General features: G+C 29.3%; 129 protein-coding genes and 2 tRNA genes (1 of these 131 running past the window's edge). 84 read left to right on the top strand and 47 right to left on the bottom strand.

Going from position 1 to position 112464, the window contains the following annotated elements; translation table 11 throughout:
• Positions 1-38: 38 nt before the first annotated feature.
• Together trpS and murJ are read right to left on the bottom strand one after the other, a co-directional pair.
• Positions 39-1040, bottom strand: a complete 1002-nt coding sequence (trpS, locus tag ACTTAX_RS05620; RefSeq protein ID WP_440693522.1) for a tryptophan--tRNA ligase — start codon at positions 1038-1040, stop codon at positions 39-41.
• 4 nt (positions 1041-1044) lie between these two features.
• Positions 1045-2574 (bottom strand): murein biosynthesis integral membrane protein MurJ, encoded by a 1530-nt coding sequence (gene murJ / locus ACTTAX_RS05615; protein WP_440693521.1) that lies wholly within the window; start codon positions 2572-2574, stop codon positions 1045-1047.
• Between the two features lie 118 nt (positions 2575-2692).
• Here murJ and ACTTAX_RS05610 point away from each other — a divergent pair, with 118 nt between their 5' ends.
• Entirely contained in the window at positions 2693-4981 is a 2289-nt protein-coding gene (locus ACTTAX_RS05610) for an NADP-dependent malic enzyme (protein ID WP_440693519.1), read from the top strand.
• On the opposite strand, the gene ACTTAX_RS05605 is transcribed toward ACTTAX_RS05610, so the two are convergent.
• On the bottom strand, positions 4978-5574 hold the full coding sequence (locus ACTTAX_RS05605) for a BON domain-containing protein (protein WP_440693517.1): 597 nt from the start codon (positions 5572-5574) through the stop codon (positions 4978-4980). The two genes, ACTTAX_RS05610 and ACTTAX_RS05605, sit on opposite strands and share 4 nt — an antisense overlap.
• A complete protein-coding gene (rsmI, locus tag ACTTAX_RS05600; RefSeq protein ID WP_440693515.1) occupies positions 5564-6424 on the bottom strand; it encodes a 16S rRNA (cytidine(1402)-2'-O)-methyltransferase in 861 nt (286 codons plus the stop codon). Before rsmI ends, ACTTAX_RS05605 begins: the two co-directional genes overlap by 11 nt.
• A gap of 33 nt (positions 6425-6457) precedes the next feature.
• On the opposite strand from rsmI, the gene ACTTAX_RS05595 reads away from it, so the two are divergent.
• On the top strand, positions 6458-7612 hold the full coding sequence (locus ACTTAX_RS05595) for an ABC transporter substrate-binding protein (protein WP_440693513.1): 1155 nt from the start codon (positions 6458-6460) through the stop codon (positions 7610-7612).
• On the opposite strand, the gene rdgB is transcribed toward ACTTAX_RS05595, so the two are convergent.
• A complete protein-coding gene (gene rdgB / locus ACTTAX_RS05590) occupies positions 7596-8198 on the bottom strand; it encodes an RdgB/HAM1 family non-canonical purine NTP pyrophosphatase (RefSeq protein ID WP_440693512.1) in 603 nt (200 codons plus the stop codon). The two genes, ACTTAX_RS05595 and rdgB, sit on opposite strands and share 17 nt — an antisense overlap.
• A gap of 36 nt (positions 8199-8234) precedes the next feature.
• Here rdgB and ACTTAX_RS05585 point away from each other — a divergent pair, with 36 nt between their 5' ends.
• The 6 genes from ACTTAX_RS05585 to ACTTAX_RS05560 all read left to right on the top strand — a co-directional run bounded on the left by ACTTAX_RS05585 (position 8235) and on the right by ACTTAX_RS05560 (position 14562).
• Entirely contained in the window at positions 8235-8888 is a 654-nt protein-coding gene (locus ACTTAX_RS05585) for a nucleotide exchange factor GrpE (protein WP_440693510.1), read from the top strand.
• A gap of 63 nt (positions 8889-8951) precedes the next feature.
• Positions 8952-10877, top strand: a complete 1926-nt coding sequence (gene dnaK, locus ACTTAX_RS05580; protein WP_440693509.1) for a molecular chaperone DnaK — start codon at positions 8952-8954, stop codon at positions 10875-10877.
• A 29-nt stretch (positions 10878-10906) separates the two neighbouring features.
• Positions 10907-12031 carry a molecular chaperone DnaJ gene (gene dnaJ / locus ACTTAX_RS05575; protein ID WP_440693507.1) on the top strand — a complete coding sequence of 375 codons (1125 nt, stop codon included), beginning with the start codon at positions 10907-10909 and terminating at the stop codon, positions 12029-12031.
• Between the two features lie 170 nt (positions 12032-12201).
• On the top strand, positions 12202-12978 hold the full coding sequence (gene dapB / locus ACTTAX_RS05570) for a 4-hydroxy-tetrahydrodipicolinate reductase (protein WP_440693505.1): 777 nt from the start codon (positions 12202-12204) through the stop codon (positions 12976-12978).
• Positions 12978-13631 (top strand): endonuclease III, encoded by a 654-nt coding sequence (nth, locus tag ACTTAX_RS05565; protein WP_440693504.1) that lies wholly within the window; start codon positions 12978-12980, stop codon positions 13629-13631. Before dapB ends, nth begins: the two co-directional genes overlap by 1 nt.
• A 1-nt stretch (position 13632) precedes the next feature.
• Positions 13633-14562: an adenosine kinase gene (locus ACTTAX_RS05560; protein ID WP_440693503.1), complete on the top strand. Its 930-nt coding sequence runs from the start codon at positions 13633-13635 to the stop codon at positions 14560-14562.
• Positions 14563-14664: 102 nt separating this feature from the next.
• Here ACTTAX_RS05560 and ACTTAX_RS05555 read toward each other — a convergent pair whose 3' ends face one another.
• Complete coding sequence (locus tag ACTTAX_RS05555; protein WP_440693501.1) at positions 14665-15228, bottom strand: winged helix-turn-helix domain-containing protein; 564 nt, start codon at positions 15226-15228, stop codon at positions 14665-14667.
• Positions 15229-15239: 11 nt separating this feature from the next.
• Here ACTTAX_RS05555 and ACTTAX_RS05550 point away from each other — a divergent pair, with 11 nt between their 5' ends.
• A complete protein-coding gene (locus ACTTAX_RS05550; RefSeq protein WP_440693500.1) occupies positions 15240-15734 on the top strand; it encodes a L,D-transpeptidase family protein in 495 nt (164 codons plus the stop codon).
• Here the strand turns inward: ACTTAX_RS05550 and ACTTAX_RS05545 are convergent.
• The gene (locus ACTTAX_RS05545) at positions 15731-16390 is read right to left on the bottom strand and encodes a YggS family pyridoxal phosphate-dependent enzyme (RefSeq protein ID WP_440693499.1); all 660 of its coding nucleotides are present in this window, start codon (positions 16388-16390) and stop codon (positions 15731-15733) included. The genes ACTTAX_RS05550 and ACTTAX_RS05545 overlap by 4 nt on opposite strands.
• A gap of 6 nt (positions 16391-16396) precedes the next feature.
• On the opposite strand from ACTTAX_RS05545, the gene ACTTAX_RS05540 reads away from it, so the two are divergent.
• Entirely contained in the window at positions 16397-16915 is a 519-nt protein-coding gene (locus ACTTAX_RS05540; RefSeq protein WP_440693497.1) for a thiamine phosphate synthase, read from the top strand.
• A gap of 48 nt (positions 16916-16963) precedes the next feature.
• On the opposite strand, the gene ACTTAX_RS05535 is transcribed toward ACTTAX_RS05540, so the two are convergent.
• Positions 16964-17890: a porin gene (locus ACTTAX_RS05535; protein ID WP_440693496.1), complete on the bottom strand. Its 927-nt coding sequence runs from the start codon at positions 17888-17890 to the stop codon at positions 16964-16966.
• Positions 17891-18103: 213 nt separating this feature from the next.
• Between ACTTAX_RS05535 and ACTTAX_RS05530 the strand changes: the two genes are divergently transcribed.
• Genes ACTTAX_RS05530 through holA form a run of 4 tightly spaced genes read left to right on the top strand, consistent with a single transcriptional unit; the run spans position 18104 to position 22639 of the window.
• Positions 18104-18643 carry a DUF3576 domain-containing protein gene (locus ACTTAX_RS05530; RefSeq protein ID WP_440693494.1) on the top strand — a complete coding sequence of 180 codons (540 nt, stop codon included), beginning with the start codon at positions 18104-18106 and terminating at the stop codon, positions 18641-18643.
• Between the two features lie 18 nt (positions 18644-18661).
• A complete protein-coding gene (gene leuS, locus ACTTAX_RS05525; protein WP_440693493.1) occupies positions 18662-21199 on the top strand; it encodes a leucine--tRNA ligase in 2538 nt (845 codons plus the stop codon).
• 1 nt (position 21200) lies between these two features.
• Positions 21201-21659: a hypothetical protein gene (locus ACTTAX_RS05520; protein ID WP_440693491.1), complete on the top strand. Its 459-nt coding sequence runs from the start codon at positions 21201-21203 to the stop codon at positions 21657-21659.
• A complete protein-coding gene (gene holA / locus ACTTAX_RS05515) occupies positions 21659-22639 on the top strand; it encodes a DNA polymerase III subunit delta (RefSeq protein WP_440693489.1) in 981 nt (326 codons plus the stop codon). The genes ACTTAX_RS05520 and holA overlap by 1 nt, the downstream gene beginning before the upstream one ends.
• Here holA and ACTTAX_RS05510 read toward each other — a convergent pair.
• The 5 genes from ACTTAX_RS05510 to mnmE all read right to left on the bottom strand — a co-directional run bounded on the left by ACTTAX_RS05510 (position 22629) and on the right by mnmE (position 28259).
• Entirely contained in the window at positions 22629-23468 is an 840-nt protein-coding gene (locus ACTTAX_RS05510) for a ParB/RepB/Spo0J family partition protein (RefSeq protein WP_440693487.1), read from the bottom strand. The two genes, holA and ACTTAX_RS05510, sit on opposite strands and share 11 nt — an antisense overlap.
• Positions 23468-24262 carry a ParA family protein gene (locus ACTTAX_RS05505; protein WP_440693485.1) on the bottom strand — a complete coding sequence of 265 codons (795 nt, stop codon included), beginning with the start codon at positions 24260-24262 and terminating at the stop codon, positions 23468-23470. The genes ACTTAX_RS05510 and ACTTAX_RS05505 overlap by 1 nt, the downstream gene beginning before the upstream one ends.
• Positions 24263-24279: 17 nt before the next feature.
• Positions 24280-24939: a 16S rRNA (guanine(527)-N(7))-methyltransferase RsmG gene (locus tag ACTTAX_RS05500; RefSeq protein WP_440693483.1), complete on the bottom strand. Its 660-nt coding sequence runs from the start codon at positions 24937-24939 to the stop codon at positions 24280-24282.
• Complete coding sequence (gene mnmG / locus ACTTAX_RS05495) at positions 24939-26810, bottom strand: tRNA uridine-5-carboxymethylaminomethyl(34) synthesis enzyme MnmG (RefSeq protein ID WP_440693481.1); 1872 nt, start codon at positions 26808-26810, stop codon at positions 24939-24941. Before mnmG ends, ACTTAX_RS05500 begins: the two co-directional genes overlap by 1 nt.
• A gap of 117 nt (positions 26811-26927) precedes the next feature.
• Positions 26928-28259, bottom strand: coding sequence for a tRNA uridine-5-carboxymethylaminomethyl(34) synthesis GTPase MnmE (gene mnmE, locus ACTTAX_RS05490; RefSeq protein WP_440693479.1), 1332 nt, complete (start codon positions 28257-28259; stop codon positions 26928-26930).
• Between the two features lie 44 nt (positions 28260-28303).
• Here mnmE and ACTTAX_RS05485 point away from each other — a divergent pair, with 44 nt between their 5' ends.
• Positions 28304-29149: a sulfotransferase domain-containing protein gene (locus ACTTAX_RS05485; protein WP_440693477.1), complete on the top strand. Its 846-nt coding sequence runs from the start codon at positions 28304-28306 to the stop codon at positions 29147-29149.
• Positions 29150-29163: 14 nt separating this feature from the next.
• Here ACTTAX_RS05485 and rho read toward each other — a convergent pair whose 3' ends face one another.
• From rho to hemE, 4 genes are all read right to left on the bottom strand, one after another.
• Positions 29164-30432 (bottom strand): transcription termination factor Rho, encoded by a 1269-nt coding sequence (gene rho / locus ACTTAX_RS05480; protein ID WP_440693475.1) that lies wholly within the window; start codon positions 30430-30432, stop codon positions 29164-29166.
• 65 nt (positions 30433-30497) lie between these two features.
• Positions 30498-30932: a protoporphyrinogen oxidase HemJ gene (hemJ, locus tag ACTTAX_RS05475; protein WP_440693473.1), complete on the bottom strand. Its 435-nt coding sequence runs from the start codon at positions 30930-30932 to the stop codon at positions 30498-30500.
• Between the two features lie 3 nt (positions 30933-30935).
• Entirely contained in the window at positions 30936-31928 is a 993-nt protein-coding gene (hemH, locus tag ACTTAX_RS05470; protein ID WP_440693471.1) for a ferrochelatase, read from the bottom strand.
• A gap of 3 nt (positions 31929-31931) precedes the next feature.
• Positions 31932-32933, bottom strand: a complete 1002-nt coding sequence (hemE, locus tag ACTTAX_RS05465) for a uroporphyrinogen decarboxylase (protein ID WP_440693470.1) — start codon at positions 32931-32933, stop codon at positions 31932-31934.
• 268 nt (positions 32934-33201) lie between these two features.
• On the opposite strand from hemE, the gene ACTTAX_RS05460 reads away from it, so the two are divergent.
• Genes ACTTAX_RS05460 through dnaQ form a run of 5 tightly spaced genes read left to right on the top strand, consistent with a single transcriptional unit; the run spans position 33202 to position 36622 of the window.
• Positions 33202-34029 (top strand): pyruvate, water dikinase regulatory protein, encoded by an 828-nt coding sequence (locus ACTTAX_RS05460; RefSeq protein WP_440693468.1) that lies wholly within the window; start codon positions 33202-33204, stop codon positions 34027-34029.
• On the top strand, positions 34019-34600 hold the full coding sequence (locus tag ACTTAX_RS05455) for a Maf family protein (protein ID WP_440693467.1): 582 nt from the start codon (positions 34019-34021) through the stop codon (positions 34598-34600). Before ACTTAX_RS05460 ends, ACTTAX_RS05455 begins: the two co-directional genes overlap by 11 nt.
• A 2-nt stretch (positions 34601-34602) precedes the next feature.
• Entirely contained in the window at positions 34603-35397 is a 795-nt protein-coding gene (gene aroE, locus ACTTAX_RS05450) for a shikimate dehydrogenase (protein ID WP_440693465.1), read from the top strand.
• Entirely contained in the window at positions 35390-35959 is a 570-nt protein-coding gene (locus ACTTAX_RS05445; RefSeq protein WP_440693463.1) for a dephospho-CoA kinase, read from the top strand. The genes aroE and ACTTAX_RS05445 overlap by 8 nt, the downstream gene beginning before the upstream one ends.
• Positions 35960-36622 (top strand): DNA polymerase III subunit epsilon, encoded by a 663-nt coding sequence (gene dnaQ / locus ACTTAX_RS05440; RefSeq protein ID WP_440693462.1) that lies wholly within the window; start codon positions 35960-35962, stop codon positions 36620-36622. It begins immediately after the preceding gene.
• Here the strand turns inward: dnaQ and ACTTAX_RS05435 are convergent.
• Both ACTTAX_RS05435 and ACTTAX_RS05430 read right to left on the bottom strand, forming a co-directional pair.
• Positions 36615-37043 (bottom strand): protein-export chaperone SecB, encoded by a 429-nt coding sequence (locus tag ACTTAX_RS05435; protein ID WP_440693761.1) that lies wholly within the window; start codon positions 37041-37043, stop codon positions 36615-36617. The two genes, dnaQ and ACTTAX_RS05435, sit on opposite strands and share 8 nt — an antisense overlap.
• Complete coding sequence (locus ACTTAX_RS05430) at positions 37021-37449, bottom strand: FxsA family protein (RefSeq protein ID WP_440693460.1); 429 nt, start codon at positions 37447-37449, stop codon at positions 37021-37023. Before ACTTAX_RS05430 ends, ACTTAX_RS05435 begins: the two co-directional genes overlap by 23 nt.
• Positions 37450-37507: 58 nt before the next feature.
• Between ACTTAX_RS05430 and ACTTAX_RS05425 the strand changes: the two genes are divergently transcribed.
• Positions 37508-38104: a Tim44/TimA family putative adaptor protein gene (locus ACTTAX_RS05425; protein ID WP_440693458.1), complete on the top strand. Its 597-nt coding sequence runs from the start codon at positions 37508-37510 to the stop codon at positions 38102-38104.
• Positions 38105-38527: a Smr/MutS family protein gene (locus tag ACTTAX_RS05420; RefSeq protein WP_440693456.1), complete on the top strand. Its 423-nt coding sequence runs from the start codon at positions 38105-38107 to the stop codon at positions 38525-38527.
• Here ACTTAX_RS05420 and hslU read toward each other — a convergent pair.
• Positions 38517-39890 carry an ATP-dependent protease ATPase subunit HslU gene (gene hslU / locus ACTTAX_RS05415; RefSeq protein WP_440693454.1) on the bottom strand — a complete coding sequence of 458 codons (1374 nt, stop codon included), beginning with the start codon at positions 39888-39890 and terminating at the stop codon, positions 38517-38519. The two genes, ACTTAX_RS05420 and hslU, sit on opposite strands and share 11 nt — an antisense overlap.
• Positions 39890-40405 (bottom strand): ATP-dependent protease subunit HslV, encoded by a 516-nt coding sequence (gene hslV / locus ACTTAX_RS05410; protein WP_440653259.1) that lies wholly within the window; start codon positions 40403-40405, stop codon positions 39890-39892. The genes hslU and hslV overlap by 1 nt, the downstream gene beginning before the upstream one ends.
• Before the next feature lie 89 nt (positions 40406-40494).
• Between hslV and hisB the strand changes: the two genes are divergently transcribed.
• Genes hisB through ACTTAX_RS05375 form a run of 7 tightly spaced genes read left to right on the top strand, consistent with a single transcriptional unit; the run spans position 40495 to position 44326 of the window.
• A complete protein-coding gene (gene hisB / locus ACTTAX_RS05405; protein WP_440693452.1) occupies positions 40495-41085 on the top strand; it encodes an imidazoleglycerol-phosphate dehydratase HisB in 591 nt (196 codons plus the stop codon).
• A 5-nt stretch (positions 41086-41090) separates the two neighbouring features.
• Positions 41091-41717: an imidazole glycerol phosphate synthase subunit HisH gene (gene hisH / locus ACTTAX_RS05400; RefSeq protein ID WP_440693450.1), complete on the top strand. Its 627-nt coding sequence runs from the start codon at positions 41091-41093 to the stop codon at positions 41715-41717.
• The gene (hisA, locus tag ACTTAX_RS05395) at positions 41717-42442 is read left to right on the top strand and encodes a 1-(5-phosphoribosyl)-5-[(5-phosphoribosylamino)methylideneamino]imidazole-4-carboxamide isomerase (protein ID WP_440693449.1); all 726 of its coding nucleotides are present in this window, start codon (positions 41717-41719) and stop codon (positions 42440-42442) included. The genes hisH and hisA overlap by 1 nt, the downstream gene beginning before the upstream one ends.
• Positions 42435-43190, top strand: a complete 756-nt coding sequence (gene hisF, locus ACTTAX_RS05390) for an imidazole glycerol phosphate synthase subunit HisF (protein WP_440693447.1) — start codon at positions 42435-42437, stop codon at positions 43188-43190. The genes hisA and hisF overlap by 8 nt, the downstream gene beginning before the upstream one ends.
• A gap of 1 nt (position 43191) precedes the next feature.
• Entirely contained in the window at positions 43192-43464 is a 273-nt protein-coding gene (gene hisE / locus ACTTAX_RS05385) for a phosphoribosyl-ATP diphosphatase (protein ID WP_440693445.1), read from the top strand.
• Positions 43461-43826, top strand: coding sequence for a histidine triad nucleotide-binding protein (locus ACTTAX_RS05380; RefSeq protein ID WP_440693443.1), 366 nt, complete (start codon positions 43461-43463; stop codon positions 43824-43826). The genes hisE and ACTTAX_RS05380 overlap by 4 nt, the downstream gene beginning before the upstream one ends.
• Complete coding sequence (locus ACTTAX_RS05375; protein WP_440693441.1) at positions 43823-44326, top strand: GNAT family N-acetyltransferase; 504 nt, start codon at positions 43823-43825, stop codon at positions 44324-44326. The genes ACTTAX_RS05380 and ACTTAX_RS05375 overlap by 4 nt, the downstream gene beginning before the upstream one ends.
• On the opposite strand, the gene ACTTAX_RS05370 is transcribed toward ACTTAX_RS05375, so the two are convergent.
• Positions 44323-44850, bottom strand: a complete 528-nt coding sequence (locus ACTTAX_RS05370; protein WP_440693439.1) for an outer-membrane lipoprotein carrier protein LolA — start codon at positions 44848-44850, stop codon at positions 44323-44325. The two genes, ACTTAX_RS05375 and ACTTAX_RS05370, sit on opposite strands and share 4 nt — an antisense overlap.
• 17 nt (positions 44851-44867) lie before the next feature.
• Positions 44868-46952 carry a DNA translocase FtsK gene (locus tag ACTTAX_RS05365; RefSeq protein WP_440693437.1) on the bottom strand — a complete coding sequence of 695 codons (2085 nt, stop codon included), beginning with the start codon at positions 46950-46952 and terminating at the stop codon, positions 44868-44870.
• Positions 46953-47014: 62 nt separating this feature from the next.
• Between ACTTAX_RS05365 and ACTTAX_RS05360 the strand changes: the two genes are divergently transcribed.
• On the top strand, positions 47015-48091 hold the full coding sequence (locus tag ACTTAX_RS05360; RefSeq protein WP_440693435.1) for a ubiquinone biosynthesis protein UbiB: 1077 nt from the start codon (positions 47015-47017) through the stop codon (positions 48089-48091).
• On the opposite strand, the gene ACTTAX_RS05355 is transcribed toward ACTTAX_RS05360, so the two are convergent.
• On the bottom strand, positions 48092-48736 hold the full coding sequence (locus ACTTAX_RS05355; protein ID WP_440693433.1) for an LON peptidase substrate-binding domain-containing protein: 645 nt from the start codon (positions 48734-48736) through the stop codon (positions 48092-48094).
• 83 nt (positions 48737-48819) lie between these two features.
• On the opposite strand from ACTTAX_RS05355, the gene ACTTAX_RS05350 reads away from it, so the two are divergent.
• Positions 48820-48892, top strand: a tRNA-Gly gene (locus tag ACTTAX_RS05350).
• Between the two features lie 56 nt (positions 48893-48948).
• A complete protein-coding gene (locus ACTTAX_RS05345) occupies positions 48949-49899 on the top strand; it encodes a tyrosine-type recombinase/integrase (protein ID WP_438304772.1) in 951 nt (316 codons plus the stop codon).
• Between the two features lie 169 nt (positions 49900-50068).
• Here the strand turns inward: ACTTAX_RS05345 and ACTTAX_RS05340 are convergent, their stop codons facing one another.
• Complete coding sequence (locus ACTTAX_RS05340; protein WP_438304774.1) at positions 50069-51505, bottom strand: hypothetical protein; 1437 nt, start codon at positions 51503-51505, stop codon at positions 50069-50071.
• A 345-nt stretch (positions 51506-51850) separates the two neighbouring features.
• Here ACTTAX_RS05340 and ACTTAX_RS05335 point away from each other — a divergent pair, with 345 nt between their 5' ends.
• The 6 genes from ACTTAX_RS05335 to ACTTAX_RS05310 all read left to right on the top strand — a co-directional run bounded on the left by ACTTAX_RS05335 (position 51851) and on the right by ACTTAX_RS05310 (position 54434).
• Entirely contained in the window at positions 51851-52279 is a 429-nt protein-coding gene (locus ACTTAX_RS05335) for a c-type cytochrome (RefSeq protein ID WP_438304776.1), read from the top strand.
• Between the two features lie 38 nt (positions 52280-52317).
• Positions 52318-52827, top strand: a complete 510-nt coding sequence (locus ACTTAX_RS05330) for a cupredoxin domain-containing protein (RefSeq protein WP_438304777.1) — start codon at positions 52318-52320, stop codon at positions 52825-52827.
• 21 nt (positions 52828-52848) lie between these two features.
• Positions 52849-53277, top strand: a complete 429-nt coding sequence (locus ACTTAX_RS05325) for a DUF4396 domain-containing protein (RefSeq protein ID WP_440693759.1) — start codon at positions 52849-52851, stop codon at positions 53275-53277.
• Between the two features lie 8 nt (positions 53278-53285).
• Positions 53286-53807 (top strand): ubiquinol-cytochrome c reductase iron-sulfur subunit, encoded by a 522-nt coding sequence (gene petA, locus ACTTAX_RS05320; protein WP_440632908.1) that lies wholly within the window; start codon positions 53286-53288, stop codon positions 53805-53807.
• A 198-nt stretch (positions 53808-54005) separates the two neighbouring features.
• Positions 54006-54080, top strand: a tRNA-Gly gene (locus tag ACTTAX_RS05315).
• Between the two features lie 6 nt (positions 54081-54086).
• Complete coding sequence (locus ACTTAX_RS05310) at positions 54087-54434, top strand: 4a-hydroxytetrahydrobiopterin dehydratase (protein ID WP_440693431.1); 348 nt, start codon at positions 54087-54089, stop codon at positions 54432-54434.
• Here ACTTAX_RS05310 and purH read toward each other — a convergent pair.
• The 6 genes from purH to ACTTAX_RS05280 all read right to left on the bottom strand — a co-directional run bounded on the left by purH (position 54424) and on the right by ACTTAX_RS05280 (position 60777).
• A complete protein-coding gene (gene purH / locus ACTTAX_RS05305; protein WP_440693429.1) occupies positions 54424-55959 on the bottom strand; it encodes a bifunctional phosphoribosylaminoimidazolecarboxamide formyltransferase/IMP cyclohydrolase in 1536 nt (511 codons plus the stop codon). The genes ACTTAX_RS05310 and purH overlap by 11 nt on opposite strands.
• On the bottom strand, positions 55959-57584 hold the full coding sequence (locus ACTTAX_RS05300) for a heparinase II/III domain-containing protein (protein WP_440693427.1): 1626 nt from the start codon (positions 57582-57584) through the stop codon (positions 55959-55961). Before ACTTAX_RS05300 ends, purH begins: the two co-directional genes overlap by 1 nt.
• Positions 57585-57588: 4 nt before the next feature.
• On the bottom strand, positions 57589-58248 hold the full coding sequence (rpe, locus tag ACTTAX_RS05295) for a ribulose-phosphate 3-epimerase (protein ID WP_440693425.1): 660 nt from the start codon (positions 58246-58248) through the stop codon (positions 57589-57591).
• A gap of 28 nt (positions 58249-58276) precedes the next feature.
• The gene (locus ACTTAX_RS05290; RefSeq protein WP_440693423.1) at positions 58277-58633 is read right to left on the bottom strand and encodes a hypothetical protein; all 357 of its coding nucleotides are present in this window, start codon (positions 58631-58633) and stop codon (positions 58277-58279) included.
• A gap of 69 nt (positions 58634-58702) precedes the next feature.
• Positions 58703-60517, bottom strand: a complete 1815-nt coding sequence (locus tag ACTTAX_RS05285; protein WP_440619142.1) for a sodium:solute symporter family protein — start codon at positions 60515-60517, stop codon at positions 58703-58705.
• Positions 60517-60777, bottom strand: a complete 261-nt coding sequence (locus tag ACTTAX_RS05280) for a DUF4212 domain-containing protein (RefSeq protein ID WP_440693421.1) — start codon at positions 60775-60777, stop codon at positions 60517-60519. Before ACTTAX_RS05280 ends, ACTTAX_RS05285 begins: the two co-directional genes overlap by 1 nt.
• A gap of 121 nt (positions 60778-60898) precedes the next feature.
• On the opposite strand from ACTTAX_RS05280, the gene ACTTAX_RS05275 reads away from it, so the two are divergent.
• Positions 60899-61522 carry an esterase gene (locus ACTTAX_RS05275; RefSeq protein WP_440693419.1) on the top strand — a complete coding sequence of 208 codons (624 nt, stop codon included), beginning with the start codon at positions 60899-60901 and terminating at the stop codon, positions 61520-61522.
• Here ACTTAX_RS05275 and acs read toward each other — a convergent pair.
• From acs to tsaD, 3 genes are read right to left on the bottom strand one after another with little or no spacing between them, the layout of a single operon-like run.
• A complete protein-coding gene (gene acs / locus ACTTAX_RS05270) occupies positions 61519-63585 on the bottom strand; it encodes an acetate--CoA ligase (protein WP_440693417.1) in 2067 nt (688 codons plus the stop codon). The genes ACTTAX_RS05275 and acs overlap by 4 nt on opposite strands.
• Positions 63586-63599: 14 nt before the next feature.
• Positions 63600-64013 (bottom strand): EVE domain-containing protein, encoded by a 414-nt coding sequence (locus ACTTAX_RS05265; protein WP_440653218.1) that lies wholly within the window; start codon positions 64011-64013, stop codon positions 63600-63602.
• Positions 64013-65086, bottom strand: a complete 1074-nt coding sequence (gene tsaD / locus ACTTAX_RS05260) for a tRNA (adenosine(37)-N6)-threonylcarbamoyltransferase complex transferase subunit TsaD (RefSeq protein WP_440693415.1) — start codon at positions 65084-65086, stop codon at positions 64013-64015. The genes ACTTAX_RS05265 and tsaD overlap by 1 nt, the downstream gene beginning before the upstream one ends.
• A 55-nt stretch (positions 65087-65141) precedes the next feature.
• Between tsaD and hemC the strand changes: the two genes are divergently transcribed.
• From hemC to ACTTAX_RS05220, 8 genes are all read left to right on the top strand, one after another.
• Positions 65142-66059, top strand: a complete 918-nt coding sequence (gene hemC, locus ACTTAX_RS05255) for a hydroxymethylbilane synthase (protein WP_440693413.1) — start codon at positions 65142-65144, stop codon at positions 66057-66059.
• 1 nt (position 66060) lies between these two features.
• Positions 66061-66759 (top strand): uroporphyrinogen-III synthase, encoded by a 699-nt coding sequence (locus ACTTAX_RS05250; protein ID WP_440693411.1) that lies wholly within the window; start codon positions 66061-66063, stop codon positions 66757-66759.
• A gap of 2 nt (positions 66760-66761) precedes the next feature.
• Complete coding sequence (locus tag ACTTAX_RS05245; protein WP_440693409.1) at positions 66762-67847, top strand: mechanosensitive ion channel family protein; 1086 nt, start codon at positions 66762-66764, stop codon at positions 67845-67847.
• Positions 67844-68134: a YggT family protein gene (locus ACTTAX_RS05240; RefSeq protein WP_262589968.1), complete on the top strand. Its 291-nt coding sequence runs from the start codon at positions 67844-67846 to the stop codon at positions 68132-68134. Before ACTTAX_RS05245 ends, ACTTAX_RS05240 begins: the two co-directional genes overlap by 4 nt.
• 8 nt (positions 68135-68142) lie before the next feature.
• Entirely contained in the window at positions 68143-68988 is an 846-nt protein-coding gene (locus ACTTAX_RS05235) for a bifunctional 5,10-methylenetetrahydrofolate dehydrogenase/5,10-methenyltetrahydrofolate cyclohydrolase (protein WP_440693407.1), read from the top strand.
• Positions 68989-69067: 79 nt separating this feature from the next.
• A complete protein-coding gene (locus ACTTAX_RS05230) occupies positions 69068-69271 on the top strand; it encodes a hypothetical protein (RefSeq protein ID WP_262589965.1) in 204 nt (67 codons plus the stop codon).
• Positions 69272-69274: 3 nt separating this feature from the next.
• Positions 69275-69547, top strand: coding sequence for an SHOCT domain-containing protein (locus ACTTAX_RS05225; protein WP_440693405.1), 273 nt, complete (start codon positions 69275-69277; stop codon positions 69545-69547).
• A gap of 8 nt (positions 69548-69555) precedes the next feature.
• Positions 69556-70347, top strand: a complete 792-nt coding sequence (locus ACTTAX_RS05220) for a TauD/TfdA dioxygenase family protein (RefSeq protein ID WP_440693403.1) — start codon at positions 69556-69558, stop codon at positions 70345-70347.
• On the opposite strand, the gene ACTTAX_RS05215 is transcribed toward ACTTAX_RS05220, so the two are convergent.
• From ACTTAX_RS05215 to ACTTAX_RS05205, 3 genes are read right to left on the bottom strand one after another with little or no spacing between them, the layout of a single operon-like run.
• Positions 70348-71331, bottom strand: coding sequence for an MBL fold metallo-hydrolase (locus ACTTAX_RS05215; protein WP_440693401.1), 984 nt, complete (start codon positions 71329-71331; stop codon positions 70348-70350).
• Between the two features lie 4 nt (positions 71332-71335).
• The gene (locus ACTTAX_RS05210; protein ID WP_440693399.1) at positions 71336-72427 is read right to left on the bottom strand and encodes a PQQ-dependent sugar dehydrogenase; all 1092 of its coding nucleotides are present in this window, start codon (positions 72425-72427) and stop codon (positions 71336-71338) included.
• Positions 72402-73112: an SDR family NAD(P)-dependent oxidoreductase gene (locus ACTTAX_RS05205; RefSeq protein ID WP_440693397.1), complete on the bottom strand. Its 711-nt coding sequence runs from the start codon at positions 73110-73112 to the stop codon at positions 72402-72404. Before ACTTAX_RS05205 ends, ACTTAX_RS05210 begins: the two co-directional genes overlap by 26 nt.
• A gap of 27 nt (positions 73113-73139) precedes the next feature.
• Between ACTTAX_RS05205 and ACTTAX_RS05200 the strand changes: the two genes are divergently transcribed.
• From ACTTAX_RS05200 to ACTTAX_RS05180, 5 genes are read left to right on the top strand one after another with little or no spacing between them, the layout of a single operon-like run.
• Complete coding sequence (locus tag ACTTAX_RS05200; protein WP_440693395.1) at positions 73140-74630, top strand: cryptochrome/photolyase family protein; 1491 nt, start codon at positions 73140-73142, stop codon at positions 74628-74630.
• Complete coding sequence (locus ACTTAX_RS05195; protein WP_440693393.1) at positions 74630-74758, top strand: DUF2256 domain-containing protein; 129 nt, start codon at positions 74630-74632, stop codon at positions 74756-74758. Before ACTTAX_RS05200 ends, ACTTAX_RS05195 begins: the two co-directional genes overlap by 1 nt.
• 5 nt (positions 74759-74763) lie before the next feature.
• Positions 74764-75483 carry a type 1 glutamine amidotransferase gene (locus ACTTAX_RS05190; RefSeq protein WP_440693391.1) on the top strand — a complete coding sequence of 240 codons (720 nt, stop codon included), beginning with the start codon at positions 74764-74766 and terminating at the stop codon, positions 75481-75483.
• Positions 75480-75671 carry a hypothetical protein gene (locus tag ACTTAX_RS05185; RefSeq protein ID WP_440693389.1) on the top strand — a complete coding sequence of 64 codons (192 nt, stop codon included), beginning with the start codon at positions 75480-75482 and terminating at the stop codon, positions 75669-75671. The genes ACTTAX_RS05190 and ACTTAX_RS05185 overlap by 4 nt, the downstream gene beginning before the upstream one ends.
• Positions 75664-75885 carry a hypothetical protein gene (locus ACTTAX_RS05180; RefSeq protein ID WP_023854586.1) on the top strand — a complete coding sequence of 74 codons (222 nt, stop codon included), beginning with the start codon at positions 75664-75666 and terminating at the stop codon, positions 75883-75885. The genes ACTTAX_RS05185 and ACTTAX_RS05180 overlap by 8 nt, the downstream gene beginning before the upstream one ends.
• On the opposite strand, the gene ACTTAX_RS05175 is transcribed toward ACTTAX_RS05180, so the two are convergent.
• The 5 genes from ACTTAX_RS05175 to ACTTAX_RS05155 are packed head-to-tail and all read right to left on the bottom strand — an operon-like array spanning position 75882 to position 80371.
• Positions 75882-77021, bottom strand: coding sequence for an FAD-binding domain-containing protein (locus tag ACTTAX_RS05175; RefSeq protein WP_440693387.1), 1140 nt, complete (start codon positions 77019-77021; stop codon positions 75882-75884). The two genes, ACTTAX_RS05180 and ACTTAX_RS05175, sit on opposite strands and share 4 nt — an antisense overlap.
• A 1-nt stretch (position 77022) precedes the next feature.
• Positions 77023-77640 carry a DsbA family oxidoreductase gene (locus ACTTAX_RS05170; RefSeq protein ID WP_440693385.1) on the bottom strand — a complete coding sequence of 206 codons (618 nt, stop codon included), beginning with the start codon at positions 77638-77640 and terminating at the stop codon, positions 77023-77025.
• A gap of 4 nt (positions 77641-77644) precedes the next feature.
• Positions 77645-78832 carry an argininosuccinate synthase gene (locus ACTTAX_RS05165; protein WP_440693383.1) on the bottom strand — a complete coding sequence of 396 codons (1188 nt, stop codon included), beginning with the start codon at positions 78830-78832 and terminating at the stop codon, positions 77645-77647.
• A gap of 4 nt (positions 78833-78836) precedes the next feature.
• Positions 78837-79346, bottom strand: a complete 510-nt coding sequence (locus tag ACTTAX_RS05160) for an invasion associated locus B family protein (RefSeq protein ID WP_440693381.1) — start codon at positions 79344-79346, stop codon at positions 78837-78839.
• A complete protein-coding gene (locus ACTTAX_RS05155; RefSeq protein ID WP_440619112.1) occupies positions 79337-80371 on the bottom strand; it encodes an aldo/keto reductase in 1035 nt (344 codons plus the stop codon). The genes ACTTAX_RS05160 and ACTTAX_RS05155 overlap by 10 nt, the downstream gene beginning before the upstream one ends.
• A 79-nt stretch (positions 80372-80450) precedes the next feature.
• Between ACTTAX_RS05155 and ACTTAX_RS05150 the strand changes: the two genes are divergently transcribed.
• Positions 80451-81212, top strand: coding sequence for a Bax inhibitor-1/YccA family protein (locus tag ACTTAX_RS05150; RefSeq protein ID WP_440619111.1), 762 nt, complete (start codon positions 80451-80453; stop codon positions 81210-81212).
• Between the two features lies 1 nt (position 81213).
• On the opposite strand, the gene ACTTAX_RS05145 is transcribed toward ACTTAX_RS05150, so the two are convergent.
• The gene (locus ACTTAX_RS05145) at positions 81214-81558 is read right to left on the bottom strand and encodes a DUF2794 domain-containing protein (RefSeq protein ID WP_440613652.1); all 345 of its coding nucleotides are present in this window, start codon (positions 81556-81558) and stop codon (positions 81214-81216) included.
• Positions 81551-82102: a septation protein A gene (locus tag ACTTAX_RS05140; RefSeq protein ID WP_440693379.1), complete on the bottom strand. Its 552-nt coding sequence runs from the start codon at positions 82100-82102 to the stop codon at positions 81551-81553. The genes ACTTAX_RS05145 and ACTTAX_RS05140 overlap by 8 nt, the downstream gene beginning before the upstream one ends.
• Before the next feature lie 87 nt (positions 82103-82189).
• Between ACTTAX_RS05140 and hspQ the strand changes: the two genes are divergently transcribed.
• The 15 genes from hspQ to ACTTAX_RS05065 all read left to right on the top strand — a co-directional run bounded on the left by hspQ (position 82190) and on the right by ACTTAX_RS05065 (position 95908).
• Entirely contained in the window at positions 82190-82510 is a 321-nt protein-coding gene (gene hspQ / locus ACTTAX_RS05135; protein WP_262589942.1) for a heat shock protein HspQ, read from the top strand.
• A gap of 177 nt (positions 82511-82687) precedes the next feature.
• A complete protein-coding gene (gene ccmC / locus ACTTAX_RS05130) occupies positions 82688-83395 on the top strand; it encodes a heme ABC transporter permease CcmC (protein WP_440693377.1) in 708 nt (235 codons plus the stop codon).
• Positions 83392-83619 (top strand): heme exporter protein CcmD, encoded by a 228-nt coding sequence (locus tag ACTTAX_RS05125; RefSeq protein WP_440633121.1) that lies wholly within the window; start codon positions 83392-83394, stop codon positions 83617-83619. Before ccmC ends, ACTTAX_RS05125 begins: the two co-directional genes overlap by 4 nt.
• A 10-nt stretch (positions 83620-83629) precedes the next feature.
• Positions 83630-84049: a cytochrome c maturation protein CcmE gene (gene ccmE, locus ACTTAX_RS05120; protein WP_440693375.1), complete on the top strand. Its 420-nt coding sequence runs from the start codon at positions 83630-83632 to the stop codon at positions 84047-84049.
• Complete coding sequence (locus ACTTAX_RS05115) at positions 84050-85924, top strand: heme lyase CcmF/NrfE family subunit (RefSeq protein WP_440693373.1); 1875 nt, start codon at positions 84050-84052, stop codon at positions 85922-85924.
• Positions 85921-86439 carry a DsbE family thiol:disulfide interchange protein gene (locus tag ACTTAX_RS05110; RefSeq protein ID WP_440693371.1) on the top strand — a complete coding sequence of 173 codons (519 nt, stop codon included), beginning with the start codon at positions 85921-85923 and terminating at the stop codon, positions 86437-86439. The genes ACTTAX_RS05115 and ACTTAX_RS05110 overlap by 4 nt, the downstream gene beginning before the upstream one ends.
• Positions 86436-86795, top strand: coding sequence for a cytochrome c-type biogenesis protein (locus ACTTAX_RS05105; protein ID WP_440693369.1), 360 nt, complete (start codon positions 86436-86438; stop codon positions 86793-86795). Before ACTTAX_RS05110 ends, ACTTAX_RS05105 begins: the two co-directional genes overlap by 4 nt.
• A 6-nt stretch (positions 86796-86801) precedes the next feature.
• Complete coding sequence (locus ACTTAX_RS05100; protein WP_440693367.1) at positions 86802-87314, top strand: acyloxyacyl hydrolase; 513 nt, start codon at positions 86802-86804, stop codon at positions 87312-87314.
• 9 nt (positions 87315-87323) lie between these two features.
• A complete protein-coding gene (locus ACTTAX_RS05095; protein ID WP_440619103.1) occupies positions 87324-88475 on the top strand; it encodes an alpha-hydroxy acid oxidase in 1152 nt (383 codons plus the stop codon).
• Between the two features lie 73 nt (positions 88476-88548).
• Positions 88549-89712, top strand: coding sequence for a pyridoxal phosphate-dependent aminotransferase (locus ACTTAX_RS05090; RefSeq protein WP_440693365.1), 1164 nt, complete (start codon positions 88549-88551; stop codon positions 89710-89712).
• 3 nt (positions 89713-89715) lie between these two features.
• Positions 89716-91212: an FAD-linked oxidase C-terminal domain-containing protein gene (locus ACTTAX_RS05085; protein ID WP_440693363.1), complete on the top strand. Its 1497-nt coding sequence runs from the start codon at positions 89716-89718 to the stop codon at positions 91210-91212.
• Positions 91166-92446: an FAD-binding protein gene (locus ACTTAX_RS05080; RefSeq protein ID WP_440693361.1), complete on the top strand. Its 1281-nt coding sequence runs from the start codon at positions 91166-91168 to the stop codon at positions 92444-92446. Before ACTTAX_RS05085 ends, ACTTAX_RS05080 begins: the two co-directional genes overlap by 47 nt.
• Entirely contained in the window at positions 92446-93735 is a 1290-nt protein-coding gene (gene glcF / locus ACTTAX_RS05075; protein WP_440693360.1) for a glycolate oxidase subunit GlcF, read from the top strand. Before ACTTAX_RS05080 ends, glcF begins: the two co-directional genes overlap by 1 nt.
• Positions 93736-93742: 7 nt before the next feature.
• Complete coding sequence (locus ACTTAX_RS05070) at positions 93743-94696, top strand: 2-hydroxyacid dehydrogenase (protein WP_440693358.1); 954 nt, start codon at positions 93743-93745, stop codon at positions 94694-94696.
• 6 nt (positions 94697-94702) lie between these two features.
• Positions 94703-95908 (top strand): MFS transporter, encoded by a 1206-nt coding sequence (locus tag ACTTAX_RS05065; RefSeq protein WP_440693356.1) that lies wholly within the window; start codon positions 94703-94705, stop codon positions 95906-95908.
• A 101-nt stretch (positions 95909-96009) separates the two neighbouring features.
• Here ACTTAX_RS05065 and ACTTAX_RS05060 read toward each other — a convergent pair whose 3' ends face one another.
• The gene (locus ACTTAX_RS05060; protein WP_440693354.1) at positions 96010-97137 is read right to left on the bottom strand and encodes a HupE/UreJ family protein; all 1128 of its coding nucleotides are present in this window, start codon (positions 97135-97137) and stop codon (positions 96010-96012) included.
• On the opposite strand from ACTTAX_RS05060, the gene ACTTAX_RS05055 reads away from it, so the two are divergent.
• From ACTTAX_RS05055 to ACTTAX_RS05015, 9 genes are all read left to right on the top strand, one after another.
• Positions 97097-97921, top strand: coding sequence for a DUF4198 domain-containing protein (locus ACTTAX_RS05055; RefSeq protein WP_440693352.1), 825 nt, complete (start codon positions 97097-97099; stop codon positions 97919-97921). The genes ACTTAX_RS05060 and ACTTAX_RS05055 overlap by 41 nt on opposite strands.
• A gap of 134 nt (positions 97922-98055) precedes the next feature.
• Complete coding sequence (locus ACTTAX_RS05050) at positions 98056-99216, top strand: TRAP transporter substrate-binding protein (protein WP_440693350.1); 1161 nt, start codon at positions 98056-98058, stop codon at positions 99214-99216.
• Between the two features lie 76 nt (positions 99217-99292).
• The gene (locus tag ACTTAX_RS05045; RefSeq protein ID WP_440693348.1) at positions 99293-99877 is read left to right on the top strand and encodes a TRAP transporter small permease subunit; all 585 of its coding nucleotides are present in this window, start codon (positions 99293-99295) and stop codon (positions 99875-99877) included.
• Entirely contained in the window at positions 99867-101228 is a 1362-nt protein-coding gene (locus tag ACTTAX_RS05040; RefSeq protein WP_440633104.1) for a TRAP transporter large permease, read from the top strand. Before ACTTAX_RS05045 ends, ACTTAX_RS05040 begins: the two co-directional genes overlap by 11 nt.
• Before the next feature lie 6 nt (positions 101229-101234).
• Positions 101235-102563: an amidase gene (locus ACTTAX_RS05035; protein WP_440693346.1), complete on the top strand. Its 1329-nt coding sequence runs from the start codon at positions 101235-101237 to the stop codon at positions 102561-102563.
• Entirely contained in the window at positions 102564-102740 is a 177-nt protein-coding gene (locus ACTTAX_RS05030; RefSeq protein WP_179850415.1) for a hypothetical protein, read from the top strand.
• Between the two features lie 17 nt (positions 102741-102757).
• Positions 102758-103663, top strand: coding sequence for a DMT family transporter (locus ACTTAX_RS05025; protein WP_440693344.1), 906 nt, complete (start codon positions 102758-102760; stop codon positions 103661-103663).
• Positions 103647-104465, top strand: a complete 819-nt coding sequence (locus ACTTAX_RS05020) for an alpha/beta hydrolase (protein ID WP_440693342.1) — start codon at positions 103647-103649, stop codon at positions 104463-104465. The genes ACTTAX_RS05025 and ACTTAX_RS05020 overlap by 17 nt, the downstream gene beginning before the upstream one ends.
• 49 nt (positions 104466-104514) lie before the next feature.
• Positions 104515-105078, top strand: coding sequence for a hypothetical protein (locus ACTTAX_RS05015; RefSeq protein ID WP_440672542.1), 564 nt, complete (start codon positions 104515-104517; stop codon positions 105076-105078).
• On the opposite strand, the gene ftsY is transcribed toward ACTTAX_RS05015, so the two are convergent.
• Positions 105071-105988, bottom strand: coding sequence for a signal recognition particle-docking protein FtsY (ftsY, locus tag ACTTAX_RS05010; RefSeq protein WP_440693340.1), 918 nt, complete (start codon positions 105986-105988; stop codon positions 105071-105073). The two genes, ACTTAX_RS05015 and ftsY, sit on opposite strands and share 8 nt — an antisense overlap.
• On the bottom strand, positions 105988-106812 hold the full coding sequence (gene dapF / locus ACTTAX_RS05005) for a diaminopimelate epimerase (RefSeq protein ID WP_440693338.1): 825 nt from the start codon (positions 106810-106812) through the stop codon (positions 105988-105990). The genes ftsY and dapF overlap by 1 nt, the downstream gene beginning before the upstream one ends.
• Before the next feature lie 166 nt (positions 106813-106978).
• On the opposite strand from dapF, the gene ffh reads away from it, so the two are divergent.
• The 7 genes in view from ffh to leuB are tightly spaced (at most 17 nt apart) and all read left to right on the top strand, a layout consistent with a single transcriptional unit that may run on beyond the window.
• Positions 106979-108337: a signal recognition particle protein gene (gene ffh / locus ACTTAX_RS05000; protein ID WP_262589911.1), complete on the top strand. Its 1359-nt coding sequence runs from the start codon at positions 106979-106981 to the stop codon at positions 108335-108337.
• Positions 108338-108354: 17 nt separating this feature from the next.
• Complete coding sequence (rpsP, locus tag ACTTAX_RS04995) at positions 108355-108924, top strand: 30S ribosomal protein S16 (protein WP_440693336.1); 570 nt, start codon at positions 108355-108357, stop codon at positions 108922-108924.
• A 14-nt stretch (positions 108925-108938) separates the two neighbouring features.
• On the top strand, positions 108939-109625 hold the full coding sequence (gene trmD / locus ACTTAX_RS04990; protein WP_075506095.1) for a tRNA (guanosine(37)-N1)-methyltransferase TrmD: 687 nt from the start codon (positions 108939-108941) through the stop codon (positions 109623-109625).
• A 16-nt stretch (positions 109626-109641) separates the two neighbouring features.
• A complete protein-coding gene (rplS, locus tag ACTTAX_RS04985) occupies positions 109642-110178 on the top strand; it encodes a 50S ribosomal protein L19 (RefSeq protein ID WP_440693334.1) in 537 nt (178 codons plus the stop codon).
• Positions 110179-110189: 11 nt separating this feature from the next.
• On the top strand, positions 110190-111593 hold the full coding sequence (leuC, locus tag ACTTAX_RS04980) for a 3-isopropylmalate dehydratase large subunit (RefSeq protein ID WP_440693332.1): 1404 nt from the start codon (positions 110190-110192) through the stop codon (positions 111591-111593).
• Positions 111594-112199 (top strand): 3-isopropylmalate dehydratase small subunit, encoded by a 606-nt coding sequence (gene leuD, locus ACTTAX_RS04975; RefSeq protein WP_440635413.1) that lies wholly within the window; start codon positions 111594-111596, stop codon positions 112197-112199. It begins immediately after the preceding gene.
• Positions 112192-112464, top strand: the start of a protein-coding gene (gene leuB, locus ACTTAX_RS04970) for a 3-isopropylmalate dehydrogenase (protein ID WP_440693330.1). 834 nt of this gene lie beyond the right edge of the window; 273 of the gene's 1107 nt are visible here — the first part of the coding sequence; the start codon lies at positions 112192-112194; the stop codon falls past the right edge of the window. Before leuD ends, leuB begins: the two co-directional genes overlap by 8 nt.

Here is a 112464-nt window from a genome sequence, read left to right as displayed (position 1 = left end):
GCTTATTTCTAAAATTTAAACTTGATATTTAAATTATATTAAAATCCTAGTATTTCTTTAATTCTATCTATCTTTTTTGATGCAATTGAGTTTGCTTTTTCAACTCCTTCTAGAAGGATTTTATCTAAATAAGGTTGATCATTTAAAAGTTTTTTTATTTCCAAAGATATAGGTTCAATCTTTTTAACCAATAAATCAGAAAGTTGATTTTTAAATTCAGAAAAATTTTTACCTGAAAAATTTTCGACTGTATTTTGTAAAGTTAAATTATTTAAACTAGAATATATGCCAAGAAGGTTTCTTGCCTCTAACCTCTCATTTAATTCTTCGACACTACTTGGCATTGGTAACGGATCAGTTTTTGCTTTTTTTATTTTATTTACAATTGCATCTCTGTCATCTGTTAAATTAATTCTGCTTAAATCTGACAGTTCAGATTTACTCATCTTTTTTGATCCATCTTTTAAACTCATAATCCTAGAAAATTCTTTTTGAATTAAAGGTTCGGGTACTTGCAAAAAGTTATCTTGATCAAAATCGTTATTAAACTTTTGAGCAATATCTCTACATAGCTCAAGATGTTGTTTTTGATCATCACCAACAGGGACATGGGTCGCATCGTACAAAAGAATATCTGCTGCCATTAAAACAGGATATGAGTACAATCCAACGCTTGCTTTTTCTTTATCTTTACCAGCTTTTTCCTTGAATTGTGTCATTCTATTTAACCAACCCATTCGAGCAACACAGCTCAAAATCCAAGCTCCCTCTGAATGAGCTGCTACACCAGACTGATTAAAAATAATACTTTTTTTAGGATCAATTCCACTTGCTATAAAAGTAGCTACGGTCTCTCGAATATTTTTTTTTAGCTCTTTTGGGTCTTGTTTAACTGTAATTGCATGCAGATCAACCACACAGAATATACAATCATTATCAACGTCATTATTAAGGTCTACAAAGTTTTTGATTGCACCCAAATAATTACCGAGATGGAGATTACCTGTTGGCTGAACGCCAGAAAATATTTTTTTACCCATATTTTTAATAGTTTATTTTAATATCACTAATTTTAAAAGCTTTGATGAAATAACAAATAAATATGTATAAGAACAGTGCAAATAAGACGCTTAAGACTAAATAAATTGATTTAAAGCTATAATAAAATGAAAGTTGATTTTCAAAAAAGTTTAATAGAAAATTAAAGAATAATCCCATTAAAAATGATGCAAAAATTATTTTACAGAAATTTAAAAAAAAGTTATTTTGAAAATAGAATAAATTATTATTTTTTAAGTATATAAATAATAATGCTGCATTAAACCACGATGAAATTGAAGTTGCGATTGGAATTATAATAAAACCTATTTTGTTAAAATAATAAATACTAATCAAAATATTTAAAAGGACCGAAATTAACGAAATATAAAATGGTATTTTTGTATTATGATTAGCAAATAAAAAACTTGAAAAAACTTTTATCAAAGCAAAAGCAGGTAAACCTAAAGCAAAATAAAATAAAGCAAGACTTGAGTTAACAACAGATTCTTTATTAAAGCTACCATAACCAAACAACGCTGAAATTATTTCCTCTGAAGCAATCACTAAAGCTAGTGTTGCTGGAACACTTAAAAATAAACTCAACTCTAAAGCTTTGTTTTGAATAAGAGAAATTTTTTCTTCATTTTTAGTGTCTACAAACCTTGAAAGTTGTGGCAGAATTACAACTCCAATGGCAATACCAGCTATCGCTAGATTGATTTGATAAATTCTGTCTGCGTAATAAAGGTAAGAGACTGCACTAGCCTGAAACGAGGCGATAATTGTTCCAACCAAAATATTGATTTGTGTTACGCCAGATGAAAAGATACTCGGTAAAAGCTTTATAAAAAAAAATTTTACCTTTTCATCACTTGCTAACTTAAAATTAAATTTAAATGAAAAAAATTTTTTAACAAAATAATATAAAAAAATTAACTGTAAAAATCCTGCTAAAGATACACCATAAGCTAAATAGTAAACAAGCTCGTCTCCTAAAGCTTTAGAAAATAATAAAACAATTATTAAAATAACATTTAATAGAATTGGTGCTGCCGAAGCTGCAGCGAATTTATTATGAGAATTTAATATTGCAGAAAAAAAAGATGCTAAACTAATAAATAATAAAAAAGGAAAAGTAATCCTTGTTAAACTGACAGCTAAATCCATTTTTTCTAGATCATCCACAAAACCTGGGGCAATAATTGATACAAATCCAGGCATAAAAATCTGAACGACAATTGTTAAAATTAAGAGACCTAAAAATAAAAGATTAAAAATATTATTTGCAAAATTGTTTGCAGATTTTTTTCCTTTATTCATTTCAGACGTATAGCTAGGTACAAAAGCTGCATTGAAAGTTCCTTCTGAAAATAATCTTCTAAATGTATTAGGAATTCGAAATGCTACAAAAAAAGCATCTGCCAACAAACCTGTTCCAAGAAATATTGCAATTAATATATCTCTAATATATCCAAGCAATCTACTAATGATGGTATAAAAGCCAAATGTGCCTGTTGACTTAATTAAGTTCATAAATCATATTAGTCTTAATTTTACCCTAATTGTATACTTATTATCAGAATATATAGATCAAATATTCTAAATAATAAAAAATATAAAATAGATAAAGTATATATTCAGTTTAATAAAAATGAAAAAAACACAGATTGATCATTACACAGATAAAGAGGCTTTAGATTTTCATAAGGATAAAAAACCTGGCAAGATCGAAATAATTTCTTCAAAGAACATGACCACTAAAAGAGACCTTGCTCTTGCTTATTCTCCAGGGGTTGCTGCCCCAGTTAAAAAAATTAGTGAGGATCCCGAAGCAGCTTATGATTATACTAGTAAAGGAAACTTAGTAGCAGTAATTAGTAATGGTTCAGCGATTTTAGGATTGGGCAACTTAGGTGCATTAGCCTCAAAACCAGTTATGGAGGGAAAGGCAGTACTATTTAAAAGATTTGCAGATATAGATTCGATTGATTTAGAAATAGACTGTAAAGATACAAATGAAATTATCAATTCAATTAAAAACTTTGCTCCGAGTTTTGGAGGAATAAATTTAGAGGATATAGCCGCACCGGATTGTTTTATTATTGAACAAAAGCTGAAAGAAATATTAGATATTCCAGTATTTCATGATGATCAACATGGAACAGCAATCATCACAACGGCTGCTTTACTAAACGCACTCGATATAAGTGGAAAATCTATTAAGGATATAAAAGTCGTTGTTAATGGTGCTGGTGCATCTGCTCAAGCATGTACAGAGTTATTTATTAACTCAGGTGTTAAATCTGAAAATGTAATAATGTTAGATCGAAAAGGTGTGATTTATAAAGGAAGAGCGGAGGGTATAGATCAATGGAAATCAAGATTTGCAATTAATACAAATTTAAGAACATTGAGTGATGCACTTAAAGGAGCTGATGTATTCTTGGGATTATCCTCTAAAGGTGTTTTAAAAAAAGATATGGTTAAAAGCATGTCTAAAAATCCAATTATATTTGCATGTGCAAATCCTGATCCAGAAATTACACCTGAAGAAATAAACGAAGTAAGAAATGATGTAATTATTGCAACTGGAAGATCAGATTATCCCAATCAAGTTAATAATTTAATTGGATTTCCTTATATATTCAGAGGCGCACTAGATGTTAGGTCAAAAACAATTAATGAAGAAATGAAGGTTGCTGCTGCTGAGGCAATAGCAAAACTTGCTAGAGAAGATGTACCAGATGAAGTTGTAGCAGCCATGGGAGGAGAAAGACCTCATTACGGTAAAGATTATATTATCCCATCAACTTTTGATCCAAGATTAATTAGTGTTATCCCAGCTGCTGTAGCTAAGGCAGCAATAGAAAGTGGAGTTGCTAGAAAAAAAATTGATAACTTTGAAAACTACAAAGAGCAACTAAAACAAAGATTAGACCCAACAGTTACAATTATGCAAGGAATAAACTCTTTTATTAAAAAAAATCAAAAAAGAATTGTTTTTGCAGATGGGGAAGATGAAAACACTTTAAAAGCTGCAATAGCATTTAAAAATTCAAAACTTGGTATTCCAATTTTAGTTGGTAAAGAAAGTAAAATTAAAGAGCAAATTAAAAATATTGGTTATAGCGAAAATTTTGATATTGAAATCACCAATTCAAAAGACGAAGAAAAAAGAAAAAAATACGTAAATCATTTGTTCAAAAAACTTCAAAGAGAACAAGGTTTATTAGAACGAGATTGCGATCGAATGGTCAGAAACGACAGAGTTGTCTGGGCTACAAGCATGGTAGCTTGTGGAGATGCAGATGGTGCAGTCACAGGAAACACCAGACGTTTTGGAGCATCTCTTGAAAAAATAAAACAAGTTGTTGATGTAAGAAAAGGTGAAATTATGTTTGGACTAAACATGGTTGTCAATAAAGGGAAAACAATTTTCATTGCAGATACAAGTGTTCATGAATACCCCACATCAGAAGAAATGGCAGAAATTGCAATTTCAGCTGCTAGAGTAGTAAGACTTTTTGGAATCGATCCAAAAATTGCGTTTGTTTCACACTCTACATTTGGGCAACCTTTAACGAGTAGAACAAAACACATTCGTACTGCAGTAGATATTTTAAAGGATAAACAAGTTAATTTTGAATTTGATGGTGATATGCAACCTGATGTTGCTCTAAATCCTGATTATGAAGAACTTTATCCTTTTGCGAAAATTGTAGGTAAAGCAAATATTTTAATAATGCCTGGACAACATAGTGCAGCAATATCTTATAAACTAATGAAAACTTTAGGTGATACTAAAGTTATAGGACCTTTATTAATTGGGCTTGGATTACCAATTGAGATAGCTCCACTTAGATCTTCAACGTCTGAAATTATTAATTTAGCTTCAATTGCTGCTTACTCATCAGAAGTTATTGAATATAAAATTGATTAATTTTTTTGAATTCTCAAATCCTCAAGTAGCAAAATACTTGCCACAACATCTTCAACATCTAGAATTTCTTTTGCTTCACTAATAACCATTTCTTTTTCTTCATCATTTAAAGCTATTCCGTAAACATAAATTTTCTTTTTATAGGTATCTATTTGATAATTTGTTGCTTTTATATTTTTATTTACTATCAGAGCTGTTCTTAGTTGAGACGTGATAAGTAGATCTTTTGCTGATTGCTTAAAATTAAATTCCTCTCTGATTTTGAGATCATTTCTTACTGATCTTGCACCTTTCGTTTCCCAAGCAATTTTAGTAATTTTTAATTTCTCCTCTGGAGCATCAACTTTTCCTGTTATAAAAATTCTTCCATCCAATACTTTAGTTTTGACTTTTAAAAAATGTTTTTTATCCATAGCAAATATTTTAGTTGAAATAGTTTTTTGCATAAAAGAATCATCAATTTGTGTTCCTACTGTTCTTGGATCAATCGCAACTGATACTCCGGTCCCAAACAAACCTGTTGAACTAACCCCTGGTATACAAGCAGCTAAAATAACCGACAGAAAAATAATTATTAAAATTTTAATTTTCATTTTTTAGTTTTAGGCAAAAATTATAAACTACTTTTTTTGGAATATTTTTGTTGTAACTTATTAAATCTGTAATTTCTTTTGTACTTAGTTTATTGATCATTTTTTTAATTGAATTAATATCAGATTCACTTAGTTTTTGTGAAGCTTTTTCTTCTTTTTTTTCAGAAACTACTATTGTTAATTCGCCTTTTAGTTCACTATTAAATAATTCTAATTCGTCTATATTCCTTCTAATATACTCCTCATATAATTTAGAAATTTCTCTACTAAGTACTATTTTTCTTCCATTAAAATATTTTTTAAATGCTGGAATAATCTTATTAACTTTTTTTGAAGATGAAAAAAAAACTAAACTATGATTAAAATTTGAAAGTTTTTTTAATTCATCATCAATTTGATTTTTTTTTTCGGGCAAAAAACCATAAAAAAAAAATTTATCAGAAAATCCACTTGCAGCAACTGCAGTTGTAACTGCTGATGGTCCAGGTATTGAAAATATATTAATATTATTTTTTATACATTCATTTATTAAAACCGAACCTGGATCAGAAATACTTGGAGTTCCTGCATCGGAAATCAGAGAAATTAATTTACCTAATTTTAAATATTCAATTACTTTTAAAGTATTTTTTTTTTCATTAAATTTATGATGTGAAATCAATTTAGATTTGATTTGATATTTGTCTAATAAATTTTTAGAAACGCGAGTATCCTCACATAATATATAATCTGATTTATCAAGAACTTCTAATGATCTAAACGATACATCTTTTAAATTACCTATTGGTGTTGCTACTAAATAAAGCCCATTTTTATAATTATTTGATTTAAATTGTGGTTTTATGATCATAATTCAACTTAAAAATTATATAATAACATCAAAATGAAAAAGATTATCAAAATTATTTCTACTTCTTTGCTTCTATTATTCTTGAACTTATTAAATTTGGTTTATGCTAATGAAAAAATAAAAATTGGACTATTGGTTCCAATGACTGGTGAAAATAAAGATCTAGGTTCATCTATTATTAAGGCTGTAAGTTTAGCCGTCAAAGATATTAATAATGATTTGATTGAAATTTATCCAAAAGATACAGCAACAAGAGCTAACCAAACTCTTAAGTCTGCTTTTGAATTGAAACAAATGGGAATAAAAATTGTTATTGGACCAATATTTTATGAAAGTTTAACTTATTTAGATGAGATGAAAGATTTAACTTTTTTATCATTAACAAATAAAACTTTAGATTTACCTAAAAATGTAATTTCTGCTGGAATAAATTCCACTTCACAGTTTAATACTATAAAAAAATTTTTAGATAATAATAATTTACAAAAAACTCTTTTTTTAACACCAATTCAGAATTTTGAGTTTGAAGTCAAAGATGGTGTTAAAAATTCCAAAATAAAAGTTTTTAAAAATTTTGAATATAATACTGAACCAACAAAACTTACAGAACAAATTGAGGAAATAACTAAATACAAAATTAGAAAACAAAATCTAGCGGATGAAATAAGAAGAATTCAAGAGTCAAATGAACCAAATAAAGAAAAAAAAATTAAAAGCTTGGAAAAAAAATACACGATTGGAAATGTAAATTTTGATGCAGTTGTTATATCTGATTTTGATGAAAGCCTTAAAAGTGTTGCAACCTCTTTACTCTACACTGATGTATCTCCAAAAAATAAATACTTTATAACCCTTAACCAATGGTTTGATGAAAGTTTAGTGGAAGAGATAAATATTCAACCAATTTATTATCCATCAATTAATAAAAAAAATTTTGATGATTATAAAATCAAACATTTTAATGCTTTTAATCAAAACCCATCCCATCTCTCACTTTTAAGTTATGATTTGGTTGGTTTGGTATATTATCTTTCATTGAAATCAGATCTTTCGAAAATGGATAAATTATTTAAGAAAAAAAATTCATTTAAAGGTAAGATAGGAATTTTTGATATTAAAGATAACAAAATTAATCACAGATTAAATTTTTATAAAATAGAAGATAAAAAACTTACAGAAATCTTTTAAGCTTTTTGAAAGCTTGATAGCGATGATCCATTTTGTATTTTTGAGATGGTTTCATTTCACCAAACGTTTTGGATTTTTTTAGTGGGATAAAAATTGGATCATAACCAAATCCATTTTTCCCCTTTGGCTCATTTGATATTCGGCCCTCAACTTTGCCTACTACACAAGTAATTTTTTTATTTAAATGCGAGATTGATAGAGCACAAACAAATCTTGCTTTAATTTTTTTATTTTTCCAATTCTTATCTTTTTTATCTAACTCTCTAAATACTTTTTTAATAGCTTTATTAAAATCCCCTGATTTTCCTCCCCATCGTGCAGAATAGATTCCAGGTCTTTTATCTAAATGATCTATCTCCAAACCAGAGTCATCAGCCAAACATATTAGACCAGTCTTTTTAGAGAAATGTTTTGATTTAATTAAGGAATTTTCTTCAAAAGTTTTTCCATTTTCAGCAGGACTTTTAAGTTTAAAATCAGAAGTAGAGTAAATTTTGATGTAATTTGGCAATAAACTCCTAATTTCTCTTATTTTACCCTTGTTGTTAGAGCCAATGAGTAATTGTTTAATTTTTTGCTTAGACATCTAGAAATAACCAAATTTCTTACCATATATGAGTCCATGAAAAAAGAAGAAAACCAAATCAACACTCCAAAAGACGAAAATCAGAATTTAGAAAAAGAAACAGAAAAACCTGAGCAAAGCTCAACAGATGAAGGTAAACAAGAAACGCCTCAGGAAACCAAAGAAGAGATTAAAGAACCAACTCCGGAAGAAAAAATTGCTGTACTAGAAGATAAGCTGGCACGAACTTTTGCTGAAATGGAAAATCAAAGAAGAAGGTTTGAAAAAGAAAAAGAGGATGCGTTTGAGTATGGTGGGTCTAGCTTTGCTAAAGAAGCATTAAATTTAATTGATAACTTAGATCGTTCTAAACATGTTTTAGAAAGCGATGAAAAGTTAAAGGAAACAGACGCTTTAAAGAAAACACTGGAGCATTTAGACATAATAAAGAAAGATTTAATTTCTATTTTTGAAAAAAATAATATTAAACCAATTGATTGTCTTAACAAAAAACTAGATCCTAACTTTCATCAAGCAATGATGGAGATTGAAGATGATACTAAAGAAGCTGGAACAATTGTTCAAGAAATTCAAAAAGGCTTCACTATTAAAGATAGACTTTTAAGACCTTCATTAGTTGGTGTCTCAAAAAAAATTACTAAAAAAGAGGAAAAAACTGAACAAAATGAGGAAAATTTAGGAGATAAATAATAATGATATCAACTTGTAGTTTCAAATTTAAACCCTATATGACGAAAGAGAGAAATTAATATTATGAGCAAAATAATTGGAATAGACTTAGGAACAACCAACTCTTGTGTTGCGGTAATGGAAGGAACACAAGCTAAGGTTTTAGAAAATGCAGAAGGAGCAAGAACGACACCTTCTGTAGTTGCATTTACTGATGAAAATGAAAAATTAATAGGTCAACCTGCAAAAAGACAGGCAGTAACAAATCCTGAAAATACAATTTTTGCGGTTAAAAGATTAATTGGTAGAAATTTTGATGATCCAACAGTGAAAAAAGATGTTGAAGCTGCACCATTTAAAATAGTTAATTCTGAAAAAGGAGACGCTTGGATTGAAGCTAAAGGAGAAAAGTATTCTCCCTCACAAATTTCTGCATTCATATTACAAAAGATGAAAGAGACAGCTGAAAAATATTTAGGATCAGAAGTAACAAAAGCTGTGATTACTGTACCTGCATATTTTAACGACGCACAAAGACAAGCTACAAAAGATGCGGGTAAAATTGCAGGACTTGAAGTTTTAAGAATTATCAATGAACCAACTGCTGCATCACTTGCTTATGGTTTAGATAAAAAACAAAATAAAAAAATTGCAGTATATGATCTAGGTGGAGGAACATTTGATGTTTCTATACTTGAGTTAGGTGATGGTGTATTTGAAGTTAAATCAACTAATGGTGATACTTTTTTAGGTGGTGAGGATTTTGATAATGCTATCGTTGATTATTTAATTTCTGAATTTAAGAAAGATAATGGTATTGACCTTAAATCAGATAAACTTGCTTTACAAAGATTAAAAGAAGCAGCAGAAAAAGCAAAAATAGAATTATCATCTGCAGAACAAACAGATATAAACTTACCATTTATAACAGCAGATAAAACTGGTCCAAAACACATCAATTTAAAGATGACTAGAGCAAAACTTGAGGCTTTAGTTGAAGACTTAATTGCTAGAACAATTCCTCCGTGCACAACTGCTTTAAAAGATGCTGGAATTACTGCTAGTGAAATTGATGAAGTAGTTATGGTCGGTGGTATGACTAGAATGCCAAAAGTTATAGCAGAAGTTAAAAACTTTTTTGGAAAAGAACCTAATAAAAGTGTAAACCCTGATGAAGTAGTTGCAATGGGTGCTGCGATTCAAGCAGGTGTGTTACAAGGTGATGTTAAAGACGTTCTTTTATTAGACGTTACACCGTTATCATTAGGTATTGAAACACTTGGTGGAGTTTCAACAAAACTAATTGATAAAAATACGACAATTCCAACTAAAAAAAGCCAAGTTTTTTCAACCGCTGAAGATAATCAGCCAGCTGTTTCTATTAGAGTTTTACAAGGTGAAAGAGAGATGGCTTCTGATAACAAGTTATTAGGTAATTTTGAATTGGTAGGTATTGCGCCAGCTCCAAGAGGAGTTCCTCAAATTGAAGTTACATTTGATATTGACGCTAACGGTATCGTAAATGTTTCGGCAAAAGACAAGGGAACAGGTAAAGAGCAGAAGATACAAATTCAAGCTTCTGGTGGATTAAGTGATGAAGAAATTGAAAAAATGGTCAAAGATGCTGAAGCTAATAAAGAAGCTGACAAAAAGAAAAGAGAGTCAGTTGATGTTAGAAACCAAGCAGACACTTTAATTCATTCAACAGAAAAGAACTTAAAGGAGCATGGATCAAAAATTTCAGATACAGAGAAAAAAACAATTGAAGATGCATCATCTGCTGTTAAAGAAGCTTTAAAAGGTGAAGATATTGAAGATATCAAGAAAAAAACAGAAGCTTTAGTTCAAGCTTCAATGAAACTTGGAGAAGCAATCTACAAATCACAACAAAGTGCTAAACCAGAATCAGGAAAAGATGATGGTGGAGATGATACAGGTAAAAAAGACGAGAATGTTGTTGATGCTGATTTCGAAGAAGTAAAAGACGAGAATAAAGAAAAAAGCGCATAAACTGACATTTAATTGTCTGGGGTAATTTGATGGCTAAAAGAGACTATTATGATGTCCTGGGCGTTAATAAGAGCGCAAGTCCTGATGAACTTAAATCCGCATATAGAAAACTAGCAGTTAAATATCATCCAGATAAAAATCCAGGTGATTCAAAGGCTGAAGAAAAGTTTAAAGAAGCTAGCGAAGCTTATGGAATACTTTCAGATAAAGAGAAAAAACAAAACTACGATAATTTTGGACATGCTGCTTTTGAGAATGGCGGTGGTAGACCAGGTGGTTTTGGTGGTTTCAGTGGAGCTGATTTTTCAGATATTTTTGAAGATTTTTTTGGTGACTTTGGCGGTGGTGGAAGGTCAAGAAACAGAAGATCGAATAATAGAGGTTCAGATTTAAGATATGATTTATCAATTTCATTAGAGGAAGCTTATCATGGAAAAAAACAAGATATAAAATTTGCGACTACTGAACAATGTGGAACTTGCAAAGGTAATGGTTCAGAACCAGGTTATTCTCCAGACAGATGTTCTTATTGTGGAGGAAATGGAAGAATAAGATCTAATCAAGGTTTCTTTACTGTTCAACAGACTTGTCCACAATGTAACGGTAACGGTGAGGAAATCACAAATCCATGCAATGATTGTAATGGTCAGGGCAAAAAACAAGCATCCAAAAAAATATCCGTAACTATTCCTAAAGGAGTAGATGATGGTACTAGAATAAGACTTGCTGGAAAGGGTGAAGCCGGCAGCAGAGGTGGTGTTACAGGTGATTTATATTTATTTATAAACGTTCATTCTCATGAACTATTTAAAAGATCAGATGAAAACCTATTTTTTGAATTTCCTCTATCTCTTGCAGATGCAGCTTTAGGAACTACCATTGAAATACCAACAATTGATGGTGGTAGAGCAAAAATAAAAATTCCAGATGGAACTCAAAATGGTAAACAATTTAGATTAAAAGGTAAAGGAATGCCATTTATGAGAAGAGGTGATTTTGGCGATCTATATGTTCAAGTAAAAACAGAAGTGCCAGTATATTTAAACAAAAAACAGAAAGAATTATTAGAACAATTTAGAGAAATAGAAAACGACAAGTCAAATCCAAGTATCAAAAAGTTTTTTCAAAAAGCAAAAGATTTTTGGAAAAATTAAATTATGGGATTAGAGGAAATAATTCCATCTATAGCTTTAATATTAATACTAATTCTAATTTTACCTAGCTTCATAAAATCAAATTTTAAGAAAAAAGTATTTTTTAAAAATTTAAGTATTTGGGGTATTATTGTAATTATTCTTGTGATACTGATTTATTTTATCATTTAATGAAAAAAATTAATTTAGCTATTTCAGGATGTATGGGAAGAATGGGTCAACAACTCATAAAATCCTCAAAAAAAAATAAAAATTTTAAATTAGTAACACTTACAGAGAATAGATTGGTAAATAAAAAATTTAATGGAGTTAAACCTGAATTAAATTCTGCTAAAGCATTTAAAAAAACCGATGTAATTATTGATTTCACAGTACCAATGTGTACGCTTGAAATACTTAAAATAGCGTCAAAACTAAGAAAAAAAGTAGTAATTGGTACCACTGGATTTACTAGAGCCCAAGAAAATCAAATTAAAAAATATTCAAAAAAAATCCCAATTTTAAAGGCTGGTAATATGAGTTTAGGAGTAAATTTATTAATGTATTTAACTGAAATTGCTTCAAAATCACTTAATGATGAGTATTTAAGCAAGATATTTGAAGTACATCACAAACATAAAAAAGACTATCCATCTGGTACTGCTTTAATGTTAGGTAAAGGAATAGCAGATGGAAAAAATAAAAATTTATATAATTTAATTGGTAAAAAATTCTTGAATAAAAAATCTTTTCCTTACGGAAAAAAAATTAATTTTAACTCAATTAGAAAAGGTGAAATTATTGGTGAACATGAGGTAAAATTTTCAAGTGGAAAAGAAATAATTACTTTAAACCATGAGGCTTTTGATAGAGCACTTTACTCTGATGGAGCTTTAACTGCATCTAAATGGTTAATGAAAAAAAAACCAGGATTATATTCAATGAGAGATATGCTTAACTTTTCATAATGAATGAAAAACAAAAAGCAAAATTTATAATTAAAACTCTAAATAAAATTTATCCTAAAGCACCAGTCCCCTTAAAAAGTAAAAATACATTTACACTATTAATCTCTGTACTACTTTCTGCACAATGCACAGATCTAAATGTTAATAATGTAACAAAAGATATATATCCTAAGTACTATAAGCCAGAGCATTTTGTAAAATTAGGGAGAAAAAAAATTGAAAAATTAATAAAAAAAATTGGGATTTTTAGAGTTAAAGCCAAAAGTATTTACTTAATGTCAAAACAATTGCTAGAAAAGCATAAAGGTAAGGTACCTAAAACTTTTGAAGAACTTGAAAAACTACCTGGAGTAGGACATAAAACAGCAAGTGTTGTGATGTCTCAAGGTTTTGGATATCCAGCTTTTGCTGTTGATACTCATATTCACAGACTCGCACAACGTTGGGGTTTAACAAACGGGAGAGACGTGGTTCAAACTGAAAAAGATTTAAAAAGGATATTTCCTAAAAAAACCTGGTCCAAACTTCATCTCCAGATAATCTTTTATGGCAGAGAATATTGTAAAGCTAGAGACTGTTATGGAATGAGCTGCAAAATATGTACTACTTGCTACCCAAATAGAAAAAAACCTGTTATTACCAAAAAGGCTTAATATGAAAATTTTAGGAATAGGAAACGCTATTGTGGATGTCATTTGTAAAGTTGACGAAAATTTTCTTGGTCAAAACAATCTAACAAAAAGTACCATGAAATTATTCTTTGATGAATTGGAATTCAAAAACCTATTAAAAAATCTAAAGATTGAAAAAACGGTTTCTGGAGGATCAGTTGCAAACTCAATTGTTGGTATTTCTCAGCTTGGTAATGAAGTTGGTTTTATTGGAAAAGTATCTGATGATAGCTTTGGAGAAAAATATGAAGAAGGGTTAAAAAAAGAAAATGTAAAGTATTTTTATTCAAAAAAGAAAGAAAAATTACCAACAGGAACTTGTTTAATACTGGTAACACCAGATTCAGAAAGGACAATGTGCACCTTCTTGGGTACAGCAGGAAAAATTAATGAAAATGATGTTAGTTCTGAGGCAATTAAAAAAAGTGAAATAATATTTTTAGAAGGTTATTTATGGGATGAAGGAGAGCCCAGAAAAGCATTTGATAAAGCTATAAATAATGCAAACAAAGTTGCTATGTCACTTTCAGATCTATTTTGTGTAAATAGACATAAACCTCATTTTTTAAACTTAGTTAAAAACAAACTTGATATGACTTTTGCTAACGAACAAGAAATTAGATCATTGATAGAAGCAAAAAATTTTGAAGAAGTTGTAAATTTTTCAAAGCAACTTAATAAATTAATGGTGATAACTAGAGGAGAGAAAGGTGCAGTCGCAATTTCTGGAAACGAAGTTACAGAAATTGATATACAAAAATATCTAAAAATTGTTGATCTGACAGGTGCAGGTGATCTCTTTGCTGCAGGATTTTTACATGGATACATCAATAACTTATCTGTAAAGCAATGTCTTGAGAAAGGTACAGAAATGTCATCAAAGGTAATTCAACAAATTGGGGCAAGACTTTAGAATTAGTTTTTTTTTCTTTTAAAACTTCCTTTACCCTTTTTTGGTTTGTATATTTTTTGCTTATACTTTTTAGTAAATAGATCTTTTGCAACTAAATTTTTCTTACTTAATTTGATATCCATTTTTTTCACTAATTATGAATTCATTGTCATTAAATATTTTGAGAATTTTTTTTCTCAATCTATAGATATGTGTTTCAACTGTGTGGGTTTCAATGTTAGTTTTATAACTCCAAACTTTTTCTTGTAATTCATTAATACCAACTGGTCTATTTGATCTAAATAAATAAATAATTGTGTTAACTTCTTTTTCAGTTAACTTTAGATTATTTTTATTTATAAACATTTCTCTAGAATTTAAATCAATCATATAGTCATTTATTTTAACTTTGGACTGACTGTTAAATTGAATTTTTAATAATTCAATATTAAGTTTTTCGACTAATCTAAAAATTTTAATTGGAAAATTATCAAGAACAAAAAGATTTATAATTTCAGGATATTTTTTATTTGATACGACCAAATAATTATTTAATTTTTTTACTTTTTCATTTAATGAATTTTCATTATTTGCAAAACTAATTTTAAAATTTAAATCTAAACTTAATTCCTCAATAATGTGATATAATTCACTAAATTTATATATAATTAAATTACTGGTATTCATAAAAATAGAATATGACAATTATTATAAAAAATAAACATACTCTTAAAATAGATGATTTTGAATTTAGGTGCTGTATTGGTAAAAAAGGTTATACAACAAACAAAAAAGAAGGTGACAAAAAAACACCAAAAGGAACCTTCAAAATTGGGAATCTGTATTTTAGAAGTGATCGTATAAATAAACCAATAACTTCACTTAAGTGTATCAAAATCAAAAAAGAAATGGGTTGGTGTAATGATGTTAACTTTCCAAAAAAATACAATAAACCTATAAAAATTAAAAAAAATATCAGACACGAAAAATTAAAAAGAAATGACTATAAATATAACTTAGTGATTCCAATAAAGTACAATTATACAAAACCTATTGTTGGCCTTGGAAGTTGTATTTTTATCCATTTGACTAAAAATTACAAACCTACAGCGGGCTGTGTGGCTTTAAAAGAAAAAGATTTTTTTATTTTACTAAAATTAATTAAAAAAAATTCTCTAATAAAAATTTGTTAAAATCTTTTACCAAAGATATTAGATCCAATCCTTACATAAGTTGCCATGTATTTAGTAGCCAAAAGAAAATCTGCGGACATCCCCATACTTAATTCTTTTAAACCTAGTGAATTGTTTAACTTTTGCATATCCTTAAAATAACTTTCAGGATCAATGTTTGCAGGTGGTATGCACATCAAACCGACTATATCTAGATTAATTTTTCTACAATAATTCAATAATTGAGATATATTATTTTTTGGAATTCCTGATTTTTGACTTTCATCACCAATATTAACTTGTAAAAATATTTTAATTTTTTTTTTTATTTTATATTGTTCATCAGCAATTTTTTTTGCAAGTTTTTCGCTGTCTACAGAATGGATGTAATCAAATATTTGAACGGCAAATTTAACTTTATTTGTTTGTAATCTACCAATCATATGCAATCTTATCTGGGGATTATTTTTTTTAATCTCTGTCCATTTTTGAACCGCTTCCTGAACCTTATTTTCACCGTAGTCAATATGCCCATGTTCTATAAGAGGCAGAATTTTATCAATTTTAAAAGTCTTGGAAACTGCAACAATTGTGGGATTATTGATTATGTTAAAATTACTAAGATGAATTCTAATATTATTCTCAATATCTAATAAGTTTTTTACTGTATTATGCATATTAATATGACTAGAAAATATTACTTTATACACAAATTTGAAACAAGAAATATTGATAAACAAGATAAACAGACCATTATAATTTATAGAAATTATTCATTAAAATCTCTTAATGAAAATTTAATTTTAAAAATAAAAAGTTATTGTAAAAAAAAAGGCCTTAAATTTTACTTATCCAACAATGTTAAAATTGCAAATAAATTAAATCTAGACGGAGCATATATTCCTTCATTTAATAAAAGTACAAAACATTTGGCTTTTTCTTATAAACAAAATTTTGATATCGTAGGATCAGCTCATAATCTTAAAGAAATAAGAATTAAAGAAAAACAAAGGGTTAATAGAATATTTCTATCTTCATTATTTAAAAAAAATAAAAATTTTTTAGGAATTAATAAATTCAAGTTAATTTCTAAACTTACAAAAAAAAAAATTGTGGTTTTGGGAGGAATATCAAAAAAAAATTTGAAAAATTTAAAAATTTTAAATCAGACTGAGTTTGCTGGAATTTCTTATTTTGAATAAAAAAAAGGCCCCTAAAAGGGGCCTCTTTGTTTTTAAATATTAACTTTATTAGAACGCGAATGATACACCAATTTCAGCACCATCTCTGTTTGTGCCGCTTGCGTTACCAACATTGTCTACTTTGTTGATCGCACCTGCTAAAGTCATTCCACCACTTGTGTAAGAGAAAGAATAACCAGTAGCTTCTTGATCACCATCAGTAGCATCTTGCGTAGTCTCAATGTTAGATACGTTATAACCTACAGAAAAATCATCATTTACTGCGTAAGTTATACCTGCTGATTCCATCTCTTTGTCACCAGTAGCTGCACTTGTATCTGATTCTGACATTGAGAAACCAACAGTGATTGGTCCACTTGCGTAAGTAGCGTACATTACTGAGTTTTCAACTGTTGTACTTGCTGCTGACTCATCATCTTCAATACCAAAACCAGCTGTCAAACCTTCAACACCTGTATATTTAAATGCCATAGAAGTGTTTGAGTTTGCATTACTAGCATCACCTCTAGCATATGAGAAAGAAGCTGACAAACCGTTCATTTCATTTGTATTGAATATGAACTTATTGTCTGCAGAAACACCACCGATTACAGCAGTATCTGCGCCTGAAACTACATCCCATGATTCTTCATAAGCATTTGGAGATTTGTCATCGATAGCTCCCATTGCAGTACTTGCACCATGACCATCAAAAATCAAAGTACCAAAGTCACCACCAATTGTTATGCTGTGGTCGTCTTCAGCTCCACCATCGATTTCCATTTTTGAAGTGATCATTAAACCACCATCAGTCTCTCCACTTGCGCTGAAGTTTAAAGAGTCACCCATAGTGAAGTTGTTATTAGTTACATCTGCACCAGTATTATTGTAAGTTATTGAAGCACCCATTCCAACTGACACCTCAGCTGCATTTACTGAAAATGCTACTAAAGAACCAGCTAAAGCTGAAGCTCCGATTTTAGTTAGTTTATTCATAATATTTACTCCTTATTTACGTTATTATTAATAATAAACATTGGTTTTTTAGCAGAAAGTATTTAAGCAATTTTAATTTATTTTAGTTTTGTTGTTTTTTTAGAAATTTGTTGCATTTTTATCACACTAAAAATGCTAAATTTAAAAGTATATTTAGTTATTTGCATATTTTAATATATAAGTTCTCTGTTTTTCGTTAATTTTACATTAGTTATGAAAATATTTTTAAATTTACTGGTATTATTAATTTTTGTTACTTCATGTGCCGAGCTGCCAGGAGGCGATGCTAGAAAAAACCCACCAAATCCAAGAGAAAGAGTAAAAAATAACTTAGAACAAGGTAAAGGCTTTAGGATAGGTACTGTTTTTAATAATCAGGGAGGAAATTTTCAATTTGCAAGTTCAAATGAATTGTGGAGAGCTTCTTTAGACGTGATCGATTTCATGCCTCTTGCTTCAGCTAATTACAGTGGAGGGATGATAATAACTGATTGGTATTCTGAAGGCAAAACCAATAATGAAAGTATAAAAATTACAATTAGATTTCTATCAAATGAGATAAGGTCAGATGCTTTAAATATTAAAGTTTTTTACAAAGTTTGTGAGAATAACATTAATTGTTCTGTTAGTGAAAAAAAAGGAACTCTTTCTAAAGAACTTCAAAAAGAAATTCTTAAATTAGCTGTAAGGTATAAAGAGAATAAAGATAAAGAAAACTTTAAACCATATACAGGCATTGATATTTTAGATTAAATAAAAAAACTAATTACCGTGGATAGATATAACTTCAAAATTGTTGAGAAAAAATGGCAAAAATTTTGGGAAGAAAATAAAACTTTTGTTACAAAAACGGACAAAAATAAAAAAAAATTTTATTGTCTCGAAATGTTTCCTTATCCGTCTGGCAAAATCCACATGGGACATGTTAGAAATTATACAATAGGAGATGTTTTAGCTAGATTTAAGAGTTTACAAGGTTTTAATGTTTTACACCCTATGGGATGGGACTCCTTTGGAATGCCAGCTGAAAACGCAGCCAGACAAAACAATTTAGATCCTAAAACTTGGACTGAAGAAAATATTAAAACAATGAAAGCTCAATTAAAAAAATTGGGTTTATCAATTGACTGGAGCAGAGAAATTTCAACCTGTACTCCCGAATATTACAAACATCAACAAAAGTTTTTTTTAGAACTATTTGATAAAGGATTAGTTTATAGAAAAGAACAATATGTAAATTGGGATCCTGTAGATGAAACTGTTTTAGCAAATGAGCAAGTAATTGATGGAAAAGGTTGGAGATCAGGAGCGAAGGTAGAGAGAAAAAAACTAAATCAATGGTTTTTTAATATAAAAAAATTTTCTGAGAGTTTACTAAAAAATTTGGACAAACTTAAAAAATGGCCAAATAAAGTTAAAGTTATGCAAAAAAATTGGATTGGAAAATCCTTTGGTTGTGAAATTAAATTTAAAATAGAATCTTCAAAAAATATTGATGAAATAAAATGTTTCTCAACTAGACCTGATACACTTTTTGGTCTCTCATTTTTAGCTCTTTCAATAGATCACCCTGTAGCTAAATTTTATGAAAATGATGATGAATTCATTAAGTTCAAAAAGAAATGTACCGCAACTGGAACAACAGAAGAATCAATAGCTAATGCCGAAAAAATTGGCTTTAAAACTGATTTAATTGCTACCAATCCATTAGATGAAGAAATGAAAGTACCTGTTTATTTCGCAAATTTTGTTTTGATGGATTATGGGTTGGGAGCAGTTTTTGGATGCCCAGGTCATGATCAAAGAGATTTAGACTTTGCCAGAAAATATAATCTAAATGTTAAAACTGTTGTTAAACCCAATATTGAAGATAAAGATTTTAAAATTGAAAACGAAGCGTATACAGGCCCAGGGTATATATTTAACTCATCTTTTTTAGATGGTCTAAGAGTTCCAGATGAATCTGTTACAGAAGCAATTAAATTCCTAGAAAAAAATAATCTTGGTGAGAAAAAAATTAACTTTAGATTAAAAGATTGGGGAATATCAAGGCAAAGATATTGGGGTTGTCCAATACCAATAATTTATGATGAAAAAAATAATCCGAAAAAAGTTCCTGAAGAAATGCTTCCAGTTCAACTGCCCCCAATTAAAAAACTAGAGGCAACTGGAAATCCATTAGATAAAGAAAAATCTTGGAAAGAGATAACCTTAGATAATAAAAAATATTATAGAGAAACAGATACATTGGATACTTTTGTTGACTCTTCATGGTATTTTTTAAGATTCTGTTCACCAAGAAATCAAAATTATGGTTTTTCAAAAGAAGATTTGGACTATTGGATGCCTGTAGACCAATACATTGGCGGTGTTGAACATGCTATACTTCACTTACTCTATTCGAGATTTTTTATGCAAGCATTAAATTTTCAAAATAATAACTTTTCTATAACAGAGCCATTTGAAGGATTGTTTACACAAGGTATGGTTTGTCACGAAACATATAAAGACGAAAATAACAATTGGTTATCACCAGATGAAGTAAAGTCTGTTAATGGTAAAAAAGTTTTAACAACTGATGAAAGTAAAGTAGTTTTTGTTGGTCCCTCAGAATCAATGTCGAAATCAAAAAAAAATACTATAGACCCTGAAAAAATAATTGAAAACTATGGAGCAGATGCAGTAAGATTATTTATTCTTTCTGACAGCCCTCCAGAAAAGGATGTTCAATGGTCAGAACAGGGCATAACGTCCTCTTCGAAATTCATCCAAAAAATATGGAAACTAAATTTAGAAATACACGAACAAATTCAAAGTAATCTAAAGAATGATTATAGTGAGGAGCTTGAAAAATTTACAAACAAATTTATAAAAAAAATGACAGATGATTTAGAAAATTTTCATTACAATGTATTAATTGCAAGCATACATCAAATGCACTCCTTTTTATCTAAGGAAATTAAAAAAGGATACACTAAGGAAACTTTAATAAAAAATTTTACAAAAGTACTTATTTCAATAAACCCTGTGCTGCCACATTTTTCTAATGAATGTCTTAAGATGCTAGGGAATAAAGAAGAAATAAAATGGCCAGCTTATGAAAAAAAATACTTAGAAAATGATATGGCAACAATTGTTATTCAAATTAACGGGAAAAAAAAAGGCTTACTCAAAACTAAAAAAGATCTAGAAGAAGCTGATCTATTTAAAGAAATAAAAATGGACACAAAATTTGCTAAAATTCTAAATAGTGAAAATATAAAAAAAAAGATCTATGTTAAAAATAAAATAATGAATTTTATACTTTAAAATGAAGATTAAATATTTAATTATAGCAGCTTTATTTTTCCTTCAAAATTGTGGATATACATCCATCTATAATAACTTGGAAAATACACAGTATAAAATAAATTTAATTGAAATTAAAGGTGATGATCCCTTAATAGAAAACTTTATTGCTTCAAAAATAAATAATATTTCGAAAAAAGATTCGAAAAATATAATAAATTTAAAAATTTCAAATAATGTGAAAAGAGAAATTTTATTAAAAAACAAAAAAAATGAAATTACTGACTATTTAATAAAACTACAAATTAAATTTGAAATTAAAAATGACAAAAACTTAAATAAATTATTTGAATTTAATGATAAAATAAAAATTGAAAATATTAGTGATCAATTTGAACTTGAAAAATACCAAGGCGAAATAGTTAAAAATTTTATAGATTTAAAAATAAATGAGTTTATTTTAAAAATTTCAACACTTTGATGATATTTAAATCCTATGAAATAAAAAAAATTAACTCTAACAATAAATTAATATTACTCTATGGAAAAAATGATGGGCTTAAAGAAGTAACTATTAAAGAAATAATAATTAAAAAATCAACAATATATCAATATGAACAGAACGAGATTTTAGAAAGAGAAGAAAATTTTTTGGAAGAATTTTATTCTCAATCCTTCTTTGACGAGGGGAAAATAATTATAATTAAAAGAGTTAATGATAAATTTACAAGTTTTGTTGAGAAAATTGACCCTACGAAGCTGGGAGAGATAAAAATTATTTTAACAGCTGAAATTTTAGAAAAAAAATCAAAATTAAGATCTAAGTTTGAAAAAGAAAAAAATTTAATTTGTATACCTTTTTATCCAGATACAGATCAAACTCTTATAAAACTAGCACATAATTTTTTTAGAGAGAGAAAAATATCCATATCTTCATCTTCAATAAACTTAATTATAAGTAAGATAAATAATGACAGAAAAACACTTATGAACGAATTAAATAAATTAGAAGTCTATTCACATAATAAAAAAAAAATTGATGAAAACGTAATTTCCAAAATAATTAGTATAAACGAAAATCATGAAACAAATGATTTAGTTAATAATTACCTAATTCAAAATCAAAAAAAAATCGTTTCTATATTAAATGAAAATCATTTTAATAATGAAGATTGTATAATTATTCTTCGAAGTTTATTAAATAAGTCTAAAAGACTATTAGATCTATCTAATAAATATTTAAAAAATAACGACCTTCAAACAACACTTGAAAGCGCAAAACCGCCAATTTTTTGGAAAGAAAAAGATATTGTTAAAGAACAAATATCCAAATGGAAACCCGAGGATATAAAAACATTAATTTGTAAACTAAGTGAAATTGAGCTTATTATTAAAAAAAATGTTAATATCTCTATAAATGTAATAACTGATTTTATTTTACAAAAAGAAATTAATAATTAGACTTTATTATATCGACTAATCTATTTAATTGATCTAAATCTTTATATTCTATAGCTATTTTTCCTTTATTTCTTTTGTTATTCTGAATATTAACATTTAAACCTATTTTGTTAGAAACTGACAATTCAAGTGCAATAATATTCGTATCTTTAATCAATTTTGATTTATTTCTATTTTTGAAAATTTTAACAAAATTTTCTGCTTGTCTTACAGATAGCTTTTTTTCAATAATTTTTGTTGCAACAAAACTAGCATTTTCAAGCCCAACTAAAATTTTAGCATGACCAGCAGTTAACTTTTGCATTTCAATTAATTTTAATACATCCTCTGGCAAACTTAAAAGCCTTAAAGAATTACTAATATGACTTCTGCTTTTCCCAATAAACTTTGACACTTTTTCTTGATCATAATAAAACTCATCAATCAATCTTTTATAGCCTTGAGCTTCTTCAAGAGGATTTAGATCATGTCTTTGTACATTTTCAACAATCGCAAATTCTAATGATTTCAAATCATCTGCTTCAGTGATAACAACAGGTACATTGTGAAGTCCAGCCCTTTGTGCTGCAAGCCACCTTCTCTCTCCAGCTATTATTTCAAATTTTGTATTGTCATCATTTGATTTTCTAACAATGATGGGCTGTATCATTCCTCTCTCTTTAATTGAATTTGTTAAATCAATTAAATTATTTTCATCAAATACTTTTCTTGGTTGATATTTATTAGGAACAAGATCGCTAATTTGTAACTGGTTTGTTTGAGGCTCTACTTTTGCTTCACCAATCAAAGAGGACAAACCTCTTCCAAGGCCTTTTTTAATTTTATCCATTAAGCGGCACTCCCTATTGTTAACTCTTGATTAATAAATTCATCAGTGAAATTAAAATAAGACTTACTGCCTGGACATGATTTGTCATAAATTAGTACTGGCATCCCATGAGAAGGTGCTTCCGACAATCTAACATTTCTAGGTATTACAGTTGAGTAAACTTTTTCACTAAAATAATCTCTAGCTTCTTTCTCAACTTGTGAAGATAACTTATTTCTTTTATCGTACATCGTTAAAAGTATTCCTCTGATTTTTAAATCTGGATTTAAACTTACTTTTATTCTTTCAATTGTTTTCATTAACTGTGTTAGACCCTCAAGAGCAAAAAATTCTGTCTGTAAAGGGACCAATAGAGATCCAGAACACACTAAAGCCATTACAGTTAACAAGCTGAGCGATGGTGGGCAATCAATTAATATGTAATCGTAGGATGCTCTAGAAGTGTTTAAATAAGCGGTTAATTTACGCTTTAAAATAAATGCCCTGTTGCTATCATCAGCTGTTTCAACCTCTAGACCCGATAAATCTACATTAGATGTAATTAAATCCAAATTTTCAAACTGTGTTTTCTTGATTACCTGATAAATTTCTTTAGTTCCGTTCAATACACTATAAATTGTATCACTTGAATTTTCGATGTTAGATAATCCAAGACCTGTAGTTGCATTTCCCTGAGGATCTAAATCAATAACTAAAATTTTTTTTTCCAATTGTGATAGTCCAGCTGCAAGATTTATGACTGTAGTGGTTTTTCCTACCCCACCCTTTTGATTTATAACAGAAATAATTTGCATTTAATTTAATTTAAAATTCATTTAATTTTTTTTTCAATTTTTTTTTCAATTTTTTTTATATTTATTAAAAATGAATCTTTACTTGTTAAGCTTTTCTTTTCTATATAATTCAAGTTCCATTTTTTTTTTGAATTTTCAAAGACTTTTTTTCCATTTTCTCCCATAAAGAAAATTAAATTTTTATATTTCGAAAAATTTTCATAAACCAAATCTAAAACAACTGGCATAGGTTTAAATGCTCTCGACATAATTGTTCCTGTCTCTAAATTTTTTATCTCAAAAATATTTTTTTGAAAAACTTTTGTATTTAAATTTAATTTTTCTGAAACTTCTTTCAAAAAATGGCTTTTATGGTAGCTTTTTTCATATAGATGCACATTCATTTTATTTTTCATGTTTTTTAATATAATTGCCACTATAATCCCGGGTAAACCAGCTCCAGAGCCTAAATCTATAGTTGTATTGCAATTTAAATCAATAAAATCAATTATTTGTGCTGAATCTATAATATGACGCTCAATTATCAAGTTTTTTGATGCTGTGTTTTTACCAATTATGTTAATTTTTTTATTTTTTTCAAGAATCATAGATACATAGTTTTCAAAGTCTAAAAATGTTTCACGTGAAACATTTAGATGATTAAGTCTAGAGTACGAATTTAAAATTTCTTGATCCATTAAGCTATATGCTTAATAGACTTTCTTTTAACATGTGACAACAAAATATATGCAGCTGCTGGGGTTATTCCATCAATTCTAAGCGCTTGTCCCATAGTTTTTGGCTTTATTTTCTTAAATTTAGCTTTTACCTCTTTGGATAAACCTGAAAGTCTGTCATAATTAATTTTATCAGGAATAATTAGATTTTCATCTCTCTTAAAAGCTAAAATATCTGCTTTTTGTTTCTTTAAGTATCCCCTGTAATGGGCATTAATTTCCATTTGTTCATCAATTTCTTTACTAAAAAATGGTATATCAGGCCAAATTTCTCTAATTTTATTCATACTTACGTCCTTTTGAGTTAACACTTCATTTGAAGACCTCAATATTCCATCTTTCGCTATTTTAATCCCAAATGTTTCTGCTTTAGATGGTGAAATATTAGATTTATTCATTTTTAAATTAATTTTTTCAATTTTTTGGCATTTATCTAAGTATAAAGCTTTTCTTTCTTCTCCAATTAACCCTATTTCTATTCCCTTAGCTGTTAACCTTTGATCTGCATTATCAGCTCTCAAACTTAATCGATATTCTGCTCTTGATGTAAACATACGGTATGGCTCGGCTACTCCCTTAGTAACTAAATCATCAATCATTACTCCAATATAGGCATCAGATCTATCAAGAATAAAAGGCTCAAAATTTTTAACAGATAAAGCTGCATTAATACCAGCAATAAGTCCTTGTGCAGCTGCTTCTTCATATCCTGTTGTTCCGTTAATTTGCCCAGCAAGATAAAGATTCTTTATCTTCTTAGTTTCAAGGGTCAAAAATAGTTCACGTGGATCTATATAGTCATATTCTATAGCATATCCTGGCCTAATAATAATAACATTTTCTAAACCATTGATATTATTACATATTTCTTCTTGTACTTCAGCCGGGAGCGAAGTAGAGATCCCATTAGGGTAAATTGTGTGATCATTAAGCCCTTCTGGCTCTAAAAAAATCTGATGACGAGCTTTATCTGCAAATTTTACTATCTTATCTTCTATAGATGGACAGTATCTTGGACCTACTCCTTTTATATTACCTGAGTACATTGCACTTTTAGATAAATTTTTTTCTATAATTTTATGGACCTTCTCATTGGTATAAGTCATTCGACACGACACTTGTTTGTTTAAATTTTTTTTAGTTAGGAAAGAAAAAAAATAAGGATTATCATCTGCAAATTGTTCTTCAAGGTTTTCGAAATTTATCGTTCTTGCATCTAATCTTGGGGGCGTTCCGGTTTTTAATCTTCCAATTTTAAAATCATATTTTGCTAATTGTTCACTTAAACCTGTTGATGGTTTTTCATCATACCTACCTGCTGGTGTTCTTTCATCACCTATATGTATCAAACCATTTAAAAAAGTTCCTGTAGTTAGTATTAACTTGTTGCACAATACCTTTTTACCTTCTTTAGTTTCAAAACCATTTATAGTATTTTTATTAAAAATAAACTTTATTACAGGGTCTGAAAAAATACTTAAATTACAGTAGTTTATAAGTTTTTCTTGCATAAATTTACGATAAAGCGCTCGGTCTGATTGAGTTCTTGGTCCACGTACAGCTGGACCTCTGCTTCTATTTAATAATCTAAATTGTATGCCTGATTTATCTGCAACATCTCCCATAACACCATCCAGTGCATCTATTTCTCGAACTAAATGACCTTTGCCCAATCCACCAATTGCAGGATTGCATGACATCTCACCAATAGTTTCTATTTTATGTGTGAACAGGGCAGTGTTAACTCCTAGTCGAGCAGAAGCAGCGGCTGCCTCACATCCTGCATGACCTCCACCAATTACAACTACATCAAATGACAAATCATTTTTCATGGATTGAATTTATATGTGAATACATAATTTACAAGACAGGCTTAATTTTTTGTAAATTAGCGCTAATTATCAATGATTTTGGAATAAAAATGTCTAAAAAACAAGAAAAATAGGGGATTATTTACCGATGCAAAAATCGTTGAAAATACTACCTAATATCTCCTCTACATCAACTTTTCCAACGATCATACCCAAATGTCTAGTAGCTAATCTTAAATCTTCTGCTGCTTTATCAAAATCTTCTATTTCTTTTTTTTGATTAAAGTTATTCAAATGATCTAAACACTGTTCCAAATGTTGTCTGTGTCTTTCTCTAGTAATTAAAATATCATCACTAGTTATAAATTTATTTTTTAAATTATTTTTTATTTTTGAAATTAGTTCATCAATATTTTTATTATCTTTAATTGAGATTAAAACATGATTTATATTTTTAATTTCTGAATCAATTTCTTTTTCTAAAAGATCAGACTTGTTTACAACTAAAATTGCATTTTCATCTAATAAACCCTTCAAAACATCTGTAAAATCAAGGCTTTTTGCATCTACCACTACAAGCTTTAAATCTGCTTCTTCGGCCCTATTTAAAGATAATTTAATACCTTTTTTTTCTATCTCATCTTTAGATTCTCTGATTCCTGCTGTGTCAGATATTATTACGGGATAACCATCTATATTAAGATGAGTTTCTATAACATCTCTTGTGGTACCGGCTATTTCAGAAACAATTGCAACATCTCTATTTGATAAATAATTTATTAAACTAGATTTCCCTGCATTAGTAGGTCCAAGAATTGCAATCTTAAAACCTTCCCTAATTCTTTCTCCAACTTTTTGATCATTCAAAATCTTTTTTATTTTTTGAATAACTTCATTTGAATCATTTTTAATTTCATCTAAAATATTCTTTGGCAAATCTTCATCCGGAAAATCAATTTTAGCTTCAACATGAGACAAAATTTTTAAAAGTTTTTCTCTTAAAAAATTAAATTGATCTGCAGACTTACCATTCATAATTTTTATTGCTTGTTGTCTTTGAATTTCTGTTTCAGATGAAATAAGATCAGCTATACTTTCTGCTTCTAATAAATTTATTTTTCCATTTTGGAATGCAAGTTTAGTAAATTCGCCTGGTTCTGCTAATCTACAATTTTCAATTTGAGAAATGGAAGAGTGGAGGGCGTCTACTACAGCTTTACTACCATGAACTTGAATTTCAGCCATATCTTCACCTGTGTAGCTGTGAGGCCCAGGAAACCATAGTATTATACCTTCATCAATTAACTCAGAAGTGTTGATTTTATTGATTTTTCTTAATGTTGCTATTCTTGGTTTCGGCAGCTCTTTATCAGTTAATTTCTTGATGACTTTCGAAGTTTCTTTTCCCGAAACTCTGACCACGGCAATACCTGAGATACCAGGTCCACTTGATAAAGCATAAATAGTCATAACGAGATTATAGCTTCTAAATAAATTTTGTGTAAAATTTAATTATGATTATTTGGCTTGCTTCTTATCCCAAAAGTGGAAATACATGGGTTAGATCGATTATCTCATCTTTATTATATTCTACTGATGGAAATTTTGATTTCAGTTTAATTAAAAAAATAAAACAATATCCTACAGAGGAGCATTTTGAACAATTTACAACTAATTTTGATGACCTGGATGAAATTAAAAAATATTGGATTTTATCACAAGACAAAATAAATTTAGATAATCAAACCAAGTTTTTAAAAACCCATCATTTGAATTGCAAGATTGGTGATTTTAGTTTTACAAACAAAGATAACACTCTAGCAACAATATACATAGTCAGAGATCCACGAAATTTGGTGAGCTCAATTTCAAATCATTTTGATTTCTCATTAGAATATTCTAAAAATTTTATTCTTTCACAAAGATTTCTAGGAGGGAATAAAGCTCTGAGTAATTTAGACAAAAAAAATCTACCAACTATTTTGGGTAGTTGGAAGGAACACTATAAATTTTGGAAAAATAAAAATGATAATTATCTCTTAATTAAATATGAGGATTTAATCGATCAACCAAAAATCGAACTTGAAAGAATAATTTCTTTTTTAAAAAAATATGTTCCAATTCAAACAGATGAAAAAAAAAATCAAAAAATTCTTGATAGCACTAGTTTTGATAAACTAAAAAATCTTGAAATATCAGGAATTTTTAATGAAAATGCTTATCGTGCACCAGGTCAAAAAATACCTTTTTTTCATCTTGGACCAAAAAATAAATGGCAGCAACTCATTGAGAGAAAAATTACGAAAGAATTAGAGTTAAAACTTGAAAACGAAATGAAAGAGTTGGGTTATTTGAAGTAAATAAAGTTAATTTATTAAGACGGTTTGTTCATTGAGTTAAAGAACTCTGCATTATTTTTTGTATCTTTTAATTTTGAATTTATAAACTCTATTGCATCCATAGTTCCCATAGGAGCGATTATTCTTCTTAATACATTCATTTTCTGTAAGTCATTTTTATCAAACAAAAGCTCCTCTCTTCTTGTTCCAGACTTTGTTATGTCAATTGCAGGATAAATTCTTTTGTCTGCAATTTTTCTATCCAGAACTGTTTCACTATTACCTGTTCCTTTAAATTCCTCAAAAATAACTTCGTCCATTCTACTTCCCGTATCTATCAAGGCAGTAGAGATAATAGTTAATGACCCACCTTCCTCAATATTTCTTGCTGCACCAAAAAATCTTTTTGGTCTCTGAAGTGCATTAGCATCTACACCTCCTGTTAAGACTTTTCCTGAACTTGGTATTACTGCGTTATAAGCTCTTCCTAATCTTGTTATTGAATCTAATAAAATAACAACATCTTTTTTATGCTCGGTTAATCTTTTAGCTTTTTCTATGACCATCTCAGCAACAGCAACATGCCTTTGTGCTGGCTCGTCGAATGTGGAACTAATTACTTCACCTTTTACAGTCCTTTGCATATCTGTAACTTCTTCAGGACGTTCATCTATCAATAAGACAATAAGGTAACATTCCGGATAGTTTTTGGCTATTGAGTTTGCAATGCTTTGTAAAATCATAGTTTTTCCAGCCTTAGGTGGTGAGATAATTATTGATCTTTGACCTTTTCCAATTGGACTAACTAGATCAATTAATCTTGGGGTAAGGTCTGGTTTTTTTTCTACTTTAGTTTTTTCAATCTCCATCACCAATTGTTTGTCTGGATATAATGGCGTTAAGTTATCAAATGCAATTTTATGTCTTGCTTTTTCTGGCTCTTCAAAATTTATTTTGCTTACTTGTAATAACGCAAAATATCTTTCACCTTCTTTGGGAGCTCTGACTGGCCCTTCAACAGTATCTCCCGTTCTCAAACCAAATTTTCTAATTTGGCTTGGACTAACATATATATCATCTGGTCCTGGGAGATAATTAGACTCCATTGCTCTAAGAAAACCAAAACCGTCTTGCAGTAACTGCAAAACACCAACACCGGTTATCTCCTCTTTTTCTGCAACTTTTTTTAGAATAGCGAAAAGGATTTCCTGCTTTCTCAGTGTACTAGCATTTTCAATACCAAGCTCTTCTGCCTGTGTAATGAGCTGTTCAGATGATTTGAGTTTTAATTCTTGAATGTTCATGATTAGTTTGTTGATAAGGACTTACCAGTTTATTTAATATATATAGTGTTTTTGTTATTTCAACCCTAGATTGGCTTAAAAATAGCTAAAAATACAACAATAATTAAAATTAAGGTTGGAATTTCATTAATAATTCTAAAAAATTTTGAAGATCTAGCGTTTGTTCCATCTTTTAGTGCAATTAGACATTTGCCCAAATATTCATGATAAATTGACAGAAGTAATACTAGCACTAATTTAATTTGAATCCATAAACTCGAAAAAACATCAAAGCCAATTAAATAAATTAATATTAATCCGAACGCCCATGTTAGTAACATAGCGGGACGCATAATATAATTGTATAATCTCTTCTCCATCAAAATAAAAATATCAGTGGTTTCTTTTTTTTCTTTATTTTCAACATGATAAACAAAAATTCTTGGTAAATATAAAAGACCAGCCATCCATGAAACTACCGCTATTAAATGTAAAGATTTAAACAGTAAATATGTATTCATTAATTAAAGATTTTTTTCAATTAAAGACTTTATCAAAAATATATGATCCTCGTTGTCGTTTAAACAAGGAACCATATCAAAGTTTGTTCCTCCCGCATTTATAAAACTTTCCTTACCTTGAATTAATATTTCTTCTAACGTCTCTACACAATCAGATGAAAAACCTGGAGAAATAATGAGAATATTTTTAATTCCTTCTCGAGGTAATTTTTCTAAAGTTTTGTCAGTGTATGGTTGAAGCCACTCTTGTGGACCAAATCTTGACTGAAAGGTGGTTTTAATTTTTATAGAATTAAACTTTTCTGAAATAAGTCTCGTTGTTTTATGACAATAACAGTGATAAGGGTCTCCTTTATCAAAATATCTTTTTGGTATCCCATGGTATGAAGCTATAATAAGATCTGGTTTCCAGTCAATTTCCTTAATTTTTTTATTTATCGAATTAACTAATGCATCAATATATAGAGGATTAGATTCATAATGTGGAATTATTTTAAGGGAAGGTTGCCATCTCATCTTCATTAATGTTCTATAAACTTCGTCGCAAACTGTAGCTGTTGTTGCTGCTGCATATTGGGGATAGAGGGGAAGGATTACTAAATTTTCACAACCAATTTCGTGTAATTTGTGTATTTTACTTTTTATACTTGGATTCCCATATCTCATTGCAAAATCTAAAACGATATTTTTTTTTTTTAATAACTCGGAGGTTTTCTCACATTGTTTTTTTGTATAATAAAGAAGTGGAGAAATATTTTCATTTGTCATCCAAATTTCTTTATAAGCCTTAGCAGTTTTAGAAGGTCTAAAAGTTAGGATAAATAAATTTAAAATTATTTGCCAAATTATGGGATTTACTTCAATTACTCTTCTATCTGAAAGAAATTCTTTTAAATATCTCCTAATATCAAACCAATTAGTTGAATCTGGCGTACCTAAGTTAATTATGAGCGCCCCAGTTTTTCCATAGTTTATTGGTGGATGATTTTTATCCATAGTTTAATTATTTTTTACTATTTTAATTAAGTTTTCTACCATCTCTGGATTGGTTTCGGGAAGAATACCATGTCCTAAATTAAATATATATGGATGATCTTTGAAAACTTCTAAATATTTAGAAGTTTCTTTTTTTAGATTTTCATAATCTGTTAAAAGAGTTTTAGGATCCAAGCCTCCTTGGATAGGAATTTTTATATCTTTAAGTATTTTTTTGGGGTCTACATTATAGTCAATACTTATTACGTCAGGTTTAACGACCTCACAAAATTCTTTGTAATTTTTAATTTCCCTTGGAAAACATATCACTGGTATATTAAGAGATTTAACATATTCCACTAAATTTAAAGTAGGTGTATAGATATAATTTGGTAAGTCTTTTTCTTCTAGTAAACCAGCCCAACTATCGAAAATCTGAATAATATTTGCTCCATTATCTATTTGGTTTTTAATATGAACTTTTAAAAATTTTTCTATAATTAATAAAATTCTATTTATTAAAAAATCATCTTTAAAGAAATTTTCATTCAAATCCTTCTTTGGAGATTTTAAATTAATCATATAAACTAGAAGAGTCCATGGGGCGCCTACAAATCCAATAGTATTTTTGTTTTTTACGATTGGGTCTAAACTTACTTTTTTAATTGCTTTATAAACAGGATATATCTTTTCAACAAAATCTATTTCGTCCAACTTTGCTATCTTATTTAAATCTAGTCTATCTAGTTTGGGACCAAAATTCTTCTCAAATTTGACTTTTTGACCTAGACCATAAGGCAACATTAAAATATCAGAAAAGATTATTGCAGCGTCAATATCAAATCTTTTTAATGGTTGTAATGTTATCTCGGCTGATAAATTATCATTTAAACATAAATTAATAAAATCAGGATTATTTTTTCTGATTTCTCTAAACTCAGGTAAATACCGACCTGCTTGTCTCATTATCCATAAAGGATTAAATGAGGTATCTTTATTAATAATTACTTTGTTTAAAGGTTTCATATAAAAGTCTTATTAATTATTGTAGTATTATTATATCTTGTTAATAAAGGAGATTATTCTTTATAAACATTATACTCACAATTTATCAACAAGTACGATGATTAAAATTGTTTAAAATGAAGCTTTTTTGATTTTTTCAATTTTTGTGGATTGTTTTAGCTTATTTATTATTATTGTTAATAAAAGTTAAGTTTTTCAGATTTTTTTGGAGAAATTTAAAATTGTATAATTTAATCAAAATAATACACAATTTATTAACAATTTATTTATGAATAATACATATCAAATTTATTTAATATCTGACTCAACCGGGGAAACCTTAGATAGAATATTCTTAGCTCTTAAAGCACAATTTTTAAACATAGAATATAAAGTTCATTCTTATTCATTTACTAGAACAGAAAATCAAATTTTAAAAATTTTAGAAAATGCAAAAAAAAATGAAAATTCAATAATTTTATATACGATTGTAGATAATAACCTCGCTAAGTATTTAGCTAACGAAAGCAATAAAAAAAAGATACCTTGTTTTGGAGTATTGGGCAACTTAATTTTAAATTTTTCTAAAATTTTAAACCAAAAAGCAACACATGAACCAAGTGGGCAACATGTTTTAAATGATGAGTATTATGATAGAATTGAGGCTATTCAATTTACGATGAATCATGATGATGGAAATTTAATTAGTGAAGTTGAAGAATCTGATATTATTCTCGTAGGTGTTAGTAGAACCAGCAAAACACCAACTTCTATTTATCTTGCTAATAAAGGCTTTAAAACTTCAAATATTCCTTTAGTTAATGAAAAATCCATTCCAGAAAAACTTAAACTGAATCCTCATATAACTTGTGTTGTTGGATTGAGCACGGAACCAGAAAGACTAGCAGATCTAAGAAAAAATAGAATGAATTCACTAAAAAAAACTGAAAGTATAGATTATACTAATTTAGAAAGTATAAAAAAAGAAGTTCTTCAAGCAAAAAAAACATTTCAAAAATACAAATGGCCTTTAATAGATGTAACAAGAAAATCAGTTGAAGAGACTGCAGCCTCTATAATTAAAATACACGAAATATATTTAAATAATGTTAAATAAGATTATTTTAGCGTCAAAAAGCAAGGTTAGAAAAGATATATTAGATAAAAATGATATAGAAGTTATTGTGGAGCCCTCAAACGTTGATGAAGATATTGTAAAATTATCTTTACTTAAGGAAAATGCTAGTCCAGAAATTATTTCAAAAAATCTAGCAGAGTTAAAAGCAAACAAAATTAGTGCTAGATTTCAAGAAAAGATAGTGCTTGGTGCAGATAGTGTTATTGATTTAGATGGAGAATTAATTTCAAAACCTGAGAGTAGACAAGAAGCAATGAAAATATTAAGAAAACTTAATGGTAAAATCCACTTTCTAATAAGCTCTGTTTGTATTTCAAAGAATGGCTCAATGATTTGGAACTACACAGATAAAGCAATTTTAACAATGAAAACCTTTTCAGATTCAGAATTAACAGAATATTTGTCTAAAATATCCGATGAAAATCTTTACGCATATAATGTTTACCAAATTGAAGGAGAGGGTAGAAACTTGTTCAGTAGCATAAAAGGAGATGAAAACACAATTATGGGCTTACCTATAAAAAAAATTAAAGAATACTTAAACATATAAAAATGGAAAAATATTTTGTAATTGGAAACCCAATTAATCATTCTTTGTCGCCAAAACTTCATAATTATTGGTTAAAAGAAAAAAATATTAATGCTGTTTATGAAAAAATTAAACTTGAAGAAAATGAAATAGAAAATTTTTTTTCTAAAATTAAAAATCAAGATATAAATGGTTGTAATGTAACTATACCTTTCAAAAAAACTGTAATTCCTTTCTTAGATAAACTAAGTTTGGAAGCAGAACAAACACAGTCTGTTAACACAATAAGTTTTCAAAACAATAATTTAATTGGTCATAACACAGATATCATTGGTTTTGAAAAAGCAATGACTGAGTTGAATTATAAAGTTCAAGACAAAAAAATTTTTATTTTAGGTGCTGGCGGAGTGGTTCCATCAATAATTTTTGCTTTGAATAAAATGGAAGCATTAAAAATAACAGTAAGCAATAGAACTTATAAAAAAGCTGAAGACCTAAAATCTCAATTTGATAAAATTAACATTGTAAAATGGGGCGAGACTCCCGACTTTGATATAATTATCAATGCGACCAGCTTAGGTTTAAATAATGAATCAATTAAATTAAACACTTCTATTATTGGTCAAGGTAAGTTGTTTTATGATGTTATTTATAACCCTAATAAAACCAATTTTTTAAAATTAGGAGAAAAATTAGGAAACCAAATAGAAAATGGTAAATCAATGTTTATTTATCAAGCTTTTGAAGCATTTAGATTATGGCATGGTGTTGAGCCAAACGTGGATGAAAAAATTTTAGAACTTTTAGATCATGATTAGAATAGGTATAATTGGAGATATTGGCTCTGGAAAAACTTTTGTAGCAAATAATTTTGGATACCCAGTTTTTAATGCAGACTATGAGGTTGCATTATTATATAAAAAAAACAAAAATATTTTTGTTCAATTAAATAAAAAATTACCAAAATTTATTCAAAGCTTTCCTGTAAAAAAGAATGAAATTGTAGATGCAATTTTAAGTGATAAAAAAAATTTAAAAATAATAATTAATATTGTTCATAAGGAAATAAGAAAAAAGTTAAATTTATTTTTAAAGAAAAATAGAAATTCAAAAATTGTTATCCTAGATATTCCTTTATTAATTGAAAATAAAATTAATAATAAAAATGATATATTGGTATTTGTTGATTCAAAGAGAAAAGATATTCAAAAAAAAATTAAAATGAGATCAAATTTTAATAATAAAATTTTCAATATATTTAGAAAAATTCAATTGAAACCAATTTTAAAAAAAAAAAAATCGAACTTTATAATTAAAAATACTTATGTAAAAAAACCTGTTAAACAAAATATAAAGAAGATTTTAAAAGAAATTTTATAGATGAAAGAAATTGTATTAGACACCGAAACAACAGGAATATCAGTTAGAGATGGTCATAGAATAGTTGAAATTGGCTGTATTGAATTAGAAAATTTATCGCCAACTAAAAATAAATTTCATTGTTATCTTAATCCACAAAGAAAAGTTTCCGAAAAAGCATTTGAAGTACATGGATATTCTGATCAATTTTTGTCAAAACAAAAAATATTTAGTGAAGTAGTTGACGATTTTCTGGATTTTATTAAGAACAAAAGACTCATAATTCATAATGCAGAATTTGATATAGCTCATTTAAACAATGAGCTTAATTTATTAAGTAAGAACAAAATTCAAAATGAAATTATTGATACTTTAACTTTAGCTAGAGAAAAATATCCTGGATCCCAAGTTAATCTAGATGCTTTATGTAAAAGATATAGAATAGATAATTCACGTAGAACTTATCACACAGCATTAATAGACTGTGATTTATTAGCTAAAGTTTATATTAATTTAATTGATCAAAAAGAACCAACCTTAGATTTTAATCAAAATTTTGAAAAAGATGAAAATAAAAATTTAAGCACAGAATATTATAAAAAAGTAGTTTCACCTACCCCTCAAGAACTGGAACAACATAAGAGGTATTTGAATAATACTTTAAAAAAAAATTACTTTAGTTAAATCTTTGGTTGTATAAATTTTCAAAATCTACTTTTTTTTCAAATTTTACATCTGGAAAACCTGAATTGTGTAAAAGATTTATTAACGTTTTTTCCATGTGAGGGTAAATTGCGATTTGCACGTCACATAAAATTATTTTTTCTAATTCTTTTTTATCTTTTATCTCATCTTTGATTTTTACTATTGTTGTGTGGACCATTTCAAAGTAAGATTTTTTTGTTGATTTTTCTGTATCTCCAAATTTAAAAGTAGTATTAATTTCTACCATTTTATTTTTTAAAGCTTTAGAATTTATATCAATTCCTAGTTTATATGATGCTATTTTATCTCTTACAAACAAATACGTTTCAATATCAGGAGTTTCACTTGATAAGTCTTTGATAAACCTACTCAATATTTTAAATTTTTCTGTTTTCATCATCATCTCCTATATCCTCAAATTCTCCATCAATGAAATTGCTTTCTTTTTTTTTTGGTCTGGTAAATTTTTTAGAAATGTTTTTAAACATAAATTTTCTAGTAACTGGAAATATTAATAAAAATCCAAATAAATCAGTAGCAAACCCTGGCAAAATTAGAAGTATAGCTGCAAAAGCAATTGCAGCACCGGACAGAACTTCATAGGCTGGTGTTTCGTTTTTGCTTAATTGTATAAAACCAGCTTTTAAAGTGTTTAATCCTTCATATTTTGCATAATATATTCCTAGAATTGCAGTAGAAAATATTAGAAAAATAGTTGTTAATGCACCTATTTGCCCCCCTATTTTTATAAAAAGGTAAATTTCGATGATGGGCACAATAATAATTAAAAATAATATTGGGTTCATTTGTCTTTAGTCTAAATTGCTGGTTGAAATTAATCAATAGAGTAATTACTATCATATCATGAATTACAGTTTTCAATATATCGACATCATTTTATTAGCAATGATTGCAGGATTCATTTTTCTTAGATTAAGAGGTATCTTGGGCCGAAAAACTGGTTTTGAAGGCAAGTCTCCAGCCCAATTTAAAGAGGTTTTAAAAAATATTAAAACTGAACAAGCAGTCAAACCAAAAGAAAATTTTGATGAAGAAGCTCAAAAAGAATTTCTTAAAGGGGCAAAGATTGCTTACGAAACAATAATTACTGACTTTAGTGACAATGATAATAAAATTACAAATGCTAAACCTTTATTAAATAAAGAGATTTATAATCAATTTGATGATGCATTAAAAGAAAGAGCCAAAAGAGGTCACTTTGCAGAAATCACATTTATTGGAGTAAATAAAGCAGAAATAAAAGAGCATAAAAAAACTGGAAACATTTTAAATGTAACAGTCGATTTTATAGCTGAGGTAATCACTTGTATAAAAGATAAAGAAAAAAAGATAATTTCTGGAGATCCAGAAAAAATAAAAAAAATCTATGATACTTGGGTATTTTCAAGGGATACCACATCAGCAAATCCAAACTGGCAGTTAGTAAACATTTTAACTTAATTGAACGATAACATTTCAGATAAAGACAAGAAAGATTGGCAAACTTTTATCTCGAGTAAAGAAAAAATTTTAGATAAAGATTTTAAACCTCAAATAAAAAATCATTTAAAAATAAAGTCAATAGATCTTCATGGGTATACACTTGAACAAGCAAATGATGCTATAGAAAAATTTATATTAAAAGCATTTGAAGAAGAGGTAAATAAATTAATTGTTGTAACTGGAAAGGGCATTCATTCAGATGTTGAAAATAATCCTTATGTTTCTAAAGATCTGAGTATTTTGAAATATTCAGTACCTGAATTTGTAAACAAAAATCAAAATTTAATGAGGGTTATCAACGATATACAAGATGCAACAATTGAAGATGGAGGTAGCGGTGCTTTTTATATTCTTTTAAAAAAGAAAAGATCTATAAAATAAATTTAGAAAGATCAGTATCTTTTACTAAATTATCAAGATTTTTATCAATATATTCTTTATTTATTAAAATTTTTTCTCCAGCTCTGTCTGTTGCTGTGAAACTTATATCATCTAATATTTTTTCAATAATTGTATGTAGTCTCCTTGCCCCGATATTCTCTACAGTTGCATTTACTTCTGATGCAATATTTGCAATTGTATCAATACCATCATCAGAAAATTCAAGGTCTACATTTTCAGTTTTTAAAAGAGCCACATACTGTTTAATTAAACTATAATCTGGTTCTTTTAATATTCTTTTAAAATCTTCACTAGTTAAAGCTTCTAATTCAACTCTTATTGGCAATCTTCCTTGTAATTCAGGTAGCAGATCAGATGGTTTTGCAAGTTGGAAAGCACCTGATGCAATAAATAAAATATGATCAGTTTTAATTGGACCATGTTTCGTGTTCACAGTTGTCCCTTCTATAAGTGGTAACAAATCTCTTTGAACACCTTCTCTAGAAACATCCCCACCAACTCGATCAGTTCTAGCTGAAATTTTATCTATTTCATCTAAAAAAACTATACCATTATTTTCTGTTGATAATTTAGCAGCTTTAACAATTTTATCCTGTTCAATTAGTTTATCTGACTCATCATTAATTAAAATTTCATGAGACTCTTTTACAGACATTTTTTTCTTTTTTTCTTTATTGCCCATCGATTTACCAATCATTTCACCAATGTTTATCATTCCAACATTAGCACCTGGCATTCCTGGGATTTCAAAAGATGCACCGTTTGAACCCGTATCGCTTACAGCTATTTCTATTTCATTGTCATCTAAATCACCATTTCTTAGTCTTTTTCTAAAACTTTCTCTTGTTGCAAGGCTTGCTTTTTTACCCACCAAAGCATCTAATACTTTTTCTTCAGCAGCTTTTTGAGCTTGCGCAAAAACTTCTTTTCTTTTTTTTACTTTTTCCATTGCGATTGCAATTTCAATTAAATCTCTCACTATTTGCTCGACATCTCTTCCAACATAACCAACTTCTGTAAATCTTGTTGCTTCAACTTTAACAAAAGGAGCTTCTGCTAGTTTTGAAAGTCGTCTAGAAATTTCTGTTTTTCCAACTCCTGTTGGTCCAATCATTAGAATATTTTTTGGTAAAACCTCATTTTTCATTTCACCTTTTAAAGCTTGCCTTCGCCATCTATTTCTTAATGCTACAGCAACCGCTTTTTTTGCTTTGTTTTGTCCAACAACAAATCGGTCCAATTCCGAAACAATTTCTCTTGGCGAAAGAGCACTTACCAAAGAAGCTTCTTCTTTTTGTGATTTTTCTTTTGGATGCAAAGGTGTTACGTTTGAATTATCCATTATATTTTTTCAATTTTAACATTTTCATTCGTGAAAACACAAATATCTGCAGCGACTTTAATTGCTTTTTTTGCAACTTCTTCTGCAGATAAATCACCTTCCATTAAAACTTTTCCTGCAGCTAAAGCATAATTTCCACCAGAACCAATTCCTATTACATCACCTTCAGGCTCTAGCACATCACCAGTCCCAGAGATTATATAACTATTATTTTTATCACCTACAGCCATTAATGCTTCTAATCTTCTTAAATATTTATCTGTTCGCCAATCTTTTGCGAGCTCAACAGCAGCTCTAGATAAATTACCAGCATGCTTTTCTAATTTTCCTTCTAATCTTTCAAACAAAGTTAATGCATCAGCGGTTGATCCTGCAAACCCAGCCACTACATCTCTTTTTTCAATTTTTCTCACTTTTGATGCTGTACTTTTGACAACAGTATTTCCCATACTTACCTGCCCATCTCCAGCAACTACAACTTCATTATTTTTTCTAACTAGTACAATTGTTGTCATTCCTAATAAATGGTAACTATTTTTGATACTTCAAGTATCTATACTGATATTGATATAGTTGGATTAAATATATATACCATTAAATCTATATGGCTAGAAAAGGAAAAGTTTCTCGAAAAACAAAAGAAACCAGCATCAATGTTGAATTAAATATTGATGGCAAAGGTAAATACCAGATTGATACCGGCATAGGTTTTTTAGATCATATGCTTGAACAACTATCAAAGCATTCTCTAATTGATCTGAAGGTAAAGGCAAAAGGTGACACTCATATTGATCTTCACCATACAACAGAAGATACAGGAATTGCAATTGGTGAAGCTTTAAAAAAAGCTGCAAATAAATTTGTAGGTATTAAAAGATATGCACACAGAGTTATTCCTATGGATGAAACATTAACTAGAGTTGCGATAGATGTTTCAAATAGACCTTATTTAATTTGGAAGGTAAAATTAAAAGTTGAGAAACTTGGTGAGATGGACACAGAGTTGTTTAAAGAATGGTTTCAGGCATTTTCACAGGCCGCAGGTATTACACTGCACGTTGAAAATATTTATGGTGACAATAGTCACCATATCATTGAGTCTTGTTATAAAGCATTAGCAAGATCATTAAGAGAGGCATTAGAGATGGATCCTAGAAGCAAAAAGAGCATTCCATCAACTAAAGGCTCATTATAAGTTTAATGAATGTCACTATTGTTGATTATAACTCAGGTAATATAAGCTCCGTAATAAACTCTTTTAAAGAGGTTGCCAAAGATAAAGTAAATATCGGGGTAACTTCAGATTTAAACAAGATTAAAAAATCTGACAAGGTTGTTTTACCTGGACAGGGCTCATTTAAAAGTTGTGTTGATGCACTTAATAATATCAGTGGTTTAGTTGATACATTGAACGAATTTGCAATAAATAGCAAAAAACCTCTTCTTGGAATTTGTGTTGGTTTACAAATGTTTGCAGATGTCGGTTTTGAAGAAACAGAAACAAAAGGACTGGGTTGGATTTCAGGCAAGGTATCAAAAATAGATAATCAAAATGGAAAATATAAACTTCCACACATCGGCTGGAATGAGATTAATATAACAAAAAATAGTAAAATTTTTAAAGGTATTGAAAATAATTCACATATGTATTTTGTACATAGTTATGAATTTGTTCCAGAAGATAAAAATGTGATTTCAGCAACAACAGATTATTCTTCAAATATCGTTTGTTCAGTTGAAAAAGAAAATGTTTTTGGAACACAATTTCATCCTGAGAAAAGTGATAAAATTGGGCTTAAAATAATTGATAATTTTATAAATTTATAATGAAAATATTTCCTGCAATAGATATTAAAGACAAGAAGTGTGTGAGGTTAATTAAAGGAGATTTTGAAAAAAAAACTGAATATGACATGTCACCAGTTGAACAAGCTAGCAAATATAAAGATCATGGTTTTAAAAACTTACATATTGTCGATTTAGACGGTGCTTTAACTGGTGAAACAGTAAATTTGGATATTATTGAGGAAATAGTGTCTAAATTTGATCTTAAAATTGAAATTGGTGGAGGAGTAAGGAACTTTGAAAGTATTAAGAAATATAATGATACTGGTGTCGAAAAAGTTATTCTAGGAAGCGCTGCTATAAAAGATAAAAATTTTTTAAAAGAGGCATGTGAAAAATTTCCAAACAAAATTGCTTTAGGATTAGATGCTAAAGATGGTTATTTATCTGTTTCTGGTTGGAAAGAAAATTCAAATAAATTAACTTTAGATTACTTAAAAGAAGTGAATGATTGTGGGACAAGTAGACTGATTTATACTGATATTAATAGAGATGGTATGAAGCAAAGTCCTAATTTTGAAGAAACAGTTAAGGTTGCCAATACATCTAGTTGTCCAGTGATTATATCAGGCGGAGTTTCATCAATAGATGACATTAAAAAAGCAAAGGAATTAAAAAATAAAAATATCGAAGGTATTATAGTTGGAAAAGCTATTTATGATGGTGATATTAAATTGGATGAATTAGTTAAGGAACTAGATGCTTAAAAATAGAATAATACCTTGTTTAGACGTTAAAAATGGCCGTGTTGTAAAAGGAATTAACTTTGTTGATCTACAAGATGCGGGTGATCCAGTTGAACAAGCAAAAATTTATTCAGATGGTGGTGCAGATGAAATTTGTTTCTTAGATATTACTGCATCTAACGAAAATAGAAATACAATTTATGATGTTGTAGAGAAAACTTCTAAAAAATGCTTTGTTCCATTAACAGTAGGGGGTGGTGTAAGAAGTGTTGAGGATATCAATAAGTTGTTAAATTGTGGCGCGGATAAAGTTTCAATTAATACTGCAGCAGTTCAAAATTCAGAATTAGTAATTGAAAGTTCAAAAAAATTTGGTTCACAATGCATTGTTGTTGCAATAGATGCAAAAAAAAATGGAAATAAATGGAAAATCTTTACTCACGGCGGAAGAAATAACACAGGTATTGATGCAATTGAATTTGCAAAAAAAATGGAAGATAGTGGGGCAGGTGAGCTATTAGTAACATCAATGGATAGAGATGGTACTCAAGTAGGTTATGATATTGAGCTTATGTCAAAGATATCTCTTAAAGTAAATATTCCTGTAATTGCGTCTGGTGGAGTTGGTAATTTAGATCATTTAGTAGATGGAATAAAATTAGGAAATGCTAGTGCTGTCTTAGCAGCATCAATATTTCATTATGGCAAACATTCTGTAAAAGAAGCGAAGGAATATCTGGATTCAAAAGGAATACCTGTTAGAATTTAATATGCTTAAAACATTAGAAAATTTAATTAAACTTGCAAGAGAAAGAAAAGCTAATCCAGTTGAGGGATCTTATACAAATAAATTACTAACTGATAAATCTTTAAGTAAAGCAAAGGTCTTAGAAGAAATTGATGAATTAATTGAAGCTATAGAAGAAAATTCAAACAAAATTCATGAAGCAGCTGATGTATTTTATCACTTGCTAATGTATTTAGAAGTTAATGATGTGAAAATTGAAGAAGTAATGGAAGAATTAGAAAAAAGGAAAAAATGAGTTACGATAACAATAATATTTTTGCTAAAATTTTACGTGGGGAAATACCTTGCAATAAAATTTACGAAGATGATTATGTTTTGTCATTTCATGATATCAATCCACAAAAGAAAGTTCATGCTTTAGTAATTCCTAAGGGAAAATATATAGATCTTGATGATTTTAGTATGAATGCATCACCAGAAGAGATGGTGGGTTTTTTGAAAGGTATTAATATAGTTGCAAAAAAGCTAGGAATTTCAACAGAAGTAGGTCAAGGTTATAGGGCACTAGTTAATATTAGTGAACATGGTGGTCAAGAGGTCCCTCATTTGCATTTTCATTTATTTGGTGGTGAAGTTGTTGGAAAAATGGTCGAGTGACTGAAGAAGTTAAAAGAAACTACCTAGAAATAAATTCACTTCATGATCTAAAAGAGGGTGAACAACCTTCAGAACATTATAAAGTTAATTTAATTGAACCAACTGATTTTCAGTTAAATAAATTTTTTTATAAAAATATTGGTAAAAAACATAAGTGGATTGATAGATTAATATGGAATGAAGAGCAGTGGATCAAATATGTGTCCAATAAAAACGTCAAAACATTTGTGTTAGTGAATAAAAAAGATTTGGTAGGTTTTTTTGAATTAGTTATTCATCCAGATAAAAAAGAGGCAGAGATTGCATATTTTGGAATATTAGAAGAATATCAAAATAAAAAATTAGGATCATTTTTGTTATCAGATGCTATTAAAAAATCATTCAAAGAAAATGTAGATAGAGTTTGGCTTCATACATGTTCTTTAGATCACAAAAATGCACTTAATAATTATTTAGCAAGAGGAATGAAAATTTTTAAATCAGAGATTGTTAGAATTTAATTTTGAAGAGGAGCTTCGAATATTTTTTGGTCGACAATTTGATTTGATTTAACTGAATAAAGTAGTGTCACAGCAGTATTTTGATAAACATCTTTAGTTTGCCAACCAATTAAATTGTAATTGTCTATATCAAAAAAAATTTCAATGGATTGATTATTTTCTTTTATAGTAAATTTAACTAGAGAATTATTAATGATCTCTTCATTTAATTCTGAAATTTTTTTTAATAAGAATTTTTTATCTAAAATAAAATATAATGGAGTTTTATCCAATGGATATCTGTAATAACTTGATGAGGTCTTTATAACTAAAGATTTTCCATTAGAGACTATAACTTTATTTTTTTTATTATAATCACAAAACATTTTTTTTGGGTATTGAATTGTGCAGTTACCTAATTCAATTTTTCCATTTATATTTTGTTCAAAATCGAAATTTAAATTTAAAGCATCTTTTAATTTATTTATTATTTGATCTTTATTATTTGCATTTACTTCACTAGATAAACTAATGAGACAAACCAAAAGTAAGAGCCTCAAAATCAAAGAACGTCTCTTTTTCCTACATGATTTGCTTTGCTAACAATTCCATCAGCTTCCATCATGTCAATTATTCGTGCAGCTCTATTGTATCCAATTTGAAGTTTTCTTTGTAAAAATGAAGTAGATGCTTTTCCTTCAGATCTAATTATTTCAACAGCTTGTTGATATAATTCATCTTTATCTCCTTGATCTGTATTTGATCCTAACTCTTTTTCATCTGCAAAATTCAAGATTTCATCAATATAGTCTGGCTCAGCTTGTGATCTTAAAAAATTGTTTATTTTCTCTATTTCATTATCTGAGACAAATGGAGCGTGAATTCTTACTATTCGGTTAGCAGATGACATGTAAAGCATGTCTCCCTTTCCTAATAATTGTTCTGCCCCTTGTTCACCTAAAATTGTTCTACTATCTATTTTTGAGGTTACTTGAAAAGATATTCTTGTTGGAAAATTAGCTTTAATTGTTCCTGTTATTACATCAACACTAGGTCGTTGGGTAGCCATTATAATATGAATTCCGGCTGCTCTAGCCATTTGAGATAATTTTTGAATATAGTTTTCTATCTCTTTTCCTGCCACCAACATCAAATCGGACATTTCATCTACCACCACTACTATGTAGGGCATTGGAAGTTTATGCTTGGCATTGTAACCATCAATATTCCTAACTCCTTCTTTTGTCATTAACCTGTATCTGCTCTCCATTTCTTTTACTACCCAACCAAGAACTGATGCAGCTTTTTTTGCTTCAGTTATTACTGGGCAAAGTAAGTGTGGTATGCCTTCATATGTTGAAAGCTCAAGCATTTTAGGATCAATTAATATAAACTTACATCTTTCAGGTGTGTGACGGTAAAGAAGAGATAAAATAATTGTATTAATGCAAACAGATTTTCCTGAACCAGTAGTACCAGCAATTAGCAAATGTGGCATAGAAGACAGATCTCCCACAATAGGTTTCCCTGAAATATTTTTACCAAGAGCTATTGGTAATTTTGTTTCCTTCTTTTTGAAATCGGCGTTATTTAGAATTTCACTGAGATAAACATTTTCCCTTGAATTATTTGGTAATTCAATTCCTACAGTATTGCTGCCTGGTATGGTTGAAATTCTAGCAGATTCAGAGCTAGTATTTCTAGCAATATCATCTGATAAATTTATAATTTTAGAAACTTTTACACCAGCTGCTGGCTCAAATTCATTGAGTGTTACAACTGGACCATAACTTACTTTCTGAATTTCTCCCTTAACTCCAAAGTCCATTAGAATTTTTTCTAAAAATTTAGGATCATTTGTTTCACTTTTATTTGAGTTTTCTCGTTCTTTCTTAGTTGGAATTTTTAATAATTCTATTTTTGGTAATTGAAATTTATTTCTAGTATTTAATTTATTCTCTGCTTTAATAAAAGGCAGGTCCTCTTGTATTAAGTTTTTGATTTCTTCTTGAGGAATATATTCACTTATAAGTTCACTTTTATCTGTATATGATTTATTTTCTTTTTTATTAAAAAATTTTATGATTTTAGCTATCGAGTTATAGAATTTAATAGGATGAAAATTTATACTTAATAAAAATAAAGCAATTATCAGTATAATTAAAACATAATAAATTAATGTTTCATTTATAAGAATTAGTGAGTTTAAAAAAGTTTGTCCAAAATAGTTTCCAACAAAACCTCCATTTCCATTTATGTAAAGTGTAAAAGCATCAGAATAAAAATGGTTTAAGAATAGCGTTCCAATTATAATATATAATATTGCTATAAAAGTATTTTCAATTATTAAAAAAAACTCTTTTAATCGAAATATATTCACTCCAGTAATTATGTATGTGAAAGAAATTAGATAAGCAATGAATCCAAAAGATTGAAAAAACAGATCAGAAATAAAACTTCCTTGAAAACCTAATAAATTTTTAATTTTAGTATCTTTAGGAAAAATAAAGTTAGGGTCCTCAGGTGAATATGAAAAAAGTGCAATAAATAAGAGAATACCAGCAGAGAAAATTATTATTCCACATATTTCTGCTAATCTCTTTAAAGTAAAATTAAGTAATAAATTAGCTGTTTTTTTAATGTCCATTTATACAAATCAATTATACCACTTTGTATCATCTAATTTTTGTTGTTAAAATTAAAAATAATATGAGGATTTGTATAATAGGAAGTGGATTAACTAGTTTAGCTTTAGCAAAAGCTTTAGTTAATCAGAATATACATGTTGATATTTTAAAAGATAAAAAAAAAAAAATAATAGATCAATCTAGGACTATAGGTATTACAAAAAGTAATGTTGAATATTTTAATAATAATATAGTAAGTATTGATAAAATAATTTGGAAATTAAATAAAATCGAAATCCTATCTGACAAACTAAATAAAGAAAAATTGTTGGAGTTTCAAAATAATAATCAAGAACTTTTTTCAATGGTTAGAAGTTTTGATCTTTATAATATTTTAGAAAAAAGTCTCAAAAAAAGTAAATTTTTTAAAATACAAAATCAAACAAATTTAGAAAATATTCAGAACAAATATAATCTTTTAATAAATTTAAATTTTACAAATTTAATTGCAAAAAAATTTTTTAGTAAAAAAATTATCAAAAAATATAAAAGCTTAGCTTACACTTTAATACTAGAACATGAGAAAATTGATAATAAAATTTCAAGACAAGTATTTACAAAGATTGGACCTTTGGCATTTTTACCCATTTCTGATAAAGAAACTTCTGTTGTTTATTCTATAAAAAATACTGCTAAAATTAAAAAAGAAAATTTAATAGAGCTCATAAACTTACATAATCCAAAATATAAAATTAAAAAAATTAAAAAAATATCTTCATTTGAATTATTTTCTGCAAGTTTAAGAAATTACTATCATAACAATATCCTAGCTTTTGGTGAATTAACTCACAAAATACATCCTTTGGCTGGACAAGGCTTTAATATGACGATTAGAGATATAAAAATTTTATTAGAGATAATTCAAAATAAAATAGATCTTGGATTAGCAATAAATAGTTCTGTTAATCAAGAATTTCAAAAAAATACAAAACATAAAAATTTTATTTTTTCAAATGGAATTGACTTTATTTATGAATTTTTTAACTATGAAAGCAAGGTTAAGAATAATTTACTTTTAAATTCTTTAAAATTTGTAGGAAGCAAAAATTCTATAAACAATATGCTAAAAAAAATAGCAGATACTGGTTTGAATTATTGATTATTGAATAGTGTTGTTTTCATAGATATCATGAGTATATGTTTTTAATATCTCAGCAATTTTATTTTTTCTAATATCTAAACTTTGAGCTTCCAATAAAACTTGTTTTTCTTCTAGAGAAAAAGGTGAGGCCATCGCTAAGGCGTTTATTGTTTCATCTAAACTTTGTTTTTCCAGTGCTTTCCAATTAATGATAAAACCTTTTTTTTCAAACAAAGACTTTAGGTCTTTGAAGATTAACTCTAAATCTGAAAATTTAAGATCTTCTTTTTTATTATCTAAATCTTGAATATAATCATTATAATCTACATGCAAAATTCTATATTTAGTTACAGTCTCTAATTCTTTGATAGATTTAAATCTTACGACACCTTTTAATTCTATTAAAAACCTACCATCTTCTGTTTCTCTAAAACTAGTTATTTTACCAATACAACCCACTTTATGAAGTTCAGGTTGAACTTTTTGATAGCTAGATGATTGAGGTTGAATCATTCCTATTATTTTGTTTGATTTCATACTATCGTTAATCATATCAATATAACGAGGTTCAAAGATATTTAATGGGACTGTAGTTTTTGGAAAAATGATAAAATTACTTAATGGAAATACAGGAATATTAATTGGTAGATCTTCTTTTTTCATAATAAAATTAAATATAACATAGAAAATGTAAATTAGTATTGATTGAATTAAAAAAAGTGTTTAGTTATAATATTTTTTTAAGCGGGCATAGCTCAGTGGTAGAGCGTCTCGTTGCCAACGAGAAGGTCGAGGGTTCGACCCCCTTTGTTTTATTCACTTTCTGATATTTATAAGTTGTTTTGACACACTGATGACACAGAAGGAGATAAACAATGGCTACATTAAGAAGAAGAAAGAATAATTGGCAAGCAATTATAAGACTAAAAAATTATCCAAATATATATAAAAGTTTCAAACATTTAAAGGATGCAAAACGATGGGCATCCGAAACTGAGATAAATATCCAGCGGGAAGATGCTGGTATTTTTTATCATCAATATCCCAGCTTTAAATTTATTTTGAATAAGTATTTGAATGAAGTTTCTGTAAAAAAAAAGACTTATAGAGATGAAAGATACACAATCATAAACTTATTAAAAGAACCTTGGATAAACTATTCAATTAATAGAATTAGTCCCAAGATAATAGCTGAGTATAGAGATTTTTCCCTTAGAAATGTTTCAGGAAATACAGTTAATAGAAGATTAGATGTTATATCTTCTATTTTTACTACTTGTAAAAAGGAGTGGGGTTATCCAGTTTTGAATCCATTAAGCTCTATAAAACGACCTAAACGTGGAGAACCAAGAAATCGAGTATTAAATAAGAATGAAATAGAAAAGATATTATCTGACAATACTCTGGATACAAATTTTAGAAATATCATTTTAATAGCCCTAGAGACAGGCATGAGAAAATCAGAAATACTATCAATTAAAGAAGAACATATGGATGGTGATTTATTAAAGATTCCAGTTGCCAAAGTCAGAGGCAGAATAATTCCACTAACAAAAAAAGCTAAGAGCGTATTACTAATGTCTGAACTTCCTTTTAAAATCAATAAATACACACTTGGTAATAAATGGAGGAAATTAATGAGAAAACATCAAATAAAAGGCGTATGTTTTCATGATTTAAGACACACAGCTCTTACTAATTTATTTTTGAACAAATCTTTGAGTGTGCCTGAGGTTATGCTTATCTCAGGTCATTCAGACCCTAGGATTTTATTAAGAACATACACTAATTTAAAAGCTCAAGATTTAGCAGATAAGATAGGATAGTTTTAATTACATAAAACTAAACATTAGGACACTTTAGATAAATAAGTGCCACTTTAGGGAAAGGTACCCATTTTATAAGAAAAAAAAAATTTATATTTATTCGTCTCATTATCTGTTTTTTTACTCTTGTTACTCGTTTCCGGTAATGGAGGAGAATTAAAAGAAAGAACTAGTGATATTTGCTCCAAGAGGACAAGTACTTCTCATGAATTGAATTACTTGTGTCAATTAGAAGTTCCCAAGTATCTTTACCAGCTATTATATTATGCTTTTTACTTTCACTTAAAACATCAATATTTTTATTAAAATGTTCAGGAAGTAGGGGGCCTGTAGCTTTTACATTAATATTTGCTTTTACAATCTTCTTAAATGAACTTTTCATTTGTGCTTTTAGACTTAGCTCATAACCATAGCGAACTATGAAGCTGTCATGAATAGGCAGTACAACAACACCTTCTCTTAATAAACTAAGCATAACATCTTCTGCTATAACAGAGTCTAAATACATAAGTTCTAAACCTATACCAGTTCCAAAATACTTTGATATTTTGCTGTGGGTTTTATTTACAGCCTCTGTAAGTTGTTGATGTGACATGTTTAAAACCTTTAAGTCATCTTTGGATAACCTGAACCTATTATTTTCATCATTAATAATAGCGTTGACATAGGTTTTAACTAAATCTCTTTGTTGTTTAGAATGCTGATGTCCTAAATTATAAAGGTCAACATCGTCATCAATAATTATATTTTCCTTAGCATACAACAACCTTAGAGACATTGTTGAATAATCACATTCAGAGGTTTTATAACCATCAATAGTTATGTGTGGTCTATACTTACCAGGTAAACTTTGCCACCATCCACCATAGAATCTTCCATGAAGTCTCAAGTTATTTTTAGAGAATATTCTTTTTAGAGTTACATGAGAAAAATTAAGAGAATGATGAACTTGTTCTTTCCAAAAATATTTAGATTTTTCTTTATAGTAACCCTTCTTTAATTCTTCCTCCAAAACTAATAAATCATTGTCTTTAATATCAATGCACACACAATGCTTAAGTAAGCTTTGATTAATCTTATTTAAATTGTCTTGATACTTTTTTACTAACGAATTGTTTGGTGTCTTAACTGTTATCTTTTTATATTTATTATTTATTTTAATTTTATCTCTTAAAATTATTCCATTCTGTTTATCATTTTCATACTTCCTCCACACTAAACCTATACTTTTAAATTTTATTATGAGTTTTTTAGAAGGAAAAATACGTGTTGATTTTCTTTTAATTTCAGTACCTAACTTGACTTTTATATAATCATTTAAATTTAAATAATCGAATATTCTCTTGAAAACTCTATAGCTACTCTTACCAGTGAATGATTTTGCTCTTAAAGAAAAATAAACCCATGATTTTGGTAAAGAATAATAACTTTGATAAAGTGAGTTTATAAGTTGTCCTAAAACCTTTTTTTCAGCTTTAATTGCTGATGGAGTTATTCCTTTTTTACTTTTTCTGTCACTATCAAAATTTTTATAAATTGAAAAAATAATTTCATCTAAAATATTATCTTTAGACTGAAGGAATAAACTTAGGTTTTTATCAAACATAGATTTAACAGAGTAATTTCTCCTCTGTTGTGACAGAGTTGTGACAAGCGAGGTTGTGTGAATGATTTCACAAAGTAAACCAAAGGGTTTCTGTAGGTTTAACACAGGCTCATAAGCCCGAGGTCAGTGGTTCGATTCCACTTCCCGCTACCAAAACCTTTGGTTCCTCAATAAAACAAACCTGTCAGTTCTGTCGGTTCGAACCTAAAGTAGAACATATCATTACTATCATCAATCTATTTGTGACCCTGGTGTGACACATATTTTCTATTTGAAGTGGTAAGGGGGAAATTATTTTGGGTGACTATATGATTGGCCTAAGAGATTTTTGTGTTAAGATGTTTTATGAAAAAAAATTTTTTTTTAATAATTACAATACTTTTAATAAATTTAGATTTTAGTTTTGCTAGCAATCATTATCCTATAACAACAGAGTCTAAAATGATGATTAAAAGAGGTAAAATTTTATATGAACAGAATTGTGCTTCATGTCATATGATTAACTTATCTGGAGCAAAGAATTGGAAAGGTGTAGATGAGGATGGTCACAGAAAAGCACCTCCTTTAAATGGAACTGGACACACATGGCATCATGATGACAAAACTCTACATGCTATTATAAAATATGGTCTTGCAAAATTAGTAAAAAATTATGAAGGAAAAATGATGGGCTTTGGTGACAAATTGTCTGATAAAGAAATTGATAGTGTTTTGGCTTATATCAAATCTTTTTGGTCAAAAGAGAACTATGAATACCAATTAAAACTGAATTAACATATTGAAGTTTTATATAAATTAGCTATATCAAATACATGATTAAACACTTATTTATTACTACAATTTCTATAATTCTATCAATCTCAACTGCTTTTGCTGATAAGAGTATGATGATAGGTAAAAAAGGTAAACAAGAGGATGTTACAAGAGTTATCAAAGTATTGATGTATGATAATTACTTTGAACCAAGTTCTTTTCAAGTTCAATCAGGTGAAACTATAAAGTTCGAAGTAGAAAATGTTGGTGAACTAGTTCATGAATTTAACATTGCAAACCCAAAAATGCATATTCAACATCAATCTGAAATGCAAAAAATGGTTGAAATGGAAATTTTATTTGCTGATAGCATTGATAAAGATAAAATGAAAAAAATGTCAAAGATGGACAAATCAATGGCACATAGTCATGCCAATAGTGTTTTATTGGAACCTAAAGGTAGTAAAGATTTGATATGGAAATTTGAAAATGCTTCCAATGTAGAAATTGCCTGCAATGTACCGGGTCATTATGATGTCGGTATGATAGCTAAGGTAGCTATAAATTAAAATTTAAAGTTGGAAAAAACTATATCATTTAATTGGTCTTGTAATCACACTTGGAAACGAAGCGCTAAGAACACCGCTTGGTGTTTGTTAGGTTGTGCAATTGGAGACTTTGGAACTATTTTATATTTTCAAATAACAGGTATTCCATGGCCAGTTTTAGCTATTATGACTTTAGCAATTATTAATGGTTTAATTACAAGTATTATTTTAGAAACTATAATTTTAATCAAACAAAATTTTAAATTTAAAGATGCTTTAAAAACTGCCTTAGGAATGAGTTTTATCTCAATGGTTGGTATGGAAGTTGCAATGAATTTGACAGATTATCTTTTAACAGGTGGCGCTATGTTAACTTGGTGGGTGGTACCAATAATGCTGACAGTGGGTTTTTTAACTCCATGGCCTTATAATTATTGGAGATTAAAAAAATTTGGAATTGCTTGTCATTAAATATAATAATGAAAAATACTTCAAAAGACAAAAAACCTGTAAGAAGAGATTTTCTATTCACTGCCTCTTACGCTGTTGGAGCAGTTGGAGTTGGAGCTGTAGTTTGGCCTTTAATTGACCAAATGAATCCAGACGCTTCAGTTAAAGCATTAGCGAGTACAGAAGTTGATGTAAGCGCTTTAAAACCTGGTAACACAATTACAGTTTTATGGAGAGGTAAACCAGTTTTTATCAGAAGAAGAACTAAAATAGATATTGAGAGCGCAAGAAAAGTAAATTTAAACGAGCTTAAACACCCAGAAAAAGATGAAGATAGAGTAAAAAAAGATGAATGGCTTGTAATGATTGGAATTTGCACTCACCTTGGTTGTGTTCCTTTAGGTGACAAAGGTGAATATGGAGGATGGTTTTGTCCATGCCATGGTTCACATTATGATACATCAGGAAGAATCAGAAAAGGGCCAGCTCCTACAAACTTAGAAATACCAAAATACGAATTTGTTGGAACTAATGTAATTAGAATTGGTTAAAAATAATTTAACACAAAAATCTCTCAAGGTAATTGTATAGTCATAATAAATATTTTCCCCCTAAGTCATATAATTAAAAATTTGAATGACACACTCTTGGCACAAGAAATAAATATTTTGATGGATTTTGTCTAAAAAGTATGGTTTTCTAATATTGTAAAAGTTAAATAACTTAATAATATCGAGTAAATTTAACAAGCGGGCATAGCTCAGTGGTAGAGCGTCTCGTTGCCAACGAGAAGGTCGAGGGTTCGACCCCCTTTGCCCGCTCCAAATTTTATGAGTGATGATCTTTTAACTAAAAAATGTTTGCCTTGTGAAGGAGGAGTTCTTCCTTTCGATGTATCTGAAATTCATAAATATCAGAAGAAAGTTGATGGTTGGGATATTACAGAGGATAAAAATAAAATATTTTTCCTACTTAAAAAATTTAAATTTGAAAACTTTTTAAAAAGTCAAAATTTTGTTAATGAAGTCGGTAAAATCTCTGAGGAAGAGGGTCACCATCCAGATATAAGTTTTGGTTGGGGTTATGCAGAAATCAAAATTACCACCCATGCCATAAAAGGTCTTTCAGAAAATGATTTTATTTTAGCTGCTAAGATAGATAAAATTACTAATGTCTGAAATGTCTTGTCTTAGAAAAGATTAGAATAGTATCTGTTTCGTTTGCAAATTTAATTATTTCTTTATCTCTAATTGACCCAGAAGGTTGAATTACAGCTTGAACTCCCGATTGAACTAATTTTTCAATTCCATCTACAAATGGAAAGAAAGCGTCTGATGCTGCAACCAAATTATCTCCAAATAAATTAAATTTTCTCATTTTATTAATTGCTATCTCACAGCTATCTAATCTACTTGGTTGACCTGATCCAATACCAACAATTGACTCATCTTTTGCAAGGACAATTGCGTTTGATTTAACATATCTACAAACATTGAATGCAAAAATTAAAGTTCTAAGCATCTTAGAGTTTGGTTTTCTTTTTGATACAACTTTAAAATCTTTATTTTTGAATATTTTTAAGTCTTCAGATTGAACTAATATTGCTTCATTTGATGAATTGAATTTCGTAATTTCACTAAGCGAATAATTTGTTGCATCAATTACACGTAAATTTTTTTTAGTTTTAAGTATTTTTTGGGCATCACTATCAAAACCATTAGCAATAATTACTTCTAAAAAAAGTTTATTTAGCTCAACTGCAAGATTTTTTTTTATTTTAAAATTACAAGAGACAATTCCACCAAAAGCGCTTATGGGATCACATGCTAATGCAGATTTATAGCTATCTACAGGATTTGAATTTATTGATACACCACAAGGATTTGCATGTTTTACAATTACTGTGCCTTTATTTTTTGGTAATGATTTTGAAATAGTCAAGGCAGCAAATATATCATTATAATTATTATAACTTAGTTGCTTTCCATGAATTTGTTTTAAATTAGTTTTTAAATTTTTTGAATAGTATCCACTGAATTGATGTGGATTCTCTCCATACCTTAGTTTTTCAATTAAATTTGCAGAAAAAACTTTTTTATCTGGCAGGTATATATTTGCTCTTTTATTGAAATAACTTGAAATTACAGAGTCATAGTAAGCAGTTTCAGTAAAAGCTGTTCTTGACAGTTTTTCTCTGAAATTTAATGATGTAGCTCCATTATTTTTATTCATCTCATCTATTAATTCTTGATATTGATCTGCAGAAGTAATCACTGTTACATCATTATAATTTTTAGCTGCAGACCTAACCATTGTTGGACCCCCCACATCTATATTTTCAATTATTTTTTTATGATTATTTGTAGTTTCTAAAGTTTTTTCAAAGGGATAAAAATTTACAATTATTAGATCAATATTCTCAAAATTATGTTTTTTTAAGTCATTTAAATGTGTTTTATTGTTTCTTTTATTAAGAATTCCTGCGTGTATTTTTGGATGTAAAGTTTTAACTCTTCCCTCTAAAATTTCAGGAGAATCTGTAAAATCAGACACTTCTAAACAATTAAATTTTAATTTTTTTATTTCTTTATAAGTTCCACCAGAACTAATAATTTTGATTTGATATTTTTTTAAAATTTCTAAAATTGGTCTTAAATTATTTTTATCTGATACAGAAATAAGAGCTGTCTTTATTTTTTTCATTATATTTTACTTATTTCCCATCTAATTATTTGTTCACTTTCATTATTCATGCCTGAAATAAATATATTTTGGTTTTCTTGATATGAATTTTTATTACCGAAATATAAACCATTATCAATATTTATATCGTAGTTATCACAACTAAATTGCCAACCTTCATCTTCTAATTGTATTAATATAAACTTATTATTTTGTGTTTTCATAACTTTTGAGTCGGGATGAAGATGAAACCTAATATCAAATTTAATTTGCTTATCAGGATCTTTTCTTATTATTTTATCATGACCAATAAATTTAAATTGTTCAGGATAGAATTCTATTTCTCTATGATGATCTAATTTAAACTTTTTGAAGTAACCATTATGACTAGCTGAAATTTTCCAATAATTTTTCTCAAAAACTATATTTTTATTTCCAATTTTAAAATCTTTTTGTATCAAAAAATTGTCACCAGCTTTAATAAAATCACATGAAGAATAATCTTCAATTGAAAGTGTACTGTGTAAAGCAGTACTTTTGGAAAGTTTATTCAGTCTGTTTTTTGCATCTGGATAATATCCAGAATTTGAAATTAATTTTTTATCATTAGAAAAAATTTCAAAAGACAAGACACCTGCCTGATAATCTTTAGTATATATTTTTTCAGGATTTGAACCAACGTCAGCTGCTAGGATAAACTTTTTATTTTGTAATATTGTATAGCCAGCTAACTCATTGATTTGATTTTTAAAAGTATATCCAAATCTTTTTAAATAGTGGTCAAATTCGTGATAATTAGATGAATAATTTCCATTAAAAAGTATATCTTGTTTTATGTTTTGCCACATAAAAGAATAATTAGATCCTAAATAATATATATTTTCGTCAACATATTCTGGAATTGGATTTTGAGATTCTTTAAACCATTCTCTAATAATGATTAGATATTTAAGATAAAAAACTAAATTTTGAATATTTCTTGATTTGGGAAATCCTTGTTTATCAAGAGAGTGTTTGATTAAATTTTTTAATATATTTAAACCACTGTCTAAATAATTTTTCTCATCTTTATAGGCTAAACCTGTTAAAATTATTGCTGCACAGCCAATCAGTTTTTCTTCTGTTTCATCTAAATTTTTGATCTCATTTAATAAATGGTTAGTTTGTTTTTGAAGCATATGATTAAAAAACAATCTATATTCTTCATTACTATCTTCATAAGTTAACTGATGATTGGAAAGCCAAGCAATAATTCTTTTCGCAGTGGTATTGAACTCCCAGATATTCTCATCGAATTTTTCATTTTTATTAATCCAATTGAGAATAATTGATTGTGTGGTTTCTTTAGATGATTTTAAATCCAAACTAAAAAACCAAAAAAAATTGTTTAGTTTTTTAAAGTCTTTAGAAGAAATATTGTTTGTCCAGATAGTTTCAGTTGCAAAATCTTCAATTTTATATTTTTTTTTCTGATACTTTATAATTGAAGATAAAAGATGAGGACTTGGTTTATATTCAAAATTGTTATCAAAGGTTTTTGAAATTCGCTTTTCATAAAAATTTGAATTTTTATATAATTTTCTAAATGAAGATTTTAATTTAAAAAATATTCCATTAGAAAGATTTAGAGAATTTTGAGATTGCATTAACTTATTTTGTTTTTAATAAATCAATATTCTTTTTAATATCTCCATCATTGCTTTTAAAAACCGTTGTACCAGAAACAAGAATATTAGCACCAGCTTCAATTGCTATTTTACAATTATCAAAATTTATCCCACCGTCTATTTCAATATCAAAGTTAAGTTTTTCTATTTCACTAATTTTTTTTAATTGTTTAATTTTTTCTAAAACTTCTGGCATGAACTTTTGTCCACCAAATCCAGGATTTACGCTCATTATTAAAACCAAATCAATTTTTTCTAAAAGATTTTTTATTAAATCTATACTTGTTTCAGGATTGAGAGAAACTCCTACCTTTTTCTTTAGATCTTTTATTTTATTTATTGAATCTTCTAAATTATCAGTCGCTTCCGGATGCACAGTAATTATATCTGCACCCGCATCCGCATAAGCTTCTATGTATTTATGCACTGGAGAAATCATTAAATGAACATCGAATTTTAACGAACAATGTTTTCTGAGAGCTTTAATTACTGGAGGACCTATTGTTAAGTTTGGAACAAAGTGTCCATCCATAACATCTACGTGAATCATATCAGCCCCGCCTTCCTCAAGTCTTTTTATTTCAGTACCTAATTGGCTAAAATCAGCTGATAAAATTGATGGTGATATTTGTATATTTTTCATTGATATCTAGATTTACTAGTATCAATTTTTAAAATTTAATTGAATTAAAAAATTGATAAATCTGCCTAGAAATTTCACTTTCCAGAGGAAAAGACAACATCCCCATAACTGAATATCCCAAGATCCAAGGCATTAAATAAAACCTGATCATGAAAAAGAACCAAGCTACATAAAGTGGTACTAATGGTTGAATTATGAAAGAAGGGGTAACAGGTTTAAAAATTCTTAATAGGGGATTAGTAAATTTTACAAATGCTTTCATAAAGAAAAAATTTGAGTCTTCTCTTTGGAAGATGTTCATTGCTACTCTTCCAACTAAAGTCCACATTATAATTCCAAGAATATAGTCAATTACATAAACTATAGGATGAAAGTTAGCAGACATTAAGGAATTTATATTTGATCTTAAAAAGAAATAAAAGGGGCGAAATTAATCGCCCCTTAAAAAGATTATTTATTTTTGGCCACCGATTACAGATGCACCCGCAGGTACCCTAGAATCATCAACCATTTTTTGTGTTGCAGCGCTTGGTGCTGAAGTCATTAAACTTACAACAACCATAGCTACTAAGCTAACAGTAGATCCGAAGATACCAAATGTTAACTGAGTAATTCCTAAGAATCCGCTTCCACCACTTCGTACCCAAACTAGATACGCGAAACCAGAAACTAATCCTAAGACCATACCAGCTATAGCACCTTCTTTATTAGCTCTCTTCCACCATACACCAAGTACAAGTGGCCAGAACAATCCAGACATCGCAAAGTCAAAAGCCCAGATTACTGAACCTAAGATACCTTGGATCTCCATTGCGGCAATAGTTGCTCCTGCAAAACCAATTACTACAAGTAATACCCTTGCAACAACTAGTCTCTTAGCAGTCTCAGCTTTAGGGTCTACCATTTTGTAGTAAACGTCATGCGAGATTGCATTTGCAATTGCAAGAATCAAACCATCTGCAGTTGACATCGCAGCTGCCAAACCTCCAGCAGCAACTAGACCTGAGATTACATATGGTAATCCAGCAATTTCTGGTGTTGCTAATACAACGGCTTTACCACCCATGAAGAACTCGTTTAATTCAACAGTTCCATTTCCGTTAAAGTCGCTTACAAACATCAGATTTGCTTGGTTCCAGTTTTGATACCAATCTATTGCTTGAACTTCCGCAATTGATTTACCAATAATACCTGTCGGTAAGTTTGGATCAATCAAAGCAAGTTTAGATAGTGTCGCTAACATTGGCGCAGAAGAATATAGTAGGAAGATAAAGAATACTGACCAACCTACTGATTTTCTAGCTGCTTTTACACTTGGAGTAGTAAAGAACCTCATCATCACGTGTGGTAATGAAGCTGTTCCCATCATCATTGCTAATGCTAATGAGATGAAAGCCCAAGGTGTTGCGTTTACTTCAGAGTGAGCTTTAGTAATACCAGCTAACCCTTTAGGTACTGTAGCTAAATCAGCAGCAGAGTTTTTAACAAAACCATACTGTTGTTCTAATTCACCAATTCTAGCAACTTCATCAGCTAACATGAAGTGTGGGAAGAAACCCGCACCAATATTATTACTGATCCAGAATACTGGAAGTAGGTAAGCTATAATTAGTACAATGTATTGCGCAACCTGTGTCCAAGTTACCCCTCTCATACCACCAAGCATTGAACATAGTAAAATACTTACTAGTCCAACATATACTGCGTATTGGAATGGGATATCTAAAGCAACAGCTGCAATAGTACCTGTAGCGTTAATTTGTGCAGTCACATATGTGAATGATGCAACAGTTAAAACGATAACTGCCATCAATCTTGCAGTATTACCACCATATCTAGTACCTACGAAATCTGGAACTGTGTAACAGCCAAATTTTCTTAAGTATGGTGCTAATAAAGTTGCAACTAACACATAACCACCTGTCCAACCTACAAGCAAAGCCATATATCCATAACCTTTGAAGTAAATTCCACCTGCCATTGCAACGAATGAAGCACCAGACATCCAGTCCGCTGCAGTTGCCATTCCGTTGAACACAGTTGGAACCGTTCTTCCAGCTACGTAATAGTTACTTGCTTGGGCTGTTCGAGATAGCCAACCAATTGCTGCGTAGATGAAAATGGTAAAACCTACAAAGCAAATACCTATTGCTTTTGCAGACATACCCATCTGCTCACCAATCGCCATTAAGATTATGAAACCTATAAATCCACCTGTGTAGATTCCATAAACTTTAGGCAAGTTATCTATAAAATTACCCTTAATCATTAGTCGTCTCCTTTTTCACTGAAGCCGAACTCTTCATCAATTTTTTCTTGTCTACCTGCAAACCAGAAAATAAGGATTACAAATATTGCAAGAGAACCTTGACATGTGAACCAATAAGTTAATGGATACCCAAAAGGTCCAGTAACCGAGTTCATTTCAGCTCCAAAAAGGAATATACCCATTGAGAATACAGCCCAGATTGCAAGTGTTACTAACAACAAGCCCCTGGTCTTTTCCCAGTGTTGAGCGTTTTTCGCCATGTATACCTCTCTTTTTTAGTTATAACTGATAAAACCATAACCATTATGAAAGAGAATAAAAGTGTAAAATTAGCCGTATTAGGTTAATTTTTTCATTTATTTTCAATAAAATTAACTTTTTATGAATAAAAAAAAATTAACTTGGAAAGATTTATCTTTGAGTGATTTCAAAGTTTATTTTTTTTCTTTGTTTAAAGCTTTTATTCCTAAAACAAAAATTAAAACTTTAGATGAGTTAGAAGAATTTATTCAAACAAAATCTGCCTGGGTATCTCAAGTTACACTTTATAGTTATTTAAAAACTAGAATGGGGACAAGATATGTTCTTCATTTTGATAATGATGAATTTATGAAGTCTGTTAATGAAGCTAAATGGAATATTTATTCTGTTGCTCTTCAAGATTTAACATTTTTCACTTTTTCTTATTTAAAAGTTAATTTTAGTTTTAATGAATTAGATAAAGCTAAGGAAATTTTTTTAAAAATTTTAGATGATGAGACAACAAATGGCATGCCTTTAAATATCATCGAAGAATCGAAAAAAGAATTTGATGAAAGACTAATTAAGATTGATTGGGAAAAGTATCACAACGATCGTCCTTTTAATCCAAGTGCTTTGGCAATGTACAAATGGGCACCAATAGCAGATGAATTAAAAACTCTTGATCGAAAAATAGTTTTAAATTCCGTTATTTTAAAATGGGATGTTATTAAAAAAGAATTTAAAGACAGAATACAGTTCTAAATATTTTTTCTGTTTTCAACCAAACTATCTACAACACTAGGATCAGCCAATGTAGTTGTATCTCCCAATTGACCATGTTCATTTGCAGCAATTTTTCTTAAAATTCTTCTCATAATTTTTCCAGACCTTGTTTTTGGAAGTCCTGGAGTGAAATGAATTAAGTCAGGTGTAGCAAGTGGACCAATTTGTTTTCTAACCCAAAGTTTTAGATCTCTTTCAAGTTCACCAGTTTCTCTTTCACCAGCATTTAATGTTACATAACAATATAATCCATTACCTTTAATATCATGTGGGTAACCTACGACAGCTGCTTCTGCTACCTTTGGATGAGCTACAAATGCACTTTCAATTTCAGCAGTACCCAAGTTGTGTCCTGATACAATAATTACATCATCTACCCGACCTGTAATCCAGTAGTATCCGTCTTTATCTCTTCGACATCCGTCACCAGTAAAATATTTGCCATCAAACTGAGAAAAATAAGTATCAATAAATCTTTGATGATCCCCATATACTGTTCTCATTTGTCCAGGCCACGATTGAGCTATACAAAGTCTTCCTTCACCAGGCCCTTTTATCTCTTTACCTGATTTATCAACTAACATGGGCTTAATTCCATAAAATGGTTTTGTTGCAGAGCCAGGTTTTAAAGGAATAGCACCTGTTTGAGGAGCAATTAATATCCCTCCTGTTTCTGTCTGCCACCATGTATCTACAATTGGGCACTTAGAATTTCCAACTGTTTTGTAATACCACATCCATGCCTCCGGATTTATTGGTTCACCAACAGTTCCAAGTAATTTTAAAGATTTTCTAGATGTTTTTTTGACAGGCTTATCACCTTCTCTCATTAGAGCTCTGATTGCAGTTGGTGCAGTATAGAAAGTATTTACTTTGTATTTGTCGACTATTTGCCACCACCTAGAGCTATCAGGATAGTTTGGTATTCCTTCAAACATTATAGTTGTTGCACCGTTAGAAAGGGGACCATAGATAATATAACTGTGACCTGTCACCCAACCAATATCAGCAGTACACCAATAAATATCTTTTGGTTTGTAATTAAAAATATATTGATGAGTCATAGAAGCATACACCATGTATCCACCTGTTGTGTGTAAAACTCCTTTTGGTTTTCCAGTTGAACCTGATGTGTATAAAATAAATAAAGGATCTTCTGCGTTCATTTCCTCAGGCTCACACTGAGAAGGAACATCTTTAATTAAATCATGATACCAAACATCTCTATCATAATTCCAACTAATTGAATTTCCTGTACGTTTAACAACAATACATTTTTTCACATTAGGACAGCTCTCTAATGCTTCATCAGTTGTTTCTTTTAATGGAATAGTTTTTCCACCCCTAACACCTTCATCTGCTGTAATTATATATTCTGACTCACAATCATTAACTCTTCCAGAAATAGAGTCTGCAGAAAAACCTCCAAAAATAATTGAGTGGACTGCACCAATTCTAACGCATGCCAACATTAAAATAGCAAGTTCTGGTATCATTGTAAGATAAATTGTAACTCTATCTCCTTTTTTAATACCTAATTTTTTTAAACCATTTGCCGCTTTAGAAACTTTTTGATGAAGCTGTTTGTAGGTAATTTTTTGACTATCTTTTGGATCATCACCAATCCAAATTATTGCTGTTTTATCTTTTTTATCTTTTAGATGTCTATCGATACAGTTTGCAGATGCATTTAGTGTTCCATCTTCAAACCATTTAATTTTTACTTCCTTAGAACTGTATTTAACGTCTTTAATTTTTTTATAAGGTTTAATCCAAGTAATTCTTTTTCCCTCTTTTTTCCAAAATTCGTCGTTATTTTTTATAGATTGAGAATATTTTTGCTCGTATTCACTTTTGTTAGCTAAACTACTTTTGATCCACTCAGGTTTAGTTTTTATAACTAATTCAGGAGTAGGTTTCTCATTTTGTTTTAAAATTTTTCTTGATTTTTTTCTTTTAACTTTAGTTTTTTTCTTAACTGCAGTTTTCTTTCTTACTTTAGTTTTTTTTTTAGATTTAGCTTTTTTCTTTTTTTTTGGCATGGATTATTTTTTTCTTAAATTTTACTCATGTTATTTATAATTTTCCAGCTTTTATCATCGATTGGCATTACTGAAAGTCTACTTTGTTTAATAAGCGCTAAATCCCTTAAATCCTTATTTTTTTTGATATTTTCAAGGGTCACTGGTTTAGAGAACTTACTTTTAAATTGGACTGTTACTGCAACAAATCTTCCATTCTTATCAGTTTTATCTAAATAGTGTTCTTTAATTACTTTTACTATCCCAACCACTTCTTTGCCAATATTAGAGTGATAAAAAAAACATAGATCACCCTTCTTCATACTTTTTAGATTGTTTGCTGCTTGATAATTTCTAACACCATCCCAAGGTGCTCCTTTTTTTCCAGCCTTAATTTGTTGATCAATTGACCAAACATCTGGTTCAGATTTTAATAACCAATAGTTCATTACAGTTGCACTCCTGCACCTTTTAAAAATGCAGCTTTTTCATCTAAAGGCCACCTTGGTTTAGCTGGATAATCCAAAGTATTAAATTCATTTAATTTGTATTTTTCTAGACCTACCATTGCAATCATTGCAGCATTATCTCCACAAAGTTCTATTGGTGGAAATATACTTTTATAATCATTAGCTTCACATAAATTAATTAACATAGATCTAATTTTTTTGTTAGCAGCAACTCCCCCAGCAACTACAAAAACTTTTTCTTTTAATTTATTTTCTTTTTCAAATTCTTCAAATGCTATCTTTGTTTTTTTATTAAGAATTTCTTCAACAGTTTTTTGAAAAGAAGCTGCTAAATCAAATTTTTCTTGTTCTGTTTTTATAGATTTTGCAATTTTTAAAATTGCAGTTTTTAATCCTGCAAAAGATAAATTGCATCCACCTTTATTAAAAATTGGTTTGGGTAAATCATATTTCTCAGGATCTCCTTTTTTTGCCAAAACTTCGATTTGTGGTCCACCAGGAAATTCAATTCCTAAAAGTTTAGCTGTTTTATCAAATGCTTCACCTAACGCGTCATCAATAGTTGTTCCCAATCTTTTATATTTTCCAAGACCTTGTACACTTAAATATTGTGAGTGACCTCCTGAAATTAATAATAATAGATAGGGATAATTTAAATGGGAATTTAACTTAGGACTTAATGCATGACCCTCAAGATGGTTAACTGCTATAAAAGGTTTATTGATTGCGCTTGCAAAAGCTTTTCCAAAACTTAAACCAACCGACAAACAAACAATTAAACCTGGCCCAGCAGTTGAAGCAACAGCATCAATTTGTTCAATTTTTTTTCCACTATCTGAAATTGCTTTTTCAACAATCCAATCTATTTTTTCTATATGTGATCTTGCGGCTAGTTCGGGAACTACTCCACCAAATTCTTTGTGAACATCAACCTGACTAGAAACAATATTGGATAAAACTGTTGGAATTCCTTTGTCATTTTCAGTTATAATAGATGCTGCAGTTTCATCACAGCTAGTTTCTATTCCAAGAATTAAGGGTTTTTTACTCATTCAAATAGTTTTTAATAATTGTACAATCTCAATACAAGTAAGAAATAAATTTTTAATGAATAGAAAAATTACAATAGGCTCAAGAGGAAGTAAATTGGCTTTGCTTTATGCGCAAAAAGCTAAAGATAAAATTATTGAAGTTTTAGACTTACCAGATGATCAGATTGTCATTCAAATAATAACTACAAAAGGTGATCAAATTCAGGATCGAAGATTATCAGAGGTCGGTGGTAAGGGTTTATTTTCTAGTACGATTGAAAAAGAACTGAAAGAAAAAAAAATTGATATAGCGGTACATGCATTAAAAGATATGCCAGCCATTGAAACTGAAGGACTTAGAACTAATTCATTTTTACAAAGGACAGATCCAAGAGAAGTTTTAATAACAAATGACAACAAAAATATTAAGGAATTAAAACAAAATGCAATAGTAGGAACCTCATCTTATAGAAGGGAATTTCAAATTAAAAAAATAAGATCAGATGTAAACTGTAAATTAATAAGAGGAAATGTAGATACCAGAATCAAAAAGCTAAGAGAAGGCATTTATGATGGAATAGTTTTATCTTATGCGGGTATAAAATATTTAAATTTAGATAATGAAATTTCTGAAATTTTTTCGACTGATAAAATTATTCCAAGTGCAGGCCAAGGTATTATTGCTTTACAGTGTAGAGATGATGATGATGAAATTATAAAAGTTTTGGAAAAAATAAATCATAAAGATACTTATATGAGAGCTCACATAGAGAGAAACATTTTAAAGGTATTGGAAGGTGACTGCGAAACTGCAATAGGTGCTCATTCAATTATAGAAGGGGATAGAATTACAGTTGAAGCTGAACTATTTTCATTAGACGGTTCCAAAATATTTTATGAAAAAAAATCTGGTAATATTGATATGTTTAAAGAAATTGGAACAGAAGTTGGTAACACTTTAAAAATTAAATCAAATAATTCATATAAAAAGTAAAATGCATATTTTGTTAACTAGACCCATAGAAGATTGTTCAGAAATGATAGTTAAGTTTCAATCTTTAGATCATAAAGTATCTCACCTACCATTAATAAATATTCAAAAAGTTCAACATGAAGAAATTAACTCTGGTGATTATGGTGGTTTAATTTTTACAAGTTCTAATGCTGTAAAAAATTTAAATATAGAAAATTTAAATAAAAAATTAATTTGTTTTTGTGTTGGTAGTGCTACAGAAAAAAAAGCTAGAAATTTAGGCTTCCAAAATACAATTTCTGCAGAAGGAAATGTTTCAAATCTTAAAGAACTAATTCTACAAAATTATGAATTAAAAGAAACTCCACTTCTTTATATAAGTGGTGAGATCATAACAACAGATTTAGATCAACAATTATTAAAAGAAGGGTATGCTGTTAAACGTATTATTAATTATAAAGTTAATCATACAGAAAATTTTGATGAAAATTTTGTTAACGAATTAAAGCAGAATATACCTGATATTGTTTATGTTTATTCTCAAAATAGTGCCTCTAGTTTCTTAAATTTTATAAAAATCTATCAAACAGAAAACCTTTGGATGAATACAAACTTAATGTGTATAGGTGAAAAAACCTCGTCAATATTGAATGAAATCAAATGGAAAAAGATATTTCTTTTTAATCCTGGAGAAGAAGAGTTTTTGTTATATAAAATTTAGGTATGGAATTAATAAATAATTTTTCTGAAATATTTTTATCTGTTTGGAATAAAGGAATACTTGGTGTTGATATTTTTCAAATTTTAATTGGAATAGGGATATTCTTACTTTTTTTAGTCTTTAGAGGGCTAATTAGTAAATTAATTATAAAAAAATTAGAAATTATCTCAAAAAGAACAACAAACAAATTAGATGACACTTTTGTTCAGTCTTTAATTGGTCCGGCTAGATTTTTACCAATTGTATTAGGTTTCTTTATTGCGAGTTACTATATGACCTTTTCAACAGAAGGAAGAGAAGTAGTTGATACAATTAATAGAACGTTAATTACGATATTAATTTTTTGGGTTATTCATCAAATTATAGAACCCATTTCATATATTTTAAGTGGCCTAGATAAACTTTTAACTAGAGAACTTATTGGGTGGATAATTAAATCACTTAAGATTTTAATATTTATTTTAGGATTAGCTGCAGTTCTAGAACTATGGGGTATCAAGATAGGACCAATTATTGCTGGTCTTGGTTTGTTTGGAGTTGCTGTTGCACTTGGAGCACAAGATTTATTTAAAAATTTAATTTCTGGAATTTTAGTATTAGTTGAAAAAAGATTTAAAATTGGAGATTGGATTGCAGTAGATGGGATTATTGAAGGCACAGTTGAAAAAATTGGTTTTAGATCAACAACAATAAGAAAGTTTGATAAATCTCTAGCGATCATTCCTAATTTTCAATTTGCAGAAAATGCTGTGGTTAATGTTAGCGAAACATCTAATTGGAGAATTAGATGGATAATTACATTGCAGTACGACTCTACGATTGATCAATTAAAAAAAATAAGAGAGGAAATTGAAAGTTATATAAACAACAGTGAAGACTTTAATCAATCAACTGGGGTTGCAGTTAGAATTGAGAAGTTTTCTGATAGTTCAATAGATTTATTGGTAAGATGTTTTACGAATTCAAATAGTTGGAGTAATTCACTAGAAGTTAAAGAGAGATTGGCAATTGAAATTAAGCAGATTGTAGAAAAAAATAAGGCCTCTTTTGCTTTTCCAAGTCATTCAATTTATGTTGAGAAAAAATGATAGCAATTTTTTATTTAGTGTTACAGATTTTAAAACTGTATTCTTATGTTGTAATAGCAAATGTAGTTATAAGCTGGTTGATAGCATTTAATGTTTTAAATACTCAAAATAGATTTGTTTACTCAATTTTAGAGCTTACTTACAAATTAACTGAACCAATACTTAATAAAATTAGACGTTTTTTGCCCAATTTAGGATCACTAGATATTTCACCAATTATTCTTCTTTTATTGATTTGGTTTATTGAAATGTGTATGAAGCTCTACATTGCACCAATTATATTTTAGGAAGTAAAATGATTTTAATTGACGGAAAAAAAGCTGCAGCTGAATTAAGAGAAGAATTAAAACAAGAAGTATCAGGACTAAAATCCAAATATAATAAAGTTCCTGGTTTAACTGTAATATTAATTGGAGATCTTACTCCAAGCCAAATTTATGTTCGTAATAAAGAAAAATCTGCAAATGAAGTAGGGTTAAAGTCAGAAGTAATTAAATACCCAGATAGCGTAGAAGAAAAAACTGTTTTAGAAAAAATTGAAGAATTAAATAAAGATGAAACAGTATCAGGAATTTTAGTTCAATTACCGTTACCAAAACATATAGATAAGCAAAAAGTTATTGAGGCCATTGATCCTTCTAAAGATGTAGATGGTTTTCATCCAATGAATGTAGGAAATCTTTCATCGGGTTATGATAGCTCAGTTCCTTGCACACCTCTTGGCTGTTATTTGTTAATTAAAAAAATTGAACCAAATTTAAGTGGAAAAAAAGCAGTAGTAGTTGGTAGGTCAAATTTAAATGGAAAACCAATGACCCAACTACTCTTGAAAGAAAATTGCACTGTAACAATTACTCATTCAAAAACTAAAGACCTAAAAGCTGAATGTTTAGAAGCTGATATAATTGTTGCAGCAGTTGGAATACCTGAGCTTGTAAAAGGAGATTGGGTAAAGAAAGATGCAATAGTAATTGATGTTGGTATCAACAAAACTGATAAAGGTATTGTTGGAGATGTTGATTTTGAAGATGTGTCAAAAAATGCAAAAGCTTTAACACCAGTTCCAGGCGGTGTGGGACCAATGACTATCGCTTGTTTATTAAAAAACACAATTGAGTGTTTTAAAAGATCACAAAAATAAAGACTTTTTATATAAGTTTAATTGTCTCAAGGATATTTAAACTGATTTAATTACTGTTGTATTTGATAAGCTATTTTTGATGAAAAAACCTAAATACGAATACAGAATTGCAATAATAATGATCTTATTAACTGCTGTTCCAATTGGAGCCACTCAATTGGGTTGGTATTTATATAACAAACAAGTTGGTTTTGATTTTGGAATGATTGCTGGAGTTTTTTCTGTTATCTTAGCTGGATATTTGATGTATGAAAAAGGTTGGAGAGATGAGGATGAGGATTAATTAATGGAAAAAATTATATTTTTTGCTTTAGCAGTGCCAATTTTAGGATTTGTTTTTTACCTTGGAGGATCTGCAATAATGAAAGGTTTTAAGGCTAAAGTTGATAATCGACCTATTAAACCTGAGGAAATAGAAACAGACTTTGAAACAGTAACTAGACCCTCAAATAGTAACGATTTAAGCTCTGAAATTTCTAAATTAAATGAGTTGTATAAAAATGGAGCTCTTACTCAAGAAGAGTTTGAAAAAGCTAAAAGTAAATTACTTAATAGCTAAATTTAGATATGTTTAAGATTATTCCCAATAAAAAAAATATTGGGGCTGAGATTATTGGTAATATTAAAAAAATTTCTAAAAAAGATTTTAAAATTTTTTTAAAAGCACTTGAGCTTTATGGTATGATTTTTTTTAGAAGGCAAAAATTAAGTTCTTCAGATTATATAGAGTTTGCTAAACATTTTGGTAAATTAGCAAAATATCCAAGACTAAAAGGATTAAGTAAGAAATATAAACAAATTACTGTTGTTCAAAGAAAAGCAACAGATAAGGGACCTAGTTTTGGAGAACAGTTTCACACAGACTCAATTTACACAAAAAAACCACCTAGATTTACAATGCTTTATTCTAAACTAGTTCCTAAAAAGGGTAGAGCAAATACTGAATTTTCCTCTCAATACTTAGCTTATGATTATTTGCCTAAATCAATAAAAAATAAATTACTCAAAGTGAAGGGAAGGTACTCTTCTGAAGGACCAATTTCAGTTACTACAAGAGAAAGAGTAAAAGAGAAGGGTAGAAAGATTGATGAATTAAAATCTATTCATAAAATTATAAAAAAGATAAACTCTAAAAATACGATTTATTGCAGTCCCGGACATCTTGTAGGATTTTCTCCAAATTTAAAAAATTCTGAAAAAGTTAAAAAACAATTATTTAAGCACCAAGTTAAAAAAAAATTTCAATACTCATTAGAATGGGAAAAAGATCAGTTAGCTATTTGGGACAATAGATCCATGCTCCACCAAGCTACCCCTTTTAAAGGCAATAGAATTATGCATAGAATAACTATATTGTAGTTATAATAATTCGTTTAAGGATTTTACCTCACCAATATTAAATGTAATTGCATCTTCTCTTTTAAATCCATAATTTTCTGCATTATCTTTAAATCGAATTGGTGGTTCCATAATTGGCTCTAAAGATAAAACAAAAGTCCCCCAATGCATTCCTAATACTTTTTTGCTTTTAAGATCTTTTGCTACATTTAAAGCTTCTTCTGGAGTTGTGTGGTAAATAGTTTTGTCAAACATTGGTTTAAAATTATATGCTCCAATGTTGATCATAGTAAGATCAATTGGACCATATTTTTCTCCTAATTCTTTATAAATATTTCCATAACCAGTATCACATGCAAATAAAATTTTCCTATTTTTATATTCAATTAAAAAATTTCCCCACAAAGTTTTGTTTGTGTCTGTTAGGCTTCTTTTTGACCAATGAACTGCTGGTAGCAAGGTTACTTTTAAATCACTATTAATATTTTTATGATCATACCAATCCATTTCATTTACATCTTTGTAATTCTTAAAATATTTTCCAAGGTTAAGTGGAACCAATACTTTTGCATCCTTGTATGGAAAATTTCTGATAGTTGACATATCTTGATGATCATAATGATTGTGAGTTAATAAAAATAAATTTGTTTTTGGAATTTCGTTTAGATCTAAAGCAGGTTTAGTAAATCTTTTTGGTCCAAATATTAACGGACCTGCATTTTTTGAAAAAACAGGATCAGTAATAATTGTTGTATTACCTAATTTAATTAAATAAGTAGCGTGCCCAATCCAGGCAATGTAATCATCATTTTTGTATTTTTCTAAATCAGATTTAACTTTTTCTTTTTCGACAACATGCTCATTTGGAAAATTAAGACTAATTTTTTTTCTTAGTTTACTGAAAGTTCTATAAGAAAATTTCCCTGATCTAGATATTACAACAGGTGAACCCTCAGGATTTCGAAAAGTTCCATCTGATAAGTGGTGATAAGGTTTCTCTTTCATTTTATTAATTTTTTTTTTCCATTAGCCACAAATCATCTCCAGCTAAAAAGTAAATTTTCCCATCAACTGGGTGAACTTGTATGTCTCTAATTCTCCCAATTTTATCCTTAAAAATAATTTCCTCTTGGATTTCAGATGTGTTTGAAAATATTAATTTTCTTAAAGATTTATCTTTAAGAGAAGTAATTAATGCGTGACCATTCCATTCCTCAAACTCTTTACCTTTATAAATTGTAATAGCACTTGCAGCGATTGACGGAACCCAATATTGAATGGCTTTTGTAAATCCTGGTTTCCATTTTGGACCAATTTTAGTTCCAGAATAATTTGTTCCTCCCCAGCCTAAAATTTTCCAACCATAATTTTCTCCTTTTTTGGCCTCTCCAAACCAATCACCACCTCTTGCTCCATGATTGCTCATATAAATTTTTCCATCAAATTCTGAAAAAGTTAAACCCTGAGGATTTCTAACTCCTATCTGGTATATCTCTGGAAGCCAATCTGGCTTACCTTCAAATTTAGGGTTATCTTTTGGAATACTTCCATCTAAATTAATTCTAATAATACTGCCCGGATGTTGAGTTGGATCTTGAGCAATCATATTCAAGCCTCTTTCACCTGCAGAAGCAAATAAGTAATTTTCCTTGATAGCAAGTCTCGATCCAAAATGATATCCAGACTCAATTGGTGGATTTGCTTGAAATATATTTTTAAAATTTAAAGAATTCTTATTTAAATTTGCTTTTGCAATTGAGGTACTGGTTTTCCAGTCTCCTCTATTTTCTGAATATGAAATCCATAATTTTTTATCTTTATGAATAATATCTAAAAGACCACCTTGACCATGAACAAAATAGTTTAAATTATGTTCAACTTCAGAAATATTTTTTGAAACAATGTTTATTATTTTAATTTTGCCACCTTTTTCTGTAACAATTAATTCTTCACTATTAATGAAACTTGAACCCCATGGTTCACTAAAAGACCCTAATTTTTCAAAATTATAATTTTTAGAATTTGCTGTTGCAGAAATTAAAATAAAAAAAAATATAAAAATAAATTTTTTCACTTTATGAAAGTTTAGATCTACCACCATCTACAGCTATAACTTGACCAGTGATCCAAGAACTATCTTCTGTAAGTAAAAATTTAGCAAGTGATGCTGAATCTTTTCCTTCCCCTAATCTTTTTAATGGATGCGCTTTTGCAATACCTTCTGCTAAAGCAGCATTTTTTAACATTGGTTCAGCAATTTTAGATTTTGTTAAGCTTGGTGCTACACAATTTACTCTTATGTTTGGAGCAAATTCTGCAGCTAAAGAAACAGTCAGACCTTCAACAGCTGCCTTGGCTGATGCGATAATTGCATGATTGGTGAAACCTCTTTGCGCGGCAACAGTTGAAAACATTACAATTGAACCTTTATTTTTTTTTAAAGTTTCTTGATATCCCTTGATAGTTTCAACAGCAGAATAAAGATTAAGTTTCATACATTTTTGAAAATCTTGTTCATTAATCATTCTAAGTGGTTTTAAGTCTATGGATCCTACACAGTAGGCCAATCCTTTTATTTCAGAAATATCTGATTTAACTTTTTCTACGAAACCTTCTTCAAGAACATCTGCGATAGTATATGAACACCCAAGCTTTTCTACAATTGGAGCAAGTTCACTTTCATTTCTTGCAACTAAATGAATATCATTTCCTGAATTTTTTAATTGTTCTGCTAAACTAGATCCAATCGAGCCAGTTGCACCAAAAATAAGATGTTTTTCTGACATAAAAACTTTTATTAGTTATATTTAAATATGAAGTTATTTTTTATACTTGGTAATCAATTATTTCCAACAAAATACATAGACCGCTTCAAAAAAGACCATCTATTTTTTATGGCTGAAGATAAGGGTTTATGCACTTATGAAAAGCATCATAAACAAAAAATTTTATTATTTTTATCATCAATGCGTTCTTATGGTGATGAGTTAAAGAAAAATAAATTTAAATTAGACTATATCAAAATTGAAGATAAAGAGTTTCATGATGATTATTTAAAAAAGTTAAAAAAAATTATTACTCAAAAAAAAATAAAAGAAATTTCTAGTTTCGAAATAGAGGATAAATTTTTTGAAAAAAAAATTTCTCAATTTTTAAAAAAAGAAAAAATTAATTGGAATGTAATTCAAACACCAATGTTTTTAAATTCTAGAGAAGATTTTAAAAATTATTTATCAAAATCAAAAAAACCATTTATGGCAACTTTCTATAAGGATGTTAGAAAAAAATCTGGAATATTGATGGGTTCAGATTGTAATCCAATCGGAGGTAAATGGAGTTTTGATGAAGATAACAGAAATAAATTACCAAAAAATATATCAATTCCTAAATTTCCCAAAATTAATGAAACTAGTCATACAAAAAAATTGAAGCTTATTATTGAGAAGGAATTTAAAAACCATCCAGGAAGCACAGAGAATTTTTGGTTTGCTACTGAATATGACGATGTAGTTAAACTTTTAAACTTTTTTATAAAAGAAAAATCCAATCTATTTGGTGATTATGAGGATGCTGTAGATCAAAAAGATAATATTCTTTTTCATAGTGCTTTAAGCCCTTATATAAATTTAGGTATAATAACACCTGAATTTGTTATCCAAAAAATTTTAGATTTTCATAAAAAAAATAAAATTAGAATGAATTCTCTAGAGGGTTATGTACGTCAGGTAATTGGATGGAGAGAATTTATGCGTGGAATTTACCAGTCCTACTCGCATGAAATGGAAACTGGAAATTTTTTTAAACAGAATAGAAAAATGAAAAGTTCATGGTATGAGGGTAACACTGGTCTTCCACCTTTAGATTATGCAATTAAAAATGCAGTCAATCATGGTTGGTCACATCATATTGAAAGATTAATGATTTTATCCAACATCATGAACCTTTGTGAGATAAAGCCTTCAATTGTTTATAAGTGGTTTATGGAGATGTTTGTAGACTCATCAGATTGGGTAATGGTTCCAAATGTTTATGGAATGGGATTGTTTAGTGATGGAGGGATTTTTGCGACTAAACCATATATTTGCGGATCTGCATATTTTATGAAAATGATGGACTTTAAGAAAGGTGATTGGTGTAACATCATGGATGGTCTTTACTGGAGATTCATAGATCGAAACAGAAAATTTTTTTTGAAAAATCCTCGTCTTTCGATGATGGTAAGAATTTTTGATAAAATGAAATCTGATAGAAAAAAATTAATCTTATCTGAAGCAGATAAATTTATTAAACAAAATACAATTTGATGAAAAAAGAAAATTTACCAACAAAAATTTGTCCAGTTTGCAAAAGATCATTTACATGGAGAAAAAAATGGAAGTTGAATTGGGAGAGAGTAAAATATTGTTCCAAGAAGTGTTCTAAGCTAAGCTAACCATAGTGAATATAATTGTACTACAACATATTAAAATAGAGGACCCAGGTTACATTAAAGATTTAATGTTATCTGATGGATTAAATTTAACTACAATCGAATTAGACGAGGGTGAAAAAATACCAGAGGATCTTAGTAAATTTGATGGAATGTTTTGTATGGGAGGACCAATGGATACCTATATGGAAAAAGAATATCCATGGTTAATTGAAGAAAAGAAAAAAATTAAAGAATTTGTTGTAGATTTAAGAAAACCATATCTGGGTTTTTGCTTGGGCTGCCAATTATTAGGAGAGGTAGTGGGTGGTAAAGTTGTTAAATCAAATCCTGCAGAAATTGGTATTATGGATATTGATTTTTCTAAAGAAAAAGAAAACGATAATTTGTTTTCACAATTTCCTGATAAGATAAAAAGTTTACAATGGCATTCTTATGAGGTCCAAGGAATTGAAAACAATAATGATATAACTTTATTAGCTTCCTCACCGATTACCAAATATCAAATATTCAAATATCAAAACCACGCTTATGGAATTCAATTTCATATAGAAATAAAAGATACAACAGTGAATGAATGGGGATGTGTTCCTGAATACAAGAAAGCTTTAGAGGATCAGCTTGGTAATAACGCTTTAGAAAAATTTGATCAATCAGCAAAAGATAATATGATTGACATGAACAATTATTCTACAATTCTTTATAATAACTTTAAAAAACTTCTATGATTTGCATAAAGACTGAAATACCTAATGAGCTAAACGATATAGATGATGAACTTAAAGCAATCTACCATAGCAAAGATACAGTTTGTTTTTACATTTTTAAAACAAGAGAGTTAAGAAATGAATTTTTAGAAAAAACAAAGGACATGAACAAAAGTGAGCGTGAAGAGATATATAAAAATTATGAATAATAAAATTTTTGAATGGGCAGGGGTTATTACAGCAATATTATATTCTTTATTTGTGGCTTTAAATATAGGAATAGAATTTTTTGGATTTTGTTTGTTGCTTTTGTCAGCTATTTTAATTGGAATTTGGGCTTACAGAGGAGGACACAAAGGAATTCTCTTACTGCAATTTTTTTATGCTACTGCTGGAATTATAGGTATGGTCCGATGGTTTTAGCCCAAGGTTGAAACTATTTTGGGAATATAATTTTTAAAATTAAAAAAACCTTTATTACAATATTGCCAAGCTAACTGATCAAGGCTTCTGTATAAAAAACTTACATTTATATCTTTTGAATTTAAGTAGTCTAAATTTTCACCCACTGTTGGGTACAAACCATAACAATTCTCAATGTTTGTCACTTCACTTATATCAATTAACTGAAAATCAATAGATTGATTTTTTAATCTTTGTCCTTGGTCTTCTATTAATTGAGATTTAAATTTCACTAATTTTTCACTGAGTTTTATAAATCTATTTTCATTTTTGTTAGAAACTAAGTAAATTTTCTTAAAGTTTTTTTCTTTATAGTCAGTGATTTCAAATGAGAGATTATTATCAAAAATTAAAAGATTTTTTTCTTCAATATTTTGTGGATTAGTAAAATCTTGTTTTATTATTTGATAAGATTTTTCTGAGATCTTAGGAGGGGCATTCTCATTTAATTTTATTTTTTGAAATCTATTGTTTGTGAATTTTTTAATATTCCATTCACTAGCAAGATAGTGTTTGCCTTGAGTTTGAACACCTGCAACCCATCGCCATCCTAGAGTATTTGATGCAGCGTCTCCATCATAAAGATGTTTCATGAAAAATTCTGCACCTAATTGCCAAGGTAATTCTAAAGTAAAAATCCAAATACTAGCAAACCACATTCTTGTGTGATTATGCAAATAATTGTTTTCTTTTAGCTCGTTAACCCACTCATTGAAGCATTCAATATCTGTTTTTCCTTCTATTGCTGAGAGGTAATTTTTATTATTTTGAAATTCATTTTTTATTTGATTTAATTCAATAAGATAATCTGCCCAAACATTTGGTCTTAGCTCTAGCCAACCTTTCCAATAAGTTCTCCATAAAACTTCTTGAATAAATTTTTCATTTTTTGAAAAAGAAAATTTGCTTAGAGCTTTCTGGATGACTTCTTTTTCATTTATAATTCCGTGTGTTATGTATGGAGATAAGCATGATATATTAGATCTTTTTTCAGGACCAAAATCAAAATTTCTTAATTTAGAATAATCTGCAAGACCGTTATCGATAAAATTATTTAATTGATTTAATGCTTTAGCTCTAGAAGTTTCAAATATCATTTTAATTTAAGTTTGAATTTATTGCATTTTCTAAGTGAATTACACTTTGAGCACCTGAAATAAAATCATTTCCTATCTCATAAAACGGAACACCACTTATATTCTTTTTTTTAGCAATTAACATTTTTGAATTTACATCCTTAATATTTTTATCATTGATAAAATTTTTAAAGATCTCTTCAGAAATATCATGTTGTTTTGCAATATTGGTTAAAACATCAATATCTCCTATGTCGAGACCATCAATAAAATATGATTGATAAATTTTTTCTTTTATCTGGTTTTGTATATTAAATTTTTCACTCAAAATTATTAGCAAATGAGATAGAACTGTATTAGGAGTTTTTTTTATTTTATCTAAATTAAAATTCATTCCAGACTCTTTTGCTTTTAATTTCATATTTTCATACATAGGTTCTGCAAATTTTTTCCCACCAAATTTTATCTCAAGATATTTATCACGAGCTATTCCCTCTAGAGGCATATCGGGGTTTAATTGAAAAGGTATATGTTTAATTTCAAATTTAATGTTTGGAAATTTTTTAATCGCTTTATTTAAATTTTTATGACCTATGTAACACCATCCACAAATAGTGTCTGCGAATATATTTATTTCCATTTATTTATGAACGAAGTTTTTTCTTATGAAAATTAATAAATCTTTCAACATTAGATTTGTTAAATGTTTTATTTTCTTCAAAGGAAACTTTTTTCATAGAGTAGGCTGAACTATTTGTAATTCGAGACTCTATTATTACATTTCCTTTATAAAGTTTAAGTTTTACTGAGCCATTAACTTTGTTTCTTTTAAGATCTACAATTTTTTGAAGTTTGAATCTCTCTTTTGAATACCAATAACCATTATAAATAAGTTCAGCATATCTTGGCATAATCTGATCTTTTTTATGCATTGTTTCTTTATCTAAAGTTACGGACTCGATTGCTCTATGTGCATGAATTAATAAAGTTCCACCTGGTGTTTCGTATACACCTCGAGACTTTATTCCAATAAATCTGTTTTCAACTAAATCGACTCTTCCTATTCCATTTTTTCCAGCAATGTTGTTCAATTTTTCTAATAGTTTTGAAGGAGACATTTTTTTTCCATTAATCGCAAAGGGATCTCCATTTTTAAAATTGATGGTAATAAATGAAGGCTTGTTTGGAGCTCTCTCAGGAGAAACTGTTCTTTGGAAAATAAATTCTGGCGCAGAATTTTTTGGATTTTCTAATACTTTCCCTTCCGTTGATGTATGAAATATATTGTCATCTACTGAAAAAGGTGGAGCACCTTTTTTATCTTTTGGTATAGGTATCCCGTGTTTTTTTGCATAGTTAATTAAATCAGTTCTTGATCTTAATTTCCAAATTCTCCATGGAGCAATAATTTTTATTTTTGGTCCAAAGTAATGATAACCTAATTCAAATCTTACTTGGTCGTTTCCTTTTCCTGTAGCGCCATGTGAAACTGCATTAGCTTTAAATTTTTTAGCAACTCTTATTTGGTCTTTGGCAATCAATGGTCTAGCAATAGAAGTACCTAATAGATACACCCCTTCATAAATTGCATGTCCTCTAATCATTGGATAAACGTAATCTTTTACAAAAACATCTTTTAAATCTTGGATAATAATATTTTTGACACCAAATTTTTTTGCATTCTTAAAAATTTTTTTTCTATCAATTTCTTGACCAACATCAGCAGTATAACAAATTACTTCAGCGTTATAATTTTCTTGAAGCCATTTTAAAATTATGGATGTATCTAAACCGCCTGAGTAGGCAAGTACAATTTTATTTTTTGATTTCATTTAATTATTTGCAAGCTTTTTTTGATGCGTTGTAAGCTTTAGTAAATCCAAGCAAAGAATAATGATCAATTGTTTGAGATCCATTTTGATTGTATCCAGTAATCATTATCCTTGATCCCTTCTTCATTCTACTAATCATTTTTACTTCAACTTTAGTATCAGCAATCCATGCAAATCCTTGCTGCATTATATCAAACTTAAATTTGTTCTTTCCAGATGCTGCAATAACAGAATTCTTGTTATTAAATTCATATCCAGGAGTAACACTTACTTCATTTGAAATACTTTGTTCTGGTCTAAAAGTTACAAATAATTTTGCATCTCTTTTGTTTGATTTTGGTGCTTGAAGTACAGGTACTGATTGAGCAAAACATACTTTGCCATCAGGTTCATATGCCACCATTGCCTCCCAATCTTTGTATTTACCAATTTTTTTTACTTCCTGAGCAAATAGATGATTTGAACTTAAGATAAGTATAGTTGATAAAATTAATATTTTTTTAATTAAGGACATGGGTTTGGATAAATTGTTTGAACTTGATTGATTTCTTCAATGACATCATTAGATAAATTTACATTTACACTTTCTATATCTGATTTCAACTGCTCCATTGTAGTTGCACCTATAATTACACTTGTCATAAATTCTTGAATTTCACAGAATTTAATAGACATTTGAGTCATATTTAAATTGTGTTTTTCACAGATTTTAAAATAAAGTTCTACAGCAGCCTCTGTGTTGGGTTTTCTATATCTTGTCCAAAAATCAAAGTCTCTTTCCATTCTTGATCCTTTAGGAAAATTTTTATTTCTGTACTTTCCCGTTAAGTATCCACTTGCTAGAGGTGAATATGCAAGGCATCCAATTTTTTCTCTAATAGAAACCTCGGCTAATCCCACTTCATAAGATCTATTTAGTAAGCTGTATGGATTTTGAATAGACATCATTCTTGGTAAATTTTTATCTTTTGAAAGCTGCAAATAATTTAACGCTCCCCAAGGAGTTTCGTTTGAAAGACCAACGTATCTTATTTTCCCAGCTTTAATATATTTATCTAATTCCCCAAGAACATCTTCAAATTTATTCCAATCATTTTCTTTATGAACGTAACCAAGTCTTCCAAAATTATTTACATTTCTTTCTGGCCAATGCAGCTGATATAAATCAATATAATCTGTTTTAAGTCTTTTGAGACTATTGTTCAAAGCCGACTCTAAGTTTGGACCTGTAAAACTATTTTCTCCATTCCTTAAATAATCTCTTGCTGGACCAGCAACTTTCGTAGCTAAAATAACTTCATTTCTTTTTTTTGTTTTTTCAAACCAATTACCAATTATTTCTTCAGTGTCCCCATAAGTTTCTTTACGAGGAGGAACTGCATACAATTCAGCTGTGTCCCAAAAATTTACTCCATTGCCTAAAGCAAAGTCCATTTGTTCAAATGCTTCATCTTGAGTATTTTGTTCTCCCCAAGTCATTGTACCGAGACAAATTGTACTTACATCAAGATCGGTATTTCCCAATTTTTTGTAATTCATTAATGTTTTATGTTAACTTTTTATTAATCTTTTAAGGTGTCTTGAATAATTATTAAAAGACCATTATATGTAGCATATTATGGAATTTGATAAAAACGGAATATTAAACAGAGCAAAAGCAGCGCAACAAACTGCAGCTGTAATGGATGAAGGCTTAAGAGCCTACATGTTAAAAGTTTACAACTATATGGCAACAGGTGTGTTGTTAACAGGGATCATTGCATTAATGACATTTAAGATGTCAGTCGTGACTGATCAATCAGGAGCAATTGTTGGATTAACACAAATGGGGAATGCAATCTATTTGTCAGGACTTAAATGGTTAGTAATGTTGGCTCCTTTAGGTATCGTTTTTTACATGAGTTTTGGAATTAATAAGATGAGCGCTTCAAAAGCTCAAACAACATTTTGGGTGTTTGCAGCTTTAATGGGACTATCTTTGTCTTCAATCTTATTAGTTTATACTGGCTTGAGTGTTACTAGAGTGTTTTTCATAACATCAGCAACTTTTGGAGCGATGAGTATTTATGGTTATACAACAAAAAGAGATTTAACTAAGTTTGGCTCATTTTTAATGATGGGATTGATTGGTATAATTATTGCATCAATCGTTAATATTTTCTTGAAGTCTTCAATGATGTACTTTGTAATTTCAATTTTAGGTGTTTTAATTTTCGTAGGTTTAACAGCCTATGATACTCAAAAAATTAAAAACATGTATGTTGCAAGTGACTCTGGTGAAATCATTGGAAAAAAAGCTGTCATGGGTGCTTTAACATTATACCTAGACTTTATTAATCTATTTATAATGTTGTTAAGACTTTTTGGTCAAAGACGATAGTTTATTTTTGAAGTTTCTTCCAATTAGTATTTTTAAGTAAAGACTTAAGCTCATAAGAATTTTTTAAAATCTTACCGCTTGTGTCTGTGATTAAGTATTTTAAATTTTTATTTTTTGGCTTAAAATTTTTACAAATTTTATAAAGCGCATTCTCTGCTGCATTCCTAAATACACTAAAGCTAACTTGTTTGCTTGATATGTTGAGACCATAATCTTTCCAAGAACCTTCGGAAACCATCTTTGCATAAAGATCTAAAATAATTTTAAGCTCATCTTTTTCAAAAAATTGTTTTTCCTCTATTTTATTATGTGGATTGTTTACTACTAATCTTAAGTTATTACGCATCTATTTTATGTTTATTTATCAAAGGTACCTGAAATCCAGTAAACACTATTGTTATTGGAAGCATTCCCCATACTTTAAAATTAACCCAAAATTCTTCAGTTTGTGTTCTCCATACAAATTCATTTAATAATGCAAGACCAAAGAAAAAAAACATCCATCTTCGATTTAAAATTTCCCATCCGATATCTGACAAAGGTATTGATTTCCCCATAACTTTTTTAAGCACTGGTTCTTTCGTAAAGTATTTTCCAAAATATAAAGCTAAAGCAAACATGATATTTATTATTGTTGGTTTTACATAAATAAATATTGGATCATTAAAGTAGATAGTGAGACCTCCAAAAAAAGTTATTAAAATTCCACTTAATAAAGGCATTGGTGGAATTTTTTTTTCAAAAAACCAAACAACAGCCAATGCAACAATAGTTGCAACTATTAAGGGAGGAATTGCTACTGATAAATTTTTTCCACTGTTGTAATAATAGAAAAAAAATATTGCTAGTGGTCCAAAATCAGTAACAAATTTTAAAAAAGATTTATTCACTTAAAAGATATTAACATATTTGCCACATCACAAAACATTAATATTTTTTACATTGATTTTTATTTTTAAATACCCATACTAACTAACATGGCAATCCAAAAAGCTAAATTCTCAATTGGAGATATTGTTAAACATAAGCACTTCGAATTTAGGGGTGTTATTTATGATGTAGATTTCGAGTTTAACAATTCAGAGGAATGGTATCAGTCTATTCCAAAAAATGTTAGACCAAGAAAAGATCAGCCTTTTTATCATCTACTTGCCGAAAATGACGAAATCACTTACGAAGCTTATGTTTCAGAGCAAAATCTTTTGATGGACGATTCAGACGAGCCTATAAAACATCCGTTAATTGAAGAAATTTTTTCAGGTAAAAAAGGCTCAAGTTATTTCAAGCTTTCTAATTAGCCATCATTATTCAAACACATTTATTTCCAATCTAGGCCACACTAATTTTTTATAAAATAGTCATATTCTGATCAAGAGTGTTAAAAGTTAATCTTTCTTTATTATCTCCCCCTCTTCATTCTTGATCAGATAAATATTCACAATAGTATTTTTAAAATAAATCTTTAAATTACAGATATGTTTAAATTTTTAGAGCCAAATAAAATTTTTCAAATTACTTCGAAAGCACCAAAATATGTTTTATTTTTATTTGTTGTTGTTCTGTCTGTTGGATTAGTTGAAGCACTCATACTGTCTCCAGAAGATTATAAACAGAGTGACGCTGTTAGAATTATGTATGTTCATGTTCCTGCTGCATGGATTTCTCTTGGAATTTTTTCTTCAATAACTGTTTTGTCAATTTCAGGATTTATTTTTAAAAACAAAAATTTTTTTTTAATAGCCAAAAGTCTAGCACCCTCGGGTTTTGTTTTTAATATTATTGCTTTGGTAACAGGTTCTATTTGGGGGAAACCTACTTGGGGAACATGGTGGGCTTGGGATGCGAGGATTACTTCGATGTTAATTTTAGCTCTATTTTATGCTTTATACTTAATCTCTTGGAGAATTTATGAAAATGAAGAAAAAGTATTTAAAATCTCAACTTTTATTACCATTGTTGGAATTATTAATGTGCCAATAATTAAGTACTCTGTTGATTGGTGGAATACACTTCACCAACCTGCCTCAATAAATATCTTGTCTAAAAGCTCAATTCATTCATCAATGCTTTATCCATTATTGATTATGACTGCGGCATTTGCTCTATTTTCGTTGTTAATTTTCTTAATGAAATATAATACAGAACTGATAAAAATTAAAAATAAAGGCTTAGATAGATTATGATTAACGAATTATTATTTATGAATGGATATGCAGTATACGTGTTATCTGCATTTGGTTTTACTTTATTAAGTTTCCTAAGTTTATATTTAGTAACAAAGGTTCAATTTATTAAAGAACAAAATAAATTTGTTGCTAAGTTTGGATCACTTAACACTGAACAAGCTAATTCTGCAAAATCACAAAGAATAAATAAAGAAATTTTAGCTGACGCAACAAATAACTAATTTTTGATCCATGTATGGTCGAAAAGTTAAGTTAAGATTTCTGTTTGTTTCGACTATTTTACTAATTTTAATATTAACTGTTTTTTTAGTTCTAAAATCTTTAGAGGAAAACGTTGTTTATTTTCAATCTCCTTCGGAGATTAAGTCATTAACTGAGCTGACAAATAGTAAAATTAGAGTAGGTGGGATGGTTAAAAAAAATTCTATTAGTATGAATTCGAATGAAGTGAATTTTATAATTACAGACTTTAAAAATGAGATTAATGTTACTTATTCAGGCGCTGTCCCAAATTTATTTGAAGAAGGAAAAGGAGTTGTAGCCGAAGGTGTTTTGAAAGATAGAAATTTCTTTTCAGCAACAAAAATTTTAGCAAAGCATGATGAAAATTATATGCCCCCAGAGGTTAAAGCTGCATTGGAGGAAAATTAATTGATTTATAGCGTTGTTGGATATTATGCACTTATTTTAGGATTAATTAGTGGTTCAATTTTGATTTATTTTTCAATTCAAAATTTTAGAAATTCAGAAATTTTGGATACTAAAATATTATCATTATCATTTTTACAATTATTTTTTGTAGTTATTAGTTTTTTTGGTTTAGTTTTATCTTTTGTAGTTTCGGATTTTAGTAACGAAACTGTATTTAGTAATTCACATACTACTAAACCTTTGTTTTACAAAATTACAGGAACCTGGGGGAACCATGAGGGTAGTTTGTTATTGTGGTTGTTGGTTTTAACATTATTCATTTTCATTTTTTTATTAAGAACAAATAATCAATCAATAAAATATAAAACTCTAACAACAATATTTCAGCAGATAATAATTATTGGTTTTTTTATATTTTTATTAAAAACTTCTAATCCATTTAATTACTTATTCCCAATTCCTGAGGAAGGTTTAGGTTTAAACCCAATATTGCAAGATCCTGCATTAGCAATTCATCCACCTGTTTTATATTTAGGCTATGTTGGTTCATCAATAATATTTTCTTCCGCATTAGCAGCAACAACTTTAAAAATGGTTTCTGGAAGCTGGGCAGCTCATATAAAAAAATGGACTTTAATTTCATGGATATTTTTAACGTTAGGAATTTTACTAGGTTCTATTTGGGCATATTATGAACTTGGGTGGGGAGGATTTTGGTTTTGGGATCCAGTTGAAAATGTATCTCTTATGCCTTGGTTAGCATTGACCACATTGTTACATTGTGTATTAGTTTTAGAGAAAAAATCGATTTTAACGTCTTGGGTTATAATTTTATCTATTGCTACATTTACACTTAGTATGTGTGGAACTTTCTTAGTCAGATCAGGTATCCTTAATTCAGTTCATACTTTCGCTAACGACCCTGAAAGAGGTCTGTTCATATTAATATTTTTATTTGTTCTAATTTTTATTTCTTTATTTATTTTTTTCTTTTTTCATAAAGAGGGTCAAAAAAATTCAATAAATCTTTTTTGGTTAAGTAAAGAAAGTGCGATTATATTGAATAATTGGTTCATGATGTATTTTTTATCTGTGGTTTTAATTGGTACAGTGTATCCAATTTTTTTAGATGTAATTTCTTCAGAAAAAATATCAGTCGGTCCACCGTTCTATCATAAACTAATTATCCCTTTCTTAATTCCATTTTTAATCGCTATGGCGATTGGACCTCAATTGAAATGGATTAAATCTAACTTAGAGAGTAAAAAAATTCTTATATTTTTATTATTTATATCAATTTTAATATCTTATTTGATTGTTAAGAATTTTGATAAAAATTTACTTGTAAACACTATTTTAATCTCAAGTGCATTTTATTTGTTTTTTATTACTGTGAGGGATTTTTTTACAAAAAAATATAAAAACATTTCTCAAACTATTGCTCACTTTGGATTTAGCTTATTAATTTTAAGTATTTTATTTAATAATTTGCTTTCTAGCGAAGTAATAACCAATCTTAAAATTGGTCAGAGTTATGAAAACTCAAAAATTAAAATTACACTTGAAGATGTAAACCAGAGAAGTGAAAAAAATTACAACTCAGTGGTAGCAAATTTTAAAATAATTTCTTCAGATGGAAAAATTAATAAAATGTTTCCAGAGTTAAGAATTTATAATCAGCCAAATATAGTAACTAGTGAAGCTGATATTAAAACTTCTTTAATGAAAGATAAATTTATTGTCATAAACTTGGTACAAAATCAGGAATATTTTAATGTTAGATATCAAGACAAACCTTTCATGCTTTGGATATGGGTATCAGTATTATTATTAAGCATGGGTGGAATATTAAGTTTTTTTAGAAAGAAAATATGAAAGATAAATTAATACCTCCAATGGTAATAATTAGTTTTATAATTATTTTTTTAATATTTTATAAAGGTTTGCAGGAAACAAATATCTACACCCCTAAGTCAGAAATAAAAAAAGATATTCCAATTTTTTCTAGTGTCTATTTTGATAGCAAAGAAAATGTTAACTCATCAGAAATATTTAATTCAAATAAATTTTATTTATTAAACATATGGGCCTCGTGGTGTGTACCTTGTAGACAAGAACATTCTTATTTAATGAGATTAAGCGAAAACAATAAAGTAATTTTAATTGGATTAAATTATAAAGATAATTTTAATAATGCTCAAAATTTTCTAATAAAATTGGGAAATCCATACGAAACAATATTATTAGATGAAGATGGTACAATTTCAATAGAGTGGGGGGCATATGGTGTGCCAGAAACTTTTTTGATCCATAAAAATAAAATAGTTGCAAAATACATTGGACCATTAAATGAAAAATTAATTAACGAAATTAACTCGATAATAAAATGAAAATTTTAAAAATTGCTTTAATTATTTTATTATTAATTCCAAAAATATTATTTGCTAGTGATCAGCTTGAAAGAAATAAGATTACGAAAAATTTAAGATGTTTAATTTGTCAGGGTCAATCTGTTTACGATTCAGATTCTGATTTTGCAAATAGCATGAAAATTTTAGTTGATAAAAAACTTGAGGAAGGATTATCTGAAAACCAAATTTATGATTTTTTTAAAGAAAAATACGGAGAATGGATTTTGTATGATCCTGGTTTAAATAAAAATACTTATATTCTTTGGTTATTGCCAATATTGATATTTTTACTTGGAGGTGCAATAATCCTCAAAAAACTAAAATTTAAAAATTAATCCAAAATGCATTTAAAAAAAATTCTGATTTTATTTTCATTTCTAGTTTTTACGATTTCTTCAAATGCAGAAGAAATCAAACAGAGAGATCTAAATACAGAATTTAATGTTTACACAGGTATGTTTGATTTTAGTGACGATGGAAAAAAATCAGAATTAATTGGCTTTCAGCATCAAAATGAAAACTTAAATAGAGATACTTTTCTTGGAAATTTATCACCTATTACTGGTGCTCTTATAACTGCAGATAGTGCGGCTTATGTTTATACAGGAGTAGAAGCACAATATAAAATAGGTTCTTTAAATTTTAATCCAAGTTTTACTCCAGGATTATATCACGAAGGTGATGGAAAAGACTTAGGTCACGTTTTAGAATTTAAATCTGAGTTACAAATTTCTTTAGATATGTCTGAGAGCAGTCAATTTGGTTTTTCATATAATCATATATCTAATGCAAGTATAGGAGATAAAAATCCTGGGGCAAATAGTTATATGTTTAATTTCTTTAAAAGCTTCTAATACACTTTTATGAATTTAAATGATTGCTATAATTTTGATGACTTTAGAAAATTAGCCAAGAAAAAATTACCAGCACCAATATTTCATTATATTGATGGAGGTGCTGATGATGAAATAACTTTAAACAGAAATACAGATTCGTTTAACGACTGTGATTTAGTTCCTAATATTTTAAACAGTGTTGGAGAGCCAGATTTATCTACAACAGTTTTTGGTAGAAAAATTGATATGCCGCTATTTTTGTCTCCTACAGCGATGCAAAGTTTGTATGACCCAGAAGGTGATAAAGCTTCTGCTAGAGCAGCAGAAAAATTTAATACAATTTATAGTATGTCAACAATGGCATCATTCTCTATAGAAGAAGTTGCGAATGTTTCTAGCGGTCCAAAACTATTTCAACTTTATATCCATAAGGATAAATCAATTACTGATGATTTAATTGATAGATGTAGCAGAGCAAATTTTGACGGTATGTGCATTACTGTTGATACATTAGTTGCAGGAAATAGAGAAAGAGATCATAGAACTGGTTTTACTACTCCACCTAAATTTACATTAGATAGTTTATTAAGTTTTGCCATGAGACCTGGTTGGGTTTTTAAATATTTTACTAATAAAAAATTTGAGTTAGCAAATATTAAAAACAAAACTGATAAAGGAACAAACATAGCTAAATCAGTAATGGATTATATTAATGAGCAATATGATCCAGCGATGAATTGGAAAGATGCAGAATACTGTATTAAAAAATGGAATAAACCAATGGCACTAAAAGGTGTGATGTCTGTTGAAGATGCAAAGAGAGCAATTGATATAGGCTGTACAGCGATAATGATATCTAATCATGGGGGAAGACAATTGGATGGATCTAGATCACCTTTTGATCAAGTAAAAGCAATTTCAGATGCGGTAGGAGATAAATTAGAAATTATTCTTGATGGAGGAGTTAGAAGAGGAACGCATGTTTTAAAAGCTCTTGCAGCTGGTGCAACAGCTTGCAGTTTTGGAAAAGCTTTTCTTTTTAGTTTAGGTGCTGGAGGACAACAAGGTGTTGAAAGATTACTCGAGAATATGCAAAAAGAAATTAGAAGAAATATGATTTTGATGGGCTGTAAATCTGTAAAAGATCTTGATGCATCAAAAATAATCTACAGAAATTAAGATAAATTAAGCAAATTTAAATTTTATCTTAATAGACATTCAATTTTATTTATGTATATTTTCCAACTTTATTATGAAACTAGCAGCATCACTTAATAGACTTGGAACAGAGAGTGCTTTTTCAGTTTTAGCAGAAGCTAAAAAATTAGAGGCACAAGGAAACCCAATGATACATCTTGGGTTGGGTCAGCCAGATTTTAAAACACCTAAACATGTAGTTGAAGCTGCAAAGAAAGCTTTAGATGATGGTCACCATGGCTATGTTCTTTCAAATGGAATTTTAGAGTGCAGACAAGCGGTTACTAGATGGATCAAGAAAAGATATAACGCTGAAGTAGATCCAGAAAGAATTATCATAATGCCAGGTGGTAAACCTACAATGCATTATGCTATACAGTGTTTTGGGGAGCCAGGAGCAGAAATTATTCATCCTACACCAGCTTTTCCTATTTATGAGTCTATGATTAATTATACAGGTTCTACTGCTGTACCTTATGATTTAACAGAAGATAAAGATTTAAAATTTAGTGCAAATAAAATTCTATCTTTAATAACTGAAAAAACTAGATTGTTAATTTTAATTAATCCTAATAATCCAACGGGAAGTTTTGTTGAGAAATCTGAAATTGATAAATTAGCAGAGGGTTTAAAAAAACATCCTCACGTAACTATCTTAAGTGATGAAATTTACAGTAGACAAATATTTGACAACAAAGAAATGCCAACATTCTTTAATTATCCTGAGCTAAGAGATAGACTAATTGTTTTAGAAGGCTGGAGTAAAGCTTACTCAATGACAGGTTGGAGATTAGGTTGGAGTTTTTGGCCTGAAAATTTAATTGAACATATTAATAAATTACTAATCAATAGTGTTTCTTGTGTTAATGCTGCGGCTCAATTTGCAGGAATAGCAGCGCTTGATGGACCAGACGATTCAATTGATTTGATGATGGAAAAATTTACACAAAGAAGAAAATTAATTCATGAAGGACTGAATAGTCTACCCGGAATAGAATGCAGTTTGCCAGGAGGAGCATTTTATGCATTTCCAAAAGTTATAGGGACTGGAATGGATGGTGCAGAGTTTTGTAAAAGAGCCATGCATGAAGCGGGTGTTGCTATTGTCCCAGGCACGGCATTTGGAAAAACATGCAAAGATTACGTAAGATTTAGCTTTGCTGCATCTCAGGATAACATTTCTAACGCATTGGAAAATATCAAAAAAATGCTAGGTTAAGCTATGTCTGAAATAGCTTTACCAAAAATTGATAGGTCTATTGTATCTAATAAATCTCAAATAGTAAAAAAACTATCAAGTCTAACTAATCCAGAAAATGTTTTAAGCGAAGCTGATGAATTAAGACCTTATGAAACTGATGCGCTTTCAGTTTATACCCAAACGCCTTTAGCTGTGGTCTTGCCTGAAAACACTAAAGAAGTTAGTGAAATTCTTAAATATTGTAATGAAGAAAATATCAAAGTAGTTCCAAGAGGAGCTGGAACAGGTTTATCCGGTGGGGCATTACCTTTGCAAGACGCTATCCTTTTAGGTTTAGGAAAATTTAATAAAATTTTAGAAATTGATTATGAGAATAAATGTGTGATCACTCAACCTGGTGTTACTAACTTAGGAATTACTCATGCTGTGGAACATAAGGGTTTTTATTATGCTCCAGATCCATCTAGTCAATTAGCATGTTCAATAGGTGGTAATGTGGCTGAAAATTCAGGAGGTGTTCATTCTTTAAAATATGGAACCACTACAAACAATATTTTAGGTGTAGAAATGGTAATGATGGATGGAACTATTTGTAAAATTGGAGGAAAATCTTTTGATCAAGAAGGGTATGACCTAATGGGATTAATTTGTGGTTCAGAAGGATTATTAGGTGTTGTTACCGAAGTAACAGTTAAGATTCTAAAAAAACCAGAAGTTGTTAAGGCAGCTTTAATTGGTTTTCCATCTATTAAAGAAGGAGGAGATGCTGCATCTGAAATAATTTCAAGCGGAATAGTTCCAGCTGGAATGGAAATTATGGACAAAGCTCTTATTGAAGCAACAGATAATTTTAGCAAAGCTGGTTATCCAAGAGATGCTGAATTATTATTAATCGTTGAACTTGATGGAACAGAGTCAGAAGTAAATGAGTTGATCAAAAAAGTTGAGATAATTTGTAAAAAAAATAATTGTTCAAGTTTAAAACTAAGCAAAAATGAAAAAGAAAGATTATCTTTCTGGGCTGGGAGAAAAGCTGCGTTTCCAGCATGTGGAGCGATGGCCCCAGATTATTATTGTATGGATGGCTCAATACCTAGAGGTAAACTCGCAGAAGCTTTACTTGAAATAAAAAAACTTTCAGAAAAGTATAATTTACCAGTGGCAAATTGTTTTCATGCAGGTGATGGAAATTTACATCCACTAATTATGTTTGATGGAAATGATAAAGAGCAGTTAAGAAAAACCGAAGAGTTTGGATCAGAAATATTAAAAACTTGCGTAAGACTTGGAGGAGTAATCACAGGAGAGCATGGAGTTGGTATCGAAAAAAGAGAACTTATGTGTGAGATGTTCAATGATGATGATATTCAACAACAGTTAGATATTAAAAAATCATTAGATGAGAAAAATTTATTAAATCCTGGAAAAGTATATCCTATTCTTAGAAAATGCGCGGAGGAAGGAAGGGTTCATGTCCACAAAAGCAAAGATAAATTCCCAGATCTTCCAAGATTCTAATAATATTTATTATCCAAAAAATGAGAGTGAAGTTTCAGAATTAATTAGAGAACTTTATAAAAAAGATTCTCCCACAGAAATAATAGGACATAATTCTAAAAGCTTCATAGGAAATAAAGCTCAATCAGCAAACACAATGTCGCTTTCGAAATTAACAGGCATAATAGATTACAGACCTGAAGAACTATATATTAAAGTAAAGGCTTGTACGCCAATAGAAGAAGTTGAAAAAATACTTGATGAAAATAATCAGGAATTAGCTTTTGAGCCTATTGATTTTGGTTACATAAAAAATGGTGTATCTAACAAAGGAACTATAGCAGGGTATTTATCCTGTAATTATGCAGGCTCAAGAAGGTTTAAAGTTGGAAGTGTTAGAGATCATGTGTTAGGTTTTAAAGGAGTAAATGGTAAAGGAGATATTATCAAATCAGGAGGTACAGTAGTTAAAAATGTTACTGGTTATGATTTGTCAAAACTTATAGCTGGATCCTTTGGCACCTTAGTAGCTTTAACAGAAATCACTTTAAAGGTTCTACCAAAAAAAGATTCTTCAAATACAATTGCAATTTATATTGATAAATCTGAGGAAATTTTTGATTTATTTATTAAATTATCAAGTTCCAGCAGTGAAATATCAGGAGCAGTGTATGTTCCTAATAAATCAAAGGATGATGATTTTTTGAAGAAAAAAAATTCTGTATTTAAATTTAATGATTTAAAATCAAATACTTCTTTTCTAGCTTTTAGAGTAGAGGGAGATAAAATTTCAATTAAGGAAAAAATTAAAAATTTAAGTAAAGAGCTTGAACTTGATAAATTTGAAACTTCTACTTTAGATGTTTATCAATCAGAACCATTTTGGAAAAAAATCAATAATTTAGAAATTTTTGAGAATACAAAAAATAATTTAATCAGAATGGTTATTCCTCCAGCAAAAGGATCAAATTTATTAAAATTTTTAGATAATAAATATGAATATTTTGTGGATTGGTGTGGATCATTATTTTGGATAGAAGTTGATGAACATAAAGAAGAAAAAATAAAAGAGCTAAAAAAAATAGCTTTGGAATCTGGTGGTTATTTAACTGTAATAAAAACTTCTGCAGATTATGATTATGGAGAATCAATTTTTACAGTTGATGATATACGTTTGATGATTTCAGAAAAAATTAAGAAAAGTTTTGATCCAAAAAGAATTTTAAACCCTGGAAAAATGTATAGAGGAATTTAATGCAGACAAAATTTACTGAACAGCAACTTAAAGACTCTGATAATTTTGCTACAGAAAAAGTATTTAAAAAGTGTGTTCACTGTGGAATGTGTAATGCTACTTGCCCTACACATCAGCTGTTAGGTGATGAATTGGATGGTCCAAGAGGTAGAATTTATCTTATTAAGGACATGTTGGAAAATAACAGAAAACCAACTGAAAAAGTTGTTAAGCATATCGATCGTTGTCTTTCATGTTATAGCTGCATGACTACTTGTCCTGCTGGTGTGAATTACATGCACATCATAGATCATGGAAAAAAATATATTGAAAAAAATTATCAAAGATCTTTTTTTGATAAACTAATTAGATATTTTTTATCAATCACTTTACCAAATGTTAAAGTATTTAGACTCTCAAGTTTTTTTGTTAAATTGGCAATGCCATTTAAATTCTTAATGCCTACAAAGATTAAAGACATGATTGAATTAATGCCAACAACTTTTCCAAAAAAATCTTTACCTATTAAAGAGATTTACAAAGTTTCAGACAAGAAAAGAATAGCAAGAGTTGCTTTATTAACTGGATGTGTACAAAAAGAAATTTCACCTCAAATAAATGAAGCAACAATCAGATTATTAAATAGACATGGGGTTGAAGTTGTAGTTCCAAAAAAAATTCGTTGCTGTGGATCTTTAAATCACCATCTAGGAAAAGAAGAGGATGCTCACCAAGATTTTAAAAATAATATAAATACTTGGTATGAGGAGCATCAAAAGGGAAATTTAGACGCAATTTTATCTAATACATCAGGTTGTGGTACTACCATGAAGGATTATGGTTTTATTTTTAGAGATGACAAAGAGTTAAGTAAAAAAGCAAAAGTCATATCAGATCTTACAAGAGATATTTCTGAATATATTTTTGAAAGTTTAAAACTAAATATAAAATCTAAAGGAAAGAAATATAAAGTTGCTTATCACTCTGCATGTTCAATGCAGCATGGTCAAAAAGTCCATTCACAACCAATTTCATTACTTGAAAAAACTGACAATGAAATTATGGAAATTCCACAAGGACACATTTGTTGTGGATCAGCTGGAACTTATAATATTTTACAATCAAAAATTGCAAAACAACTACTAAAAAATAAGGTAAATAACATAGAAAGTTTAAACCCTGATTTTATTTCAACAGGAAATATTGGTTGTATTACCCAAATTTCTCATGGTACTAAAGTCCCAATTTTACATACAATTGAAGTTTTGGATTGGTACACAGGCGGTCCCAAACCTGAAATTTTAAAATAGGGGTTTTATGAAAAAAATTTTAATTACTAGAAGACTGATTCGAGAGAGTGAAGATAAAGCATCAAAATTATTTGAAGCTAAATTTAATTCAAATGATGAACTTTATTCACAATCAAAAATTATTGAAATGAGTGAAGGATGTGATGGAATTTTATCATCTTTAACTGAAAAATTAGATGCTGATACAATAAATAAACTTCCAGATAGTATTAAAATAATTTCAAATTTTGCAGTTGGTTTTGGAAATATTGATTTAGATGCTGCTAAAAAAAGAGGTATTGCCGTAACTAATACCCCAGAAGTTTTGTCAGATGCTACAGCTGAGATAGGAATATTACTCATATTAGGAGCTTGTCGAAGAGCGTCTGAGGGAATTGAGTCTGCACGTGAGGGTGGATGGAAATGGTCTGCAGATTATTTAATTGGAAAACAGTTAACAGGAACAAGACTAGGAATTTTAGGTATGGGCCGTATCGGTCAAAAAATTGCAAATATTGCTAAATCTTTAGGCATGGTTATTCATTATCATAATCGTTCAAAATTAAGTGAAGATAAAGAGCAGGGCGCAATTTATCATGACAGTATAAAAAGTCTTTTTTCAGTTTCAGATGTTTTATCTATCTGTTGCCCGGCTACAAAGGAAACAGAAAACCTAATAAATAAAGAGACAGTTGAGTATTTCCCTAAAGGTGCTGTGATAACAAATGTTGCTCGAGGTGATATAGTTGATGATGACGCTTTGATTGATGCATTGAATAGAAGAAAAATTTATGCTGCAGGATTAGATGTTTATAAAAATGAACCAAACTTAAATCCTGGTTATTTAAAAATCCCGAGTGTTTTTGTTTTGCCTCATTTAGGAAGTGCTACAAAAGATACTAGAATTGCAATGGGAAATTTAGCGATAGACAATATAGAAGAATTTTTTAGAACTGGTAATTGCGTTAATAAAGTTAACTAAATTTTAATGAATAAACCTGTTCTAGCTAAATCAAAAGCTATTATAATTTTTTTAGTTTTTGCTTTAGGATATTTTATTTCTACTCTCTTAAGAGCAATAACTGCAACAATTTCACCTGAATTAGTAAATGAATTTAATCTTTCTGCAGGAGAGCTTGGATTATTAGGTGGCGGATATTTTTTAGGATTTGCAAGTGTACAAATCCCTTTAGGCTATATGCTAGACATGAGAGGTCCAAGAAAAATTGTTTCATACTTTTTATCATTAACCATTGTTGGTTTATTAATATTTGCTCTCGCTCAGAATTTTTTAACTCTTTTAGTATCTAGAATAATTATAGGAGTTGGTGTTGGAGCTTGTTTAATGGGGCCTTTGACAGCTTATCGGATTTGGTATCAAGATGAAACCCAACAACGTGCAAACTCATGGATGTTAATGGTCGGTGCAATTGGTATGTTGTCATCAAGTTTACCAGTTCAATTTTTCTTACCTATAATTGGTTGGAGAAATATATTTTTGCTTTTAGCTTTCATAACTTTGGTTTGTATAATTTTGATAATTATTTTTATTCCTCAGTGGACTTCAAAAGGTAGTCAGAAAAACGATGATGCAAAATTGAGTATTGTTTGGCAAAATCAATTCTTCAGAAGTGTTATTCCAATGGGCTTTTTTAGCACTGGAGGATTATTTGCTATCCAAACACTTTGGGCTGGTCCTTGGATGATAAAAGTATCTGGGTATACACCAGAAGAAAGTGCAAAAGGGTTATTTTTAATTTATTTTTTTATGTTGCTATCATTTTTGATATGGGGCTATTTTGTTCCGAAATTTTCAAAGAACGTTAATGATGCAATCAGATTGTTGAAATATGGTTCACCATTAAGTTTATTGGTATTGGGTGTAATTATTTATCTAGGTCCAAATACAGATTCAATTCATTGGGCATTATTTATAGTTTCAGCTGTATTCTTGTCCTTAATCCAGCCAGCTGTTGGAATGGCTTTTTCTGTTTCTAATGCAGGTAAAGCTCTAACTTCTTATAATCTATTGATATTTATAGGTGCCTTCTTTCTACAATGGATAATTGGGCTTATTATAGATTTAGGATTAAGTTTAAATTATTCTGAAATTGCTTCATTTCAATTAGCAATGTCTTTTGTACTAATTACATCTTTAACTTCTTATTTATATTTTTTAATAAAAAATAATTAATTTAATTTAGATGCTTATAAATTAATGCTGTATTTATGAAAACAATAAGTTGATTTAACTTATAATTATATTTCTTGGTCATTTAATATTTATTAAAGAAATTAAAAAATTCTTTCAATAAACCAATACAATCCAATAAAAGCTATTATCAGTGATAGAGGTTTTGTTATTATTTTATTGTACCAATTTTGTTTGTTAAACGGTAACGCGAGGATTAAATAAGCAATTAAAATTACAGCAATTTGTCCTAATTCCACTCCAATATTAAAAGATATCAAACTTGTTAAAAAAAGATATTCGGGCACTCCTATTTCTGTCAAAACTCCCGCAAAACCTAAGCCATGTAGAAGACCAAATATAAAAATTATAAATGGTCTTGCTTTGTTAATCTTGTTGGTAAATAAATTTTCAAAAGCTACATATGATATTGAAATAGCAATTATCGGCTCAACAACACTTGGTGAAATATTTATGATACCCAGCATACCAAGAATTAATGTTATTGAGTGAGCTATCGTAAAAATTGTAACTTGAAGAATTAGTGGTTTAAATTTTGTAGATAATAAAAATAAAGCTAAAACAAAAAGTATATGATCTAAGCCTTTGGGCAGAATATGTTCAAATCCAATAACAACATAGTCTGTAATAGTTTTAAAAACACTTGATTGATTTTTATTAATATTAAAGGTTGAAGAAAGATTGCTCTCAATTATTTCAGTATGTAGCTCACCTTGATCAATTGAATTAACACGAAGTATTAGCGACCCAAAGTTTTTATTCCAATGGAGTTTATATTTTTCGTCTTGCAAATTCTTAAAACTTATTTCAATGATGCTATCTCTTAAAACTTCCAAATCTCCAATGGGAGGAACTGTTATTTTTTCAACTGTTCCAACATATCTGTTTAAGTCTTTAGTTAAATAAACTTCGTTATTGAAATTATCAAATTTTTCATAAAATTTTTCTAATAATTCTTCAGGATTTAATTTTCGATATTCATCGTATTTTTCAGATTGATCAGATTCTTTTGTATTCGAGTGTCCAGGTTCAATTCCTACAATAATAGCTTCAAGATTAACTTTTAAATTAAGTATTGCATAAGTTGTTTTTTCATTTTTTGTTATATCTAAATTTGCTATGTTGGGTCTAAGCTCATGTGCGAAAATAAAACTTATAAACGAAAAATAAATGATAATTCCTTTTAAAAAAATATTTTTTAGAGAAGGCATAATATTTTTTTTTCTTATTATTTTTTTTATTTTATTATCAAATAAAGAACTACTAGCACATGAATCATGGCTAGAAAAGAATTCAGATACAGGTGATAAAACTTTGATAGATATTATGGTGGGTCAAAATTTTAATGGAACACCTTTTGGATTTTACAGTAAAGAAAAAGAAAAATTATATTTAGACAATAACAATATAATTAAAAATATTGAGCAAAGAGATGGTGATTTTCCAGCTATACAATTAAAACTTGATAACAATTTTTTTAACGTAATTAATTATGAGACAAAATATATTTTTTTAAAATATGATAATATTGAAAAGTTTGAAAACTTTGTTAAAGAACAAGACTTTTTTGATATTTTGTCTAGCTACAATGCAAACAAGTTGCCAACAGAAAATTATAAAAGATTTTCAAAAATTTTAATCTCAAATTCTAATGATTTTTTTCAGCAAAGTTCAAAATTAGATTTTGAATTAATCGCACTAAACTCACCCTTTGATAAAAGAAATGAGTTTTTTAAATTTAAACTGCTAAATAATGGAAAACCTCTTGGAAATTTTCAGATAAAAATTTTTACAAAAAATAAGGAAATGTTTAATCAAGAAATTATAAAAACGAAGCCAAATGGCGAAGGACAAATAAGAATTGTGCGTGATAGAGTTTATTTGTTGAGTGCTGTTAATATTTTTAAATCAAACTTTATTCAAAATTTAAAGCTAAAGTCTGATTGGGTATCACATTGGGCAACCTTAGCTTTTTTCCCATCATACAATTATTAATTGAATAATTTATTTAATTACTAAATTTTTCCATGAAAATTAAGGGTTTTTTAATTTTAATAGGTTTAGACTCTTTAGAATGATTATGATTATATGCGCGACGGTTAATTAACTAAAAATAAATAGGAGAAATAATGGTTAAAGAAAAAAAATCATTGAAGAATAAAATTTCTTCAAGACGTAAGTTCTTTAAGGCCGCTGCTACAGCTGGTGCTGCAGCTGCAGCTACAGTTGCAATGCCGAATATCGCAACTGCAGGGGGTCACGCTACAGTATTAAAGATGCAAGCTGCATGGCCATCAGGTGCTAACATCTTTTTCGAAATGGCAACAGACTATGCGAAAATGGTTAGCGATATGTCAGGCGGCTCACTAAAAATTGATGTGCAACCAGTTGGAGCAGTTGTAAAAACTTCTGAAATTGGTCAAGCAGTTAGTTCTGGAGTAGTAGATATGGGTCACTGGGTGACTGCATACTGGTATGGAAAAAACCCTGCTGCATCACTTTTTGGAACAGGTCCTTCATACGGAATGTCATCTCAAGAAGTAATGGGATGGATGGAGTATGGTGGAGGTAGAGCGTTATATGAAGAAGCTGTAAAAAGTGTAGGATTTAATTACACAGGTTTCTTCCATATGCCAATGCCTGCTCAGCCATTTGGTTGGTTCAAAAAGAATGTAACTAAAGTATCTGATGTTAAAGGTATGAAGTATAGAACAGTTGGTCTTGCGACTAACGTTTTAACCGCTATGGGAATGGTTGTAAGACAGTTACCAGGTGGTGAAATTCAACCAGCGATGAAAACTGGTTTGATTGATGCTGCAGAGTTTAACAACCCTACATCAGACTCACAGTTTGGAATGCAAGATGTCTCTAAACACTATCACTTAGGAAGTTTCCACCAATCTCAGGAAATGTTTGAAATTCCTATGAACACTAAGAGACTGAATAGCCTTTCACCTGAACATCAAGCTATCTTGAGAAATGCTGCATACGCTGCAAACTCAGATAACTACTTCAAAGCATTGGTTAGATATTCAACTGACCTTGCTAAGTTGATGAATGAGCATAAGGTTAATGTTTACCAAACGTCTGACGCTATCCTAGCAGAACAATTAAAAGGTTGGGATAAAGTCGTTGGAGAGTTTTCTGCTAAAGATGCTTTCTTCAAAAAAGTAGTAGACTCACAAAAAGCATACGCTAAGAGAACAATGAAGTATCTGTTGATGAATCAACCGAACTACAAATTAGCTTATGAAAATGAGTTTGGTCCAATTGAAAAAGTTAAAATTTAATTAACTTTAAAATCAATTTAAAAGGGGGTTGAAAAACCCCCTTTTTTTTATACGTATTTTAATATATTTCTTTTATATGAAGTCATTTATTCAATTTGCAGATACTCTTAGTACATCAATGGGAAAAGCTTTTTCTTGGTGCATCGTAGTTTTGATGGGTGGAACTGTTTATGAAGTGGTAATGGCTTATGTTTTTAATTCTCCTACACTTTGGAATTTTGATTTTAGTATGCAGATGTATGGTGCAATTTTAATGATGTCAGGAGCCTATTGTTTAGCAACAGAATCGCATGTAAGAGGAGATGTCATTTATAGATTGTTTAGTCAAAGAACTCAGGCTTGGATTGATTTAGTTTTATACTTTATTTTCTTTTTCCCAGGAGTGATTGCGTTAGCTTTTTATGGATATGAATATGCTGCGCTTGCTTGGAAAATAAAAGAGACTAGTTGGAGTAGTCCAGCTCAAATCCAAATTTATATGGTCAAATCGATGATACCTGCTGCAGGTGTTTTATTAATTATTCAAGGTATTAGCGAGGTATTCAGATCAATTATTTGTATTCAAACAGGACAATGGCCAGCGAGAATGGTTGTTGCTGAAGAAACAGAACAAGTTTTAATGAGAACAGCTCAAGAAGAGGACGAAAAAAATGTTATTTAGTTTAACAAATCCAGAAATTGCAATTTTGATGATGGGCATGTTCTTGTTTGCAGTTCTCTTAGGTTTCCCTATTGCTTTTACTCTAATGGCTATGGGAATTGGGTTTGGATATTTTGCTTATTACGATGCAACAATGATGGAGCACATTTTTGACAATCGTATATTCCAATTATTTGTTCAAAACACTTACACAGTAATGGATAACAATGTTCTTACTGCAGTACCTTTATTTTTATTCATGGGCTACCTTGTTGAAAGAGCAGGAATTGTAGCTAAATTATTTTTTGCAATTAGATTAGCAGCACACAGGCTTCCAGCATCAATGGCGGTGGCTGCATTAATTACGTGTACATTATTTTCGACTGCAACAGGAATTATCGGTGCCGTTGTAACTTTGATGGGACTGTTAGCTTGGCCTGCAATGGTTAAAGCAGGATATGATAAAAAATTTGCGTCAGGAATAATTTGTGCAGGTGGATGTTTAGGAATTTTAATTCCACCAAGTATTATGCTTATTGTTTATTCCGTAATAGCCCAGCTATCACCCTTAAGACTTTTTGCAGCAGCAATATTTCCAGGTTTACTTTTAGCAGGTCTTTACATTGCTTATGCAGTATTTAGAGCATGGTTAAATCCATCTATAGCTCCTAGACCTCCAAAAGAAGATATCCCACCAACTGGTGAAATTCTAAAAGAAGTTTTGGTTTCTTTCGTTCCGCTGTTTGGTTTAATTATGCTTGTTTTAGGAACTATTTTAGCAGGTATTGCAACTCCAGCAGAAGCAGCTGCAGCAGGAGCTTTTGGAGCAATTCTTTTATCTTGGTTTTATAAAACACTTAAATGGCAAAACTTTAAAGAGTCTGTGTTTTTAACTGCTAAGACAACTGCAATGATCATGTGGTTGTTTATTGGTTCCTGGACTTTCTCATCAGTATTTTCTTATTTAGGAGGACATGAAGTATTTGAGCACTTCTTTACCTCTATAAATATTACTACTTGGCAGTTTTTAATCATCACTCAAATAATCATTTTCCTTTTAGGATGGCCTTTAGAATGGACTGAAATTTTGATTATTTTTGTTCCAATATTCTTGCCATTGTTAGAGGTATTTGGTGTTAATCCTTATTTCTTTGCAATGTTAATTGCTTTAAATTTGCAAACTTCTTTCTTAACTCCACCAATGGCAATGTCAGCCTATTATTTAAAAGGAGTTCAAAAATCTAATGTAGAACTCTTGGATATATTTAGAGGAATAATGCCTTTCTTAGCAATTGTAATTTTTGCAATGTTTTTAATGTATATGTTTCCAGGAATAGCACTTTGGTTGCCGGAAACTTTATTTGCACAATAAAAAAAAATGACAAATGTTTTTTCGTTAAAAGTTGAAGAACTTGCTGTAAAAATTAAAGATGCTCAAATTACTTCTGTAGAATTGTGCCAAATTTATATTGATAGAATAAATAAATTTGAAAAAGATGTAAAAGCGTGGGCACACTTTGATAAAAAACTTTTATTAGAAAAAGCAGCTGAGGCTGACGAGTATAGAAAGTCAGGCAAACCTCTTGGACCACTTCATGGAATTCCTGTTGCAGTAAAAGATATTGTCGGAACTGTTGACATGCCAACAGAATGTGGGACATCAATTAGAAAAGGTAAATCATATTCTCAAAATGCTGAAATAGTTGATTTATTAATTTCTGCTGGTGCAATAGTTATGGGCAAAACAGCAACATCTGAGTTGGCATTTTTAGGTCCTTCAAAAACTACAAATCCACATGATTATTCTAGAACTCCAGGTGGCTCATCTAGTGGATCTGCTGCTGCTGTAGCTTCTTTTATGGCTCCGCTAGCAATTGGTTCTCAAACAGGAGGTTCGGTTATAAGACCTGCATCTTATTGTGGAGTTGTTGGTTATAAGCCCAGTTATGGATTAATAAGTAGAAATGGAGTTCTTAAAACATCTGAAAAATTAGATCACATTGGTGTTTTTGGAAGATCGGTAGAAGATGTTGCTCTTCTTGCTAAAATTTTAATAAAAAAGGATAATTATGATACTGCAACAGTTCATTACTCTAGTGATGAGATGTTAGCAGAAACAAAAAAAGGACCTTTGTTTGATCCTAAATTTATTTTTTACAAAACTGATCATTGGAAGCTTCTTGGAAAAAAATCAAGAGAAGCATTTGAATACTTTATGAAATCATTCAAAAATAATATCGAAGTTTTTGATACACCTTCGTACTTTAAAGATATTCATAAATACCATCAAATAATTCATGAGACAGATTTAGCTAATAATTTTTCACTCTATTATAAAAAATATAAGAAAAAATTATCTAAGTATATGCAAGATGCAATTTCAAAAGGTAACAAGCATTCTGCAAAAGAATATGCAGAAGCTATAGATTTTATGAAAAGAAGTTATGAATCTTACAAGGAAGTTTTTGAGGATTATCATGGAGTTTTATCCCCATCTAGCCCTGGAGTAGCACTGAAAGGTTTAAAAAGCACAGGAACGGCAGAATTTAATAAAGTATGGTCTTATTTAGGTACACCTTGTATATCATTACCTATACTTCAAGGTGAAAACAATTTACCTTTAGGTGTTCAATTAATTGGTGCAAAATATGATGATCAAAGATTTTTAGGTGTTGCTAATTGGTTAGAAAAGGAATGTAATAATTAAATGCAAAAATTTACAACATTTTTAGGTTCTCTTCTTGCAATTGCTTTTTTAGTAGGGCTTGCAACAACGTTGACTAGATCATCGATGATTGGATTTTTTGATGTTCTTCCTGTTTATATTTTGATGGGTGGAGCAATCTTTATGATGGTTTACGAAGCGTTTTTCGATAAAAAATAATTTTTCTTAATATACAATTGTCTAATCAAAATAAAAATTTATTAGCTTTATCTCTTTTATTTATTCAACCAATATTTATGGCATCTAATTTAATTGTTGCTAGAGGTGGTGTTGAGTTTGTGCCCCCAATTTCATTGGCTTTTTGGAGGTGGACGTTTGTATTTTTACTTCTTTTACCTTTCACATATTCATCATTAAAAAAAAATTTCAAAGTTGTTAAAAACGAATACTCAAAATTATTTTTTCTAGGAGCAATGGGATGTGGAGTTTGTGGGGCTTTTCCTTTTTTAGCAGGTAAAACGACAACTGTAACAAATATGGGAATTATTTATACCTCATCTCCTATTTTTATAATTATAATTTCTGCAATATTTTTTAAAGAGAAAATTAATTTATTAAAAATTATTGGTTTGATTTCGTGTTTAGTTGGAGTTTTAGCAATTATTATTAAAGGAGATTTAAATTTACTTTTAAATTTAAATTTCACCATTGGAGATTTATGGATGTTGGCAGCTGCGATCGGCTGGGCCTTATATTCGATTTATTTATTTTACTGGAAATCTCAATTATCGATTTTTACTAGATTTTCTATGATATCTTTTTTTGGAGCAGTAAGTTTATTTCCATTTTATTTGGCAGAAGAAATTTATTTTGAACAAACTATATTTAATTCTGATTTTTTATTGTGGACTATATTTGCAGCCGTTTCACCAGGAATTATAGCATTTACTTTATATACCAAAGCTCAAGAAAGCTTAGGAGCTTCACTTACTGGTTTTACTTTGTATGTATTTACTATCTATGCAGCAATTTACGGATTTATATTGTTTGATGAAAATTTAGAAACATTTCATTATATTGGTACTGTACTTGTTTTTGTTGGAGTTTACTTAGCAAAGAAAAATTATGATACCAAAACCTAGGAAATTAATTTTGCAAATTATATTTTGGATCTTAGTTATATATTTTATTTTACTAGCTTATCTTTTTATATTTCAAAGAAACCTAATGTATCATCCCCAGGAAAATAATTATTCAGGAGATAAAATAGAAGTAGAAATAGAAAAAGTTCAAATTCAAACAGCAGATAACATTAGCCTTTTAGGATGGTTTCATAAAAAAGATTTGAAAAAATTTAAGACCGTTGTTTATTTTCATGGAAATGCAGGAAGCCTAGAAAATAGAATTCATAAATTAAATCATTTTAAAAATATGGATGTAAATTTTTTAATTATCGCTTGGCGTGGATTTAGTGGAAATTTAGGAAAACCATCTGAAAATGCTTTATATGAAGATGGAAAAAGTGCAATTAACTGGCTTAAAAATAAAGGTTTGAGTGACAGTGATTTAATAATTTATGGAGAGTCGCTTGGCACAGGAATTGCAACTGAGGTTTCTCAAAATAAAAAATATGCTGGTTTAATTTTAGAAACACCTTTCACTTCAATGATTGCTGCAGCTAAGAATTTTTATCCATACATTCCTGTCTCTCTAATATTGAAAGATAAATATAAAAATGATGAAAAAATAAAAAATATTAATATTCCAGTTTTAGTTATGCATGGCGAAAAAGATCAAATTGTACCCTTTTCAATGGGAAAGAAGATGTTTGATTTAGCAAATGATCCAAAGTCCTCTTATTTTACCAAACATGACGATCATATGATGGAATTTGATAATAATATGGTTTTCCAACTAAGTTCATTTATAAAAAGTTTAAATTAAGCCACAATCAAAACAATTTTATTCCAAAAATTCTAACTAATTTCTAATCATGAAGAAATTATTCATTTATATTTTTTTGACTTTTCTTATTTCAGGAACTTCTTTTTCTAAAGAAAATTTGTCTTCAATTGAAAATTTATTTTTTATTGATCAGATGAACTCGCATGATGAAAATTTTGCTTTGTATTTTAAACCAAGAGAAAAGGCTATATTAGCAAAAGGGGAAGTAAGTAATTACATCAATGATTACCCTAAAGATCTCTATATATATGATTATAAAACAGAAGTATCATCACCATTGATTTCTTATGAATGGTTTCCAAGAAAAGCAAAAAATTTTTTAAAGGAATATAATTTTCCAGTTTTTCCAGATGATTTTGCTTATTATCTATTAAAGGATAACAAAACATTGGTAATGATTAGTGCTGTTAAAAGTTTAAAAGTAAATTTCAAATACGATATTCTTGAAAAGAAATTAGATTTATATCCAACTAATGGAAAGTTTGATTTCATTATTTCCTCTATTGCAAAGGACTGCGGACACTACAAATTTAAGGACAATTATAGATGTAGTTTCTATAAACCTTTAATATCTAGTAATTTAATTAAGTAATTTGTGTAAACGCATCAGCAAATTTTTCAGCTTCAAAAATTTGCAGATCATCTTCCTTTTCACCTAAACCAAGTGCAATAATTGGTATTTTATACTTTTTGGCTACAGCCAGAAGTATTCCTCCCTTAGCTGTTCCATCTAATTTTGTCATCACTAAGCCTGTAATTGGGATAATTTTATTAAATTCTTCAACTTGATTTAAAACGTTTTGGCCTGAAGTTGCATCTAAAACTAAAATCACATCATGAGGTGCACTTTCATCTATTTTTTTTGTAACGTTTGCTATTTTTTTATATTCTTCCATTAGGTTTTTTTTATTTTGCAGTCTTCCAGCAGTATCAATTAAAACTTGATTAAAATTGTTTGATATAGAAGTTTCTATTGCCTTATAGGCTACAGATGCAGGATCAGATCCTTGTGAAGATTTTGTAATTTCAACATTAATTTTTTTTGCCCAATTTTCTAATTGCTCTATAGCAGCAGCTCTAAATGTATCTGATGCTGCCAACATAACTTTATTACCATTTTCTTTTAATATTTTACTAATTTTCCCAATAGTTGTTGTTTTACCAACGCCGTTAACTCCAGAAACTAAAATGGCATTAAGTTTTTCTTTATTTTTAAAAAATTCATTATTTTCTAGAGGTTTCATAACTGAGATAATGTAGTCTTTAAGAATATTATTTATCTCAGCAGTTAAATCTTTGTTTGGATCTATTTTTGTTTTTGAGATTATTTCTCTAATTTCTGAGGCAGAAGATACCCCAACATCTGATTGAATTAAATAATCTTCAATTCTGTCTAAAGTTTTGTCATCAATTTCTTTTTTGACAACTATATCTCTTAGGCCCGATGTAAAAGCTGAAGCACTTTTTTTAAATCCTGATTTAAATTTTTCGAAAATTCCCATTAAATTTCTATATCGATTTCTTTTATATCAGAAACAGGACCTTTCATGTGAATACTATTGTTTTCATCTATAGATATCGTCAATCTTCCAGTAGAAAATTCGATGTTAACTTTATCGCTAGCAAGTCCTGCCTGCTTAGCAGCAAAGGCAGTAGCACAAGCTGCAGTTCCACATGCTTTTGTCAAACCAGCTCCTCTTTCCCAAACTTTTACCTTTATTAACTCTTTATCTACTATTGTGGCTATTGTGACATTACATTTTTCTGGAAACAGTTTGTGGTTTTCTATTTCTGGGCCAATTTTTTCTATTTTAAATTGTTCGTTGTCTTCCACAAAAAAAATTATATGAGGATTTCCCACATTGACGGCCGTTCCTCCAAAAAATTCATTATTATTTGAATCAACAATTTTAATATTTAAGTTTTTAGTTTCTAATTCTTGAGATAATGGAATTTCATTCCATTTAGTTCTGCCCAAACCAATTTCAGTAGATACTAATTTTTCTCCTAAAATATGAGATTTTAAATGGCCAGATAAAGTTGTTAATATAATCGTGTCTTTATTTTTTTCTTTTCCTAATAGCTCAGCCACACACCTTGTACCATTTCCACATGCACCAGAAACCCCACCATCAGAGTTAAAAAATTCTATTGAAGCATCGTAATCTTGGTCTTTATTAATTAATATAAGTTGGTCGCATCCTATAAAGTTTCTGTCACAAATTTTAATTATTTGGTCTTTGGTAAGATTTGTAACTTTTTCTCTGTTATCAATAATTACAAAATCATTGCCTAAACCGTCCATTTTAAATGCTTTAATATTCATAATTAGATATTTAACTTATTTATTGACTTTTTGAACCTCTATTATAGGTTGTTGGCGTTTCCGCAAAAACATTAACTTTGCGGTGTCTTTGGAAACAAAGAGATCGACACTAGTCAGCGAGAGTTCGCCCACTAGTGCGTTACTGCTATGCGTAACAAAAAAATATATGTTTGAAAATTTAACAAATAAATTTGAAGAAATTTTTTCTTCTTTAAAAAAAGCACCCTCTCTGAATGAAGCTCAGGTAGATGAGGGTTTGAGAAGTATTAGACAAGCATTACTTGAGGCAGATGTATCTTTAGATGTTGCAAAAGAATTTGTTGAAAACGTAAAACCTAAAGCTTTAGGACAAGAAATTATAAGATCAACTTCTCCTGGAGATATGGTTGTAAAAATTGTCTACGATGAGCTAGTAAATTTACTAGGTTCTAGCAATGCAGACATAAATTTAAATGCTGTACCTCCAGTTCCTATGATGATGGTTGGTTTGCAGGGTTCGGGTAAAACAACTTCTACTGCAAAATTAGCTAAATATTTAGAAGATAATAAAAAGAAAAAAGTGATGATGGTCAGTTTGGACATTTATAGGCCAGCAGCACAAGAACAGCTTAGATCTTTAGGTGAACAGAATAATATTTTGACACTTCCAATTATCGAAGGTCAACAACCAACTGATATTTGCCAAAGAGCCATGAGTGCAGCAAATCTAAATGGAGCAGATATAATTTTGTTTGATACAGCTGGGAGAACTCAAATTGATTTACAAATGATGAGCGAGATCAAACAAATTGAGAGCATTATTAATCCAGCAGAAACTTTTCTTGTAGCGGACTCTCTTACAGGTCAAGTTGCTGCTTCAGTTGCAAAAGAGTTCAAAAACACAGTTAACTTATCTGGAATAATATTAACTAGAGCTGACGGTGATGCCAGAGGTGGAGCTGCCGTGAGTATGAAATATGTATCAAATGTTCCAATAAAATTTTTGGGTATAGGTGAAAAAATAGAAAATTTTGAGGTATTTCATCCAGATAGAATAGCAAATAGAATTTTAGGAATGGGAGACATTGTTTCTCTTGTAGAAAAAGCTGCTCAAGATTTAGGCGAAGAGAACATTAAAAAAGCTGAAGAAAATTTAAAAAAGGGTCAATTTTCTATGGAAGATTACCTTTCTCAATTAAGACAAATGAAAAAAATGGGAGGCATTGAGGGGATCATGTCTTTTATGCCAGGAGTATCTAAAATTAAATCTCAAATGGATTCAGCAGGGATTGACGAAAGTATTATAACAAAAAACGAAGCTATCATTTTATCAATGACAAAAAAAGAGAGAGAGAATCCAAAAGTAATTGATGGTTCAAGAAAAAAAAGAATTGCTAATGGCTCTGGCACAGATCCAGCCACTATCAATAAATTGCTTAAGCAATTTAAAATGATGTCTGAAATGATGAAAAAGATGTCAAAAGGAAATCTGAAAGGTATGTCTGATCAAGGGATACCACCAGAGCTATTTAATAAACTAAAATAATAAAATAAGGAGAACAAATGTTAAAACTTAGATTATCAAGGGGAGGCTCTAAAAAGAGACCAGTTTACAAAGTTGTTGTAGCTGACAGTCGTTTCCCAAGAGATGGAAGATTTATAGAAAAAGTTGGTTTTTTTAACCCACTACTTCCTAAAGATAAAAAAGAAAGAGTAGGTCTTGAAGCTGAAAGAATTAAATATTGGCTAGGTCAAGGCGCTAAACCAACAACAAGAGTTGCAAGAATTTTAGGTGAAAATGATTTAATCCCTATGCCAGCAGCTGGAAATAATCCAAATAAAGCTGTTCCTAAAAAAGAAAGAAATAAAAAAGAAGAAGATGGTGCAGAAGCTCCTAAAGCTCCAGCAGCAGAAGCAGCTCCAGCAGCAGAGGCAGCTCCAGTAGCAGAGGCTCCAAAGGAAGAAGCTCCTAAAGCAGAAGCAGCCCCAGCAGCAGAGGCTCCAAAGGAAGAAGCTCCTAAAGCAGAAGCAGCCCCAGCAGCAGAGGCTCTAAAGGAAGAAGCTCCTAAAGCAGAAGCAGCCCCAGCAGCAGAGGCTCCAAAGGAAGAAGCTCCAGCTGAGGAAAAAAAATAAACTAAAGATAATCTATGTGGCAAGCTCAAGTGTTTACACTTTATCCAGATATTTTTCCTGGTCCTTTGTCTAAAGGTCTGTATGGAAAAGCAATGTCTAAAAATATTTGGAATTTAAAAGTGGTAAACATTAGAGATGCTGCTGAGGATAAACATAAAACTGTAGATGATACTCCATATGGAGGTGGTTCTGGTATGTTGATGAAGGCAGATGTATTAGCTAAATCATTAGATCAAAATAAAAATGAAGGAGAAAAAATATTATATTTATCTCCTAGAGGAAAAAAATTTGATCAAAATTATGCCAAAGAATTATCGAAGGAAAAATCGGTTTCGATAATTTGTGGACATTTCGAAGGAGTTGATGAAAGAGTGTTAAGCACAAGAAATATAGAAGAAGTTAGTATTGGAGACTTTATCTTATCAGGAGGAGAGTCAGCAGCATTTGTGGTGATTGATAGTATTTTGAGACTTTTACCTGGTGTTCTGGGAAATGAGAATTCTACGGTAAACGAAAGTTTTGAAAATGGATTATTAGAGTATCCTCAGTTCACAAAACCTCAAATTTGGGAGGAAAAAGCTGTTCCAGAAGTACTTTTGTCAGGAGATCACAGCAAAATTAAACACTGGCGTTTATCTCAATCTGAGGCTATAACACGCGTCCGAAGACCAGATTTATGGGAAAAATATAAGAAGAATTAATTTGATAAATATAACTATGAAAACAATTGAAGAGATAAATCAACATAACGTTAAAAAAATACTTTCAGAAAAAAAGATACCTGAATTCTACCCTGGAGATGTAGTTAAAGTAGGTGTTAGAATTACAGAGGGAAAAAAAGAGAGAATTCAATATTTTGAAGGCGTTTGTATTGCAAAAAAAAGCAGAGATTTAAACTCGTCTTTCACAGTTAGAAAAATTTCTTTTGGTGAAGGTGTTGAAAGAACATTTCCACTTTATGGAACTCTAATTGACTCAATTAAAGTTATTAGATCAGGAAAAGTAAGAAGAGCAAAATTATACTATCTAAGAGATAGAACGGGTAAATCAGCAAGGATTGCAGAAAAAATTAGAAAAAAAATTGGTATTGATGTTGATGCAAAACCAGAAACAGTTACTGAAGAAAATGTAGCACCACCAACAGAAGCTCCAAAAGAAGAGGCTCCTAAAGTAGAAGCAGCTCCAGCAGCAGAAGCTCCAAAAGAAGAGGCTACTGCCGAACAATCAACAGAAAGTACTTCAGAAAAAAAATAATTTTTTTTTCAATGTCCACTACTCTTTACGATAAAATTTGGAATGATCATCTAGTAGATCAGCAAGAAGATGGAACAGCTTTATTGTTTGTCGATAGACACCTAATTCATGAAGTTACAAGTCCACAAGCTTTTGAAGGTTTAAGAAATTCAAATAGAAAAGTTCGTCATCCTAATTTAACTCTAGCTGTTGCTGATCATAATGTTCCAACGACAGATAGAACTAAAGGGATATCAGACCAGGAATCGAAATTACAAGTTGATACATTAGAATCAAATTGTAAGGAATTTGGTGTGCAGCTTTTTGGTATGGATGATAAACGACAAGGAATTGTTCATATTATTGGACCAGAACAAGGCTTTACTCAACCAGGAACAGTTATTGTATGTGGAGATAGTCATACAGCAACTCATGGAGCTTTTGGATCATTAGCTTTTGGTATTGGAACATCTGAAGTTGAACATGTTTTAGCAACGCAAACACTTGTTCAAAAGAAAGCAAAAAATTTTAGAATTAATGTTAATGGAACACTTCCATTAGGAGTAACATCTAAAGATGTAATACTTCAAATCATTGGAAAGATTGGTACTGCAGGTGGAACAGGTTGTGTAGTTGAATATGCAGGAGATTTAATAAGATCTTTGAGTGTTGAACAGAGAATGACTATTTGCAATATGACCATTGAGGGTGGCGCAAGAGCTGGATTAATTGCTCCAGATGAAAAAATATTTGAATACTTAAAAGGTAAACCCATGTCTCCAAAAGGAGAAAATTTGGAAAAGGCACTTGAATACTGGAATAGTTTAAAAACAGATGCTGATGCAAGTTTTGATAAAGAAATAAATCTTAATGCAAATGATATTTTACCAATGATTACTTGGGGGACTTCACCTCAAGATGTAATTACAATCGATGGAAAAGTACCAAATCCTCAAAATGAAAAAGATGAGGATAAAAAGAACTCAATTGAAAGAGCATTAAAATATATGGGACTAACACCTGATATGGCAGCAACTGATATCAAGATAGATAAAGTTTTTATTGGAAGCTGTACAAATGGAAGAATTGAAGATTTAAGAGAAGCTGCCAAAATCTTAAAGGACAAAAAAATATCATCTCATGTAAATGCCATTGTAGTTCCAGGGTCAGGATTGGTTAAAGAACAAGCTGAGCAAGAAGGTTTAGATAAAATATTTGTAAATTCAGGATTTGAATGGAGAGAGCCAGGCTGTTCTATGTGTTTAGCAATGAATGCAGATAAATTAAAACCAGAGGAAAGATGTGCATCTACTTCAAACAGAAACTTTGAAGGAAGACAGGGAAGAGGCGGCAGAACGCATCTAGTAAGCCCTGGGATGGCAGCTGCAGCTGCAATCTCTGGTAATTTAGATGATGTAAGAAAGTATCAAAATTAAATGCAAAAATTTAATACATTAAAAAGTATTCCTGCTTATTTACCGATCGTAAATATCGATACAGACATGATTATTCCTAAGCAATTTTTAAAAACAATAAAAAGAACTGGACTTGGAAAAAATTTGTTTTTTGAAATGAGATATGACGATAATGGAAAAGAAATTAATGATTTTGTATTAAATCAGGAACCATTTAATAACTCAAAAATTTTAATTGCAGGAAACAATTTTGGATGTGGTTCATCAAGAGAGCATGCTCCATGGGCATTGTTAGATTTTGGAATTACTTGTGTGATTAGTTCAAGTTATGCTGATATTTTTTATAGTAATTGTTTTAAAAATGGAATTTTACCAATAATTCTTGAAGAAGAAAAAATAAAAGAACTTTCTGAATATGCAAATAGAAAAGAAGAAATTTCTGTAGACTTAAATGATCAAAAAATTATTTATGGAAACAATGAAATTAAATTTGAAATAGATCCATTTAAGAAAAAATGTTTGCTAGAAGGATTAGATGACATTGCTCTTTCTTTAAAAAAATCTGATAAAATTGAAAATTTTGAAAATCAATTAAAAGATAAAAAACCTTGGGTTTTTAATGATTAAAGTAAAAAAAAGAAAAATTCTATTATTACCAGGAGATGGTATTGGGCCTGAAGTAATTGGAGAAGTTAAAAAAATAATTAACTGGTTCAATGATAAAAAATCTTTAGACTTTGAAATAGATGAAGATCTTGCTGGTGGATGTTCTTACGATAAACACGGTACACCTATAACAGATGAAGTTTTTTATAAAGCTTTAGAGAGTGAAGTTGTTATGCTTGGTGCAGTAGGAGGACCCAAGTGGGATAATATTGAGTTTTCAAAAAAA

The sequence above is a fragment of the Candidatus Pelagibacter sp. HIMB1695 genome (assembly GCF_052047655.1).
Classification (GTDB): Bacteria; Pseudomonadota; Alphaproteobacteria; order Pelagibacterales; family Pelagibacteraceae; genus Pelagibacter.
The sequence above is the reverse complement of the archived record's forward strand: the minus strand, read 5'-3'. Positions and strand labels throughout refer to the sequence as shown.

Excerpts from the sequence above, each read along its gene's own strand:
- ACTTAX_RS05175 (WP_440693387.1), bottom strand. The coding sequence starts at position 77,021 with ATGATATTTGAAACTTCTAGAGCTAAAGCATTAAATCAATTAAATAAT.
- ACTTAX_RS05380 (WP_440693443.1), top strand. The coding sequence starts at position 43,461 with ATGAGTTACGATAACAATAATATTTTTGCTAAAATTTTACGTGGGGAA.
- hisH (WP_440693450.1), top strand. The coding sequence starts at position 41,091 with ATGAATGTCACTATTGTTGATTATAACTCAGGTAATATAAGCTCCGTA.
- hemH (WP_440693471.1), bottom strand. The coding sequence starts at position 31,928 with ATGGATAAAAATCATCCACCAATAAACTATGGAAAAACTGGGGCGCTC.
- ACTTAX_RS05055 (WP_440693352.1), top strand. The coding sequence starts at position 97,097 with ATGATAATTCCTTTTAAAAAAATATTTTTTAGAGAAGGCATAATATTT.
- hisE (WP_440693445.1), top strand. The coding sequence starts at position 43,192 with ATGCTTAAAACATTAGAAAATTTAATTAAACTTGCAAGAGAAAGAAAA.
- ACTTAX_RS05560 (WP_440693503.1), top strand. The coding sequence starts at position 13,633 with ATGAAAATTTTAGGAATAGGAAACGCTATTGTGGATGTCATTTGTAAA.
- ACTTAX_RS05180 (WP_023854586.1), top strand. The coding sequence starts at position 75,664 with ATGAATAATAAAATTTTTGAATGGGCAGGGGTTATTACAGCAATATTA.
- dnaK (WP_440693509.1), top strand. The coding sequence starts at position 8,952 with ATGAGCAAAATAATTGGAATAGACTTAGGAACAACCAACTCTTGTGTT.
- ACTTAX_RS05145 (WP_440613652.1), bottom strand. The coding sequence starts at position 81,558 with ATGCGTAATAACTTAAGATTAGTAGTAAACAATCCACATAATAAAATA.
- ACTTAX_RS05485 (WP_440693477.1), top strand. The coding sequence starts at position 28,304 with ATGATTATTTGGCTTGCTTCTTATCCCAAAAGTGGAAATACATGGGTT.
- ACTTAX_RS05240 (WP_262589968.1), top strand. The coding sequence starts at position 67,844 with ATGATAGCAATTTTTTATTTAGTGTTACAGATTTTAAAACTGTATTCT.
- ACTTAX_RS05170 (WP_440693385.1), bottom strand. The coding sequence starts at position 77,640 with ATGGAAATAAATATATTCGCAGACACTATTTGTGGATGGTGTTACATA.
- ccmE (WP_440693375.1), top strand. The coding sequence starts at position 83,630 with ATGTATGGTCGAAAAGTTAAGTTAAGATTTCTGTTTGTTTCGACTATT.
- ACTTAX_RS05290 (WP_440693423.1), bottom strand. The coding sequence starts at position 58,633 with ATGTCTGCTAACTTTCATCCTATAGTTTATGTAATTGACTATATTCTT.
- hemJ (WP_440693473.1), bottom strand. The coding sequence starts at position 30,932 with ATGAATACATATTTACTGTTTAAATCTTTACATTTAATAGCGGTAGTT.
- ACTTAX_RS05285 (WP_440619142.1), bottom strand. The coding sequence starts at position 60,517 with ATGATTAAGGGTAATTTTATAGATAACTTGCCTAAAGTTTATGGAATC.
- ACTTAX_RS05355 (WP_440693433.1), bottom strand. The coding sequence starts at position 48,736 with ATGAAAAAAGAAGATCTACCAATTAATATTCCTGTATTTCCATTAAGT.
- ACTTAX_RS05265 (WP_440653218.1), bottom strand. The coding sequence starts at position 64,013 with ATGAACTATTGGTTATTAAAATCTGAACCAGATGTTTGGTCAATTGAT.
- ACTTAX_RS05550 (WP_440693500.1), top strand. The coding sequence starts at position 15,240 with ATGACAATTATTATAAAAAATAAACATACTCTTAAAATAGATGATTTT.
- ACTTAX_RS05530 (WP_440693494.1), top strand. The coding sequence starts at position 18,104 with ATGAAAATATTTTTAAATTTACTGGTATTATTAATTTTTGTTACTTCA.
- ACTTAX_RS05500 (WP_440693483.1), bottom strand. The coding sequence starts at position 24,939 with ATGGATCAAGAAATTTTAAATTCGTACTCTAGACTTAATCATCTAAAT.
- ACTTAX_RS05155 (WP_440619112.1), bottom strand. The coding sequence starts at position 80,371 with ATGAATTACAAAAAATTGGGAAATACCGATCTTGATGTAAGTACAATT.
- mnmE (WP_440693479.1), bottom strand. The coding sequence starts at position 28,259 with ATGACTATTTATGCTTTATCAAGTGGACCTGGTATCTCAGGTATTGCC.
- mnmG (WP_440693481.1), bottom strand. The coding sequence starts at position 26,810 with ATGAAAAATGATTTGTCATTTGATGTAGTTGTAATTGGTGGAGGTCAT.
- ACTTAX_RS05435 (WP_440693761.1), bottom strand. The coding sequence starts at position 37,043 with ATGATGAAAACAGAAAAATTTAAAATATTGAGTAGGTTTATCAAAGAC.
- ACTTAX_RS05345 (WP_438304772.1), top strand. The coding sequence starts at position 48,949 with ATGGCTACATTAAGAAGAAGAAAGAATAATTGGCAAGCAATTATAAGA.
- ACTTAX_RS05280 (WP_440693421.1), bottom strand. The coding sequence starts at position 60,777 with ATGGCGAAAAACGCTCAACACTGGGAAAAGACCAGGGGCTTGTTGTTA.
- ACTTAX_RS05510 (WP_440693487.1), bottom strand. The coding sequence starts at position 23,468 with ATGGATAAAATTAAAAAAGGCCTTGGAAGAGGTTTGTCCTCTTTGATT.
- ACTTAX_RS05585 (WP_440693510.1), top strand. The coding sequence starts at position 8,235 with ATGAAAAAAGAAGAAAACCAAATCAACACTCCAAAAGACGAAAATCAG.
- ACTTAX_RS05100 (WP_440693367.1), top strand. The coding sequence starts at position 86,802 with ATGCATTTAAAAAAAATTCTGATTTTATTTTCATTTCTAGTTTTTACG.
- hslV (WP_440653259.1), bottom strand. The coding sequence starts at position 40,405 with ATGACAACAATTGTACTAGTTAGAAAAAATAATGAAGTTGTAGTTGCT.
- dapB (WP_440693505.1), top strand. The coding sequence starts at position 12,202 with ATGAAAAAAATTAATTTAGCTATTTCAGGATGTATGGGAAGAATGGGT.
- ACTTAX_RS05455 (WP_440693467.1), top strand. The coding sequence starts at position 34,019 with ATGTTAAATAAGATTATTTTAGCGTCAAAAAGCAAGGTTAGAAAAGAT.
- rho (WP_440693475.1), bottom strand. The coding sequence starts at position 30,432 with ATGAACATTCAAGAATTAAAACTCAAATCATCTGAACAGCTCATTACA.
- ACTTAX_RS05250 (WP_440693411.1), top strand. The coding sequence starts at position 66,061 with ATGCATATTTTGTTAACTAGACCCATAGAAGATTGTTCAGAAATGATA.
- leuC (WP_440693332.1), top strand. The coding sequence starts at position 110,190 with ATGTCCACTACTCTTTACGATAAAATTTGGAATGATCATCTAGTAGAT.
- rplS (WP_440693334.1), top strand. The coding sequence starts at position 109,642 with ATGAAAACAATTGAAGAGATAAATCAACATAACGTTAAAAAAATACTT.
- ACTTAX_RS05050 (WP_440693350.1), top strand. The coding sequence starts at position 98,056 with ATGGTTAAAGAAAAAAAATCATTGAAGAATAAAATTTCTTCAAGACGT.
- hemE (WP_440693470.1), bottom strand. The coding sequence starts at position 32,933 with ATGAAACCTTTAAACAAAGTAATTATTAATAAAGATACCTCATTTAAT.
- hisA (WP_440693449.1), top strand. The coding sequence starts at position 41,717 with ATGAAAATATTTCCTGCAATAGATATTAAAGACAAGAAGTGTGTGAGG.
- ACTTAX_RS05020 (WP_440693342.1), top strand. The coding sequence starts at position 103,647 with ATGATACCAAAACCTAGGAAATTAATTTTGCAAATTATATTTTGGATC.
- ACTTAX_RS05150 (WP_440619111.1), top strand. The coding sequence starts at position 80,451 with ATGGAATTTGATAAAAACGGAATATTAAACAGAGCAAAAGCAGCGCAA.
- ACTTAX_RS05205 (WP_440693397.1), bottom strand. The coding sequence starts at position 73,112 with ATGTCAGAAAAACATCTTATTTTTGGTGCAACTGGCTCGATTGGATCT.
- ACTTAX_RS05540 (WP_440693497.1), top strand. The coding sequence starts at position 16,397 with ATGACTAGAAAATATTACTTTATACACAAATTTGAAACAAGAAATATT.
- rdgB (WP_440693512.1), bottom strand. The coding sequence starts at position 8,198 with ATGTCTAAGCAAAAAATTAAACAATTACTCATTGGCTCTAACAACAAG.
- ACTTAX_RS05095 (WP_440619103.1), top strand. The coding sequence starts at position 87,324 with ATGAATTTAAATGATTGCTATAATTTTGATGACTTTAGAAAATTAGCC.
- murJ (WP_440693521.1), bottom strand. The coding sequence starts at position 2,574 with ATGAACTTAATTAAGTCAACAGGCACATTTGGCTTTTATACCATCATT.
- ACTTAX_RS05195 (WP_440693393.1), top strand. The coding sequence starts at position 74,630 with ATGAAAAAAGAAAATTTACCAACAAAAATTTGTCCAGTTTGCAAAAGA.
- ACTTAX_RS05200 (WP_440693395.1), top strand. The coding sequence starts at position 73,140 with ATGAAGTTATTTTTTATACTTGGTAATCAATTATTTCCAACAAAATAC.
- purH (WP_440693429.1), bottom strand. The coding sequence starts at position 55,959 with ATGAAAAAAATAAAGACAGCTCTTATTTCTGTATCAGATAAAAATAAT.
- ACTTAX_RS05220 (WP_440693403.1), top strand. The coding sequence starts at position 69,556 with ATGTTTAAGATTATTCCCAATAAAAAAAATATTGGGGCTGAGATTATT.
- holA (WP_440693489.1), top strand. The coding sequence starts at position 21,659 with ATGATATTTAAATCCTATGAAATAAAAAAAATTAACTCTAACAATAAA.
- ACTTAX_RS05060 (WP_440693354.1), bottom strand. The coding sequence starts at position 97,137 with ATGCCTTCTCTAAAAAATATTTTTTTAAAAGGAATTATCATTTATTTT.
- ACTTAX_RS05555 (WP_440693501.1), bottom strand. The coding sequence starts at position 15,228 with ATGAATACCAGTAATTTAATTATATATAAATTTAGTGAATTATATCAC.
- ffh (WP_262589911.1), top strand. The coding sequence starts at position 106,979 with ATGTTTGAAAATTTAACAAATAAATTTGAAGAAATTTTTTCTTCTTTA.
- ACTTAX_RS05365 (WP_440693437.1), bottom strand. The coding sequence starts at position 46,952 with ATGGACATTAAAAAAACAGCTAATTTATTACTTAATTTTACTTTAAAG.
- ACTTAX_RS05035 (WP_440693346.1), top strand. The coding sequence starts at position 101,235 with ATGACAAATGTTTTTTCGTTAAAAGTTGAAGAACTTGCTGTAAAAATT.
- ACTTAX_RS05430 (WP_440693460.1), bottom strand. The coding sequence starts at position 37,449 with ATGAACCCAATATTATTTTTAATTATTATTGTGCCCATCATCGAAATT.
- ACTTAX_RS05445 (WP_440693463.1), top strand. The coding sequence starts at position 35,390 with ATGATTAGAATAGGTATAATTGGAGATATTGGCTCTGGAAAAACTTTT.
- ACTTAX_RS05610 (WP_440693519.1), top strand. The coding sequence starts at position 2,693 with ATGAAAAAAACACAGATTGATCATTACACAGATAAAGAGGCTTTAGAT.
- ACTTAX_RS05225 (WP_440693405.1), top strand. The coding sequence starts at position 69,275 with ATGGAAAAAATTATATTTTTTGCTTTAGCAGTGCCAATTTTAGGATTT.
- ACTTAX_RS05605 (WP_440693517.1), bottom strand. The coding sequence starts at position 5,574 with ATGAAAATTAAAATTTTAATAATTATTTTTCTGTCGGTTATTTTAGCT.
- ACTTAX_RS05070 (WP_440693358.1), top strand. The coding sequence starts at position 93,743 with ATGAAAAAAATTTTAATTACTAGAAGACTGATTCGAGAGAGTGAAGAT.
- ftsY (WP_440693340.1), bottom strand. The coding sequence starts at position 105,988 with ATGGGAATTTTCGAAAAATTTAAATCAGGATTTAAAAAAAGTGCTTCA.
- ACTTAX_RS05310 (WP_440693431.1), top strand. The coding sequence starts at position 54,087 with ATGAGTGATGATCTTTTAACTAAAAAATGTTTGCCTTGTGAAGGAGGA.
- ccmC (WP_440693377.1), top strand. The coding sequence starts at position 82,688 with ATGTTTAAATTTTTAGAGCCAAATAAAATTTTTCAAATTACTTCGAAA.
- ACTTAX_RS05110 (WP_440693371.1), top strand. The coding sequence starts at position 85,921 with ATGAAAGATAAATTAATACCTCCAATGGTAATAATTAGTTTTATAATT.
- dapF (WP_440693338.1), bottom strand. The coding sequence starts at position 106,812 with ATGAATATTAAAGCATTTAAAATGGACGGTTTAGGCAATGATTTTGTA.
- hisF (WP_440693447.1), top strand. The coding sequence starts at position 42,435 with ATGCTTAAAAATAGAATAATACCTTGTTTAGACGTTAAAAATGGCCGT.
- ACTTAX_RS05275 (WP_440693419.1), top strand. The coding sequence starts at position 60,899 with ATGAATAAAAAAAAATTAACTTGGAAAGATTTATCTTTGAGTGATTTC.
- rpe (WP_440693425.1), bottom strand. The coding sequence starts at position 58,248 with ATGAAAAATATACAAATATCACCATCAATTTTATCAGCTGATTTTAGC.
- ACTTAX_RS05460 (WP_440693468.1), top strand. The coding sequence starts at position 33,202 with ATGAATAATACATATCAAATTTATTTAATATCTGACTCAACCGGGGAA.
- rsmI (WP_440693515.1), bottom strand. The coding sequence starts at position 6,424 with ATGATCATAAAACCACAATTTAAATCAAATAATTATAAAAATGGGCTT.
- hspQ (WP_262589942.1), top strand. The coding sequence starts at position 82,190 with ATGGCAATCCAAAAAGCTAAATTCTCAATTGGAGATATTGTTAAACAT.
- ACTTAX_RS05360 (WP_440693435.1), top strand. The coding sequence starts at position 47,015 with ATGAGGATTTGTATAATAGGAAGTGGATTAACTAGTTTAGCTTTAGCA.
- aroE (WP_440693465.1), top strand. The coding sequence starts at position 34,603 with ATGGAAAAATATTTTGTAATTGGAAACCCAATTAATCATTCTTTGTCG.
- hemC (WP_440693413.1), top strand. The coding sequence starts at position 65,142 with ATGAATAGAAAAATTACAATAGGCTCAAGAGGAAGTAAATTGGCTTTG.
- tsaD (WP_440693415.1), bottom strand. The coding sequence starts at position 65,086 with ATGAGTAAAAAACCCTTAATTCTTGGAATAGAAACTAGCTGTGATGAA.
- ACTTAX_RS05520 (WP_440693491.1), top strand. The coding sequence starts at position 21,201 with ATGAAGATTAAATATTTAATTATAGCAGCTTTATTTTTCCTTCAAAAT.
- ACTTAX_RS05300 (WP_440693427.1), bottom strand. The coding sequence starts at position 57,584 with ATGCAATCTCAAAATTCTCTAAATCTTTCTAATGGAATATTTTTTAAA.
- ACTTAX_RS05165 (WP_440693383.1), bottom strand. The coding sequence starts at position 78,832 with ATGAAATCAAAAAATAAAATTGTACTTGCCTACTCAGGCGGTTTAGAT.
- dnaJ (WP_440693507.1), top strand. The coding sequence starts at position 10,907 with ATGGCTAAAAGAGACTATTATGATGTCCTGGGCGTTAATAAGAGCGCA.
- glcF (WP_440693360.1), top strand. The coding sequence starts at position 92,446 with ATGCAGACAAAATTTACTGAACAGCAACTTAAAGACTCTGATAATTTT.
- trpS (WP_440693522.1), bottom strand. The coding sequence starts at position 1,040 with ATGGGTAAAAAAATATTTTCTGGCGTTCAGCCAACAGGTAATCTCCAT.
- ACTTAX_RS05235 (WP_440693407.1), top strand. The coding sequence starts at position 68,143 with ATGATTTTAATTGACGGAAAAAAAGCTGCAGCTGAATTAAGAGAAGAA.
- ACTTAX_RS05065 (WP_440693356.1), top strand. The coding sequence starts at position 94,703 with ATGAATAAACCTGTTCTAGCTAAATCAAAAGCTATTATAATTTTTTTA.
- hslU (WP_440693454.1), bottom strand. The coding sequence starts at position 39,890 with ATGGATAATTCAAACGTAACACCTTTGCATCCAAAAGAAAAATCACAA.
- trmD (WP_075506095.1), top strand. The coding sequence starts at position 108,939 with ATGTGGCAAGCTCAAGTGTTTACACTTTATCCAGATATTTTTCCTGGT.
- ACTTAX_RS05090 (WP_440693365.1), top strand. The coding sequence starts at position 88,549 with ATGAAACTAGCAGCATCACTTAATAGACTTGGAACAGAGAGTGCTTTT.
- ACTTAX_RS05425 (WP_440693458.1), top strand. The coding sequence starts at position 37,508 with ATGAATTACAGTTTTCAATATATCGACATCATTTTATTAGCAATGATT.
- ACTTAX_RS05125 (WP_440633121.1), top strand. The coding sequence starts at position 83,392 with ATGATTAACGAATTATTATTTATGAATGGATATGCAGTATACGTGTTA.
- ACTTAX_RS05030 (WP_179850415.1), top strand. The coding sequence starts at position 102,564 with ATGCAAAAATTTACAACATTTTTAGGTTCTCTTCTTGCAATTGCTTTT.
- ACTTAX_RS05045 (WP_440693348.1), top strand. The coding sequence starts at position 99,293 with ATGAAGTCATTTATTCAATTTGCAGATACTCTTAGTACATCAATGGGA.
- ACTTAX_RS05335 (WP_438304776.1), top strand. The coding sequence starts at position 51,851 with ATGAAAAAAAATTTTTTTTTAATAATTACAATACTTTTAATAAATTTA.
- petA (WP_440632908.1), top strand. The coding sequence starts at position 53,286 with ATGAAAAATACTTCAAAAGACAAAAAACCTGTAAGAAGAGATTTTCTA.
- ACTTAX_RS05595 (WP_440693513.1), top strand. The coding sequence starts at position 6,458 with ATGAAAAAGATTATCAAAATTATTTCTACTTCTTTGCTTCTATTATTC.
- ACTTAX_RS05040 (WP_440633104.1), top strand. The coding sequence starts at position 99,867 with ATGTTATTTAGTTTAACAAATCCAGAAATTGCAATTTTGATGATGGGC.
- ACTTAX_RS05015 (WP_440672542.1), top strand. The coding sequence starts at position 104,515 with ATGAAGAAATTATTCATTTATATTTTTTTGACTTTTCTTATTTCAGGA.
- rpsP (WP_440693336.1), top strand. The coding sequence starts at position 108,355 with ATGTTAAAACTTAGATTATCAAGGGGAGGCTCTAAAAAGAGACCAGTT.
- ACTTAX_RS05230 (WP_262589965.1), top strand. The coding sequence starts at position 69,068 with ATGAAAAAACCTAAATACGAATACAGAATTGCAATAATAATGATCTTA.
- dnaQ (WP_440693462.1), top strand. The coding sequence starts at position 35,960 with ATGAAAGAAATTGTATTAGACACCGAAACAACAGGAATATCAGTTAGA.
- ACTTAX_RS05340 (WP_438304774.1), bottom strand. The coding sequence starts at position 51,505 with ATGTTTGATAAAAACCTAAGTTTATTCCTTCAGTCTAAAGATAATATT.
- hisB (WP_440693452.1), top strand. The coding sequence starts at position 40,495 with ATGGCTAGAAAAGGAAAAGTTTCTCGAAAAACAAAAGAAACCAGCATC.
- ACTTAX_RS05505 (WP_440693485.1), bottom strand. The coding sequence starts at position 24,262 with ATGCAAATTATTTCTGTTATAAATCAAAAGGGTGGGGTAGGAAAAACC.
- ACTTAX_RS05215 (WP_440693401.1), bottom strand. The coding sequence starts at position 71,331 with ATGAAAGAGAAACCTTATCACCACTTATCAGATGGAACTTTTCGAAAT.
- ACTTAX_RS05105 (WP_440693369.1), top strand. The coding sequence starts at position 86,436 with ATGAAAATTTTAAAAATTGCTTTAATTATTTTATTATTAATTCCAAAA.
- leuD (WP_440635413.1), top strand. The coding sequence starts at position 111,594 with ATGCAAAAATTTAATACATTAAAAAGTATTCCTGCTTATTTACCGATC.
- ACTTAX_RS05545 (WP_440693499.1), bottom strand. The coding sequence starts at position 16,390 with ATGCATAATACAGTAAAAAACTTATTAGATATTGAGAATAATATTAGA.
- ACTTAX_RS05160 (WP_440693381.1), bottom strand. The coding sequence starts at position 79,346 with ATGTCCTTAATTAAAAAAATATTAATTTTATCAACTATACTTATCTTA.
- ACTTAX_RS05330 (WP_438304777.1), top strand. The coding sequence starts at position 52,318 with ATGATTAAACACTTATTTATTACTACAATTTCTATAATTCTATCAATC.
- ACTTAX_RS05085 (WP_440693363.1), top strand. The coding sequence starts at position 89,716 with ATGTCTGAAATAGCTTTACCAAAAATTGATAGGTCTATTGTATCTAAT.
- acs (WP_440693417.1), bottom strand. The coding sequence starts at position 63,585 with ATGCCAAAAAAAAAGAAAAAAGCTAAATCTAAAAAAAAAACTAAAGTA.
- ACTTAX_RS05080 (WP_440693361.1), top strand. The coding sequence starts at position 91,166 with ATGTCCACAAAAGCAAAGATAAATTCCCAGATCTTCCAAGATTCTAAT.
- ACTTAX_RS05535 (WP_440693496.1), bottom strand. The coding sequence starts at position 17,890 with ATGAATAAACTAACTAAAATCGGAGCTTCAGCTTTAGCTGGTTCTTTA.
- nth (WP_440693504.1), top strand. The coding sequence starts at position 12,978 with ATGAATGAAAAACAAAAAGCAAAATTTATAATTAAAACTCTAAATAAA.
- ACTTAX_RS05245 (WP_440693409.1), top strand. The coding sequence starts at position 66,762 with ATGGAATTAATAAATAATTTTTCTGAAATATTTTTATCTGTTTGGAAT.
- ACTTAX_RS05185 (WP_440693389.1), top strand. The coding sequence starts at position 75,480 with ATGATTTGCATAAAGACTGAAATACCTAATGAGCTAAACGATATAGAT.
- ACTTAX_RS05210 (WP_440693399.1), bottom strand. The coding sequence starts at position 72,427 with ATGGTGGTAGATCTAAACTTTCATAAAGTGAAAAAATTTATTTTTATA.